Source organism: Vibrio maritimus, assembly GCF_021441885.1.
GTDB classification, from domain to species: domain Bacteria; phylum Pseudomonadota; class Gammaproteobacteria; order Enterobacterales; family Vibrionaceae; genus Vibrio; species Vibrio maritimus_B.
In genome coordinates this window covers 1,730,143-1,845,485 of sequence record NZ_CP090439.1, presented here as the reverse complement: position 1 = coordinate 1,845,485, position 115,343 = coordinate 1,730,143, and the positions used below count along the sequence as shown (strand labels likewise).

Below are 115,343 nucleotides of genomic sequence, written 5' to 3'. Positions count from 1 at the left end.
GGCAGTCCACAGTTTGCAAATGACACGAATGGTCCACGTTCAAACATGATGATTTCAGCGTCTTCACTCAGACGACGAGCACGCGCAGCAGCGGAAGCGCCACCAGCAACCCCACCTACAATTACAATCTTAGTCATACCTTACCTCTTTGTTTTCTTTGGTACTTTGCCCAAAAAATTAATTCAGTTCACTAACGGATGAGCAACACTATAATCGCTAAAATTAGAAATGTCTAATATAATTTTGGCTAAATATTAAAAACCTAATTAAGTATTGACTAAATTAATGAGTGCTTAGATAATGCATCCAATTATTCAACACATTGAGGTAGCAAGGTGAACTTACCGCAAATGAAAGCGAAAGTCGTGGATGTCGCTGACGTACTAAAAACACTGGCTCACCCGGATCGTTTGTTTGTGTTGTGCCAGTTAGTAGAAGGAGAGATGGGTGCTGGACAACTACAGGAAAACTCAGATCTCAGCCAATCCGCTTTTTCTCAACACCTAACTGTTTTGAAAAAGGCGAAGTTAGTCTCGGTTAGAAAAGAGTCCCAACACGTTTACTACTCACTGAAGGATGAACGTGTAATTGGGCTGATCCAACAATTGCATTCGCTCTACTGTCATTAAACCCCACCGTTTAAGTTGGTTTAACTTGCAGAGTTTTCTCATGAGTTCTGCAACTTAAATCATTTTAAGTTCTAATTTCAATGAGGTAGTTATGGAATTTACATTTCCTTGGGGTTCGCTCTTGGGCGGAATGCTACTCGGTGTATCAGCTACTTTACTGTTACTGTTTAACGGTAAAATAGCCGGTATTAGTGGTATTGTCGGTCGCATTTACAAAGCTAAAACTGGCGATACCAGTTGGCGCGTGTTGTTTGTACTTGGCATGGTTTTGGGCGGCGTTCTGTCTGCAAAATGGCTAGGTATCGCACCCGCTGAAATGGTGGTGTCTACACCACTCGTAATAGTCAGTGGACTACTAGTTGGCATTGGTACCAAGTTGGGTAATGGCTGCACGAGTGGTCATGGCATCTGCGGAATGGGGCGTCTATCTAAGCGTTCGATTGCTGCCACAATGACTTTTATGGGCGTTGCCATGGTAACGACCTTCGTTATGCTTCATGTACTTTAGGAGACAAAGATGCAACGTGTTATTTCTATACTAAGTGGATTTTTGTTCGGTGCTGGCATGATCATTTCAGGCATGGGCGATCCAGCCAACGTCATGGCATTTCTAGATATCTTTGGAGCCTGGTCTCCAGATTTGGCGTTCGTAATGGGCGGTGCGCTACTTGTTTTTGCTCCGAGCTATTGGTTGGTGATCCGTAAGAAGCAAGAGCCAGTTTGTACCGATCAGTTTTGTTTAAGTGACAATAACAAGATAGACAAAATGCTGTTGAGTGGCGCCGCGTTGTTTGGCATCGGCTGGGGTATTGCAGGTATCTGCCCTGGGCCAGCGATTTCATCTATGGCAAATGGCAGTTTTGGGATTTTGGGTTTTGTGGCTGCTATGTTAGTTGGCATGGTGCTTACCGACATAGTCGTGGAAAAGCGCGCAACATCAGAGTTGGCAAACCAGTCATAATATCAACCAATTAAAGATAGTTTTTGTGGGCCCGATCGTACGATCGGGCCTTTTTTTTGCTTAATTTTTAGAGGGATAGTGATACGAATTTGGTAAATTAGCAAATTCTAAATTTAACATTAGACAAAGCTAATTTATATGGTTATATTAGCAATATCTAATTATAACTCGTGAGGTCAAGATGAAATCTACTCTAGCTAAGTGGGCAGTAGTAGTCGCTGTTCTGGGAACACCAACAGCCTACGCTTTCGACACCACAATTATTGCTATCAAACGCGTTGATTCTATTGTGGAATTAGATGGCACTGTAGAAGCCGTTAATCGCGGAACGCTATCTGCACAAACCTCCGGTCGCATCGTTGCTGTGAATGCTGATGTGAATGACATCGTTAGCCAAGGTGATGTACTCCTAGAAATCAGTGCAGAGCAACAGTCAGCATCATTAGATGCAGCATTAGCCCAGTTAAACAGCGCCAATGCTCAAAATATTATGGCGTTAGCGCAGATAAAGCGTTATCGCGAACTCTTTCCTAAAGGTGCAATTTCTAGAGAACGTTTAGATGCAGCTGAAGCCGAAGCGCGCTCCTCTGCTGCAGAGGTTAAACGAGCAACGGCCGCTGTCGCACAGGCGAAAGAGTCGTTGGGCTACACCAGCATTCGTGCTCCTTATACGGGAGTTGTTACTCAGCGTCATGTCGAACTGGGCGAAACGGTCGCTCCAGGCAGTCAATTGATGACAGGGTTTTCACTGTCGCCTCTTCGTGTGGTAACAGAAATTCCTCAGCGCTACCGTGAAAAAGTCACAGATGCCAATCAGTTTTCTATAACCACTCTCAATGGCGCGACCCTTGAGCCATACGAGGCTAAGCTGTTTAACTACGCTCATGAAAAATCTCGTGCCTTCCGCCTTCGTCTAGAGCTTCTTGAGCAGCCACAAAATTTACTACCAGGTGAGTGGGTGAAAGTCGCCTTTACCTATGATGAAAAACCATCGATTCAAATTCCAGAGTCCGCTGTTATTCGCCGCGGAGAACTGAGTGTTGTCTATCGTGTGGACGATGAAAAAGTGGCGATGAATCCAGTACGAGTGGGTCAATCCCATGACGGTCAACTTGAGGTACTTAGTGGCCTTGAAGTGGGCGATGAAATTGTTACCGATGTCGTCAGCTATTTGGCCGAGAAGTAGGGGGCGGTATGAGTCATAACATAAACGACGAGAAGATGGGAATTTCTGGCCGTATTGCAGCCGCATTCCAGTCATCGGCAATGACGCCTCTATTAGCTTTGATTGCACTGCTGGTTGGATTGATGGCGATTGCCGTGACGCCTAAAGAAGAAGAACCGCAAATCGATGTGACCTTCGCCGATGTCTACATTCCATTTCCGGGCGCGTCACCTAGAGAAGTAGAGAGTCTAGTTACCAATCCGGCTGAGCAAATCGTGTCAGAGATCAACGGCATTGACAAAATATACTCGTTCTCCCAACCAGGTGGAGCAATGATTGTTGCGATATTCGAAGTCGGGATCCCAAGAAATGAAGCCGTGGTTAAGATATACAACAAGCTCTATTCCAACAACGACTGGATGCCGGCAAACATGGGGGTTGGGCAGCCTATTATCAAACCTCGTGGTATTGAAGATGTTCCGATTGTAAACGTGACCTTGTCACCTAAGTCAGACTCAGCATCGCTAGAAGAGATCACCAGTGTGGCTCATGGGTTGGAAACAGAGTTAAAACGCATTCCAGGTACGCGAGATATCTACACGGTTGGCCGTCAGCCAACAATTGTTGATGTTAGGCTCGACCCTGCAAAAATGTCAGGTTACGGTGTCACTATAGATTCGCTTAATCAGATGTTGCCGGATGCTAACTCAGCATCACCTATGCTCGCTTTGACACAAGACAACCAGTCCATACCTCTGCAAATAGGTGAGTTTCTTACCAACGTTGATGAAGTTAAGCAGCTAGTGGTCGGTTTACATGATGGTCAGCCTGTCTACTTGTCGGATATTGCAGATATCAATTTAGGAATAGATACGCCAACGCAAGTTGTTTGGACGAGTGACAAGAGTGACATTAAACCAGCAGTGACAATCGCGATAGCTAAGAAAAGCGGTGAGAACGCGGTGGATGTGGCTAAAGCGGTTGATGAACGTTTAGGTGAGCTCGAAAGCACTCTAATTCCAGATAACATTCAGGTAGATGTGACTCGCGATTATGGCCAGACTGCTGCGGATAAAGCCAATACATTGATTGGTAAGCTTGCTTTTGCAACGGGAGCGGTCGTTCTGTTGGTTCTTGTGACTATGGGCGTACGCGAAGCGGTTGTGGTTGGTGTCGCAGTCATTATCACTTTGTTGCTGACTCTATTCGCATCATGGGCTTGGGGATTTACCCTTAACCGTGTGTCGTTGTTCGCGCTTATTTTCTCGATCGGGATTTTGGTCGATGATGCCATTGTTGTGGTGGAAAATATTCACCGACATATGGTGAAAGGCAAGCAAAAATTGGCGGAGCTTATTCCCGGTGCAGTCGATGAAGTTGGTGGACCCACTATCCTAGCGACTTTAACTGTTATCGCTGCTTTGTTACCAATGGCGTTTGTATCTGGCTTGATGGGCCCTTATATGAGCCCAATTCCGATCAATGCGTCAATGGGGATGCTGATCTCGTTGATTATCGCGTTTGTATTAACGCCATGGTTAGCTCGAATCCTGCTGAAAGAGAGCACTGACCATAAAGAAGAGGTCAGTAGCAAACAATCGACTTTCTTTAGAAAGGTCATGTCACCGTTTGTCGTTAGTCGAGTGCAAAAACGCAATCGTTTATTGCTAGGTGTCGGTGTTTTGGTGGCGATTGCCGTATCAATGTGGCTACCTGTACACCAGCTCGTCGTCATGAAAATGTTGCCGTTTGACAATAAGTCTGAGTTCCAAGTGATTTTGGATATGCCAGAGGGCAATTCGTTAGAGCGCACGCAACGCGTGTTGTTCGAGCTCAGCGATGCGCTTAATGATGTCGAAGAAGTCAGTGATTATCAGATTTACGCAGGCACTGCGGCACCTATTAACTTCAACGGATTAGTGCGCCACTACTTCATGCGCCAAGCACCAGATAAAGGGGACATTCAAGTTAACTTAGTGGATAAGTCAGAGCGCGCTCGTTCAAGCCATGAGATTGCTGTCGAAGTGAGACCAAAGCTTGTAGAGATTGCACAGAAATTTGGTGGCAAAGTGAAAGTGGTTGAAGTGCCTCCGGGTCCACCCGTGTGGTCACCAATTTTGGCAGAAGTGTACGGCCCGACACAAGAAGTCCGCGAACAAGCCGCACTGCAACTTAGAGGGATATTTCGCGAAACGGATGACATTGTTGATGTCGATCTCTATTTACCAGAAGCGCATCAAAAATGGCAGGTAGTCATTGATCGTAGTAAAGCCTCTCGCTTAGGCGTCGCCTATTCATCAATTGTCGATTCACTTGCGACTGCAGTAGGCGGAAAGCCTGTGAGTTACTTACATAGCGAGCAGAGCAAATATCCGATCCCAATTCAGATCCAGGCCAAAGAGAGTGCCAAAGTGCGTTTGGAGCAGGTGATGAATATGAAGATCAATTCTGCATCGGGTACGCAGTATATCCTTGCCGATTTAATTAAGGTACGTGAGCAAGCGATGGATAATTATATTGTTCATAAAAACCTGGTTCCAATGATCATGGTTGTGGGTGACATGACCGGTGAACTCGATAGCCCTCTCTATGGTATGGCCGATATATCAGCAAGCCTTTCGGATAAAGGCATGGATGTAGAGCAGTACTTTGTCAATCAGCCCTCAGGACTCAAAGGCGTAGAGATCTTTTGGGATGGCGAGTGGACGATTACCTACGAGACTTTCCGAGACATGGGTATTGCTTATGCAGTTGGTATGGTGCTGATTTACTTGCTGGTAGTCGCACAGTTTAAATCGTACTTAGTGCCGCTGATTATTATGGCGCCGATTCCATTGACTATTATCGGCGTGATGCCGGGTCATGCGTTACTGGGGGCTCAGTTTACCGCGACGTCGATGATCGGCATGATAGCGCTTGCGGGCATTATTGTTCGAAACTCAATACTGTTGGTGGATTTTATTAACCATCAGTTAAGAGATGGAATGGAGCTTGGTGCAGCGGTGATTGAGTCGGCTATCGTCCGTGCTAAACCTATCATGCTCACCGCACTGGCTGCGATGATTGGCGCGGTCTTTATTTTAGATGACCCAATCTTCAATGGGTTAGCGATAAGTTTGATATTCGGCATCTTCGTATCGACATTATTAACCTTACTGGTGATTCCGATTCTGTATTACGTCGCATTAAATCGCGGCATAGTGAAAGCGGCTGTGTAGTAACGCCGTCGTAGCGGAGAGCTCCGTGTTAGAAACGGAGCTTTTATTTGTATAATTATATTAGCTATATCTTATTAAGAGGTTGTTTATGAAAGTTGAAAACGGCATTCGAATTCTCGCAGGAACCATGGTTTTGATCTCGCTAATACTGACTGTATACGTGAGCCATCATTTTGTATGGTTTACGGTATTTATCGGTCTTAATTTGATTCAAAGTGGTTTCACCGGTTTTTGTCCGCCACGAAGACTGTTGTTAAAGCTTGGTCTAAAGGAATAGTCCTATTTAAGCGATTCTACCAAGGCTTGAAAGGTAGGATTGTTCAGGAGCTGTTGTCGCCCTTCATCGATGAGTAAGGTGACTGACTCATCATCGAGAGACATATCCGTTGGTATCGCATTAAGTTGGAATTTTTTGTCTTTGTAGTGAGGCGAGTTCAAAGTGATATCGATGAAATGCGGCTTGGGAGTTATGTTTTCATTGGCGACAGCGGCAGACCATTCTGGCATCTTCTTTCTGATGAGATCTTTGGTTGCGTCATTGTATCGGTGAAGTTGTACATCACTCATCGCATTAAACGTATCAGCAAAGCTGGGTTCGTCGTCTGAGAGCTCAAAACCGTATTTGGGTGTCGTCGAGGCATCGACAACAATGATGACAAAGTCGGATAGTGGTCTGGCTTTTATTGTCTCGAAAAACTCTTGGTCACCGCCAGCACTTTCAACAACCTCATATATCGCCAGTAATCCTAGATTGTCCGATATTCCACCGTCTACTAGATGGATAAAAGGGCGAGCATCTTTGTCACTGTAGCTGCGCAGTCCCTCCAACGTATTTTGAATTTGCGCATTATCGCTTTCTCTATCCAACACGAATCGAGTATCTCTCAAACAGGCGTGATGGTTTTTAAGGACGACGGGATTAAAAACTATGGGCACTGCTGCTGATGCGGTCACTGCGTTTGCGACTGGATACGAATGAAGATCTGAGCATATCAAATCAAAATATTCTTGAAGGAAGGAGAAGCGCACACCACCACCCAAATCTGTCGCGTTAATGACGATCATTGGTCCATCTGAACGCTGCAGGTCAGCAAACGTTGCGTTGTGGAACAGTTCTTCTTGATAATACTCTATCGCTTTTTCCGAGCGTCCATTTTCTGAAAACCAAAGGGTCGGGCTAAACAATAGATGAATGAGGTCGTCGCCAACTTTTCGATAGAGAAACTCTGACTCGTAGTCTTCGAAGATTCGGTCCCCGTACAGACCATAATAGGCCGATGTGAAACTACCTCCAGACACAGACGCGATATAGTCGACTTCATCTAAAAGTCTAACTTCGCCCTTTGAGGTCATGATCTTGGTATCCCGAAGCGCCAACAGCGTGCCGTATGAGAGAGCTGCAGCCCTAACGCCACCGCCGGAAAAGGCGAGAGTCAGAGAGATATCACCTTCATCTCTCTGATTAATGGACTCGCCAACGGAATAAGGTGGTAAATCACTACTGTTGACCATGGGCTTATTTTCTATCGCGCCTTTAGTAGCGCAGCCGCTGAGGGAAACGATAAACAGAGAGATGACGGCAAATTTCATTGGGTATTCAGCAAGCGAATTTATAATACGTGTGTTCTAAGCTTAGCCATCTTCACCGTTTTTACTAATGACTGGTTATTTATACAGTGTTAGTGAAATTGGGCAATGATCGCTCATTTGGTAATCAAGAACACTCTTGGTCGGCATAACATTCTGTAGGGCTGGACTGCTGCGTAAATCGGGACTGACGACAATATGGTCGATCAGAGACCGAAACTGATGAGTCTTGTTTGGGTTTCGATTAGAACGTACTTTACACTCGGCTTTAGTGGATTTCGTTGCCAGCCTTGGCACAGCATCGAGGTCTTTCGTGAGAGTTGCCCAGAGCCAGTCGCCTGAATAAGCAAGATTGTGGTTAAAGTCTCCAAGCAATACATACGATTTATCATTAGATTCAAGTTGCTTGAGCCAACTGTTAAGGACTGTGCCTTGCTGTTTGAGTGTCTTACACGATTTGTTAGATGTGTATTTGCCACTGCATCCGGCTTTAAGGTGCACAGAAAGGAGGTTAATCCTAGTCCCGTTCTCTAACGTCAACTCAATCGCAGAGGCAAAACGAAGCCGCCCACCTTTACTTAGGGGGAAGTCAGCAACGTCTTTTACAGTATGACCATGACGAACGGCAAAGCCGGTATACTGATTTATTTCTGAAAACTGGTGCTGTTTATTGCTGGGTAATGATCGGTCTGAGAGGTAGATGTCATAATCGGGTCCAACAACTCGAGAAATTGCCTCTATGCTGTCCACTTCTTGGAATGCGAGAATATCGGGACTGGTTTGCATGAATTGCGTCTTCAGTGCGGAAAAGTCCTCTTGAGTACGATAACTCGTTGGAAACTTTTTCGATGGCGTCGTTGTAAGCCACTCTATGTTCCATGTCATTATCGTGGTCGCACCTACTAGTGTAGGAAAAAGTGATATTCCTATTAGTAGGGAAAACGTCAGGTAACCATAACGGATTGTTCTTATCATTTCCCTTGCCATTCATAAAAATCGTTTCAAGCAATGTGCCGCAAGCGTTGGCAAAAATGCAACTGTTTTTCCTGAAAATTTGGCATTGATTTTGGAAATTACGCCATATGAGATCCACTTCATCTAGATCGAATTCTTCTTGTTCACTACCCAGTTTTTATTGATCCAAATCAATACTTTCGGTTGGTGCTTTTCGTTAAATACACCACAATATATTGTGTCAGAATAAATGCTAACAACCCTATATAGTGTATTTGTGGATAACTCTGTGAGTATGTTAGGGGTAAGGAGAAAGGGTGAAAACAATCGTAATCAAGAGAGATGGCTCTCGTGCTCCGTTTACAAAGGATCGTATTGAAGCTGCTGTGGTAAGTGCGGCGGAACATGCAGACAAAGAGTTCGAACTGTACGCTAAAAATGTGGCGTTAGCAGTCGAACTTAAGCTGCAGGATTGCGAACATGTGGATATTCAGGAAATCCAAACGCATGTAGAAAATGAGCTAATGCAGGGTCCATATAAAGGGCTGGCTCGTTCATACATCGAATACCGTCACGACCGCGATGTTGCGCGTGAGAAGAAGAGCGCTCTGACTAAAGAGATTGAAGGTCTTATCGAAGAGAGCAATGCCGATCTTCTTAATGAGAACGCTAATAAAGACGGTAAAGTGATTCCAACTCAGCGCGACCTGCTTGCAGGTATCGTTGCTAAGCACTATGCAAAAACGCGTATCTTACCGCGTGATGTTGTGCAAGCTCACGATGAAGGCGATATTCACTATCACGATCTAGATTACGCACCTTTCTTCCCAATGTTTAACTGTATGCTGATCGATCTTAAAGGCATGCTTACTCACGGTTTCAAAATGGGTAACGCAGAGATTGATACGCCAAAATCTATTTCGACGGCGACAGCGGTAACGGCACAGATCATTGCTCAGGTAGCAAGCCATATTTATGGTGGTACGACAATCAACCGTATTGATGAAGTACTAGCACCATATGTTAAAGCAAGCTACGACAAGCATCTTCAAATTGCGCAAGAGTGGGACATCCACCAGCCAGAAGCATTTGCAACAGCTCGTACAGAAAAAGAGTGTTACGACGCGTTCCAGTCATTAGAGTATGAAGTGAACACCCTGCATACTGCTAACGGTCAGACTCCGTTTGTTACCTTTGGTTTTGGCCTTGGCACAAGTTGGGAATCTAAGCTTATTCAAACGTCTATTCTTAAGAACCGAATTGCGGGTCTAGGTAAGAACAAAAAAACGGCGGTATTCCCGAAACTGGTCTTTGCCATTAAAGATGGATTGAACCACAAGTCAGAAGATCCTAACTACGATGTTAAGCAACTGGCGTTAGAGTGTGCATCAAAACGTATGTACCCAGATATTCTTAACTACGATAAAGTAGTTGAGGTAACGGGTTCGTTCAAGACGCCGATGGGTTGTCGTAGTTTCCTAAACACGTACGAAGAGAATGGTGAACTGCAGCATGAAGGGCGTAACAACCTTGGTGTGGTGAGTCTTAACCTTCCTCGTATTGCAATCAAAGCGAATGGTAGTGTCGATAAATTCTATGAACTATTGAATGATCGCCTAGTGCTTGCACGTAAAGCGCTTGAGACTCGCATTAGTCGTTTAGAGAAAGTGAAAGCACGAGTGGCCCCGATCCTTTATATGGAAGGTGCATGTGGCGTCCGACTTAAAGCTGACGACTCGATTGCTCCAATCTTTAAAAATGGTCGCGCATCGATTTCTCTTGGTTACATCGGTATCCACGAGACAATGACTGCACTGTTTGGAAACGACACTCACATGTATGACGATAATCAAATGCGCGATATGGCGTTGGATATCATCAAGCATATGAAGAGCGTAGTAAACGAGTGGGCACAAGAAACAGGCTATGCATTCAGCCTTTACGGTACGCCGAGTGAAAACCTATGTAGCCGTTTCTGCCAAATCGATACGAAAGAGTTTGGTGTTATTGAGGGTGTGACCGATAAAGGTTACTACACCAACAGTTTCCACCTAGACGTACAGAAGAAAGTAAACCCTTACGATAAGATCGACTTTGAGATGCCATACCCAGAAGTGTCATCAGGCGGCTTTATCTGCTACGGCGAGTTCCCGAACATGCAACGCAATATCGAAGCGTTGGAGAACGTGTGGGACTACAGTTACAGTCGTGTTCCTTACTATGGCACCAACACACCAATTGATGAGTGTTATGAGTGTGGCTACACGGGTGAATTTGACTGTACCAGTAAAGGCTTTACATGCCCTAAATGTGGTAACCACGATTCTACGCGTGTATCTGTAACTCGTCGTGTTTGTGGCTATCTAGGTAGTCCTGATGCTCGTCCATTTAACTTCGGTAAACAAGAAGAAGTTAAGCGCCGCGTCAAACACCTGTAAAAAACAAGCAACACCAGTAATAGAAGAGAGTCACAACCAATGAATTATCATCAGTATCATCCAATCGACGTGGTCAATGGACCTGGTACGCGTTGTACTCTCTTTGTTTCTGGCTGTGTTCACCAATGCCGAGGGTGCTATAACCAGGCAACATGGTCTTTGCATTCTGGGCATTCGTTTACTCAAGAGCTTGAAGACCAAATCATTGCTGATCTCAATGATACTCGCATCAAAAAGCGCGGTCTGTCTTTATCGGGAGGCGATCCACTTCATCCTGCGAATGTCGATGCTGTGCTTAAACTCGTTCAACGAGTTAAAGCTGAGTGTGTGGGTAAAGATATTTGGCTTTGGTCGGGTTATCTTCTAAGTGAACTCACACCAGAGCAAAAACAAGTCGTTGATCTTGTCGATGTGCTGGTGGACGGTAAGTTTGAAAAAGATCTTGCCGATCCAGAGCTTGAATGGCGTGGTAGCGCCAATCAGGTCATTCATCGCTTTACTGATTTATGATAAAGGAGCTTCGGCTCCTTTTCTGTTGTGTTGAACCTATTAATCGCTGAACAGCTATCTTACTAGGTTTCAAGACTCATATAGATAATCTGGTTTACAGTGCGCTTTACAGAATGAATATCGCCCACTTATAACAAAACTATTTCAATGTTTTTAATCTAATGATAACGTGAAGCCCATTGCTTGAATTTCAAAGGGTTGTGACTTTCATGTTCTCTCAGTTACCCGAGCCAGCGCTCGATCCAATTCTTTCTCTTTCCGTTGCTTACCGAAATGATCCCCGTACCGACAAAGTTGATTTAGGTATCGGTGTATACAGAAACAGCGACGGTCAAACTCCTATTATGAAGGCGATAGCTGAAGCTCAGCGTATCGTCACCGCGCAACAGCAAACCAAGGCCTACGTGGGTCTTGCTGGATGCGAAGAGTTCAACCAAAGCATTGCCAAGGTTGTTTTCGGTGAAACGCCAATCTACGACCGTATGTCAGTGATTCAAACGCCAGGTGCAAGTGGTGGTCTCCGTATGTTGGGCGACCTAATGAACGTGGCAGCGCCAGGTACCACGGTTTGGTTGTCAAACCCAAGTTACGTAAACCACAAGCCTGTCATGGAGGCTGCAGGTCTCACCGTTAAGTTCTACCGCTACTTCAATACAGCGACAAAACAAGTAGACCGCGATGCAATGCTGACGGATCTAAGTCAAGCAGGTCAGGGCGATGTTGTTTTACTTCATGGTTGCTGTCATAACCCAACGGGCGCTGACATTTCATTGGATGACTGGAAAGCGATCACAGAGCTTAGCGTGAAAAATGGTTTTGTTCCGTTTGTAGATGTTGCTTATCAAGGTTTTGGTGATGGTCTCGACCAAGACGCATTAGGTCTGCGCCACATGGCTGAAAACGTCGAGGAAATGTTGCTAACCACATCTTGTTCCAAGAACTTTGGCCTTTATCGAGAGCGCACTGGTGCAGCAATCGTAATCGGTAAAAACTCAGCAGAGGCTAATAACGCCAAGGGTAAACTGCTTACCCTTGCGCGAGCTACCTATACCATGCCGCCTGATCACGGGGCTGCATTAGTAAAAACTATCTTAGCAGATGAGTATCTGACGAATATGTGGACGACAGAACTTTCTGAGATGCAACAGAGACTTGTGTCGCTTCGTGATGGTCTTTGCAAAGCACTGAAAAATTCACATTCAACGGATGAATTTGACTTCATCATGTCTCACAAAGGCATGTTTACTGTGCTAGGATTTACAGCAGAACAAATGCAACGCCTACGCAACGACTTTGGTATTTATGGTGTTGACGATGGTCGTATTAATATTGCGGGTCTGTCTGAGTCTCAATTGCCATATGTCGCTGATGCATTAGCAGCAGTAAGTCAAAAATAAAGATACACACGCAACGAGCTAACAATAATAAAGGTGAATGAATGAAACCTTGGAAAGTAATTTTGCCCCTGATGCTGTCAGGCGGTTTGGTCGCATGTTCGACAACACCAACGGAAACGGCGACGCCTCCAGCGGTAGAGCAACCTTCAACGGAGGTCACTCCTGAGACTCCTGATACTGAAACAGCTCCAGAGGCCGTAGAGCCAGAGGCAAAACCAGATGAAAAGGTGACGGAGACAAAGCCAGAACCTAAGCCTGAAGAGCCTGTCGTTGAGAAAAAGCCTGAGCAACCAGTGGCTAAGCCAGCCCCTGTAAAGAGTGAAGATGGCAAACTCATTCTTGGTGAGCAGGAGTATGTAAACCTGGTAGACATCAAAGTATCAACTAAGGCACGTATCGATACAGGTGCAACAACATCTTCACTCAGTGCGGTAGATATCGTACCTTTTGAGCGTGATGGGAAAGACTGGGTTAAGTTTAAGATGAAGCATGACGGTGTGGAATCGAAAGAAGTGTCATTGCCTGTTGAGCGTTGGGTTAAAGTAAAACAATCTAGCTCAGAAGAAAGCGACAAGCGACCTGTGATTGTTTCAGTCATCAAAATTGGCGACATGACTAGCAAAACAGAGTTTACGTTAGCGGATAGAACGCACCTAAAATATCCAGTGCTACTGGGTCGAAGCTTCTTTAGGGATGTTGCGATTGTCGACGTAAGCCGTAAATACGTACAACCGAAGCCTTAGATTTCGACTTGATACTAAAAAGGGTTTTCCATAATAGGAAAACCCTTTTTTAATGCTGTCTTGTAACGCTATATTTGTTTACAACGAACTCAACTTTAGAGTCTGTTGGTTAGAAACCAAATTCTACGGACATTTGAACTTGAGGTCCGTAAATACCACCGTCTTTAAGATCAGCACCTAAAGAGAGTGCCTCAGTAGAATGGAATCGTGCGCCAACACTCCAGATAAATACGGTGTCGTCTCGACGGTTAAGCATACCTACTTGCCCAACACCTTCGATATTTTGAAGAAGCCAAACGCGTGAACCAATATTGAATTCCGACATAAATTCGCTGTCGAATTTTTCGTCGTCTTTTGTTTTAACGTTGTGGACCAATAGTTGACCATATACGTCTGCAAACTGACCGATAGGACCGTTAAACCCAATACCACCCGCGATATCCCAGTCGCCTTCAAATCGACTGTCTGCACGAGCAATAAAATGGGTGTTTTCTGTAAAAAAGGTCGTAAACTCAGTGCCCATAGTACCAGGGTTAGCACCCAAGCGAACCTCAAAAGAGTTATAGTTAAAATTATTTGCTTGAACCAGCGCAGGGGCGGCGACTGCTAATGTCAAAAGTGCAGCACGACTTGCTTTACCTAGCATGAGAACTCCATGATAAAAAGTGTTCGATATAAACTCGAATATTTAATTAAATCAGTATATAAAAAAAAGTACTGCAAAATACAGACCATTTTGACTATATCGAGATATTGTCACCATAATTAGAGCCTGATCAAGGTCTACAAAGCGTTATAAGTACTTAGAATTCAAAGCAAACCGTTGGTCAGCTAAGTTAAACAAGGTAAACTGTTCATAGAGTCTTACCAATAAAAACAGGTCAATATGCGTCGTACTTCACAAGCCCTAATGGTACAGGGAACCACATCAGATGCAGGTAAAAGTGTCTTAGTGGCAGGGTTATGCCGTGTCTTAGCTCGCAAAGGGATAAACGTTGCCCCTTTTAAGAGTCAGAATATGGCGTTAAACAGTGCAGTAACATCAGACGGCGGGGAGATAGGTCGCGCGCAAGCAGTGCAAGCTCAAGCTGCTAACGTGAATCCAACCGTTCATATGAATCCCGTGCTCATTAAGCCTAATTCAGACACTGGTGCGCAAATTATCATTCAAGGTAAAGCGTATGCGAATATGGATGCCGTCGGTTTTCATGACTATAAACGTATGGCAATGCCGTTTGTAATGGACTCATTCAATCAACTCAGCAAAGAATTTGACTCAATTGTGATTGAGGGCGCTGGGAGTCCAGCGGAGATTAACCTCAGAGAAAACGACATTGCAAACATGGGGTTTGCAGAAGAAGCAGATGTTCCAGTGATAATCGTAGCAGACATCGATCGTGGCGGTGTTTTCGCGCACCTCTACGGCACTTTAGCTCTATTATCTGAGTCAGAGCAGGCGCGTGTAATTGGCTTTGTTATTAACCGTTTTCGCGGCGATATATCATTATTAGAACCCGGCTTGGATTGGCTAGAACAAAAGACGGGCAAGCCAGTCATTGGCGTTATCCCATACCTACATGGGTTAAACATCGAGGCCGAGGATGCGATCGATGCTTCCCATGACGAAAAGTCCCACACCAAGTTGAGCGTCGCTGTTCCGGTGCTTACGAGAATCAGTAACCACACGGATTTTGATGCACTTCGTCTACATCCTGATATCGACTTTCGCTATGTGGGTAAAGGCGAGCGTTTAGACGCAGCAGATCTGATCATACTGCCTGGCACAAAATCTGTGCGCGATGACCTCGCCTATTTACGTGAACAGGGCTGGGACAGAGATATTGCTCGCCATCTTCGATTCGGAGGTAAGGTCGTCGGTATCTGTGGAGGATACCAAATGTTGGGTGATGAGATTGCTGATTTGCATGGTATTGAAGGAAAGCCCGGTCGAAGTGAAGGCTTAAAGCTACTGAACTTAACTACTCAACTCGAAGCTGAGAAGCAATTAACGAATGTGAAAGGCTGCTTGAACCTTGGTGAACGAACTGTTGAGATCGAGGGGTATGAGATACACGCGGGTCAATCAAAAGTCTCGGGAGTTCAGCCGGTGACTTTCTCTAATGGCGTTAAAGATGGTGCAATCAGTGACGACAATCAAGTTCTAGGAACGTATGTTCATGGTTTCTTTGACCTGCCTGACGTCGTCAGCGTTATCTCGCAGTGGGTGAATGGCGCTAATGTAGAAAGTTTCGCCATTAAAGATGAAAAAGAGAATGCGATTGACCGCATTGCTGACTCGATTGAAGAACATTTGAAACTGGATCTGCTTTGGCCAGATCTAACTGAAGCGGCTAGAGCAGAGTAGAGTATCTATGCGTTATTTACTATTAGTCATGTTGGTTACGCTGTCACATGTTTCATTGGCTAAAACATTGACGGTATTTGCTGCCAGCTCAATGACGAATGCGGTTAATGAGATAGCAGAAGAATTTGAGAACCAAGAAAATATTAAGGTAAGAACGGTGTTTGCGGGATCGTCCTCTTTAGCGCGACAAATTCTCACAGGAGCACCTGCAGACATATTCATTTCAGCCAATACTCGTTGGATGGATTACTTACAAACAAAGAGGGCGGTTGAAGCTTCAAACGTACATATTGTCGCCCACAATGAGTTAGCTCTTATTACCAGTACGCAATTAAAGCATGAACAGCTCGAGACGGGTTCCTTTGACTTATTTTCATCTGCGCAGTGGAGGTCGTTGTTGAAAAATAACAGGCTTGCAATCGGGCAAACAGATGCCGTTCCCGTCGGGATCTATACAAAACAGGCGCTAGAATCTTTAGGGATTTGGAGTGATGTAAGAGAACAACTGGCACCTGTGAATAACGTAAGGCAGGTGTTGGCGCTCGTGGATAGAAAAGAAGCACCGCTCGGTGTGGTATATCGTTCTGATGTAATAGCGAGTGACGGTGTCACTATACTTTCGGTGTTTCCAGCTTCAAGTCATGACTCGATTGATTACCCAATGGCGAATTTGAATGGCTCTCCAGAGTCTATTCTGTTTGCGCAATTTGTGCGTTCGGAAAAAGGACAGGCTATATTGAGACATTATGGATTTATCACTGAAGGGACGTTAACCCGCTAATATGTTGACAGAATACGAAGTAGAAGCGATCTTTTTGAGCCTGAAAGTCGCGTCAGTTGCGATAATATGGTTAATACCAATCGGTGTGTTTTTGGCGTGGTTGTTGAGTAAAAAGGATTTTGTTGGTAAGAGCCTTTTAGACAGCGTTGTCCATTTACCGCTGGTTTTACCTCCCGTTGTTGTGGGGTATTTGTTGCTTATTTCTATGGGTCGACAAGGGTTCATTGGGCAGTTTATTTATCAGTATACGGGTATGAGTTTTAGCTTTAGCTGGCGAGGCGCGGTACTGGCTTGCATTATTGTTGCGTTACCACTCATGGTGCGTTCTATTCGGTTATCTATGGAAAATGTAGATTACAAACTAGAACAAGCTGCACGGACGTTAGGTGCTTCTCCCCAAAAAGTATTTTGGACTATTACCTTACCCTTGATCATCCCTGGCATAATTAGCGGTACCATGCTGTCGTTTGCTAGAAGCTTGGGTGAATTTGGAGCAACCATTAGCTTTGTCTCCAATATTCCAGGAGAAACGCAGACTATTCCTTTGGCTATGTATAGTTTTCTCGAAACCCCAGGGGCAGAATCTGCTGCGTTTCGTTTATGTGTCATTTCAATTGCTATTTCATTGGCGTCCCTCTATTTCTCTGAGTCGCTTAATCGCTGGATGGGACGTCGTTTAGGAGTGGTGAAATGAGCACAATTAGCATCGATGTTAAGAAGCAGTTCGAGTCTCAGTCTTTTCACCTTAAAACATCATTACCGGCTAAAGGTATTACTGCCATTTTTGGTCGCTCTGGTGCGGGGAAAACGACGCTTATCAACTTAGTCAGTGGGTTGGTCGAACCTGATGCAGGCTATATCGCAATTAATCACGAGCCGTTATTCGATTCTCAACACAACATCAATGTGCCCATCGAAAAACGCAAGATCGGCTACGTGTTCCAAGACGCTAGACTCTTTCCACATATGACGGTCGAGCGAAATTTATGTTACGGCGTCACGAAAAAGAATGAGGATTACTTCAACGAAATCATAAAACTACTTGCTATTGAGGCGCTTCTCGATCGTTATCCAAGTCATTTATCTGGTGGTGAAAAGCAACGAGTAGCCATTGGACGAGCTTTATTAAGCAAGCCAAACATACTCCTTATGGATGAACCTTTGGCATCTTTAGACACGCCAAGAAAGAGAGAGCTAATGCCTTTTTTAGAAGCACTTTCTAATCAGGTGGATATACCTATACTCTATGTTACGCATAGCCAGAACGAGATCCTCAGGTTAGCTCAACACTTAGTAGTGATTGATGACGGTAAGGTTGTTGAGTCCGACATAATCGAACGGGTGTGGGCGAGTAAATTGATGCAATCATGGCAGTCGTTTTCAGATAAAAGCGCGCTATTCAAAGGAACAGTGTTAGAACAGAACGACACCTATGGTTTAACCAAGGTAGCCTTGACGCCTGAGCATTATTTATGGGTCCAACATACCAATGCTGATGTTGGGGAACATGTTAGGTTGCGGGTCAGAGCCAGCGATGTATCTATCTCTTTAAACAGAGCGGAGAAAACATCAATACGAAACATTCTTCCGTGTGTCGTAAAATCAATTTCTCTGGGCGGTAAGGGAACGCCGAGGCAAAGCGTGGAAGTGGTCTTGTCACTAGATGAAGAGCGTGAGCTAGTTGCGACGGTTACACAGTGGGCGATAGATGACTTGAGCTTGAAGGAAGGACAAAAAGTGTATGCACAAATAAAAGGGGTGAGTGTGTCGCAAAAAGATGTGGCACTCGAACCGCATCTATAAAAAAAGAGCCACAGAAAGTGGCTCTTTTAGCATCTTTAAGACGAATTATTTTACAAAAACTTCTTTGAAATCACGCTTCAAGATAGCATCACGGCGTGCTTTTTTAATCTGCTTAACCATGTCTTTAATGCAGTTCTGTAGAACTTTATCAAGAAGCTCTGCTTTGTATGCTTCTTTATCGTCATCGCTCATATCTGATGGTAGTTCCATCGTAGTAAACTCTTCTAAAGCGCTCACGCCTGCGAATGCTTGACTCACAGAGATGAGTGCATGAAACTGCTCGAAATTATCAAGAATATTCTGTGCGCTTGCTGGCAGAGAGTTCCACGCTTCACGAACCGCTTCTTCAGTCACTTCGTGGATAGATACCACCATGTTGTACAGCTCTTCTGGTACCTCATCAAAAAGGATTACCTGTTTAAGCTCAGCGGAGACTGTCTCTAGGTCTACGATAGTGGTTTCGGTGTTTTGTGTTTCAGACATACAGCTTTCTCTGTGTAAAGATTGTCGATGATCCAGAGATCATCATTTCAAACGTCAATAATAATCCAAGTAGAGTCAGAATGCCCACTCAAAACTGTGATTTGGGCGCAAACAAACTGTTATTACTGCAATTTTAGTGGGACTGTTTGAATATTATCCTAATATGTGGTTTATATTAACCATATGTTGGTGTTATACAAAGACAAGGATGCTCATAATGTCCATAGAATCTTCGATGAAAATTCTTCTCGTAGATGATGCTCAGTTGGAGCGTATGCAGTTACAGATACGCCTCAAACAACTTGGGCATGAGGTAGAGGTAGCGGCTAGCGGTAGAGAGGCGCTTGCTTTGTATCCGACGTTTGACCCAGAACTCGTTTTACTCGACATTTCTATGCCAGAGATGGATGGGTTTGAGGTGGCAGCTGAAATTCGACAGCGTTACAAAGCTGACTGGATACCAATCATCTTTTTAAGCAGTCACGATGAACCTGAAATGATTGCGAAAGCTATCGATGCAGGCGGTGATGACTACTTGGTTAAACCCGTGAACAAAATAGTCTTGCAGTCCAAACTCATAGCGATGCAACGAATCGCTCAAATGCGTCGCGAGTTAAAACAAGCAAGCTCCCAGCTCGAAGAAGCTAATAGGGCACTGCAACACCAAGCCAACGAAGACGGTCTAACTAAATTGTTCAATCGTCGCTATATGGACGACAAACTAACAGAGCTGATTCAATGGCATGGAAGACACCAAATGCCCTTGTCTGTCATTCTTATGGATGTAGACCATTTTAAAGCCTACAACGATAACTATGGCCACACCGAGGGCGATCAGTGTTTGATAAACATTGCGCAGTTTCTTGACGTTATGTTTATTCGCTCTGGAGAGTATGTAGGTCGATACGGTGGTGAAGAGTTCGTTATCTTACTAAGCAAAAGCGATGTTCACGAAGCTGAAGAGAACGCAGCAAGGGTAAAAGATGGCATCGTCTCGCTAAACATTCCTCATGAGTTCTCCCAGACTTCTGATAGGGTGACGTTGTCACTTGGTGTGTACAGCACCATTCCTAATGGAAATGAGTCATTAAGTGAATTGTACGAAAGTGCTGATAAGCTGCTTTATCAAGCGAAGAGAAGTGGTCGAAATCGCTACGTTTCACAACTCGAAAGCGATATTGTTAGTACCACCTCATAGACTCTTCTAGAATCACGCCCATGTAGAGAGCGACAATTATTTCATTGTCCGCTTCTCTTTTTTCAATGTTTTTCTACACTTAATACAAAGCGTTACTGTAAAAAGTAACGCTTTTGTTATTGTTAGCGTTCATCATTCGTTATTGAGGTTTGTCCATTGAGACTTTTAACGGTCACTGTATCTATTATCGCATTAACTCATCTGACGGCTCGTGCTGACCCACAGTTTAAAGATATCTTCGAAGAAGATTTTGCAGCGGCGATCATATTAACGGACAGCGACGCATTAACCTTTGGCTTCAAGGATTTTGACCCTAATGACTTACTTAATATTGATAATGATGAAATTGGTTCACAAGAAGCTCTAGATAGACGAAAGAATATTGGCGTTTCGGCACTGCCTCTGACATTTGATTTATCCGACAACAAGCAGTTTCAACAACGAGCGACCCTCCGGTTTTCCGCATTGCGCATCGAAGATCAAATCTTAGATATTGGCGATAGTCATCGTAAATACGTATTAGGGGTGTTCACAGGCTATGAGCAGGAGATTAGCTTCAGTGAACACTGGACGTTCGAGACAGGCATCGGCCTTCATCTTCAATACTTACATAGCAACTATGACTTTCAATCACCGTTTTCCAAACTCTTTCAAAGATTTATTGATGGAAAGTTGGTCAATACATCCGCATGGGCAACGTCAATTCAACCCAAAATGGGCTTTAACTACTCCAAAGATAAAGGCTGGGGTCTGGTTAAATTGAAATCAACGTTTAATTATTTTTCTGGATACGGTTGGGGTAAAGCAAACGAGGGCGATGTCGGTACGCCAGAAGGTTGGTATTGGTCAAACGAAGCGAAGCTGTTCTACGATGTCACTGATTGGGGACGATCAATCCAAACCGTGTATACCAGCGTCCGGCGAGTAGATATTGGTGGGGACACACTTGGCATCCTAGGTTCGAGTCATTACTACGAGGGAACGGTTGGGTGGTTAATGACACCGCCTTTTCATGTGCCATTGGTCGACAATGTTGGCATTGGGTTGAGCGTAAACTACGGAAGTGACTTAAAGGGCGGGAGTATTGTACTGTTCTTTAACCAAGACTAATCAATTAGGTTAAGATGCTTTAGCGGGCGCATTGAACTTGGTTACGTCCTTTCTCTTTAGCGGAGTAAAGTGCCTTGTCAGCCTTCTTGAGAACGTCTTCAGGCTTACGAGTATTTTTACTGTCTGCCGCACCAATACTCACCGTTACGCTCACTGTAGATTGTTTACTGTTAGAACCGCGATTCTTGGCCCCCTGTTTGTTATTATTGGGACGCTTTAGCTCGTCACGAATGACCATTTCATAGTTCTGAATTTCCTCTCTTAGTTCCTCTAAGAAAGGCTTACTGTCTTTCGCGGTTTTTCCCTTGAACAGCACAGTAAACTCTTCACCACCATAACGATAGACTTTAGCGTTTCCGCCAACGCCAAGCATACGAGATGCGACAAGCTTGAGTACGTCATCGCCAGTATCGTGGCCGTAGGTATCGTTGAACGATTTGAAGTGGTCAACGTCTAGCATCGCAATGGTGAACTTACGTCCTAAGTGCTTCATATCCATTTCTAAAGCACGGCGACCAGGAATATTAGTCAGTCGGTCATTGAACGCCATTTGATGGCTTGCAGATATCACATAGATAATTATTAGGACACCGGCTAGTGAGAACAGGGTGCTTGAGATATATGGGATGTGAAAGAAAATAAATGTCCCACCGGCCATAAAAATGGATGCATAAACAGCGGCATCAATTGGACGGTTGAAATTGAGCAAGAAAATGCCCGTGGCACCGATAATAGCAAGCGTGTAAAGAACTAGAACAAGTGGCAGTCGAGATATCTGAGGTACTGCCATCAAAAGATCGTTGTCGAAGCCTAAAAAGCCACCAGTTGCAAAATGAGACAGGATGAGCGCGGTCCATCCGATAAAACTAACTAGAATAGCACCAAAGATAGCCATACCTTTGCTAATGACTCCGGTATCTGAAAACAAATACGACAAACTGCACGACACAGGTAACAGCAAGCTTAGCAAAGAAAGCTCAAGTAATGTCGTCCCTGAACTTAAAGGGCTTTGCAATCGAAGCTGTATAACAAGGTAGGCGACAAGCATGGATAAAGCGACCATCGCCATTCTGGATTGTTTGAATGTGTGGCTGAGGGCGACAGCGGTTCCAAACAATATATAAGGTAGGTTAGTGACAAAACCTGAATTCGCTTTAGTCGCGTCAATGATGTGATTTACGCTGACCATTACACCAATCATCATCAACATAGGCATGAAGAGACGAAACAGATTGGAGCTGGTAAAAGAGGTCGCCATTAACTAAGAACTCAGGTACTTCAGGTTGTTTATAATTCGATTCTTTAGGATACGGTAATTTAATGTTTTGCCAAGTATTTTGTCATTCTTGCACTCAAAAGCCGATGCTAATTCGCAAAGTTTATAAATATCTCAATAGAGGTTAAATGTTTAGAAAACACTGACCGTAGACAAGACGAGTCCCATAGAACCAAGTTTTGCCTATAAGTGCCGCTAACTTTTACACTTTAGGGTTGACCCCCCACTAGAAAATAGCCAACATTAATCATTAATATTACTGCTTGTTGAGGAAAGCTTGTGGGATTCTTTTCAAAACTGTTCGGAGGCGGCAAAGCACCGCAACCCAAAGAAGTTGAGCCTGTAGAATATAAAGGGTTTCTTATCTACCAAGAAGCTATTGCGGAAAATGGGCAATATCGTATCGCTGGTCGAATCACCAAAGAAGTAGATGGCGAACTAAAAGAGCATAGATTTATTCGCTCTGATGTACTCGGTTCTGAGTCTGACGCGAACGAACTGATGCTCAATAAAGCACAGATGTTCATTGATCAAATGGGTGAGTCAATTTTCTAATTAGCATTGAACATCGACATATCTTTAGTCTGGGGCCCTTCAACATTTGTTGAGGGGCTTTTGTTTTTCAGTGTTCTAACGACACTCACAGGCTGTTTCCTAACCTTTGAATATCGAACATCGATTTCTTCCATATGACTGTTTAGAAAATGAGAACTTGATCTTATACGTACGTCGTACTGTATGTGTATAGTGCACACGAATTTTCGTACTGACTAGGTTCGTCGGTTTATGGCTGACTAGCCAAAAAAAACAAGCCTGCCGAAACTCCTATCAGTATTCACAATAATAGTGCTCTCAGGGTGCTTTTTTTTAGAACTTTTATGGTATGGAGTATTGTATGGTTCTTATCAAAGTGGTCTCTTTAGTGATTTTGCTACTAAGCGTGGTCCATGCAATTAGGTTTAATGCGCGAAATGGTGGTTCGGATAACGAGTTGAGGACAAAAGAATGATCAATACAGACAAACGTATAGGCAGGGATGCATTGTTCAAAGAACTGGGCTTCATCCCAGCCAAAAAGAGACAACACATTCAGTCATGGGGGGAATGGATTGGTGACGTGCTTCTGCTGCAGGTGCATTTAGCGGACACATTCGAAATCCATGGTGATACCTATGTTCGTGTATTGGGTTGGAGCGAAGACAAAGGAAGAGAGGGTGAGTACGGGTATAAACATCGAATCGCTCACTTAGATGCTATCAGAAATGGTGTTAAAGCATATGCGATCTTCGATCAAGTAGCAGGTAGTCGAGCCTTTGCTGGCTATTGTTATGAACTCGGCGGATTATATGAGCTTCGAAGTGGCACATATATTCAGGTTAACAAACGTCTCACTGTCGAGCAGTTTCAAGAGATCAACGTCGTGGTAGAGGAAGTAGAGGAAGTAGAGGAAGTAGAGGAATCATAAACTTTGGTAATCATCTTGATGCATTTTTGTCCTGGAAAGACCAGTTTCAGTTGATTGATTAAATTGATGTTGGTCATCTGTTTGCAGCAATAATTGTCATAATATGACCTACTTACACGAAAAATTCCCGAGACTCGGTATTATTGCACTGGTATGACCTCAAATTCGGGGTTTTCGTGTGGTTTTTTTACTAGATTGGTTTGTATAAAAGTCATTACTTTCCGTTATATGTAATGAAATTATGTATTTCGGTTACAAATCACTTGATGTTACGAACTCAGTTGGTTAAAAAAGAACAATACTTCTGCCAATAGTTAAGGAATAGCTATGCAAATTGGTGTGCCAAAAGAAATACTCGCGGGTGAAACGCGAGTAGCTGCAACGCCGAAATCGGTTGAGCAGCTTTTGAAATTGGGATTTGATGTCTCAATTGAATCGCAAGCAGGTTTGCTTGCAAGTTTTGACGATGCAGCTTATGTCGCTGCGGGAGCGACGATTAAGTCTTCTGAAGAAGTATGGCAATCAGACCTAGTTCTGAAAGTTAATGCTCCTACCGATGAAGAAATCGAATCACTGAAAGAGGGCGCTAGCTTAGTGAGCTTTGTGTGGCCTGCACAAAACCCTGAGTTAATGGAAAAGCTCTCTAGTAAGAACATCAATGTAATGGCAATGGATGCGGTACCGCGTATCTCTCGCGCACAGGCATTAGATGCATTGAGCTCAATGGCGAATATTGCCGGCTACCGAGCGGTAGTGGAAGCAGCTCACGAGTTTGGCCGTTTCTTCACGGGTCAAATTACGGCAGCAGGTAAGGTTCCACCTGCGAAAGTATTTGTTGCTGGTGCTGGCGTTGCGGGTCTAGCAGCAATCGGTGCAGCAGGAAGCCTGGGTGCAATCGTACGTGCTTTTGACGTGCGTCCAGAAGTTAAAGAACAAGTAGAATCGATGGGTGCTGACTTCTTAGAAGTTGACTACCAAGAAAACTCGGGTTCGGGCGACGGTTATGCAAAAGAGATGTCTGATGACTTCAATAAGAAGGCAGCAGAGCTCTACATGGAACAAGCTAAAGACGTCGACATCATTATCACAACAGCCCTTATTCCAGGACGTCCAGCACCTAAGCTTGTCACCAAAGAGATGGTTGACGCTATGAAGCCAGGCAGCGTTATTGTTGACCTTGCTGCAGCCAATGGTGGTAACTGTGAATATACAGTGGCAGATCAAGTGGTCACGACAGAAAACGGCGTGAAAATTATCGGTTATACCGATATGGTTGGCCGTCTACCGACACAGTCTTCTCAACTTTATGCAACGAACCTAGTTAACCTTCTTAAGCTACTTTGCAAAGAGAAAGACGGAAACATCGACATTAATTTTGACGATGTGGTTCTTCGTGGTGTAACGGTCGTCAAAGAAGGTGAAGTGACTTGGCCAGCACCACCAATTCAAGTTTCTGCACAGCCAGAAGCACCAAAAGCCGAAGCGCCAAAACCAGCTGAGAAAGTTGAAGAGCCAACTTCGCCAGTCAAAAAGCTTGTGGGTCTTGCTGCGGCAGTCGGTGTATTTGGATGGGTAGCATCTGTAGCACCGGCAGCATTCTTATCTCACTTTACGGTATTTGTACTAGCTTGTGTGGTTGGTTACTACGTTGTATGGAACGTGACACATGCGCTGCATACACCGCTGATGTCAGTAACAAATGCGATCTCAGGCATTATTGTTGTTGGTGCGCTATTACAGATTGGACAAGGCAATGGCGTTGTTTCCTTCTTAGCTTTCATCGCTGTATTGATTGCCAGCATCAACATATTCGGTGGTTTCACCGTCACCAAGCGAATGCTTGAAATGTTCCGTAAAGATAAATAAGGAGTCACAATGTCTGCAGGATTAGTACAAGCAGCTTACATTGTAGCTGCACTATTTTTTATCATGAGTTTGGCGGGACTTTCTAAGCAAGAGTCAGCTCGTAACGGTAACTACTATGGTATCGCCGGTATGACGATCGCGCTGATTGCGACGATCTTCAGTCCTGATGCTCAAGGTTTTGCGTGGATTATTGTTGCAATGGTAATCGGTGCTGCGATTGGTATTTTCTACGCTAAGAAAGTAGAAATGACTGAAATGCCAGAACTGGTTGCAATTCTTCACAGCTTTGTAGGTTTAGCCGCAGTGCTTGTTGGTTACAACAGCTACATCGATCCGCCGGCCATTCCAAATGTTGAAACACTGGCTGCTGCTGAAGTTCACGCTCATCACGTAATTCACCTAGTGGAAGTTTTCCTTGGTGTATTCATCGGTGCAGTAACCTTTACCGGCTCTATTGTTGCCTTTGGTAAACTTCGCGGTGTGATTTCATCGTCGCCACTTAACATTCCTCACAAACACAAGTGGAATCTGGCTGCTGTTGTTGTTTCAACACTACTTATGATCTACTTCGTCAAAGCTGACGGCAGCATGTTCGCTCTGTTAGTGATGACAGCGATCGCACTTGTATTTGGTTACCACTTGGTAGCATCAATTGGTGGTGCGGATATGCCGGTTGTCGTTTCAATGCTGAACTCATACTCAGGTTGGGCAGCAGCAGCGGCAGGATTCATGTTGTCAAACGACTTGCTAATCGTAACCGGTGCGTTGGTTGGTTCTTCAGGTGCCATCCTGTCTTACATCATGTGTAAAGCAATGAACCGTTCGTTTATTAGTGTTATCGCCGGTGGCTTCGGTCAGGAAGTGGTGATTTCTAGCGATGAAGAGCAGGGCGAGCACCGTGAGACTTCGGCAGAAGAAGTTGCTGAGATGCTGAAAAACAGTAAGTCAGTCATCATCACTCCTGGATACGGTATGGCAGTAGCCCAAGCTCAGTACCCAGTACATGAAATTACTGAAAAGTTACGCGCACAAGGTGTTGAAGTACGATTTGGTATCCACCCAGTTGCTGGTCGCTTGCCTGGTCACATGAACGTACTACTTGCGGAAGCGAAAGTACCTTACGACATCGTTCTTGAAATGGACGAGTTGAATGATGACTTTGGTGACACAGATACTGTTCTGGTAATCGGTGCGAACGACACAGTTAACCCAGCCGCACTAGAAGATCCAAACAGCCCAATCGCTGGTATGCCAGTGCTTGAAGTTTGGAATGCACAAAACGTTGTCGTGTTTAAGCGTTCAATGAATACGGGTTATGCGGGCGTTCAAAACCCACTATTCTTTAAAGAGAATACATCGATGCTGTTCGGTGACGCTAAAGAGAGTTGCTTGAACATTATTGAGCACATTTAATGTATCAAACTATTATAAAGGAGGCTTCGGCCTCCTTTTTTTATGCATGAACAAGGAGAGTACATGAGAGGGTCTTATGAGTGTGAATACTTTGGAACGATTTATTATGTTCGGTTTCCAGATGGCAGCAGCGTTGAATCAACACACAAAGAAGATATTGATGAAATCTGTAAAGAGCGTGGAATAGAAGAGATAGAAACAAGTAATCAGATATAGCCCTTTGCAACCCACACCTTGCTAGCCTCTTATCATCGATAACTATGGGTTAAGAGGCTCATTCCAATAGTTCATTAGAAAGCCACTCCATTAGTCATACAATTGCAGGTGCGTTAACTTGATGTTTATCAGAGGTTTTGTTATCTGACTCCCACCTGATTGAAACTTAGAGAATCTACCTACAAAGAGAACAATGAACTGCTCAAAGTGTGAAAGGAGAGCGCGAAAGACCAGAAAATGGTAGAACGTGTGAATCGTGCTGAACATGAAAATCGTAGTCTTAAAGCTCGTATAGCAGAGCTAGAAAGTAAAGACGCTTTTGTAGGTGAAATGCCAGAAGGTTTAGTGTGGTCACTTTACATCGCTGCTAAGAAAGCAAATGAAATTCTTAGTGACCGAGTTGCTGATTACGTCGAACAACGTGATAAAGCTTTAGACAGTGCTGAACGTGCAATGGCGGTTGTTGATGAGGCACAGCAACAAAGAGAGCTAGCTAACTCTGAAAGATTAAGAATGACGGCAAAGTGGTCTAATGTCTGTGATTCTAATAATCAATTACGAGTTAAGTTAGAACGAGTCAAAGGAGAGCACGATGCTGCATTAAAGGCTGTGGAGAGTGCTCTGTGTCAGTCAGAAACTACCAAAGGGCTTTTAGAAGCCAACATCAAACTTGAAACCATGGTCAACGAGCTTAGCGGCTTGATTAAAGGTTCAACAACATAACCACATAGGCAGTCAATTACTAAGTGATGTTTCGTAAAGCCATGCTTTAACGAAACGTCATTTTATCAGCACAAGGATGTGTCTTTTTATAGAGGCAACAATGAAAATATTACCGCTATTCCTATCTTTATTTGTCACTTCGTCTTTCGCACAATCCACATTTGATGTGTTTCCACCGACTGAAACGAATGCCCGAAAAGAGCACAGAGTTTGTCAGTCAATCAGTACTGGCAAAACTTTTACGGTGTATGACCGTCGTTGTCCGAGCGGCAGTCGTCAAGTTTGAGGTGCAATTATGTTAATTGTCTTGGGTTGTGCAGTAGCGTTTTGGTGTTGGTGTATTCATCGTGGTTCTTTGTATACGCGAGCATTCATGTATCAGAACTTTGTCAACGAGGAAGAGCATCAAAAAGGAAGAGAACTCACTTTGCAAGAGTGTGAGGAAATAAACCGACAAGTGCAGTGGACTTGGAAGAATCAGCCTGAGTCCAAATCATTCTGGATTCAACAAGCACAAGCATACAAGCGTGGTGGAGCAAGCCAACTTGAGGTAATAAAGTTCAGTCGTCTTAGAGGTTTCACAAGCTGAGGAGCTAGTATGTTTAGCTTATTTAAATCGAAGAAGCAAAAAGCAAGAGAATTACAACTGGAAGCAGCTCAAACAGTAGCTCGTCAGTTTCATATACCGAATCAGTTAAGCCATCAGCTAATTAATGGTTGTCCTGAGTTTACTTGGGAAGGGTATATCGCTGTAATGGAGGACGTTGGCATAAGTCGGCCTTCAGTACACGGGACAATGTGTTTTATCACTCAAATGAACAATATAGGGCGAGGGCTAATTGTATCAGGTGATGACATGGCTTTAGGTGAAGAAATGCTTAGAGTAGTAAACATATTTCACTCTCAAGCACCTAGACTGTCGTTTGGGAATGAGGTTGAACTTGCAACGCGTGCTTTAAAACAGGCTGGTCAATACTTTGATGATGATACTGCGAGGAGAGCGAGTATGATTAGTGAAGAGTTTGAGAAGTTTGGCTCATAAATTGGTAGGCAGCACACATGTGCTGCCTTTTTAAACTATTCCATGTTAGCCATCAGATAGTCCGTCAGGGCGTTAGATGCACGTCTCGTTATTTCATCCACAAAGTAGGATGCTGAATCACTGCCCGTTCCGCCTTGCATAAGGGTGCCGTACATCGGTCTGTCATACAGAACATAACTACCGTCAGCGTGTCTGGTGCCAAATCTGATATCAACGTACGTACTATTGCCTCTAACTGAACCATTGACGCTTCTTTGTGGCAAGCAGACAACTTGAACGTTCATGTAAAGTTTGTCGCTCTCAACTGGCTTTATACTAGCGCGTAAAAACTCACCTTTTATCGACTTGTTTAGTGTACTTGAGTCGAACATGCACTCGTTTAGTACTTCAACATACAAACCGAGTTGTTTAGGTTTTTCTGTTTTAAGCCAAGTTGGCAGAGATGCTTGTGAAAGGAGAGGTGTCATTGCTAACACCCAAACGAACAACTTTTTCATGTTAAATCCATACAATAATACTTCGAGCGTATTATCTCTGATATCCATCACTATGCTTTGATGGATATCAGAATTAACCCCGTATTTTAAACCAACTGCATTCCGATATAGATACGTTCTATATGCGTAGGCTATAGGTTAGTTTTTACCTGCCTTGATAATTGTAGCTAGGTCTTTTAGGACGGAGGTGTTTAGCTCAACAGAGCCTGATTGTGCCTGCGTGAATACTTGTGTTATGAGTTTGATTTTGGTGTCACGGGTAAAGTTGATAACTTCTTTCTCCGTCATCTTCTCATTGCACTCCATGGAGTCTGTGATTTGCTGAGCGAGAACCGAGGCTTTTAACATAGCCATCTTTTCTGTATTGAGCGACACAATGTGCTTTATCAAAAAGAAGAGCACCGTAGACAAGCCACCAACCACCAAAGTAGTTGCTGTAATCATTGGTAGTCTGCTGATTAGGATGTTCCATGCACTAGCTTCAACCGCAGTTAGTTCAGAGAGCAAATCTTGGAAGCTTTGAGCGTTGTGGTACATGTACGTAACGAAGCCGACAAGACCAGAAAATACTAAAAGTGTTAGTCCGTAGTAGCCCTTCAACTGATTTCGTGTTTCTTTGCGGTGTCCGTCAATATCTAGCGTTGTTAATGTCTTTTCATTCTCAGCGTCACTTAACACCTTTCGAGTGGCTTTAACCTTTTTATCGAGTTCTAGCAGCTCTTTGCTTTTTTCAGCATATGTATCTCCAAATGCTTTTATTTCCTTTTCTTTCTCAGCTATTCGACCATTAATGCTGGACAGTTCATTGGCTTTATCGTCTAAATCTGTATTCACGCTATCAACTTCGGCCTGTAGTTCAATTACCTGCGCTTGAACTTCTGTCAGGTCGCTTTTTGCTCTAGCAACCGAACTTTTTGTAGACGAAAGCATGTCTTTTTGCAGCGATAGTTCATTTCTAGTGTTTTCAAATACAGTGAGCTGCGTTTTGATAATCCGCTGTAGTTCTGCATATTTATCCGACGCATCTAAAGCTTCCATACTAGCCTCGCTGCGAAGTAACGAAACAGCATGATGTATGTCATTAACTTTGTTGCTTTTTTTGAAAATATCTGAGGCCAAAACATATTCAATAGAGTCTAAGTAAGCCTCTTCGGGCAAAAAGAAACCGATGACCGTATCATTAATCTCAAAGAATGTACCTCGTTTAGCTTCTACTGGTGTATCGTCTCGACTAGCCATACGTTTAAATGCGCGACCAGTAGAGGCAATTTGCGAAATGCCACCATTATGCTGAGTTAACCTGATAATTGACTTACTCGGCGCTAGTTCTGAAACCAGGACTTTAGTAACTATGGCTGGCTCTTTGAACAGAATTACGTGTTCGCCAACCATATCTTCAATATCATCAACGCAATAGTGATTCGAACCTATAAAGTGAGAGAAAGCATCATCTGGTCGAAAGTTACGACGATAAAAAACATCTTCCTCTGCGTTGAGTTTGTTCGAATATAGGACTTTATAGAAGCTGTTGAGAGAACTTGAAAGCTCGTTATACTGCTTTGCTATTTGCTCGGACGATAAGCTTTCCAATACCTCATTAAAGCGTTCAAAAGCAAAATCCTGTTGATTCTCCATATCGCCTTGCTGTTCTTTTATAAATTCCACAATCTTCTCCGTAAGTCTCGACTGATTAGATGATACTTAGAAACAATTGCTTTAGGCAATGTTTTGAAGTGCTTTTTGCGTAATATCAATGATATGCAAGCTCGGCGAGCCTTATTGATATGCGCGGTGAATATATTGAGTTTGTATTATTCACGAGGGTTTCATTAAAAACTGAACCAATTTCCATTCTTCAACGAATATGCTGAGTCTATCTGTTGTTTCGCGAAAAAATGAACAGGTTCACTAATCTGCGAGATTACAGCACAGTGTGATGATGTTAACTTTTGTGCATATTCAAGCAGTGTTATCCTTAAAGAAAAGAGGATATTTAATGGCGCTACCAAGAATCTTTATTGGCTCATCAGCCGAGAGTCTGAACGTCACACAGGCGTGTAACGTATGTTTGGACTATAAAGCAGAACCTTCACTATGGCCTCAAATTTTCGAACCAGGTGGCGGTACACTGCAAACGCTGACTGATAAGGCTAATGAAGTCGATTTTGCGCTATTCATTTTCTCACCTGACGACGTAACCAAGATGCGCACTAATACATTGCAAACGGTCAGGGATAATGTGCTGTTCGAACTGGGGCTTTTTATTGGGTCATTAGGGCAGGAGCGCTGTTTTGTTCTTAAACCGAGAAATGCAGAACTCCACATGCCGACTGATTTACTCGGACTTAACACGTTAAGCTACAACGCCGAGCGTACCGACGGTGACCTAGAGTCAGCAGTAAGTGCCGCTTGCTCAAAAGTCTTAACGCAAATGGATAAGCTCGGTCATTTCGAAAAGAAGACGAAGGACTTTTCAAAGGTAGGTAGCAAACACAAAACGTATGAACTAGATGAAAACTGTTTTCGCTTGATGATTCACCTTATAGAGACAATGACAAGCGTAGATGCGATTGCGGATTTTACTCTGAAGTCAAAATGCAGCGGCATTAATGAGTTAACTTACAACGTATCATTGATTAAGCTCTTGCGCTCAGGTCTCGTGGAAAAGACAAACGAAAGCGACTATCACGGAAACGAGTGGTACGGCTATCGCTTGACCGCTGACGGTGTAGAGTACGTTCTTGAAAACGAATCTAAATTCAATGAGCTCATGTACCCAAGACCACAGGTTGCTGTACCGGGTGATGAGTTGCCCGTAGACTTCGATGACGACAAACCGTTTTGAGTTGGGTTATATAGTAAAATGATGTGCTTTGAGTATATAGATTCTAGTGATGTCGCGAAAACTGCAAAAAGCCAGCGAAAGCTGGCTTTTTTCGTTTACAATTTCTACAACAAACATGGAATTAACAAAATAATTGCGTGCACTTAGCTTTTATCTTGCCGATAATGTGTAAAAATCCATGCCAACAAACGATCTACAAGACACGTCTTTTGAAGAACTTAGTTTATACAATACTGATGACGCTACCACTTAGCTTTTCGTTCGCGGCGAAGGCTGAGTCTTTGCCTGAGCGTATAGATAAGTTCGTTGAGTTCTTTGACTACGAGCAAGCGAATGCGTCATACGACGTCAGAGTGATCCAAGCTGACTACCCAACACAGCTTTTGACGCCAGTGTCTATGCTCCCTCAAACTACCAAATATCCACTGAAGGAAATTCAACAGCTTTATCGGTTAGCAGAAAACTGTAGTGGAACATTACCCCTCAGTCCGTTGATTACCGAGCCTTTGGTGTATACGAGAGCAATGTGTGGTGGTCGAAAGCTATCAACTAAGTGGTTCGCGAGAAGTGGGCTAATCCACCCCGGCGGTGGTACATACGCGGCTCGGTATATTCTTAAATATCCAGAGAAAAAAGATGAACTGCAAAAGTTCATGCACATTAAAGAGCGTGAACTTGCACCTCCTGGCTCGCTACTAGGGCGACTGCAAATCATGGATGAACCGACGGTGACGTCTTTAATCCGTGGCTCTTCAATGTTTGTTGAAAACTCGGAACTTTGGCTAAGGCGAGGGGATATCTATTATCTCTTTGAGTCAAAAGTTTGGCGTGAAAATGCAAAGCAAGCTGGGTTGAATTATCAGTTAGCGTCTCAAACCAATACTTGTTTCGTTCAAAGAGGGAACTTGTGTTGGGAAGTTGAGGATCATTCCGATGTACTAAGAATTAGTATGATCGTACTGATCATTGCCAATATCCTTTTGGTGATTGGCTGGTCCATTTATCGTTGGAACACCAAGCGACAAGAGATGAAAAGCAGAATGTTAGTTCTGCAGATTTTAACTCACGAACTCAGAACACCCATCGCTAGCCTCTCTTTAACAGTAGAAGGTTTTCGTAGAGAATTTGAGCACTTACCCGAAACTGTATATGATGAGTTCAGAAGGTTATGTGAAGATACACGTAGATTGCGTCAGTTAGCGGAAGCGAGTAAGGATTATTTGCAATCAGATAACAAACCTCTTTCAACAGAATGGCTACCTTCCGTTCAAGATTGGCTAAGCTATAAGGCAGAGGAAGAGTTTGAAGCTGACGTAAAATTGACTATCAATCAAGATGTAGCAGCTAGAATAAACATCTATTGGCTGGGCACTTGTATCGATAACTTGATACGTAATGCCATTAAGTATGGCGTTGCACCAGTGAGTTTAAATGTCGTGACATCATCAAATTCACTCAGAATTGAAGTAATAGATGACGGACAATTAACGGCTAAGGATTGGCGAGAGCTTCGAAAGCCATTTGTAAGTAAAGCTGGATTAGGGCTAGGACTTACGATAGTAGAATCCATGGTTGGCCGAATGGGCGGGAAAATGTCCCTTATCGGTCCACCAACAACCTTTATATTGGAGATACCTTGTGAAACAGACACTGCTACTTGTTGAAGACGACAAGAATCTAGCTGATGGCCTATTGGTAAGTTTGGAACTGGCGGGTTACAACTGCCTGCACGCAGAACTTATCTCTCAGGTAGAGCAGCACTGGGAAGAAGCAGACTTGGTAATTCTCGACAGACAACTTCCTGACGGTGATTCTGTTGAACACCTAGCAGGATGGAAGCAGATCAAAGATGTGCCAGTTATCCTATTGACGGCACTTGTTACAGTGAAAGATAAAGTAACGGGTCTAGACGCTGGCGCTAATGACTATCTAACGAAACCATTTGCAGAAGCTGAGCTTTTTGCTCGCATTCGTGCACAGCTTCGCGCGCCTGAAACAGACTCTGAAGATGCTTCCAAGGTCGTGACTGATAGCTTAGTTATCGACAAAGCAACACGTGAAGTGAACTACAAGGGCGAGCTTATTACATTGACTCGAACTGAGTTCGATTTGTTGCTGTTTTTGGCGAGTAACCTAGGTCGCGTATTCACTCGTGACGAGCTGCTGGACCACGTTTGGGGTTACAATCATTTCCCAACAACTCGTACTGTTGATACACACGTGCTTCAGCTACGTCAGAAATTACCTGGACTTGAAATCGAGACACTACGCGGTGTCGGTTATAAAATGAAAGGCTAATGTTCAGCACACGCAAACTTGCAATTATCGCGCTACTTTCGGCATCAACATCTGTTGGTGCCGATTGGTTTGAAGGTACATCAACCATTTCTCAAGCGCATAAACACTTACTAAACAATGACCTCGAATCTATGTTTCAGTCATTGGTCGAAGAGTGGCAGCAACAACCAACGAAAAGTCTGAAATCTCATATCAATAGGCTTTTTTTACAATCTCTGAGTGTGGATTGTGGCAAAGGATACTCTTCACAACCCTTACCGGATTGGGTCGAGAACGTTGTGGTAAGACAGCAAACGATCCAAAGCCCTGGTCGCGATACCTATCTTTCGACGATTGAATTAGATTCCGATCGTGTAGTGTCGGAAATTAGCTTAAAAAAATGGGTTGATAAGCGTGTCTCAAACGACAGTGAATTCTATGTGACCGCAAATGGTGACGGTGTAACAGAGTCGACAACGTATGGAATTCGCTACAACCTTACGTCTCCTCTAGAGGTTGGGCTATATAGACTGGATGTTTCTCTTGTTGATGGAGACAGTTGGAGTCAATGGCTTATTTTCACCAACCAACCTTTGAAACAAACAGTAAGGTGGTCAGCCAAAGATAAATGGCAGATCGAGAAAAACGCATTACTCAATCCTTACTGTCCTTTACCTAAGCTAGAAGTTGGTTTATTTGACTACATCGATGGTAAGTATACCCAGGTGTGGGGGAAAGAATACGAGTCTGATTATCCAACGACACTCGACACCTCAGATATCGCACCTGATCGTTATGTGTTGGCCGTTTCGATGAAGCAAAGTCGCTGGCAAGGGCCAATTCTTTTTGAGCGTGCTCAGATACTTAACAAGACATTTGATGTGTCGGCAGATGAGTAGCACATTTTTACATATAATCTAGATCTAGACCTAAAGAAATTGAAATAGACGCCGTTAATACCTACACAAAGGATTAACGGCGTTATTTTTTATGAACACAAAACTCAAAAAACTCACTCTCTTGTGTGCTACCGCAACGGCTTCTGGTCACTTGGCAGCGTCTACCATTGCCATCGATGCACGTGGTGATGCGATGGGGGGAACAGGGGTTGTGTCCGCGTCTTACTTAACCGCCCCCTTTTATAATCCTGCGCTTACTGCGATCTATCGTAGAAACGATGATGCTGGAATGTTGGTCCCGACACTAGGCATTAGCTATGATGACCAAGATAACATGCTCGATAAAGCTGATGATGCTTTTAACGCTGCAAACAGTGGCGATGCTGCTGCCACTCAAGCAGCACTGAGCGCATTGTCGGGTACTCAGGCAAATGTCGATTTTGGTGGTGCTGTCGCATTCGGTCTACCAAACCGTTACATCGCGGCGAATATCTTCGGCAAAGCTTACGTTGAAAATGTTGCCACCCCAGATATCGCCCCTGATACTGGCAATGCAATCACACAGGCTCAAGACAGCGCAATTAAAACCGCATCAGTCGCGGTAACGGAAATTGGCATCTCTTTAGCAAAATACCAAACGCTTTTTGGCCAGCATTTCTCATTCGGAGTCTCACCAAAACTACAGCGCATTTATACCTACACGAGTGTTAACTCACTACAAGACTTTAAGTTTGACAACATTCGCGAAGAATCAACGGGCGAAACTGCACTAAACCTAGACGCTGGTGCACTTTGGTTTCATGGGCCATTTAGAGTTGGTTTCTCTGCTAAGAACATGTTGTCACGAAACATACAGACAAAAAGTGGTGTAACTCGCATTGGCTCACGTGATGTTGCCTATGGTTATGAGTACCAACTACAACCACTGTATACGGTAGGTGCTGGATTTATCGCAGACTACTTTCAGTTCTCAGTCGACTATGACATTAACAAAGAGAAAAAATTTACCCAGTTTGATGATGATGTGCAGATGTTCAGAGCAGGTGTAGAAGTAGACCTTGTTCGCCAAATTCAATTAAGGGGAGGGTACTACAAAAACCTTGCTCGTGATTCGGAAGGGACACTTACTGCTGGTATCGGTTTACGCCCACTCAACATTATCGAACTTGATATTGCTGCGAGTTACACATCGCCACAAGCCATGGGTGCATCCATTAACTTTGTCGCGACCTACTAGTTAAATGACTTGCGATAGAAACCAGATCCGCTATAGTCCGTCCATTATCAATTTCCGATGAGTTGGAAGAATCATGTTTGATGATTTAACGTTAAGCCACGAAGAACAGCAAGCCGCAGTAGAAAAAATCCAAGAGCTTATGAAGCAGGGCATTAGTACTGCTCAAGCAATCAAGATGGTTGCTGAAGAGATCCGCGCTGAACAAAGCGACAAAGACAGCTAAACAAGTTTGATTAAGTCTCAACCCTCCAATTGGAGGGTTTTTTTATGTCTGATGTATAACTATTAATAATTCGAATAGATAGGCAGTAAAGCAACGAAACGCCAACCTTCAAGCGGGGATTTTACTAGGATTTTGAGATATAACGAATTAATTCAACAAGATATAGCAGAATAAATCACTAGCTGTGATTAATGAAAAGTGCAATCTGTAACTAAGTTACAAGTCTAAATCTGGGAGCTAGGATTATTAGTGAAATATTCTGCTTTATTTAAGGGGTCTACAAAAGCAGTAAGTATTTACATATGATCTTCGAAGATCTTTGTTCAGGAGGGAGTCGCCTAGTACGTAGCATTAGAAAAATAGCCAGGTGCGACAAAACATAGGCAACAAGACATCTCGATAATTAAAGTTACGATGTCACAATATTAGTGTGAATCCGTGCTTAAACTCGGTCGACTTGTTGATACCTAGACGAAGACTTGCTGCCGATTCGTTTTGTTTAAAGAAGTAGATGTCCTTCGGCTTACTCAAAGATGGAGAGCTTTTTATTAATAATGTCCGCATCGAACAGCATTAGTTTTGCATGTTCGTTTCTATGATTGCTACCGTAAGGCGACGTATCAACAATTGCGTTCAAGTCCGTCACCGGTTTTAAGTAAGAACACTGGATGCTTACGGATGGGTAACCGAACTTTTGTTGGAATGGTTATTTTAAGAATGGTAACGTCAGCCCGAACAATTCCATAACCAGGAAGTTGAGACTTTAAATTCAATTCCACAATGCAGATTCGATTGTTAAGCTATTGGCTAGTGTTTGTAGAAAGCACTTGAGTTCAACGTCAACGCGCCAAATGGATGGTTGGTTCAACGTGGTGTTTTTAAAAGTTCAAATTGAGATTGGCTATGGGTTTTAAACCGGACATTACTATATTGCTCTTACACTCCATGTCAATCCCATTTTAAAATGTCCTCTTTTCTCCCAGGTAGAAATGTCTCTTTATGAGCTAAATAGAGTAGGTGAGTTAGGTTTTACTCTTAGATGCTTTGAAGGTTTCTGGTGTGATGAGAACTGGGTTTATAGCCCTTAGTTGTTCCTGAAGCGCTCTTTGTTGAGCTCTGCGTTTAGGGGCTTTTTTGCTCCGTGTGCGTTTCTGTTGTCGCTCGAATTCTTCTTGCTGCTGTTGAGCAAACTTTAGTACTTGACCTAATCGCTTGTTGTCGACAATTTGGGTTTGTTGAACATGCTCAAGCTTATCGAAAATTTTGAATTCCAACTTTCTGTGGCCATACACAATCGCAATGTCTCCGTTGGGATAGTCTAAGACTTTGACATGCTCGTGAACTAAGCGAGTATTTTCTTCATTTGGCTCAATAAGATAAACCACTTTGTCATATTGAAATGTCAACGATTTAGAGAGTTTACGTATTTCTTGCCAACTGAAAATATCGTCGAGTTCCTGTGTGGTTTCACGCACTTTTCGATGCATGTTTTTCGGATACATTGCCGGCTTAGCAAAGCGTCGATTGAAATCGGCAATGAAGTAGGGAAGCCAAGCATTCGCTTCTTCGATGGTGTTAATTCCTTGTAAGCGCATCTCTTTGACGAGTCGGTCTTGTAGCGTCAAGTTTACTCGCTCCACACGACCTTTAGCTTGAGAGCTGTTCGCACATATCAGTTCAATACCTAACTCTTTTAATACACGGGCATATTGAGTTTGACCGACTTGTTTTTGCTTTTCCTGATTCACCCGAAAAATCGAATGCTTATCGCTGTAGAACGCTACGGGTTTGCCGTGTTCATTAAGATATTCTCTCGTTGTTAGCATGTAATCAAAGGCCGATTCGGTTTCGCTGAACCTTAAATTCATCAGGCGGCCAGTCGCATCATCGATAAAGACCAGTAAACAACATTTGTCAGCGCGTCCTTCAAACCAATCATGGTGAGAGCCATCAATTTGAACGAGCTCGCCCAAACAATCACGTCGGTAGCGAGGTTGGTAAACTTTAGGCTTGCGTTGCGAATGTGGCGTCCATAAACCATCTGCAATCATCCAACTTCGTAAGGTCTCGTTAGATACTGGAAGGCTATGTAACTCCAATAGTTTTTCTCTAGCAAGCGTTGGAGAAAAATCAGAATAGTGATCACGAATCAGTTTTAAAACTGTGTCTCGGTAGTCACTAGGATAGCGGTTATTACTTGGCTTACCTCGAGCTTGGTGAGTCAATCCTACAGCACCGAATTCCCTCAGGCGATTCATAAGCCTCTGAACTTGGCGAACACTCAAATCAAGGATGTCTGCCGCGTCGACTCGTCGGATCCTACGATCGCAAACATCTTGGATTACTTTAAAACGATTGATATCAGAATCATTCATAGTCACTAGCATCTTAAACGCATCCTTAGCTGGTTGTAAGTAAAGCTTAGTGACCACGAGCTAAAGAGACATTTTAACTTTGGTAAATAGTGACATTACAACTTTGCGCTTACACTCCATGTCAATCCCATTTTAAAATGTCCTCTTTTCTCCCAGGTAGAAATGTCTCTTTATGAGCTAAATAGAGTAGGTGAGTTAGGTTTTACTCTTAGATGCTTTGAAGGTTTCTGGTGTGATGAGAACTGGGTTTATAGCCCTTAGTTGTTCCTGAAGCGCTCTTTGTTGAGCTCTGCGTTTAGGGGCTTTTTTGCTCCGTGTGCGTTTCTGTTGTCGCTCGAATTCTTCTTGCTGCTGTTGAGCAAACTTTAGTACTTGACCTAATCGCTTGTTGTCGACAATTTGGGTTTGTTGAACATGCTCAAGCTTATCGAAAATTTTGAATTCCAACTTTCTGTGGCCATACACAATCGCAATGTCTCCGTTGGGATAGTCTAAGACTTTGACATGCTCGTGAACTAAGCGAGTATTTTCTTCATTTGGCTCAATAAGATAAACCACTTTGTCATATTGAAATGTCAACGATTTAGAGAGTTTACGTATTTCTTGCCAACTGAAAATATCGTCGAGTTCCTGTGTGGTTTCACGCACTTTTCGATGCATGTTTTTCGGATACATTGCCGGCTTAGCAAAGCGTCGATTGAAATCGGCAATGAAGTAGGGAAGCCAAGCATTCGCTTCTTCGATGGTGTTAATTCCTTGTAAGCGCATCTCTTTGACGAGTCGGTCTTGTAGCGTCAAGTTTACTCGCTCCACACGACCTTTAGCTTGAGAGCTGTTCGCACATATCAGTTCAATACCTAACTCTTTTAATACACGGGCATATTGAGTTTGACCGACTTGTTTTTGCTTTTCCTGATTCACCCGAAAAATCGAATGCTTATCGCTGTAGAACGCTACGGGTTTGCCGTGTTCATTAAGATATTCTCTCGTTGTTAGCATGTAATCAAAGGCCGATTCGGTTTCGCTGAACCTTAAATTCATCAGGCGGCCAGTCGCATCATCGATAAAGACCAGTAAACAACATTTGTCAGCGCGTCCTTCAAACCAATCATGGTGAGAGCCATCAATTTGAACGAGCTCGCCCAAACAATCACGTCGGTAGCGAGGTTGGTAAACTTTAGGCTTGCGTTGCGAATGTGGCGTCCATAAACCATCTGCAATCATCCAACTTCGTAAGGTCTCGTTAGATACTGGAAGGCTATGTAACTCCAATAGTTTTTCTCTAGCAAGCGTTGGAGAAAAATCAGAATAGTGATCACGAATCAGTTTTAAAACTGTGTCTCGGTAGTCACTAGGATAGCGGTTATTACTTGGCTTACCTCGAGCTTGGTGAGTCAATCCTACAGCACCGAATTCCCTCAGGCGATTCATAAGCCTCTGAACTTGGCGAACACTCAAATCAAGGATGTCTGCCGCGTCGACTCGTCGGATCCTACGATCGCAAACATCTTGGATTACTTTAAAACGATTGATATCAGAATCATTCATAGTCACTAGCATCTTAAACGCATCCTTAGCTGGTTGTAAGTAAAGCTTAGTGACCACGAGCTAAAGAGACATTTTAACTTTGGTAAATAGTGACATTACAACTTTGCGCTTACACTCCAACTTCGCATTATGTATATTATGTTAAATGTAGGCTTAATCTCCTTAATATCTTTGTCCCATACGCTAACCTTCTGCTCTCCGGACACACTATTTAACGATAACGCTGATTTACCATAAAATACCTAATAACCACATTATCTTAATCTATCGATTTAGATAATGTGGTTCTAGATACGACAATGCCAACACATTCATTGTGTTGGCATTGTTTGTTCGAGTCTTAGTTACGTTAGCCGCCAGCGAGTTTGACTGTATAGCCTTTCTTTTCTAACGCAGCTTTGATTTTATCTCTTGCGTCGCCTTGAATCTCGATCGTTCCATCTTTAACAGAACCACCGCAACCACAAACTTTCTTAAGCTCTGCAGCTAAAAGCTTTAAAGGTGCGTCATCAAGATCTAAACCTGTGATAATTGAAACGCCTTTGCCTTTGCGGCCCTTAGTTTGCTTTTGGATTCGCACAATACCATCGCCTTTTGGGCGTTCTGGTTTCTGCTTTTCTTCTTTAATGCGGCCTGTTTCCGTTGAATATACGAGAGTCATAGTATTACTTTGCTTGTTCTGCTTTTTTCTTTGCGACTAGGTAAGCTTCGATATGTCGCTGAATAGCAAGCTTACCACCTTTGATAAGTTTACCATTAAACATGCAATACCACGCGTTGTTTTCACCGGTATCGTTCTTAATAGTGAAGCCATGGAAGTTTTCTTGCGCACCTTTCGACGGCGCTCTTTCCGAACTCGCTGCTAATGTAGAAGGATCGATAATTGAAGCAGTATCGCACCACCAATCTACACTCTTTTTAACGGCTGCCAGCGTGCCCTGCAGTTCACGGTTTTTTATGGTGACCTTCCAAACTTGATTGGAAGAGCCTATAGATTTAAGGGTAAACCCTCGATAACTCGCTAGAGCCATAAAGACTTGTCTCTTATATCGTTGTTGTAACACTGTCCGTCGGACATGTTATCAGTTATTGTATGGCAATCAATTAAGTTATAGTGCATTAGTATGAAAAAAGACATACCCCGGATTACAGAATCTGACAAAGCTAACAGATTTAAACACTTACTTAGTTCAGGAATAACCCCAGATGAGTTTAATGAACTGACTGCTCACCGATATTCACGTAGTACAAATCTGGCAATGGCAAAAGACTGGCGTGTCTTTAACGATTTCTGTTTAGAACGCTCGCGTCCCTCTTTACCTGCAACTTCGCTCTCTGTTCTAGAGTTCATCGAACACGTGAGTTCAAAGAGGAAATTTAGCAGTATTAGACGTTACGCGGTCACTATATCCGTTGTACATTACATTCTAGGTTATAAAGACCCTACTCAAGCACGTGAAGTAAGTCTTGTTATGAGTAAACTTAAGCTTTCAGGAGAATCACAGGTAAAGCAGACAATACCATTTACCTCCGCTCACTTAGCGCAAATTCATACTAAATTAGCCGGTAGTGACCTAAAAAAGGACGCGCGAGATCTCGCTATGTATTATTTGCTTTATGAGTGCGCATTGAAGCGCCGTGAGCTCAAAGCTATGAAAGTAGAGGATATTTTAGAAGATGATGAGCGTTACGCCGTAACTATAGACGAAAGATGTTATCCATTATCAGCCGAAGCAAGCGCAAGCTTAAGGGGTTGGCTGGTACATGTTCCCTACTCTTATTTGTTCCGTGCTATCGATCGACATGGCAACGTCGGAGAAACTCAACTTGATGATTCGTCTATCCATCGTGTCTTACAAAGAGCAAGTCAAATATTAGGTCTAGACGACTCGTTAGGTTTCTCTTCTCAATCAGGGCGTGTCGGAGCGGTTCAAGAAAAGACCCGTGAGGGAATGAAAATACGCGAGATACAGGAGTTTGGACGTTGGCAAAGTCCTGCAATGCCACTGCAGTACAGTGGCAAAACGTCGTTGTCAGAACAGCAAAAAGCGATTTTTAAAACTAAGAAAAACTACGATTAGCGAAAAACTGATTCGATACAGTCACTTAAAAAGTCGGAGAATGGTACACCTGAATGTTCAACCATTTTCGGAAACATTGAGATAGGCGTCATTCCTGGAAAGGTATTCACTTCGTTTAGATAGATTTTGTCGTCATCCGTCAGGAAAAAGTCGATACGTGATAAGTGTCGTAACTTCATTTGCGTAAACACTTTTCTTGCGGAGTCCTGAATTAAATCACGCTGGGTTTGCGTCAAGTTAGTGGCCTCAACCGTCGTCGTGGAGTGACTATCGGCGCTGTATTTCTCATCATAGCTATAGAACGAACCATCTGGAGCCGTTACTTCTCCTGGCTGCGTAATAACCAGCTTGCCCTCAAACTCATAGGCAGCCACTTCGAGCTCTCGCGGTTTAACCGACTGCTCTACAACAACTTGGTCAGAATATCCAAACGCTGCATCAATTGATTCATCAAGCTTTGCTTTCTCAGTGACGCTGTAACACCCAACTGATGAGCCCTGTTTCGCAGCCTTAACGAAGACTTTGCCCCATTTATCAAACGCTTCATGAGATGCGTTATGAGCCTCATCGTCGTTATCCGTCAGAAAAAGGTAAGGTGTGTTTGGAATCCCAAGTGTGTCATACCATAATTTGGACGTAATTTTGTTGAAGCTATTACTGCTCGCCTCTGGCCCACATCCTAGATATGGAATGTTCGCCATTTCAAACAACGATTGAATATCACCCGTTTCCCCAGGAAAACCGTGAATACATGGCACCACATAATCTATGTCCAGTTTAAGATGCTCACCAACCAGTGCTTTTTGGTTTAGGTCTAGTACCACAAGGTTCCCATCACTGCATTTCCAGCCATCAGTCGTGATCTCAACTCGAGTCACATTGAATCTAGCGTTTAATTTAAGCTGACTTTCTAGATAGTTGGCAGATACAAGAGAAACCTCGTGTTCGGCAGAACCGCCACCACACAGAAGAAGAATATTGAGTTTTGACATCTTAAGCTTGTCCTTAGATTGCTTTCATCGAATGATAAACGATTGAAGAGGAAGATTCAGTCCAAAATCTGTTAAAACTGATATTTATTCGATTAGGTGGGCAGATTACATACAAAAACGCCCAGTGCTTCAGCACCGGGCGTTTTGTCACTAATTCTTAGTTCAGTTTGCTTAACGTTGGATAATCAGATTTCTTGATTTTATCGATACTACGAACAAACGGTTTTAGGTCTTGGAACTCTTTTGGTAGCGTCTGGATAGCTTGCTTAGCTTTTACCTTAGACGCAAAGTCTCCATACAACAAGGTGTACCATTTTGTACCGTTAACCACTTTATAGTTTTGCCATACTGGCTGAGTACCTTTAGGTAGTTTGTCAGCAAATTGTGTGACCTTGTCTTGACTACCCACGGCTACCACCTGAATGGTATATCCAAAACGGTAGTCTTGCTCTGCTTGCTTCTTCGATGGCGGTACAATCTTAACGACTTTACTACTTTCAGCTTGTTGAGCCGTAGCTGGAGCCGGCTGTGATTTGGCCTTCGCTGCCGTTGATTGCGGTGCTACTTGTTGTTTTGGTTCGCTTTTTTGAGCGGCAGTGACCGGTTTTTTCTCTGCAGCGACTGTCGTTGTAGTCGCAACAGCAACGGGAGCTGCAGCTTTCGCTTCTACTGGTTGATAGTCTTCACGATAACTTTCCGACTTCACTTCTGTTGTGTAATCACCAGAGGCGCAAGCTGCCAACATAGCCGCCAAGCTCACTATCACTACTTTCTTCATTGTATCACTGCCTGAATTCATTGTTGCTTATCCTTAATCAGACAGGAACGATTGGAATTTGAGATTCAAAGTGCCTGTCTTATCTACCTGTGACATGTTACACAATAATTGAGGTACAGCAATACGTTATCTCCAATTTTAAGAGCAGACTAGCTTTAATCGATTTAAAGCTAGACTAGTATTGTGTGGTATATGTCCTCGCTGCTTTAATGTGTCTAAAGCAGTGGCTGTTGCTCGATTTTAAGATCCGCTTTAGGGAGAATCTATGTCGTTGGATACACTTTTTAAACCTACTTCAATTTCGGTTATTGGCGCGTCGAGCAAACCAAGTCGTGCAGGTAGTGTGGTGATTAAAAACCTTTTGATGGGTGGCTACCAAGGCACAATATTACCCGTACATCCAAAATACAAATCGGTAAATGGAATACTTTGCTACCGCGCCATAAGTGAACTTCCGCTGATCCCAGATATCGCTATTTTGTGTACCCGCGGCGACCGTAATGTGGACATTATTAATGACCTCGCTATTGCAGGCGTAAAGGTTGCTATCATTATGGCGTCGGACATGTCTGTACCCTACGATGAACAACTTACCATCGAGCAAAAGTGCCTACAGATAGCGCAGCAGGCCGGAATGAAAATCGTCGGGCCTAACAGCCTTGGGGTTCTTCTTCCGTGGCAAAAGTTTAATGCCTCTTTTTCTCCTGTTGATTGCTTACCAGGAAAACTTGCATTTATCTCTCAATCGTCGGCGGTATGCACAACGATCCTAGATTGGGCAAACGACAAAGGGATAGGTTTTTCAGCATTTATTTCTATTGGCAGCGGTAGCGATGTCGATTTCGATGACATACTTGATTATCTATCTCGGGATAGTAAAACCGAAGCAATCCTCCTCTATGTTGACTCTATAAGGGACGCGCGTCGCTTCCTCTCTGCAGCGCGCGCGGCATCTCGAAATCGACGAATCTTGGTACTCAAAGCTGGGCGTCATCAAACGGGTACTCCAAATGTCTCATCGAACGCTTCTTCTTTCGATATTGTTTACGATTCTGTGATTCAAAGAGCTGGTATGTTGAGGGTTAACAATACTCATGAGCTGTTTGCAGCGGTTGAGACACTCACTCATTCGGTGCCACTTCGTGGTGAGCGCTTAGCGGTTATTACTAATGGTATGGGGCCAGCCTTAATGGCGCTAGATACCCTAGCTGATAAAGGCGGAAGTCTCGCTCAGCTATCTACTGATACGATCGAGGCGTTAGACGCAGTTCTCCCAAAAACGTGGTCTAAAACCAACCCAATTGACTTGGGAGGTGATGCGACGTCTGATCGGTATTGTCAGGCGGCTCAGATTATTCTTGATAGCGAAGATATCGATGCGTTACTTATCATGCACAGCCCCTCAGCAACGGCCGAGTCGACAAGTACTGCTCAAAAGATCATTGAGACTGTCCAAAAACACCCTAAGTCCAAACGCTTTAATATCCTCACTAACTGGTCTGGCGAAGCTACCGCAAAAGAAGCAAGACTTCAGTTTACCAAACAAGGGATCCCTACCTATCGGACGCCGGAAAGTGCAGTTACAGCGTTCATGCACCTCGTAGAGTACCGCCGAAATCAATGGCAGTTGATGGAGACACCCACCACCACCGACTCTTATACCACTGAACAACTCGATAAGGCGCACGATTGGTTAGCCGGACATATTTCAGCACTTCCTGATTCAACAGGCTCGACCGCTCTAGAATCTCACGTATGTGAACAACTTTTTGATCTATTAAATCTGCCGACGTTACCCACTTGGCTCGCTCACGAGCCAACGGAAGCAATACATCTTGCCGATAAGATTGGTTATCCTGTTGCGGTCAAACTACGCTCGCCCGATATTGCCCATAAGTCTGATATTCATGGCGTGATGTTAAACCTGAAAGACTCTCAGGAAGTCGCAAATGCCGCTCAATCTATCCTTGACCGAACCCGCCTCTCCTACCCTGATGCTCGAATCGAAGGCCTGACCGTCCAACAAATGGCTAAGGTCGCAGGCGGTCAAGAGATTAGGATAAAGGTTCTAGCTGATCCTACATTCGGCCCTGCTATTTTTATTGGCCAAGGCGGGTCGGATTGGAACATCGCCAAAGAGGCGGTGACAGCATTGCCTCCACTAAACATGGCACTGGCTCGATATCTGATCATTAACGCCATCAATAAAGGTGTGCTCAAATTTCAGCAGTCGACTAACACAATAAACCTTGCGAAACTCGCTGGATTTTTAGTGAAGATATCGCAAGTCGTTGTTGCCTGTCCGGAGATTCATGAGCTCGATATACATCCACTTCTACTCAATGGCGACGACATTACTATCTTAGATGCGTCGGTAGTCATAAAACGCTTTGAAGGAGACCCACAAGCTAGACTCGCGATCCGCCCGTATCCAACTGAGATGGAACAGGTTTTGACGCTTCGTGATGAGACTAGAGTATTACTTCGCCCTATTAGACCAGAAGATGAACCATACCACGCCGACTTTATCAATAACGTGACGAAAGAAGATTTGTATAAGCGTTTCTTCTCCGATGTTGGGGAGTTTAATCATGAAGCGCTCGCCAATCTAACTCAAATTGACTACGACCGAGAAATGGCGTTTGTCGCCGTCGACCTGAGCCACAAAACTCCGCATATTATTGGTGTATCAAGAGTGCTGGTCACACCCGATAACAGTGATGCGGAGTTTGCCATCCTGATTCGCTCCGATCTAAAAGGAAATGGTCTAGGTCGTATACTCATGAACAAAATCATCGACTACTGTAAAAATAAACAGACCAGGCAAATCTCTGGTATGACAATGCCGACAAACAGAGGCATGTTAACCCTAGCTCAGAAACTAGGGTTTGAACTAGACGTACAGTTCGAAGATGGCGTTGCAGATATGGTACTCAAGCTGTAAAGCTAAGTTCGTGAGTTCAGTTTTGAAGTGACAATAGGGGCGAAAACGCCCCTATTTTAGATCCCACTCTTTTGTCAGGTGTCGTATACACCATGACTTAGCTTCACCGATGTTGTTGCGTTTCCATGCTAAAACAACATCAATCTTTGCGACTTCAGTGTTTGCTATTTGTTTAAGTGAACCTTGCTGGATCAACTTCTCAGCGACTTGTGTTGGGAGAGTTCCGATGCCCAAGCCAGAAATTAAAGCTTCAACCTTCGCATCTAGGTTGGAAACGGTCAATCTAGGTTGCTTCTCTAAGATGTTAACGCTCAGCGCTGGTTGCTCCCTTGCAGTGTCGGCTATCGCAATAACACGGTATTTACTTCGAGCGTCACTGTCGAAGTCCCCTTTTCGCTTATGGACATAATGATCGGAAGCCGCTACCCATGTCATTGACATTTCGCCAAGCTTTTCCGCTTTAACACCTTGTGGCAAGACTTCAGGCTGCGGGCAGACTAGAAGATCACAGCGACCTTCATTGAGTGACTCCCAGCATCCTGCCAGCACTTCCTCTTCAAGCTTGATACGAGTTTTACTGACCATTCCTAGCTTGTCGACCAGATCAAAGAAGTTGTTCACCGGAATAATGCTGTCGTAAGCAATGGTTAGGTCTAGCTCCCATCCATTAGCAATCAACCTAGCCTCATTGATCATGCTCTCAGTGGCTTGCAGTATCACTCGCCCTCTTTCCAAGATGAGTTTGCCCGCCTCTGTAAGGGTCGCTTTGTGCCCTGAGCGATCAAAAATCATGATGTCCAAGTCTTGCTCAAGCTTTTGCATTTGATAACTCAGAGAAGACGTAGCGCGATCAAACTCGCCGGCTGCAGCAGCGAACGAGCCTCTGCGCTCTATTGCATCAAGAATAGTCAATGCTTCTAGTGTAATCGATACCGACATTAGCAGTCCTTTTCAGTGAAAACTCTTAACTTACTGACAGTGATAGCAAAAACAATGCAAGAACACAACGTGAGTATTTTATAACCACTCAATCATATTTATTAATGAAAATAATAGTAATTCTCATTATGATCTGTATTATCTTCGGAAACTGCCCTTTGAAGGCTCACACACAATCAAAATTATGGACTAAAATGATGTATCAGTTTCCTTTCAAGAAGCAGCTCATTGCGACTTCAGTTTTAATGGCAATTGCCCCCCAAGTTTTCGCAGAGAACGAGCAAAAAAAGTTTGACGAAGTAGTTGTTGTTTCGGCTTCTAAAACACCACAGGCCTACTCAGATGTATCGACTTCTATCAGTAAAGTGTCTAGCGACGAGTTCGAGCAGGCAATGGCGAATGACGTCAAGCAAGCCGTGAAATACCTACCCGGTGTAGAAGCTGAAGGTAGTGGTCGTTTCGGACTATCTGGCTTCAACATTCGTGGTATGAATGGTTCGAGAGTCAAGATTATGGTGGATGGTGTACAACAACCTGTCGCCTACAATCCAGGTGCTGGCGAACAAAGAAAGTATCCAAATGCCATTGAAGTCGACACCTTAGCCACTATCGAGGTGAACAAAGGAGCCTCCTCTTCGGTATTTGGCTCTGATGCCGTTGGTGGTGCTGTCGTCATGCGCACTAAAAACCCGGAAGATGTTTTGGTTACCGATGGAGATGAACACCGATTCGGTATTAAGACGGGTTACAGCTCAGCAGATGAGAACTTCAAAACCACTGCTACTTGGGCGATGCGTCAAGACAAACTCGAAACTCTGCTGATGCTGACTTATGCAGATGGTTCTGAAACTAAAACCCACGGCAGTGGCGTAGATGTTGTTGGTGATCAACGTGGTGCAGCTAACCCCGCTAGCAAGCAACTTGGTAATGTACTCGCCAAAGCGTTCTACCAGTTAAACGATAACCATCGTATTGGTCTGACTGGTGAGTATTATGACTTTACACACAAAGAAGACGAACTTTCTTACTACGGGATTTCTATCCCAATGGGCCCTGGTTTTGATTTCACCTATAACAGCCGTAATACCGAAGATAGAAACAAGCGTTTACGCCTTGGCTTTGAGCATGAGTGGCAAGTCAATGCGGCAATTGCGGATGATTTAAAATGGTCGGTCAATTTTCAAGACAGTAGCAGCCTGAACAAGAACTATGACAACACTAATATTTACGGTGACCGTCTAAGGCAGAGAGATGCGCAAGACAGTACTTGGCAATTCGACACTCAGCTAAATAAGCAACTCGATTTTGATAGCCACTATCACCTACTTACTTATGGTTTGAACTACAAAAACAATAAGTTTCAGTTAAACAACGATGACTTCAAGTCTAGTGGCGATACGGTAGGTTCAACGGGCGTACCAGATGCAACAACCGAGAACTTTGGGTTATTCGTCGAAGATCAGATTTTCCTTTTGAACGAGCGCCTTGTATTGAATGCGGGTCTTCGTTACGACAGCTTTAAGACTGATCCGAAAGCGAGCGAAGGGTACACCAACGAAATAAGTCCGTATCAAGACGACGACTTCTCAGCCAAACTTGGCGCGGTATATCATCTATCCCAGCAGTACAGCGTATTTGGTCAAATTAGCCAGGGCTTCAAAGCGCCGACGGTTCACGACCTTTACTATACCTATAACCAAGGTGCGATCATCAAAGCAAACCCTGAGCTAAAGTCAGAGCGCAGCTTATCTTATGAACTTGGCTTTAGAAGCCAATCGAATGTCGCTAAATATGAACTAGTCGGTTTCTACAACCAATATACCGATTTCATCTCTAGTAAAGATCTAGGCACTGATCCTGATAGCGGTAAAGATGTTTACACTATGGTGAACTTAGATAATGTCGATATTCGAGGCGTTGAGTTTTCCAGTGATGTTGCGTTAGATGAACTGCTGGGTGCTCCGCAAGGCATGTATACGCGATTCTCGTTGACCTACACCGATGGTGAAGACAAATCGACAGGTGAACAGCTTGATACAATCACCCCGCTTCGTTCAGTATTCGCTTTAGGTTACGACAATCTTCAGAATAATTGGGGCTTGTTGAGTTCGGTAACAATGGCAAGTAGAAAGACCGACTGGCAAGACAATGATCAACCTGACAGTGAGAAGAATGTTGACGCCCCAGGTTATGCGGTTGTTGATTTAACGGCTTACTACAGACCGATGCAGGATCTAACGCTTCGTGCCGGCCTATTCAATGCGTTCGATGCCAAATATTGGTTGCATGACGACCTTCGCTACAAAACGGTTGTGCCGGGCTCAATGAGTCCAAAAAACTATGACCTATATACTCAACCTGGTCGCAACTGGTCGGTAACGCTAGAATACCTCTTCTAATACAAAGGTAATTAACTACTGGCACAAAAAAACGCCTCATCATTTATATGATGAGGCGTTTTTCTATATGAGGTGAGTTAGCTAGGTAACATACCTTGGAAACAATAAATAGACATTAAGCAGTTTGAGCTTTAAGTCCTTTAGGTGCTGGAGTAATGCTGTCTTTGTAACTAAACCACAAATAGCTCACCGCGATGAGGTAGAACAAGTAAGACAGTGCAAACACGATTGGCGAAGTAATTAAATCATTTGAGATGCTCAACCCTACCCCGACTACGGTCACTGTTAGCTTAGCGATCGTGCCTAATAGAAGCAGTCCCATAGCGAATTGTGGGAAACGCATGCTTGCAAACGCAATCATGTAACACGCGCCTACCGCTAGCGAAGCAATTGATAAACCAAGTAGATAAGAGTGGATATGGTCAGCGGCAGCGTAACCAGCGCCTAGAGACACACCAAGTAGCATTAGGATTTTTGTCATGAACATAAGTCACCTCAATAAACAAATACAATCGCGATTGAAATGTCCATTTTCAATTTTGAAATCTCATTTTACGTGTATTGTTATCCCTAATTAAATTGATTTCAAGCTCATTTTTTAACCACTACAAGGGCAATATTCACCCATTAATTTTCTGTTACATATAGACAACATTAGAAAACCCAAATCCACTGCACTTACAGTATGTTACGTATTTTACTTTGTGTTAACTTCATATTGTAACAATGTATTTACAACATAACTTTTTTCAGCTCTTGCTAAATTTGTGATCCAGCGACTTTGCGTAATAAAAGACACTATAAATTAAACTAAATTTTACATATCTATTACATAAATAAGTTAATTGAATTTATTCGGAAAAATCGATTCCAATTGTAGGAATATTGGTTATAATCCGCGCTCGATTGCGCTATCTGTTGATAAACGCAAACTAAATTTGAGTGTTTAACCCCCCGAACGTTGTTCGACATATCAGAGAACAAAAATGAGCAAGATTGATAAAGCAATGCGAATTCTGATTGCAGGATTCTGTATCAACCTTTGTCTTGGCATCCTGTATGCTTGGAGTGTATTTAATAAAGCCCTAGTGAGTGAATGGGGTTGGAGCGCAGCTGACGCGTCTTCACCTTACGCGATCGCGACCATCACTTTTTCTATCTGTCTTCTAGTAGCGGGCGTACTTCAAGATCGCATGGGTCCACGTAACATCCTTATCTTGGGTGCGACGCTAACGGGTCTAGGTATGATTGCATCAAGCTTTGCTGAGTCAGTAATGATGCTTAACATCACGTTCGGTATGATCACAGGTGCAGGTATCGGTTTTGGCTATGCATGTCTGTCACCTTCAGCAATGAAATGGTTCCACCCTTCTAAGAAAGGCATGGTAAACGGTCTAATTGCAGCAGGCTTTGGTCTAGCAGCTGTCTATCTTGCTCCCCTAACCTCTTCTCTGATTGGTTCTATGGGTATTAGCTCTGCATTCATGGTTCTTGGTGTTGGTGTCCTTATTATTGCAGTCCCTCTAGCAGCGACTATCAATAACCCACCAGCTGGCTATCAACCAGAAGCGCCAAAAGTAAAAGCGGGTCAAGCTCCGGTTCAAGTTAAGAAGGCTACTGACATTAGCTGGAAGGCAATGCTGAAAACCCCTCAGTTCTACTCACTATGGGTAATGTACGCATTTGCTGCTGCAGCAGGTCTTATGATCATCGGCAACATCACGAACATTGCAAGTGTACAAGCTAACCTGCCAAACGCAGTGTACTTGGCATCACTACTGGCTATCTTCAACTCTAGTGGTCGTATTGCTGCTGGTATCCTATCTGATAAGATTGGTGGCGTACGTACGCTGATGCTCGCGTTCATCCTTCAAGGTGTGAACATGGTATTGTTCTCAACGTTTACGTCTGAGTTCATGCTGATCATCGGTACAGCAGTTGCAGCGGTTGGTTACGGCACGCTACTAGCGGTATTCCCATCACTGACAGCCGAGTACTACGGCCTTAAGAACTACGGTACGAACTACGGCGTTCTTTATACCTCTTGGGGTATTGGTGGTGCTATCGGTGCAGCGATCGTTGGTTACTCGATGACTCACGGTGGCGGTTACAACCTAGCTTACACAATTTCAGCGGTGATGATGGGCGTATGTATCGTACTTTCACTTGTCACTAAGCCGATTACAGAAGAGAAAGCAGCGGAACTTAAAGCAGCATAATTCTTCTGGTTTATATAAATACCATCGCATTGAAAGCCTGACATTTATGTCAGGCTTTTTTTTGGTCTTCTTTCTCTCCAATGGGCATCTTTCTTCGTTAAATATTGGAAAATTATTGATTTATCCATGAAAATTAGCACTATGCACGAAGGAACGACTCGCACTACGCGACGCATTGAGAGCACACTATGACAACAAGACGATTTTCTTTGACACTGCTAATCCTCATCTTTTCTGGATGTGCGACCTATGCAGGCCTCAATTATGACCAGCTATTTGGTCAGCCCGAAGTTAGAGAGAGGACGGTCCCCCCTTCTTCGCCAGAGGAGGATGTATTCCTAACTCAGGTAAAACCAATCATCGATAATCGCTGTGTCGTTTGTCATGCCTGTTACGATGCTCCATGCCAGTTAAAACTATCATCCGTCGACGGAATCGACAGAGGAGCCAGTAAAGAACTTGTTTATCAAGGAACCCGTTTGACAGCATCACAACCAACTAGACTGTTTGAGGATGCACAAACAACCGCAGAGTGGCGTGAGCTTGGCTTTTTTCCAGTGTTAAACGAACGCGAACAATCACTCGCTGGTAACTTAGACGCAGGTTTAGTAGCAAGAATGCTCACGCAAAAAGCGCGTCATCCACTACCTGAAACGGATCAATTAGAAGGTTTCGATTTCTCTATTGCACGTGAGCAAGTCTGCCCGACTATTGAAGAATACGACGCCTACGAGGCAGAATATCCTTTGTGGGGCATGCCGTATGGAATGCCAGCAATCACCAATAGTGAATATCAAACCCTTATCTCTTGGCTTGGCAGCGGCGCGAAAATGAATGCTCCTTTGCCACTGACAGAAGAAGAGCAAGGGCTGGTGGATGAATACGAAATACTACTCAACAACGACGCGTTGAAGAACCAACTTACCGCTCGCTACATATACGAGCACCTCTATCTTGCCCATCTCTATTTCTCAGAAGTAGAAACGGAACGTCGCTTCTTTACGATTGTTCGTTCATCCACTCCGCCTGGGCAGCCAATTAAACGTGTGGTGACTCGACGCCCATATGATGATCCGGGCGTTGAGCGTGTGTATTATCGCTTGGTTGCTGTGCGCAGCACCATCGTTGATAAGACTCATATGCCGTTTGCACTCAACATGCCGCGACTTGAAAGTTGGTATCAGTGGTTTATCGAACCTAACTATAAAGTGGCTGAGTTACCGAGTTATGATATCTCGGTATCAGCAAATCCAATGACAGCCTTTAAAGATCTACCCGTCAAAGCAAGATTTAGATTCATGCTTGATAATGCTCAGAATACCATCATGGCGTATATCAAAGGTCCAGTTTGCCGTGGTCAACTTGCCCTTAACGTGATCAATGATCGTTTTTGGGTGTTCTTTCTGGATCCTGAAAAATCTGATCTACCAGAAGTCGACGAGTTCTATCAGCAACAGGCGGATAACCTCAAACTTCCAAGCGAACTTGAGAGTAATACTGTCCCTATTACCAATTGGGTCAAGTATGCAAATCAGCAAACTCGCTATTTAGAAGCCAAGTCAGAGTTCATGAATAAATGGTTTGAAGGTGGCAAACACCTCACGACCGATGTGCTCTGGACGGGTGATGAAGAAAACCCAAATGCGGCTCTGACCGTATTCCGCCACTTCGACAGCGCATCCGTAGTTCAAGGGCTCGTTGGCAATCAACCCAAAACGGCTTGGATCTTAGATTACGCCCTTCTGGAGCGAATTCATTACCTGCTTGTGGCCGGTTTTGATGTTTACGGTAATTTTGGTCATCAGCTCATTACTCGCATGTTCATGGACTTCTTAAGAATGGAAGGTGAAAGCAACTTCTTAGCACTGCTACCAAACACGGTTCGCCATGAAGAGTTCAGCAGTTGGTACCAAGAGCAGAGCCCTCAATTTAGTGAGTTTTTGCAGCGTAACATCAAACCATTTAGTCAACCGACTCAGGTGCTATATCTGACGCAAGACTACAAAAAAGAGTTGTTTGATAAGCTAGAGAAAGAGCTAGCACCTGTTTTACATGATCGCTTTGATATTGTGAATACGGGGCTTTCTTCTGAAAACGAAGCATTGCTGCGTAGTATCGACGGCATCAAAGGCGAAGGACTCAAGACAGTACCTCAGATCGTCATGGTGATGATCGAAGCTGAAAATGGCAACCAGCAGTTGTTTACCCTGCTCCACAACAACGCTCACATCAATATCTCGAGCCTGTTCTCTGAAGAGAAAAACCGCGACTACAAAAACGATGACTTCACCTTCGTTCGAGGTGTGATCGGTAGCTACCCAGGTGCGTATTTAAGTCTCAAAGAGTCAGACATAGAAAATTTTGTCAAAACTCTGCGAGGCATCCAAGGAGAAGAGGACTACGTGAAATTGCTAGACAATTATGCAGTTAGACGAACCTCTAAAGATTTCTGGGGATTTAGCGATCAAGTTCATGAGTTTTACCAGCGCACCCAGCCTATCGAATTTGGTCTATTGGACTATAATCGATTTGAGAACAGATAGGTGCTCTCGTTAGCTCTTAGGAGGTGTGAGATGAGCATTAGAGATAGCATTGAAGCCATCGAGCAACAGATTTATGTTGCCTGTTCAGACGGTGACTACGAGACCGTCAACATGTTGGAACACCAACTCGAACATTTGAGAGGACTCTCAAACAAAGGGTTAGATGAAGACCCATATGCAGTTGAGCACCGTACTTACTTCGAAGATGAGTGGTAGGCGTGAATACTGCACATACAACAAAGGGCTCACATTGTGAGCCCTTTGTTTATTAAGTGAGTTTGATTTGCGATAGAGACGGATGTCGTCATCCTTCTAAAGTTTATACTGGAAGCTGATATCTCGTACTTCGCCCACCACCTGACTTAACCAAGCATCCTTGTTCTACTAACGCCGCCAAATGTCGTGTTGCGGTTGGTTTACTCACTTTGGCGACTTTGTGGTACTGAGTAGTATTGATGCCATCTGAAAAATCGCCATCCAACATACGATTGATTACTTTCATTTGTTCTTTGGTTAACGTCGTTTGGTCGACATTGCGCCAGAAGTTGGTCTTGTATACCGTCTGATTGATTTCCTTGTGTACCTCATCGAACGTTTGGTTCAGCGTATTAAAAAACCAAGCCAACCACTCAGTAATGTTCATATCGCCTTTCTGAGTCTGCTCCAAGACCTGATAATAGCTTTTCCGATTCGCAAGGATACCCACAGACATTGCGTAGAAACGAACCGACTGATGTTCAGCCTGCGCTAACGCAAGGTCTGTCAATAAACGAGTGATACGACCATTCCCGTCGTCCAGTGGATGAAGCGTGACGAACCACAAATGAGTAATAGCTGCTCTAAGTAATGGATCAAGCGACGTATCACTCAGCGAATCATTGAACCAAGAGATGAACCGCTTCAGTTCAACGTCAAGTGTGTCTCGGCCAGGCGCTTCAAAGTGCACGGTAGGTTTATCGATACGACCAGACACAACTTGCATCGGTGCAGTTCCGCGAAGTTGACCACCCACTACGGGATTAAACATTGTGTACCCCTCGGGAAATAGCCTAGCGTGCCAATGTAAAACCCTTTCAAGCGTTAACGGTTCATCAAGGTTTTCAACGGCATCTAGCATAATTTCTGCTAGCCCATCAGTCTGGTCAGTGGTTGGAAAAGGGTGTTCTTCCGTCATACCAAGTCTATTTGCCAATGACGAGCGAACAGAGAAAGCGTTCAGTTTCTCGCCTTCAATCGCACTCGAGTGAATGATGTTAGCCAACAGGGTATCTAACATACTCTCTTTGTCATCGACTGTATGGTTGAACATCTTGCCAAGTAGGATCCCCTGATTTAAGCGAGTCTGCCTAACCAGTGGCTCAATGATCTCTTTATCCCAATGAAAATTTGGCCAGTCAGACTGCTGCCAGATCCACATGATGACTCCTTGATTTGATTACACCTAACAATCTAATCAAATTATGATGCGAATATCGCAGTTAATCAACTCATAAATTGATTAGATAAAGCATAATAATCAAATCAATGCACTTTAGACTTAAACTGTATATTCATCCAGTAGACTCGTTAACTGCTTGCTAGCGTGCGCCTGAGCATTTATTAACAACTCCAAAAGCTCTAAAAAGCGTCCAATATGGTCGTCGGCAGTTTCAATCGCTAAACAGACTTCAAACAACTGAGATAAGCCCAATGCGGCAGCACTACCTTTAAGCTTGTGAGCTAATGATTTCACCATCGCCTCATCGTCTGTCTGAGCCGCTATCTCTAAGTCTTTTATTGTCGTTTCGCTCGACTCAACAAATGCATTAACGATCTTCCTTACCCGCTCAACACCCAAGACGCTAACGTCTCCCCTTACCACACTCTCATCAATTATCGCGATCTCATCCAATGTATTGAACGTGACGGTTTCACTTGGACTGTTCACAGGTTTGAATACCTCGACTTTGCTAGCTAAGTGTTGCTGAATGATGTCACGAAGATCTTCTCTATCAACAGGCTTTGGCAGATATCCGTTAAAGCCTGCTTCCAAGTAGGACTCTACTTCCTCGGTGAACACATGCGCGGAGACAGCAATCATCGGTGTTTTACCTTCTTGGCCGCGCTTGCGTTCAATTTGTTGGAACTCTTGTAGAAGGTCCACACCACTACAGTCTGGTAAATTAATGTCGACTAACGCGATGTCGAACTCATGTTGTTCAAACATCACCTTGGCATCTTCACCCGTTTCAGCAGCTATCACATGGTGTCCCATATTCACCAAGAACCCTTCAGCCACCATAAGATTTACTGTGTTATCCTCTACCAGAAGAACACGACCATTTACCGTTTCGGTTCCACCAATCGGTGTTGTGATTTCTTGACCTTCTAGAGTGCACTGTTCGAGCGGAATAACAAACCAGAAACGGCTGCCTTCACCAAGGTATGAATCAACATAAATACCACCGTTCATCGCGCGAACCAATTTCTGGCTAATCGCAAGCCCCAAGCCAGTGCCTCCAATGGCTGAATGCCCAGAATCTGCTTGGGTAAAGGCTTCGAACAGCGACAGTTGATCTTCGGGACTTATACCAATGCCAGTATCCGACACTTCTATCATGACGCAGCTTTCATCGTCCGGGTCCAGAGATACATAGATATCGACTTGCCCTTCTTGGGTGAACTTAATGGCATTTCCGACAAGGTTATTGAGCACCTGACTCAGTCTTGTCACGTCACCGCAATACACATCTGAGACATCACTTTCTATATGGAAGCGAAAGTCCAGATTCTTTTCCAAGGCTTTACCTAGCATCAATTGATAACAGTCTTGTACCATACGGTACAGGTCAAACGGCTTGTTACGGATCTCTAAATGGCCTGCTTCTATCTTTGAGTAATCAAGCACATCATTAAGAATGGCAAGCAGGTTTTGTCCGCTACGGTTGATGGTTTCAAGGTAACTTCTCTGTTGCTGATTCAAAACCGTATCTTCCATCAGCGCCGCTGTGCCGAGGACACCATTCATTGGCGTACGAATCTCATGACTCATGGTTGCTAGGAAGGCGGATTTTGCACGGTTCGCCTGCTCTGCTGCATTACGCGCTTTGGCGTGGTTGAGTACCTCTTGATTGAGCTTTTCGTTGCTGGTTTGAAGCTGTAACGTGCGCTCAGTAACAATCTGTTCGAGTTGGTTTTTGTGTGACTCTAACTCTTTCTTCGCTTTGGCTTCTGCTTCCGCGACGACTTTTAGCGCCTGAGCGGTATTTCTGGCCGTGATAATGGCTTGCCCCATGTGAGCAAGCTCGTCGTTACCCTTAACGCTTACATCAACATTAAGTTGACCCTTGGCAATTGAAAGCAAGGCGTTGGAATACTCTGCCAAACGCTTGACTACCGAAACGTACACAACGCGCCAAACAATCAGTACAACAACCATGAAGCCGATGATGGATAACACACCAAGTGTCCATTGTGCATAACTTAAGGTTTTAGATAAGTCGTCGACCGCTCTAGTAGTCGCTAGGTTTGATTGGTCTACAAGTTTGGACACTGTCGCATTTAACGTGGTGAATAGCTCCAGTGTTTCTTGCATTAACGTTTGCGAGCGCTGTTTTTCGTAATGCTTTTGCTTAAGTGAGCTGAAAATGGATTTCCCATCGGCAAGATCCTTTAGCAGTTCCGCCATTTGTGCCGACCGTGTGGGATCCTCTACGCCAGGTACGCGTCTCTGCATGATGTTAATATTGGACTTATACTGACGCTGGAGCTCTTCAATACGTCCAAGGTCTGATACCGTGCGAGCTTCTTCAATTTGATTCAGAGTTTTAAATGCGAGTAAGTGGAGCTCATGTAACCGCTCAGACAGATCAAGATCGACTTCCACTAAGCTATCTAATGCGTCCAAGGCCGCCGATTTCTGTTCTTGCTCTAATAAACCATAGATATGAGTGACGTTTGCCACAGCGATAGTGCTGGTATTAAGTACTTGAGTACGAGTCAGTTGTTCCAGTTCATCGGCTTGAACACGAAGTTCAGCCGTTTGCTCGTTGATCGACTGGTCAAGGGTGATAGTTTGCTCTACTGAACTTCCAAGCTCAGCAAGACTATCGATAATAGATTGAACGGTTTGCTCCAGTTCATCAAGTAATTTGGAGTCAAAGGAATCGGAGCCAAGTGCTTTGATGTGCATTAGTAGGGATTCAAGACGACTAAATAGAACACGTCCCGCTTCTTGATGCTGAGACTTAGTTTTCGCATTAGAAAGTACTTGGACGGACGCAATAATCCGCGAGCTCAATTCAGACACTTCACGAGCTTCTATCATAGAGGGTATTGCTGTATCGACAACATTTCGCTCTGTTTTTGCGACGAACGAAAACCCAGATACGCCTATCGCTGTAGAAAGCAATACAAGCATCGCCATGACCAAAAATGAAAACAACAGCTTTCGACCAATGCTGGCTTTGGAGAGCAACATAACCACCCCTATAGAATTTCCACTTTTTACGTCCAAAGCTTAACTGACAGTGGTTAGGCTGAGCCAACCAATCACATATAGTGCTTGCCGATACGGAATGGACTGTATTACGCTATATTTTGCAATGTTGGCGACCGAGATACCACTACACGTTTACGATATGCCAAAGAATAATCACGTTTTTTCCACCATTTGTGCCTTAATTGCCACCACGAGCGTGCCGTTTTTGTCCGCCGAAGTGAATGCAGCACAATCTAAACAGGGTGAAGCAGCTGAAAAAGTCTGTGCTATCTATCCACACCTGAAAGATTCCTATTGGTTGTCCGTTAACTATGGAATGGTCATGGAAGCGGAAAAACAGAACATTAACCTGAAAGTGTTTGAATCAGGTGGCTACCCGAATGTCGATAAACAACGCTCACAACTTATTGCTTGTCGCGATTGGGGAGCTGACGCCATTATCCTAGGTACGGTATCGCCCACTGCCTTTAGTAATGATCTAAGCCAATATACTAAAGATACGCCAGTTTTCGCGACGGTGAATCATTTGGTCGCAGACAAATCTCAAGAGTCACACATAAAAGGCGTTGTGGGTGTTGATTGGTACTGGATGGGTTATAAAGTTGGCGATTTCCTTGCGAAGAAACACCCTAAAGGAAGCGGCACAGTCGATATCGCATTTTTACCAGGCCCACAATCAAGTGGCGGCACCAAGCCCGTAATACTTGGTTTTTTACAAGCCATAAAAGGTAGCGATGTTAACGTCATGGACACCCTTTGGGCAGATAACGACAAAGAGTTACAGCGTAACCTAATTCAAGAAGTTATTGAGAACTATACTTCTCTTGACTACATTGTTGGCAGCGCAGTAGCAATTGAAGCCGCCATCAGCGAACTCAGAAACAACGAAGCTCACGAAGATATCGAGCTACTGTCTATCTACCTCAGTCATGGCGTGTACCGAGGACTTTTGCGCGGTAAAGTTGAACTCGCTCCCACTGATAAAATGGTAGAGCAAGGGAGGCTTTCAGTGCAACAAGCGGTAAGCTACCTAAGAGGACAAGCCTATCAACCAGACTTAGCGCCAAAGATTGAAGTCCTGTCACCAAAAGCATTGGATAAGAGCATAGTAGCTGAATCGCTATCCCCTAGCGCATACAGGCCGATATTTAGCGTCGAAGCAGATTAACTGTCACAGATATCAATTATGGTAATTGCGTAGTGAATGACTAACATTTAGTATCAAGGGCTTACCATAAATAATCTTAGATAAGATGAGATTTCAATGACTATTCACCAATATCAGTAATTATTGGAATCTACAGGTTAAAATTTAGGAAAAAATACATGCAAAAAACCATTCGCACTATGCCAGCGCACAAACACATTGCTCTGGTGGCACACGACCACTACAAACCAGAGCTTCTCCGTTGGGTACAAGAGAACAAAGAAAAGCTACAGGGTCACTTTTTGTATGCAACAGGTACGACAGGGAATATGCTGAGCAAAGAGACCGGGCTTGCGATTAAAAGCATGATCAGTGGTCCAATGGGTGGTGACCAACAGATTGGTGCGTTGATTTCCGAAGGTAAGCTAGACATGCTTATTTTCTTCTGGGATCCACTCAATGCGGTTCCACACGACCCAGATGTGAAGGCATTGCTTAGAATCGCAAGTGTCTGGAATATCCCTGTTGCAACAAACCGTGCTACGGCTAACTTCCTATTTGAATCAAATCTACTTGAACAAGAAGTGGAGATTGAAATACCAGATTACGACGCTTACTTGGCTGAGCGAATCTAACAGTAGTCACCCCCTACTTCTAGACAGATAAAATCCCTGCAAATGCAGGGATTTTTTGTGGTCGTAGCGGTCGACCTCTTACTCGCCGCTCTCACCCGCTTGTTGAACCACGAATGATGTGGTTGGTTCAACGGTATTAATCAGAGATTCAACCTGCAAAATCGCCTCTAGCGACGTGCTGTTCTTGCGATAGCTAATATAAAGGGGACGAGACCACTCTTCCGCACCGTCCACTCTGTGGAGCTGTCCAGACTCAATAAACGGCTCTACCAATGACGCGGGTAGATAAGCACAACCCCCCTTCTCTAAAACAAAGTCTAGAGCGATACGCCCGGTCGAGGTACGCAAGTAAGGCGCTGGAATACTTGGATGACGATCGGCATGTTCAAAGCCAAACTGTGTCCCCCAGTCTACATAAACGTATTTAGTCGTGAATGCGGTTTCGATATTACTCGGCTCTGTCGATACCAAAACCAATGAAAGTTCGGATATCTGATGACTCTTAAACTCTTCCACTTTGAATGGATCGAAAGAAAACGCGACATCCAAGGTTCGCTCCAATAGCTTTCGGTTAAGCTGCTCACGACTTAATGACTCAGCGACAAAGCCATAACCCGAGAGAGAGTCGGTGACAACACTTAAACCATTTTGAAGGTAAGCGTCCCAAATGTTCGGAGTGCCGCCCAGTGTCAGCTGTAGCGCCTTATTACTTTCAAGGGATAAGTCGAACGTCGCTTGTTTAAGTGTCGATACCATAACCTCGGCATAACCGATTAACCTCTGTCCTGCCGAAGTCAGTTGTATGTTGTTGCGGTGGCGAGTAAACAAACGAGTATCAAAGTATTCTTCAAGTTGTTTGATCCGAGCGCTCACCGCCGCTTGCGTAATGTAGAGGTTTTCGGATGCGCGACCGAAGTGTTTTTCCTTAGCGACTTCAAGGAAGGTTTGGAATACTTTTACGTCCATATCATGACTCTTATGATTATTCTAAGTTTTAGAGCTAACGTTTTGGTTAGCCACGTATTCTTACACAGTTAAGCTTACTTTAAGCATAAATAAAATTTGTGAGTTCGACAAAAACAATTCGTTATCTTTCTTTGTCATTTCCAACTATTTTCAGCATCGAACCAACACGGGATTCTAAGGCTTTAACGACGTCTTCGGATGGCATTCTAGCTCCCTGAATACCCTTGCTTTACTACCTATTTGCTTTGAGGTCTCTATGACTGAAACTCTATTTCGCCACGGCAAGAAACGTTTTTTTGATGCAGTAAAGTTCCCACGCGGATTCGCGAAATCGGGTGACTTTACACTTATTGAAGAAGACATCTTAGTGACTTATGGAGAAACAATGTTAGCACTTGAACGTGGTGACATTACTCCAGAAAACGCTGAAGAAAAACACTTCACAAAAGTGATCGTGAACCCGAGTAAGGCGAAGTCCAAACTGGAACATACCTGGCTTAAATACGTACGCTTAGCACGCGGAAGAAGAGCATTCCATACGTTGAACAGTAAGTCGAAGTTTCATGAAACTCCGAAAGACTACGACTACGAAATGGAGAATGATGACGTTTTAGAGCCAGCATAAATGTTGTGATCTTTCCTCCTAAACACAAAAGTAGAGCCCAGTGCTCTACTTTTTTTTGCCCGCTTACTGGCCGCTAAAGTATCCATTGTCGGCTAACAAGAAAGCCGCACAAAGGCGGCTAAACAGTTACTTTTGATTAATAGTCGATTAATCGATTAGAAACGCACGGCTTGGGTCTACATACACTTTGTCGACCATGGCCTCGCGCCCTAGTAGCATCATATAAGACATATCTTGGCGATTACTCAAGGTTATCTCGATTGGCCATTCCCTATCACCCAGTCTAAACAGCGTTTGAATGACACAACGCTGCTCAGAATCGCCGTTCGATGACTTAATTCTTCGCGAATCATGAATCAAAGACTCACAATGAACGATTTCATCGAGATGGTAGATATCAGGGTGCAGATCATACTGAACATAGAGGCGACCATCACGTTTGACTCGTTTGAGATTATCAACATGCAGAGACGACGTTTTCGCGCCTGTATCGATACGCACTTCCAAGTCAAAAATACCTAACTCTGGAAGACTACATACCTCCAAGTTACCAATGATCATTCTGTCGTTATATGTATTTGGCATAGTGTTACATGCTCGGTTCTACTGGAACAATCGAGTCTTGCATGATTTCGATGTGTTCAAATACCTCTTCTGCGCTATCTCCAAAATACGCAATGTGATACATGGCTTCCCCTTCTTGAACAAGAGGAATATTTTGCTTGCCAATGATGATGCCTGCTCGGTTAGATTTTACTTGCTTGATGTTGTTACCTAATGGTCCGTTGATATCAGCAAGCACTTCACCTTTTTCTACCATAGATCCAAGCTGAACGTATTCCTTAACGAACCCACTCGCACCCGCCCGAGTCCAATCACTACGGTTAGCAATGAATGGTTCCGTTTTCGCCTTAGAAACTCGTTTACGGGTCATTCCCAAGGCTTTTAGTACGCGAAGTACGCCCTTGACACCCATCTGAATTGACAGCTCATCAAATCTCAAAGCCTCTCCCGCTTCATATAAAAGCACTCTGGCGCCATTGTTAACTGCCGCTTCACGTAGTGAGCCATCGCGAATGTTCGCATTCAGCAATACAGGCACTGCAAACGCTTCCGCTAGACGCTTTGTCTCTTCGTCTTCTAAGTTGGCTCGAATTTGAGGTAAATTCGAGCGATGAATCGCTCCCGTGTGCAAGTCAATGCCATAGTCACAGTGAGAAACCACGCTTTCCAAAAAGATGTGAGCAAGCCTACCTGCCAACGAGCCCTTCTTGGAGCCTGGGAAACAACGGTTTAGGTCTCGACGGTCAGGCATGTAGCGACTCTGATTGAGTACACCGTAAACATTGACCATAGGCACATAAATCAAGGTGCCACATTGCAGTTTCAAGTTCTCTGCAATAAGACGACTAATGATTTCGATACCATTAAGTTCATCCCCATGAACCGCAGCGCTAACAAACACCACTGGTCCTTCTTTTTTAGCTCGGATGACTTGAATCGGAATGGATACTTCCGAATCTGTGTACAGCTTCGCTACAGGGATGTTGATTTCTTTACGCTCACCAGGGCGTACTTCTACGCCCGCAATGACAAGCTCTTTTGCCATTTTTAACCACGTCCTTTCGTCTTGTTGTTGTTTGGCTTGGCATTTTTCTCGATAAACTCGTAGATCAAGCCCGCCACATCTTTACCTGTCGCGTTCTCAATACCTTCTAGACCCGGTGATGAGTTTACTTCCATTACCACTGGACCATTTTTTGATTGAAGGATGTCTACCCCGCAAAGGTTTAATCCCATCGCCTTGGCTGCCGCCACAGCAGTTGCGCGCTCTTCTTTCGTCAACTTAATGAGCTGTGCGGTACCACCACGATGTAGATTTGAACGGAATTCACCTTCGGCTGCTTGACGTTTCATTGCTGCAATGACTTTGCCACCGACAACAAAGCAACGGATATCCGCGCCATTGGCTTCCTCAATAAACTCTTGCACCAGAATGTTTGCTTTTAGCCCCATAAAGGCTTCGATAACGCTTTCTGCTGCCTTTTGCGTTTCCGCTAATACCACACCAATGCCTTGTGTGCCTTCAAGTAGCTTAATAACAAGAGGAGCACCACCGACATTCTTGATTAGGTCTGGAATGTCGTCCGGCTTACTTGCGAAGCCAGTACGTGGCAAACCAATTCCTTTACGCGAAAGCAACTGCAGTGAGCGTAGCTTGTCACGAGAACGACTGATTGCAACTGATTCATTTACACAGAAGGTACCCATCATTTCAAACTGACGAACAACCGCAGTACCGTAGAAAGTAATAGACGAACCAATTCGTGGAATAATCGCATCGTACTGAGGCAACTCTTCACCCATATAACGGACTTTAGAGTTACTACTTGTGATGTCCATATAGCAATGAAGGGTATCGATGATATCCACTTGATGCCCCCTCGCTTCCCCTGCTTCTTTTAGGCGGCGAGTTGAGTACAAGTTTTCGTTGCGAGATAGAATCGCAATGCGCATGGCAGTATCCTCTTTTAGGTTTTTTGTTTTATGAGTGTGAAACGCCGGTTACGAACGACCGGAAAGAGCGTGCACCTTAAGAGTTTAGCAGCGAAAAATACAACGATAGTTTTTGTTCGTGACGATAAGAAAAGTTTATTGTTGAATACGCAAATTTTACGCATAAAAAAACCGACTTTCGTCGGTTTTTGTTAATAATTTCATTCATTTAAAAGGTATGTAAACAAAATGTATGAATGAAGCTTATTTTGCAGCCATTTCTTTTTTAACCATTACAACCGCTGCTACTACGAAAGTAATGATGAGTGCTAACTCCATGGAGTCCCCTTGTACGTCAAGACTAATTTTACAGGTTAAATTAAGTGCTGAAACCATTTTATCAAATATTCAACAAAATGTTACTTTTTAATCGATAAATTAAGCGACTCAGATCAAAAAAAGGCGCATTTAGCGCCTTTTGTTAAAAGATTGGTAAGCAAATCAAACGTCTTACTCTGGATAACCTTCTGGATTTTGCGACTGCCAACGCCAGCCATCAGTAGTCATATCGACTAGTGTGCGAGTAGCCGTCCAATTGAGCTCTTGGTTAGCTTTAGTTGGATCTGCCCAACACTCTGCGATATCACCAGGGCGGCGCTCAACGATTTTGTAAGGGACTTCTTTACCTGAGGCAACTTCAAACGCTTTCACCATATCTAGAACGCTCGTACCGTTACCAGTACCTAGGTTATAGATAGACAAGGCTTCCTGACCGTTAAGTGTTTTCAGCGCTGCAATGTGACCATCCGCAAGATCCATTACGTGGATATAATCACGTACACCAGTACCATCTGGCGTTGGATAATCATCACCAAATACAGATAAGTACTCTCTGCGTCCAACGGCTACTTGAGAGACAAACGGCATCAGGTTGTTTGGAATGCCTTGTGGATCTTCTCCCATTTCCCCTGTTGGGTGCGAACCAACAGGGTTGAAGTAACGAAGCAACGTAATGGTCCAATCAGGATTAGCTTTATGGAAGTCAGTTAAACACTCTTCAACCATGAGCTTACTGCGGCCGTAAGGGTTCGTCGCGCTGGTTGGGAATGACTCAGTAATCGGCACTGATGCTGGATCGCCATATACTGTTGCTGAAGAGCTAAATACTAAGTGTTTGACACCTGCTTCGCGCATCGCATCGACAAGGACTAAGGTACCGTTGACATTATTGTCGTAATATTCAATTGGCTTTGCTACCGATTCACCCACTGCTTTCAAACCAGCAAAATGAATAACTGAGTCGATGTTATGAGTCTTCATCGCCTCAACAAGCGCTTGCTTGTCACGAACATCACCTTTCACAAATACTGGGCGAGTCTTTGAGACTTTCTCAATACGATCAATGACCGCTGCTTTAGCGTTATAAAGATTATCGAAGATGATTGGCGTCATACCTGCTTCGATAAGCTGCACGCATGTGTGGCTACCAATATAGCCCGCTCCACCTGTTACTAGTACGTTCATTATAAATTCCTTGTGTTGCTCAGTCCGATTATATGCAATCGATATAGATTTGCGACACTTTATTTAGACTTCTCTTTGTAAACCAGACAATTGGCAGTTCAATAGGCAATCGCCAATGACTCCGGATAACCACGTTCTTTGGCGATATTCATTGCAACCTCTTGAACTCGCGCAGGGTCCAGGCTGTAAGTATGAACCATAGTTTGTGGTTGTTGAACAAACCATTTACTCATGATCTTTTTGGCTGCGATAAGCGCTGATGAAGCCTTAACGATTTCCAAGCGAGCATACCGCTCGCCCTCGAAGCTCACATCCGCTGTTCTCAAGCTCGCTTCGTTGCCTGGTATCTGCTGAGCGCCGTAAAGTGGTTTACCGGCAGGCTCGGCCGTTGAAAAGTCAGGAACAAACTGACTAATGTGTCGAATAGCACTTTTAGAGCGCGCTACCTGCACATCGAGTGGCCAGCCTTTATCGATTTTGTTAATTAGCGATTGAGGTAACTCTGGCTGAGAGGTTTCTGTGGTTGACCCCACTAAGCCTTTATCAAACAGCGTTATCTCTTTTGTCATTCCATGTAACTGAAAATAGCCACCTGGATAAGGGGTCAACTGCGCCATACCCTGCGGTGTGCCGCGTTTGCCATGAAAGATCACTTCTGGCCATTTCTCTTCTTGATGTGATTCCCATTTCGTTACATATGCGGCTTTAAACTCAACGAGACGCTGACGTTTTATTTCAAGCTTGTCGTCGATTGAACCGGTACGAAAGCCACACGCGTTAATAACGAAATCAAATGTCCCAACTTCACCGTCGTCCAGAGCAACGTTGTAATGAGACTCAAGAGGCTCAATATCATCGACAACGACGCCCGTTCTCACATGCAAATTGTCAAGTTGCTCAGTCCACAACTGAACCGATGAGGCAACGCGGAATAAGCTTAGCCCATACTCTTGGACAACATAGATAGGGAACTTTAGCTGCTCCAGATCAGTATACTTTGCAAATGGAATGAGCCATTCATCTAGAGACGATGGTACTTTGGGGCAATCACGCTGAGAAAGCGCTTTTAGCTGCTCGTAATCGTACTCATAGAAATAGTCATCTGGAGAGCCGAGCACGTTATTGTCGGCATCTTCATTAATTAAACCACGATAGGCTTCGCGAAGTACCTTCAGTCTTGGAAGCAGCGCAAATGGCTCACCATCGTCGACCTTTGGTACAGCAATAACAGTTGGACGAACGTTAACACTTGATGGGAAAAAACGAACGAAGTCGATCGATTGCTTTAACAAATCTAGACATTGTTGTTGAGAGATCTCGCGGTATAAATTTCCACCAGCATGGAGGTGACAAATCGGTGGGCCGCTGACTAGACTTTTGTTCTTGTCAAAAAGCGTTACATCTACGCCCTGTTTTGCTAGAAAGAGCGCGACGGTCGATCCGGCGACGCCTCCGCCAATAATTGCCACACGTTTACTGCTTTGTGCCATTGTGAATTCTTGGTTCATTTCTTATAAGCTGGCGTAATAATGATGCGCCATTTTAGCCCTATCCATCACTAAAAAAAATCCCAAATTTTGTGATGATTTCTCTTGACAGATAATCGGTGAATAAGTTTTTTGACACAGTTCTGACACTGCAAAACACGCTCATCACCGACAAATCAAAGGCTACGGTTTTTTGACGCTAATATTACTCTTGAGTTATCCAAGACTTTATCCACCGATTTTGTGGATAACTTAACAAAATCGGTGGCTAACTATTAAGCGAACTGCTTCTGTGACGTAGTAAGCATCTGTCTTATCAATGAAAAAAGAACCATTGCTAAAGTCAGGAAAGCGATTGCGGGGACGATGATCCACGTGGATAAATGCCAACTCCAAGGAAGCTCAAATCCAAAGGTCATAATTGAACCCACTACAAGCTCAGCGCCAAACGTTGCGACGATACCAGCCGTTATCGCCATGATCCCATATTCAGCCCAAATCGTTCTTACGATGCGTTTACGACTCGCTCCAAGCGTTCTATACAAGCGTATTTCTGCTTGGCGCTGCGATAGGCTCAACCTAAGCAGAGTAAAGATCAACAAGACGCCAGACAAGACGCCCAACGCTGCTAACACCGTAATCGACCATACAATTTGGCTGAGCAATCCTTGAATTTTCTCCCCCATCAGACGGATGTCCATAAGACTAACCGTAGGATGGTTTCGAGATAGTTCACTGATGAGCGCGTTGTCCTTGTCTTCAAGCCTAAAGCTCACTAGCCAAGCGCTCGGAATGTTCGCCAACACATCGGGAGTGAAAATAAAGTAAAAATTAGGCTTCATATCTCGCCATTCAACGAAACGGATAGAGTTAACCTTCGCACTAACTTCTTGTCCATTAATGGTAAAGCCAAGTTCATCACCAAGCTGCAATCCAAGGTTTTGGGCGACTTCTTTCTCTACCGACACGCCTCCGACATCAGTCCACTCACCAGATAGCACGTCGTTGTAGCTAGGAAGTTGTTCCGCGTAGGTGAAGTTAAGCTCTCGACTTAACGCGTCCTCTTCTTCAAGACCTTTCTTCTGACGGTTTTGAGCATCCTCACCATTAATCAGCGTTAATCTACCGCGAGAAATAGGAAAAGCCTCAGAACGTTGAATCTCATTGCCATCAAGTGCTTCCAAATACGCATCCTTTTCGTACTCTGCAATGTTTAGAGCAAAGGCATTTGGTGCATCTGCTGGCAAAGTTCTTTGCCAATCACTTAACAGATCATTTCTTACTAGCCAAATAGTCGTTAGGAGCATCAAAGACAGTCCTAATGCGCCATACTGCAAACCTGTGTGTCGTTTGCTGCGATTGATACGACTTACAGCAAGCTTCATTGAGATAGGAAGGGACACCTTACCGAGTAGCAACGTAAAGAGTACACTGATGGCCCCAAGCACCATAAACAAGCCAACAATACCAGCCAATACTATCCAAACGAGATTGTTGTCACGGTAAGCAACAAGAAGCGGTACCAGTGGCACTAGAACCAGCAAGTTAATCCAACCGCCCTGTTTCTCGTCTGCGCTTTGAAGGACTTCTACCGAAGAGACTGAAATGAGTTTATACAGTGGAATACCCAACGCTGGTACACCTATCAGTAAGCTAGACATGACAGCGATAACAGCAGGCTTAAGTCCATAAGTTGGTAGCGGGTCGGGCAAGAGGTCGGTTAACGGCAACCGAAGTAGTGTCTCTAGCCCCATCCCTAACACCAAGCCAGCTGCGATAGACATGCTCACAAGCAGCAGTGTCTGTATCGATAGCCATCTAACTAGCCATTGTCGGCTCGCGCCCAAGCTTTTTAGCATAGCAACAGTTTGTCGCCTACTTTGGACATAGTTTTGGCAAGTTAGAACAAGTGTTGTCGCAGCCATAATAATGATGATAGCGACCGTTAGGGATAGATATTGAGTTGTACGGTCAAAGATATCGTTAGTACGACTGCCCGACGATTGATCACGCCACCTATCACTCGGTGTCAGCTCAATCTGTTGTTTTAGCGCTTCAATTTGGGGCTCATCACCAACCAAATAAGCTCTAAATTGGACTCGACTACCGAGTTGAACTGCACCTGTTTGATCAACCGAGCTTTGATGAATATACGCGGTCGGCATTTGCTGGAATGGATTAAAGCTAATACCAGGTTCTTCCAAAATAACACCGCTTACAGCAAGCTCTGCATCGCCGATAGTGACAACGTCACCCTGAACAACATCAAGCTGTTCCGCAATACGACTATCTAGCCATAGCTCACCTTCACTGACATGGTTTTGTTGCCCTTCATCAGAGCCCAAAGTAAGCGTACCGCGAAGCGGAAACTTTGAGTCCACCGCTTTTACCGTAATAAGTTGCATCCCATTGTCGCTAAACGACATAGTAGCGAAGCGTGTGTACCAAGAGCTGTCTAGCCCCGAGTTCTCAATGAACTGCTTGTTCTGTTCAGTAATTGGATTGGCAGAGATATAGATAGTGTCCGCTGTCAGCGCATCTTTCCCCTGCTTTACAATTACTTGTTCCATGCGTTCTGCAAGAGCCGCTAGACCGAAGATGCATGCAATGATTAGCGTCAATGAGATAGCGATCGGCCACAGTTGTCCTTGCCTAATTTCATCAAAGCTCCATTTCACTAAACGCGTATTCAGTGTTCCCTGTGACATACCCTACTCCTGTTCCAATCTTCCAGCGTTCATGTGCAAGATGCGGTCACAGCGTTGAGCAAGCGACAAATCATGTGTGACGAGTACGAGTGTTGTTCCATGTTCTCGGTTTAAGTTAAACAGGAGCTCTACGATTTTATGAGCCGTATTTTGGTCTAAGTTTCCGGTGGGTTCGTCAGCAAACAAAATCTTTGGGCTAGTCATGAAGGCGCGAGCAATGGCAACACGCTGTTGTTCGCCACCAGATAATTGTGACGGCAAGTGGTCGATACGATGCCCTAAGCCTACGGATTCTAGAAGTTGTCTCGCTTTCGCTTCGTCCTCTTGCTCTCCTCGAAGAAGACAGGGCAGAGTCACATTTCCTAAAGCTGATAAGCTCGGAATTAGCAGAAAGCTTTGAAAAACGAACCCCAGATACTCACTACGAATACTGGCTCTCGCTTCATCATCTAAATCAGAGATTGTTTTTGATAGCAACTCAATGTTGCCTGAGCTAGGGACATCTAAACCCGCTAGAAGCGTCATCAACGTCGATTTACCAGCACCCGATGTACCAACGATCGCTATCGTTTCGCCTTCCTCTATAGATAGATTCACATCTTCAAGGATTGTTAAATGTTCCGTTTTCGTAGACACTACTTTGGTCACTGACTCAGCTTTTATTATGGAAGAACTCATGATTCGGCAACTTTCCTCTTTGATTATTATTTTTGTTTCCTTGGCCTCTTTTCACGCGAAAGCGGCTTCAATTCTGATACTTGGCGATAGCTTAAGTGCAGGCTACAACATGTCTGCCGACCTGAGCTGGCCAACCATGCTCTCTGATAAACTGTCCGGCGATTCAACAGACTTTACCGTTATTAACGGCAGCGTATCAGGGGACACAACAGGTAATGGTCTCGCTAAACTACCTGGTTTGCTGACGGAGCATCAACCTGACTATGTACTTATTGAGCTTGGTGCAAATGATGGCTTACGTGGATTCCAACCCAACATTATTCAACGCAACCTGAGTACACTGATCACTAAGAGTCAGGAAGCAGGTGCAGAAGTCTTCCTAATGCAAATTCGCGTTCCGCCAAATTACGGTAAACGTTACAGCACCATGTTTGAAAACATCTATCCAACACTTGCCGAAGAACATAACGTTCCGTTAATTCCTTTCTTTCTGGAGCAAATCATTATTAAGCCAGAATGGATGATGGAGGATGGTCTGCATCCTAAAGCCGAAGCTCAACCATTCATCGCAGAAATCGTCGCTGAATCCCTACAACCCTACCTATAACAGTACCTTGGTGATTTTGGTCAACAAACTGATAGCCAGTTTACGCCCAGAATCACCAATTTGATGCCCTAGCTCAATATAATTTACAACACTTTACGCTATCTTGAATTTTTATCATCGTCTTAGATAGGTTGTAATCAATGATAATTGAACCGATTATCAGCGGCGTCGTCGCTAAATCTGCTCACCCTGAGGGCTGTAAAAAGGCCGTCGATGACCAAATCGCTTACGTTAAATCTGCCAACCCGATCAAAAATGGACCTAAACGTGTCCTTATTTTGGGCGCGTCTTCAGGATTTGGTTTGGCAGCGCGAATCGCCCTCACCTTTGGTGGCGCTGACGCAGACACTATTGGTGTATCGTTCGAACGTGGTCCCTCTGAGAAAGGCGTAGGTAGCGCCGGTTGGTACAATAACATCTACTTTAAGCAACGTGCGAATCAGGCTGGCCGACGAGCAATCAATATCGTGGGCGATGCTTTTTCTCAAGACGTTCGTGAACAAGTTATCGAAGCCATTGAAACCTATTTTGAAGGCGAAGTTGATCTCGTTGTTTACAGCTTGGCGACAGGTGTCCGTCCAAAAGGTGATGGTGAGTTCTGGCGCTCGGCGATAAAACCGATTGGAGAAGCGGTCTCTGGTGCCTCTATCAACTTAGAAACTCAGCAATGGGAAAACAAACTTCTTGAGCCAGCAACCGACGAAGAGATCGAAGGCACACTCAAAGTAATGGGTGGCGAAGATTGGGAAAGCTGGATCGATACCCTAGTTAACTCTGACTCTATCGCTAACGGGTTTAAAACGGTTGCTCTATCTTATGTAGGCCCAGAGATTACTCATCCGATTTACCTTGATGGCACTCTCGGTAGAGCTAAAGTAGATCTTCATCAAACAAGTCATGCATTGAACCTCGAATTATCAAACTTCGATGGCAATGCTTATGCTGCTGTGTGTAAAGCGTTAGTGACCAAAGCCAGTGTATTCATCCCCGGCTTAACACCTTATCTACTTGCTCTTTATCAAACGATGAAAGAACAAGGTACACATGAAGAGTGTATTCAACAAATGCAACGCTTGTTTTCAACTAAGCTGTATGGCTCAGAAACTGTCCCACTAGATGGTGAGCGATTGATTCGAATGGACGATTGGGAATTAACTCCATCCGTTCAAGAAAAAGTAAAGACGCTCCTGGATCAGATGAACGAAGACAACTTTAAGGACCTTGGAGATTTCGAAGGTTTCCAACGTGCCTTCCTTAACCTAAATGGTTTTGGGTATGACGATATAGATTACACGTTACCTGTAGATATCAACGAGCTTACCCGCCTCAAGCCTTAATATTTATACATGAGGCAAAGGACGTTTCCCTTTGCCTCCGTCACGACTCAATCGCTCCAAACAACATCTCAAACTTGAGAAACACGTCAATATTGCGCCAGTTTTTGGCGTTTGCTAAAAATTAGCACTCTCTAAATTTCAGCGCTCATTATACTCATTTAATGACATTTCGTTTCGCAACGATTTAGCGAAACTCAACCACAGGATGTGGTAATTGAACATGACGAGAACCAAGCCTTCCATCTTGCAAACGATGAATGGTGCGGAAAAGCTGCGTATCATTGATTTTTCCGACGTTAACCGCTCACCTGACCCAAACTACATTTGTTGGGGTTGGTGCGCATTACATCGTGGCATGATAGACCTAGTATACTCGTCCCACTTAGACGATTTCGATGTTAACGAGAATAGACGAAGACTTCTTGATGAGTCTGACCGATCTTCTGACAACACAGTCTTTGAGTCACTACATTCGCTCCTTTCGGTCAAGCCCGACGAACAAATCACTCACCTATACATTTACTCTCTTGGAAAAGACCCCATCGGCGTCGTGTTTGCGATCCATCGTAAGCCACTGGTAAGCGTGTCTTTTTTAAATGGACTGCAATTTCGTTTGTCCAGATGGGTATCGCGCAAAGAAGCGTCATTCAAAAGTAGAGAGATCAAACGAGCTTATCAAACTAAACTGCGCGAGAAGGAACGTTTACTGAAACAGGCACAAGACGAACTCGAAGCTTTGAGAAAAGACAACTGGCAGCTAGAAAAAAGAATGCTGCACCAACGAAGCCACGATTATTCTACGGACATGTTAAACCGAACTGGGTTGGAAAATGCACTAAACGCCTCGTTCAACAACACGATAGTAATCGAAGGTAAAGCCTATCTCAGTGTTATCTTGGTACAGTTTACGAATGGTGAACGTGTACAGGCGCGTATTGGATGTGAGGGACTCGACCAACTACTCGCGGAGTTTGAACAAAAAGTCACTGAGATAACATCTCAGATACACTACTTCGCCAGGATCTCTACAACTGAACTCGCTTTAGCGACCGTTGTCCCCGCTGTAGACGAACAGTTCTTGCCAACACTATGTAAACAGATAGCAAGCATTGCGAAACAAGGTTTTCAGTTTCATGGACAAGAGGTCCATTTACATACCTACATGGGTGTTGCCAACTCTTACCATACACAAGATGCCAACCAATTAATTAACAATGCGTTTCACGCTGCTTTAGCCTGTAAAGAGTCAGGAGAGCTTGTGTCCTTTTTTACCCATGCTGATCAACAAGACCAAAAAGCATTCAATCAACTCGAACACTATTTAATTCAAGCCGTTAGAAACGACGATCTCATTCTCTATTTCCAACCTAAGGTTGAGCTTGAATCGCAAAAGTGGATAGGGGCAGAAGTGTTACTACGTTGGAAGCATCCAGTTTTGGGTGACGTATCTAATGAAGCTCTGATCCACATGGCGGAACAAAACGGTTTGATCATAGAATTAGGCTACTTTGTGCTGCGCAATGCAATTGATCGAGCTTCTGAATGGATAGAGTTCGCTTCCGATTTTTGCCTATCGATTAATATCTCAGCCAAACAAATATGCTCCCCTCTTTTCGCAGACAAAGTAACGGCTCTCTTAGAGCAATATGAGCTTCCGCCTCACAATCTTGAACTTGAGCTGACAGAGAGCTGCCTCGTATCTAACTTTGATGTAGCTAAGAACAACATGGAAATTTTAACTCGGCAAGGTGTGAAGTTTGCGCTCGATGATTTTGGTACTGGCTATGCCTCTTTTAATTATCTAAAGAATCTTCCTTTCCACGCTCTGAAGATCGATAAAGAGTTCTTAGCGAATATCCTTGATAATGCCCAGGACAAATCTATCCTTCGTTCGATCATTACTATTGCTAAAAAGTTGGAGAAACAAGTTGTTATTGAAGGAGTCGAGACACAAGAACAGCATCAATTCGTCTTGAATGAGCAGTGTGATATTGGACAAGGCTTTTATTACGCTAAACCTATGCCTAGAGACATTTTTGAGATTCAAATACAAAAACAGTATCCATCTCCAACTCAGTTTATCATTCGTTGAACGTCGCGGCGTTCTTCCATGAACCGCTAACAGCCTTTGCTTTTGCTATTATTGAACCAAACCCTTTACCGCAGGAGGTTCGCCTCCTATAATCGCGCACCAACCTTTTGAAATCCGAGACATTCGATATGGATCTATTAATCGCCAAACTTAAAAAAATCGAAAAGCAAAACTATCGTGCTTACCAACAAATTAAAGGAAGCTACGATTTCACCGATTTTGAGTTTCACATCGATCATGTTCAATCGGATCCTTACGCTGCAGCGTCACGAGTCCGCGCTTTTCGCAAATGGGCGCCAACAGGATTGGAATGGTTAAAAGAACAGTCTCCTGCCTATAAAATTGCTGCACGTGACTATATCGCGCGTCAGTTTGCTGCTTTTGCTAAACAGGAAAACTCTGTTTCTGTCTCTATCACGGGTCAGACAGTTCTAGATTCAACGTCCGTCGTTTTCACCGAAGAAGGTATTGAGCTTCGCTTCAGAGTGAACTTACCTGCAGAAGGTCGCTTAATTCTCGCGAAGAAGGCATCCAACATTCTTACTTTCCATCTTCCTAAGTACATCCGTAAAGCGACGCTTGAACGAGAGCTCGATATTGCGGACTTAAAACATCACTGTGAAGTCGTTGAAGATCAAGTCGCACTTCGTGAGCAGTTGGAAGCAAACAATCTCGTCGCTTTTGTTGCTAATGGTAGTGTACTGCCTCGTTTGGCCGGTAATTGTGACTATCCAATGAAAGATGCTATCCCGTTTACATCACCAAGTTCGATGGAAGTAACACTTCACCGCCCTAACCAAGGTTTTATCAAAGGCATGGGGATACCCGCTGGCGTCACTCTCATCGTTGGTGGTGGTTTCCATGGTAAATCGACGCTTTTGAACGCTCTTGAACGTTCGATTTACGATCATATACCAGGAGATGGCCGTGAAGGCGTGGTTACTCTCAATGACGCTTGTAAGATCAAAGCTGAAGACGGTCGCTCTATTCATAATCTCAACTTGAGCAACTACATCAATCATTTACCATTCGGTAAGCAGACAACAGATTTTAGTACTCAAGACGCTTCTGGCTCAACGTCGCAAGCAGCCTGGCTTCAAGAGTCTATTGAGTCGGGGGCTTCTGCGATAATGATTGACGAAGACACATCGGCAACCAACTTCATGATTCGTGACGAACGCATGCAAGCGCTCGTTTCAAAAGGTGACGAGCCAATTACTCCATTCGTAGATCGTGTCGGTCAGTTGAGAGACGAACTCAATATCTCAACCATTATTGTTATGGGGGGATCGGGTGACTACTTAGACGTTGCTGATACCGTGATTCAAATGCAAGACTACCAAGCTGTTGACGTAACCGACAAAGCTCGTGAAGTCATCAAACTGCACCCAACGGAGCGTCAAAACGAATGTGAAAAGCCACTAGAGCTCATCCCACCGAGGCATGTTGATTGCGCTCACCTTCAACAACTTCTTGTCGATGGGAAGTTCCGCGTATCGGGCAAAGGGGCTAAAAGCTTAAGATTTGGTAAAGAAACCATTGATATAGAAGCACTAGAGCAACTTGAGTCTAACTCAGAACTGAACGCTATTGGTTGGACACTATTCCAACTAGCACAACAACCTGGTTGGTCAATGCATCCACCAAAAGCGATTGAATCAATCTTAGAGGGCAATTGGAGTGGCAACATGCCAAATTCTGGCGATCTGGCAAAGCCACGCGTCGTCGATGTTTTAGCGAGTTTGAATCGCCTTCGAGCAGCAAAAATGCGTCAACCAAGATAATAATACTTGATACTAACTGGAGCCGCGTGGTCATGACTCCTTAAGGATTGACCACGCCTCACAGTATTTTCTGAATTTTTCACTATCTCCGCCGGGTCTGTCCGGATGCCACTTCAATGCGCAGCGCCTCCATGCATGGCGAATCTCTCTCGACGACGCGTTTTTATCTAACCCGAAACAGCTCAGCGCTTGCTTATGTGACATTGTCACATCTGTAACGCCCACATACTCTTTATAGCGAGTCCAAAACTGTTCAAGTAGTCGCTTAATTTCGTGATTGTCGGCTTCATAGTGAGACCAATCCAAGTAGTAGTCTCTAAGAGGGTCATTATCAGCGATTGCGTGCTGAGCGGCGTTATATGGCATGATTCGTATATCCATCGCTTCCACTTGCAGCCATTTTTCTGGAACGAGTAAGGCTTGAAGCTGATATAGCGCGTTCATAATCAGAAAGTTACGCTTGAATAGATCTTTTTCTGCACTCTCGTCGAGTACGGGAATCAGTTGTTGTTCTGCAAGGACGGCAAACAAACTGTGTACCTTGATACTTTCGGTTTGCCGCTCTACGACATTGAGTACTGACCACAGCAATGGGTTCTCAGCATGCCGTTTTACATTGATTTGATTAGACTGGAATTCCGTCAAGCCAAGCTCCCTGTTGCTCAATCACGCTGACTAACGTTAGTTTAGCATTAGTACGAGATTTTGATCACTATGGCAATGACAGAACATGGAACCGAGATATACACGCCCTCTTGATCGGTATTGTTTGATTTGGCTAACTTTTTAGCTGATACGCTTTGTAAGTCTCACTCTTCACACCTGCTTTGCGTTTTTTCATGATGACTTCAATACTACGAGCGTTATCAGTGACCTTGTAACGTATTGTTTGATTTAGATAGCTATCATTTCGGCGAGTATCTCTCGCTTCAATTTTAATAGTTTTATTGCCTCTGCTCACATCGCAGCGATAGTCCCAATCACTTTGCCAATCCTTCACAGACAATAGCACACGCTTACCCGATGCTGATTTTGTTTTAATACCGCGTGGTTGCTTGTCGAGAGCCAGTGCTAGACCTGCAGTACAAACTTGTTCATTACTCAAACCCGCCGCCAGTGATGGTGTTGATAATGATGCAGCGATTACAGCTGCTAGTATCAAGGATAAATTACGTTTCATTTTGTCTCTTCTTAACCATATACAATTCTCAAAATTAAAACATGACGTACGGTTAAGATCAAATAAAAAAGCCTTCACCGAAGCAAAGGCTTTGAATTAGATTAATAAATTAGGCTTTACGGCGAGCTTCTACCGCATCAGCGAGTTCACGAAGTACTTGTTCTGTGTCTTCCCAACCAATACATGCGTCAGTAATAGACTGACCATAAGTAGGTGCAACACCGTCAACTAGATCCTGGCGACCTTCTACTAGGTGTGATTCAATCATCACACCAAAAATTGCGTCTTCACCGCCAGCCATTTGACCAGCTACATCTGTCGCTACAACTTTCTGACGCTGGAACTGCTTAGAACTGTTTGCGTGGCTAAAATCGATCATCACTTTTGCTGGAAGACCGTTAGCCGTTAGTTCGTCTTTAATGCCTTTTACATGCTCAGCACTGTAGTTTGGCTCTTTACCACCACGCAAAATGATATGGCAGTCTGGGTTACCAGCAGTTTCAACGATTGCTGAATGGCCGTACTTAGTTACCGATAGGAAATGGTGAGAAGCACTCGCCGAGCGGATTGCATCAGATGCAATCTTAATGTTACCGTCTGTGCCGTTTTTGAAACCAACTGGACATGAAATACCAGAAGACAACTCACGGTGAACCTGAGATTCTGTAGTACGTGCGCCAATCGCGCCCCAACTAATAAGGTCAGCAACATATTGCGGTGTGATCATATCAAGGAATTCACTCGCTGTTGGCATGCCCATATCAGTTAGGTCAAGTAATAGCTTACGCCCCATACGTAGACCATCGTTGATCTTAAAGGTGTCGTTTAGGTACGGGTCGTTAATAAGACCTTTCCAACCCACGGTAGTACGTGGCTTTTCGAAGTAGACTCGCATTACGATTTCTAGACGATCGCCAAGTTCATCGCGTAAAACTTTTAGGCGCTTACCGTATTCAACCGCAGCTTCTGGGTCATGAATTGAGCATGGACCAACAATAACAAGCAGTCTGTCATCATCGCCTTGAAGGATGTTGTGGATCGCTTTACGTGCATTAAACGTGGTAGAAGAAGCAACTTCAGTTGCTGGAAACTTCTCTAACACAGCAACCGGTGGTAAAAGTTCTTTTACTTTATTAATTCTTACGTCATCAGTTTGGAACATTGCTTACTTCTTCCTATTCTTTGTATCTAAATCACTTGAGCACGATCTGCACAATCCGTTTTGTGACTCGTATCGTGCTCTTTCCCGTAACTTATCTGCTTAGAACAAGAAGTGCAATCACTAATTATAAAAAAAGGCAAATTTCTTCACTGTTTTTTCCAATAAACGCCATGTAAATATTTTTATACACACATTAAGTGCCGATTAAGGATTGATTCTTATAGAAAATTTGCTCGCGTTTTGACCAAGCGCCTGTTGAGACATACGATCTAGATCACTTAAAGTAATACTATCAGCCACAGACTCATAGTTATAAAGCGCATCGATACCGTAACCCATTAACCAATATCGAAATAACATAAAGCTCGCTCCTTCAGGATCATCAAGCCAAGGGGCAAGGTCACTTTTTAGCTGAGCAACAACCTGATCCCTTTCTGTCTTTTCAAACCCATTCAAGATGTCGTTAGCTACAGTTTCAAACAATTTGGCGGCTCGCGCCTCATCCTTAGGATCAACATTGGCAAAGAACGACCAGGCAGCAATCCCATTGCCTTCATCGGCAAAACCATAAGCGTGCGGATTGTAATCAAGGGAGTTATCTGAACGTATCGTCTGGAAAATACGCTCGTTCAAAAGCCTTTGAAACAAATCTTCGGCAAACACGTCTTTTGAGGTTCTGGGTTCATTTCTCTCAGATACAGCGATCAGATAGACTTGCGATTGACCGTCCTGTGAATCGTGGCTTTCGATATTGGTTATGCCATCAGCAAAACCGTCACGTATTTCAACCGTGGGCCATAAGTACTTTGATTCTTCCCTAAACTGAATATTGGCAATGTACTGCTCTAACAGCGGCTGCACTTCAGAAGCACTTTTACCACCCACCAACATCATTTTGTACCCACGATTTACGTTAATAAGCTCGTCATAGGCTTCCATAACTTTCTCTTTTGTCACTAGAGCAATTTCTGGCTCTGTTCTTGAGAGTAAATGACTGCCTTTATCAAAGGTTAGTTTTAGTGCATCGTTAACACTTTGAACATTCGAATCCTGTTTCAAACGCTTGAGTTCATTAATAACCATGCTTTTCGCTTTACTAACCGCAACGTCATCGACATCGTTAAGTGACATCGCATGGTGAACAACAGAAAACACATCAGCAATGCCCTTTTCGTTACTTCCAAAGGACATACCCTGCTTAACGTCACGTATAAACGGTTCTACGTAACTATTTGTTTTACTGAATGCGCGTTCAATTTGCTTCGCGGTTAGCGGTCCAATATCGCTGTAGAGCGTAATCAAGGGTAGCAGTTGACCTGCTGCGATGTTCTCTCTGGTAAGTGCAGATGAACCACCCAGTGAACCAAACCATCCGTAAAAACGATCGCCGCTGTCCTTGTGGTTAAGGTAAAGCACCTCAATGCCATTCGCTAGCTTCCATTTTACTAAGCCATTTTCCAGGGTCTCCATCGACGAGACCTTTCCTTTCGAGCTAGGGACTGCAAGGGCTTTGGTTACTGTCAATTCGAGTGGCTTGTCCGTTTTTTGCTCTAATCCCGAATAAATATCATTTAAAGAAAACGACCCATTTTTTACATTAGTACCAATAATAGGCTCTTTGATGAGCAACTTTTTAATTGCTTGATTAACCTGTTCCAGAGTAATTTCCGTCGCTAACTGGCGATGCACTTCTATGTACTGAATAGGGTCTTGGGGAACACTCTGCGCTAACAACATATCGAATTTGTAATCGATTATTTGCTTAGATGTCCAACTATCAATAATGGTCTTTAGCTCATCGTTGAACGTAGTCCAACTGCTTTTTACTGTATCTAACTCATCTTGGCTAATACCATGTTGCTGCAAAGAGGCGAGTTGTTCGGTTAATGCTTGTTGGATCTTGGCCCTCTCGGTTTCTTCAAAACTCGCACCAATTGCAAACAGGGAGTTCGAGTGTATGTCTACAACTCCAGCATTTAAACCTTGTACAAGGATATCCTTTGAGTGATATAAGTCTGAAATCCGATTCGATATTATGTCACCGACAAACTTTGAACTTAGTTGAACGTATTGGTCTGAAACAGTATTTAACAATGGGTTTGGCATTGGATAGGCAAGATCTAAAGCGGCATATTCAAAAGGCAATGCTTCAGAAACCAATGGGGTATCGTTGAACTTCACGGGGTCTATGAGAACGCGTCTCGGCTGCTCCCCTTTTTGAATATCAGCAAAGTAGCTATTTACGATAGCGAGCAACTCACTTTGCTCCCAATCGCCAGCAATCATTAATTCCATGTTTTGGGGTTGATACCATTTTTTATAGAAAGCCTTCAGCTCAGTAATATCAACGTTCTCTATCGACTCTCGATTACCAATAATATCGTGTGAACCAAGAGGTGTACCGATCAACAGATGATCATAAATCTTTTGACCGTATGGTAACGGGTCCGGACGTCTCAATCGCATTTCACCCAGCACTACTCCTTTTTCCTGCTCTATCATCGCTTGAGTAATGTGCATAGCATCTGCAACGTACGCTAACCATGTAAGCGCGTCATTTAGCATATCTACATTGTCTATAGCCAGCTCATAACTCGTGTACTCGTTGAATGTAAAAGCATTAAGATCTGGGCCAAAGCTCACCCCTGCTTGAAAAAGAGCATCTTTCGCTGCCTTCTGCTGAGGTACATCTTCTACACGAAAAAACAAATGTTCCAAAAAGTGTGCATAGCCAGTCTGTTGCGTCGTCTCTTGAAGACTCCCGGCATGAACGACAAGTCGCAGAGTAATAGGTTGACCCGATTTATAGTAACGGCTGACGGTTAAGCCATTATCAAGCTTGTCTATCTTCCAACCTGGGTCAGGTTTGATTGGTGTATCATTTTCTAAAGAGCACCCTATGAGTAATAACAAAGCCCAAGATGCAAACCAAGCTTGTAGTTTTTTCATCGTATTACCTTACTTGCGACTAATATGGCTAAACGCTACGATGATCAGAAGAGCAATGAAACACTACACATTGAATTGCATATTATTTAATGCGTCGATGCGAGCTATTTCAAACAGTTAACACTCAGGTATTGCCGTGACCCACACACCTTCAGTGGTACTAGAACCCAAATACTATCTAACTAACTTCACGACACTTCTTTCGGGAGTAAAAGACTTATATCAAGACCTGTTAAATGAATCTGAGCAACAGTGGCTCGCTCGTTTCTACGCATTGGAAGAAGACGAACAATGTCTACTAGTCCGAATGATGACCCGTAAAGGTGAGTGGTTTAGAAGTGATAAGTTACGTTATTCAGAACTCACGAATCCAGAGACACTGCTTGCCAATCTAGCTCTCTCTGGTTTTGTAGATCTAGCCCTTCCCGACTCTCCAAAGCTATTAGCAGACACACTTCTTACTAAACCGGAGCTTCTGGCTTTATTCCCCAAATTACCCAAATCACTCCGTAAAAGTGAGCTGGTGGCACTCTTGCCTGAACAGATGCCCCACTCGGTTTCAACGCTACCATTTCAAGTCATCAGGCTTGTGGATAACCAAATTCTTCCTATGTTTTGTTTGTTGTTTTTTGGCAATCGATACCAAGAGTTTGCTCAGTTTGTACTTGAAAATCTCGGCATTCACAAATTCGAACAGTATGAAATTTCAGTGAAAACACGCTTATTTCATACCAGAGAAGAGCTGGATTCGTCTTTTTGCATCAGTGAGATGTCACTACGCTACGAAGAGATAAACCGTAAATCACGAGAAGATTTGATTGAATTCTCTCAATTACTTCCCGCTCCTCACGGCAAACATGCCAAAAGAATGTACCAGAAACTCATCAACTCCGTAGCTCGAGACTTAGAGCGTTGCGGGGCACTAGATGAAGCTCTCGCGCTATTCCAGCAAAGTAACATCCCGCCATCTCGAGAAAGACAAGCACGCATTCTTAAAGCTCAAGGAAGACAAGAAGAGGCTTTATCTATCACAAAAATGATGCTGGCTGACCCGTATAGTACTGACGAGTCTGAGGTGGCAGAGCGCATCGCTTCTCCGCTAAAAAAGAAACTTGGTATTCCTTTACCAAAAAAGCAAGTTTCGACGCTACCGGAAGTCTATCGCCAGTTAGACCTTACAAATTGTCGAGTCGAAGTTGCTGTTGCGGAAGCCCTTAAAGCCGAAGGATGGGATGCGTTTTATCTTGAAAACCAGTTTCTCAACACGCTATTTGGTCTAGCGTTCTGGGATATCTTGTTTGCGCCTGTTGAAGGCGCATTTATCAACCCTTATCAACGTCAGCCTCTTGACCTCTATCGAAAAGAGTTTATAGACAGCCGAAGTGTCCTTATCGAAGATCGTCTTAGCCAGATTAGAAGTGAAGGTATCACACAGCTAGTCGCCGTACATCTAAACAAAAATGGTCTCCAGAACCCATTCATTCTTTGGGAGTTAGTCGATGCATCTTGGATAGAGTTAGCGATGTATACCATAAGCTACCAACAGCTAGCTGGACTATTTGAGGTGATTCTTGAAGATATTCGTGCATACAGAGCAGGCCAACCTGATGTCATTGCATTTAAAAACGGAGACTTTATGTGGTGCGAGGTAAAAGGGCCAGGCGATAAACTTCAACACAATCAAAAACGATGGATGAAGCACTTTGAGCGGCTCAACATTAACTACCACGTTTGCTATGTGAACCACAGATAGATATTTGGCGTTAATATGAAGGCAAACATGCACAAAAAAGCCCAGCTTAAAGGCTGGGCTTCATAAAACTCAATGTTTATCATCAAAAGTGAAGATGAATCACTGACGTCGCGATACACGCTGGACGTCGAATACCCTCAATTTCTACACGGATCTCGCGTTCAATCTCAAGGCCTTTTTTAATCGGCGTTACTTTGACTAAAGTGCTTTTCGCACGAACATTACTGCCGACTTTTACAGGATATGGGAAGCGAACCTGATTCAAGCCGATGTTCACCATCATTTTCGCAGTCGGAAAAAGTGGCTTATCTGGGTCGACGCTATCCGTTAGTGCTGGCAATAAAGACAATGTAAGGAAACCATGTGCAACCGTCGTCTTGAACGGAGACTCTTGCTCTGCTCGCTCCGGATCGGTGTGGATCCACTGATTGTCTTCAGTGACAGCGCCAAATTGATTGATACGCTCCTGCCCAACATGGATCCAGCTACCCTCGTGGATAACTTCACCTATCTTCTCTTGAAGCTCATCAAACAGCTCTTGAGCTGCGGGCTTGAGCACAATTTCTGGTTCGACCTGTGCAACTTCTGGTTCATTAACCGCTGGCTTGTGATAGTCTCGAACCCACGCTAAGAAATTGCTGTGGTTTGTTTTGTCTACAAACTCAGTCCAATACTCTCTAATCGCTGGCGACATCCATTGCATAAGCTCAGACTGATGCTTGATAGAATCAGCTCTTTGTTTAAACAATTTTACAACTTTCATCTTGACCTCAAATCACAGTTCGCGAGAACTAACCCTAATATTTTGAAGCAAACCCCTTAATCACGCAAACAATTTCGAGCGCACAAGCGTATTCTGAACATCGTTTTATTTTATATTTTCAATGACTTATCAATAAAAAACATTATTTTATTTTGAGTAATTGATCATGTTGATTACGCAATGAAATCGTTTGCCTAGCTAACGCTACTGTCACCAATCAACACATCGAAGACGATTTAATCAATGTGATCACTTTTAAAGCAGTCAAACCAAAGTCATGAAATTTTTTCTTTACAGCGAACTCCGTCCCCCCTATTATGAGCGCCAACAACGGAGAGATGGCTGAGTGGTCGAAAGCACCGGTCTTGAAAACCGGCAACCGTTAATAGCGGTTCTAGGGTTCAAATCCCTATCTCTCCGCCACTTTTTACGACAAAGCCCTTGTTTTACAAGGGCTTTGTCGTATCTATCGTGCTACCAATCACCTATCCCGCAGCAGTTCTGTTTTGCAAACTTTTTCTAACTTGCTAGCTGACACAAGCTTAAGTAGCGTTTTCACGGTTTAAGCACCTTGCAAAGCTGTACTAAACCATACTAGTTGCGCTAAGTTGGTTCTAAGACCTGACACGACTTGATGACCAAATGAAAGCACTCAACGAGCTCACACTATTTGTCGAAACAGCCAAACTTGGCAATTTTTCAAAAGTGGCTAACCAATTAAATATGACCCCAGCGGCCGTGAGTGCGTCAATCAAACGCTTAGAAGAGCAAGTCGGCTTTCCTCTTTTCGTGAGAACCACACGCAGTTTAAGCTTAACGGGTGAAGGTGAACGGTTTCTCTCTAAAGTGGTACTTGCTCTAGATACGTTGAACCAGGGAGTTGAAGAGATCGCCAGTGCTCGAGGGGAGCTTACCGGCAATATCTACATAACCGCTCCGTCGGATTTTGGTAGAAATCTATTGTTAGATTGGATCGATGAATTTACCCAGCTACACAATAACGTAACAGTAAAGCTTGAACTTTCAGATCAACTCATCGATATGTATAGCAAGCCCGTAGATATCGCGATTCGTTATGGAGAACTTCCAGACTCAGGCATGATTGCGACGCCTCTATGCACAGAGAATCTACGTTTGTTATGCGCGACCCCTCGCTATATCAAAGATAACCCGCCTATTTCAGTGCCTAGGGATATACTCAGCCATAATTGCATCAGTTTCATGTTAGCGGATGCGATACACAACAAATGGCCTTTGACCAAAGGCGATGAAGAACAAGTGATAACAGTGAAGGGCTCCTTCCTTGCCAATGATGGTGACGTAGTCAGAAGGATGGCACTCAAAAGCAAAGGCATCGCCAATAAGTCACTGATTGACGCGAGTCAGGACCTAATAGACGGAACGTTAGAGAAAGTGCTTCCTGACTGGCATGGGGAACCCGCCCCACTCTACATGGTGTGTGCAGACAAACGTCAGTTGAGACCTATCATCAAAGAGTTCCGTTCGTTTCTTAAACATAAATGCCAGCTTCAGCTAGACAAAGTGCAACGATTTCTCGTTAACTAATCGAGCTTTTGGCTGGCAATAATTTTCTGTTCTTGCTCTAGAACTCGCTAAATAAGTATTCGGCCTCATGGCGCGACTTAGGAAGCTTCGCATTGAAATCCTCTTCACTTCGAACACCAAGAGGAACCACTACAGAACTCGTGTAGCCCTTTTCTTTCAAGCCAAACTCTTTATCCAGTATCTCAGAATCAAATCCTTCCATTGGAACGGCATCGATACCCAATGTGGACGCGCCGAGCAACACGGTCCCTAGGTTTAGGTATACCTGTTTTTCCATCCAGTGTTGCACGTCTTTGAGCTCTGAACGATGCATATCAACATAGTAGCTGCGCACTTTGTGCTGACCTTGCTTCGCCTGGTCATTGGCAATACGACCATCCCTTTCCTCATTTTCAAGTAAAAGGTTTAAGTAGTGGTCATCAATATCTACTTTTGTACAGAATACAAGCACATGAGACGAGTTAAGCACCTTGTCCGAGTTGTAGATGTAATCGCCTTGCATTGCTTTAGCGATACGCGCTTTTCCTTCTGGGCTACCGGCGATCATAAAATGCCAAGGTTGGGAGTTCACGCTTGATGGACTGAAACGCAATAACTCCTTGATTGCCTCTATTTGCTCGAGGGAAAGACGGCCCGCAGGATCAAATGCTTTGGTTGAATAACGAGATTTAGCACTTTGAACAATACTCATAGGAAGATTCCTTTGTTACCTACTTTTGTCCAAGGCTACAGTAGCCACTCACAATAAAAAACCAGTTAGCCGTTAATAGAGTTTCAAATTAATTTTGAAAGTCAGCCATCCGAATCTTCGGCCAAAAGTGGTATTTATCGATTAGGCAATCTTGCTAGCTCTTCGATGACGTAATCCATCGCACTATTGACCGGCTTCGCGGTAAGCCAACTAATCTCCGTTGACCATTGATTCGGTCTTTTTGATGCTGTTGACGATATGTACATTTTGTCTAGCTGACCATCGCCTAGCTGTTGAGAGCACAAAAACTCAGGTACCATCGCCCATGCATCTACCTGCCCCAACAACTGCAAAGTGTTTTTCGAACTGTTACTGTAAATATTCCTGCTGCTCAGGTTGTGAGTATCTTCGCGACTTGTTTGCTTCATAAACCTTGCCGATATCTGCAACATACCTCTGACTTCATCTAGTGTGAGCACCTTATCCCTGCAGTCGAGATTTGGAGAAGCAACACAAGCAACATCAAACGAGTAGCCATCTGCAATCGTTAACTCATGATTGCCACTGAACAATGAGATACCAAAGCCAATATCAGCTTGTTCACTCACAACATGACTTCTAACTTGCATAGGATCTACTGCAATGACATTAAGCTCTATCGCTGGGAACTTTTTAATGACTTTTGCGCAGATCGCGCTGACATCACTCCCCATCAAGTCATGGTCTATGGCCAACGTTAATCTCGAGGGCATGCCTTCTAACAAGCTATTCGCTTTCACGCTGAGTAAGTCGCACTCTCGTAGCACAGAGAGTGCATATCGATAAATTTCTGTGCCTTTAGCTGTTATCTCTAGTGAACGAGGCTTACGGACAAAAAGCTCCATCCCCAGTTCGGCTTCTAGGTTGGCAATCAATCCACTTACTGTGGATTTGTGTTTTCCAAGTCGAGCGCTAGCCTGTTTAAAACTGCCACATTCAACCGTTTCTACAAAAGCATTCAGTTGTTCTAGAGTCATCGCCATTAGCATTACCTTTCAGTCACCATGTTCGATACATGACTTAAGGGCGGGGTTTTCCCACTCTTGAGCCCGTTCAGAATAAGCAATAGACCCGCCATAATCAATTCATCAGTTAACTATGAACTGAAAACACCATCCCCTAACGTCCTATGACTTTTATTTGGAATCCGTGAAATGAAAAAGAATCTGAACACGCTAGCCATCGCTATTGCAGCAACTGCTTCAATTGCATCTATCTCTACGAGCACGCATGCTTGCTCGCGAATTATCCAAAATACAGGTGACCTACATGGTATTTCGATAGCACGCTCTTATGATTGGGGTGGCAGCGAACTGCAATCGATCGCCCACGTTCAAGTAACGGACACACAGCGTGAAACCAAGCCAGTTCCTGAGTATAAAAATGCGAAATCATGGACAGTAAAGCACAACACTGTTTCATTCGAAGAGGTAAAAACCTTCCATAATACGACTGGCGAAGCAATAAACACCGATGGTCTTTCAGCGTCAATGTTGTATATGCATGACAGTGTAGACTTCATCAAAGACATTAAAGATGACGGCACTCCTGCAGTACACCTTTCTGATATCGTGCCGTACATTGTTGAAAACTATGCCACTGTTGACGAAGCAGTGAGAGCTTTTGAGCAAGGCGAGTTTCAAATTGCCTACAAAACGGGCATTGCCGGTCATCAGCATGGGTTCCATGTTTCCATTCAAGATAAAAGCGGCGACATTGCACTTCTTCAGCTCAACAAAGGTGGTGAAATGGTCGTGCACCGCGGCGACGTAACAACCGATCTCCGCGTAATGGCAAACTCCCCACTTCAACAAGATCATAGAGCCTATACCGCTACATTTGATATGAATGATGCCGAAAACTTGCCAGGTTCAATTAGCTCACGCGATCGTAATGTTCGTGGAATCTATGTCACAAGCAACACCGACTGGACACCGCAAGCTAATGCGGATTGGATTGATGTACGAGGAAAAATGAAAGCGGTATTCGATTTTGGTAATAAAGTCCCTCAAGATGTCATCGATCCTACGAACAATGAAAGTTATGCGACATGGGAGACCTTTGTGTATAGCTTAGAGACAGGCGGCATTACTTACTACAACGAAGGTTATGCAGGTCAGCTTTCATTTAATATCGATGATATTGCAGGAATGAAGCAAGAGTCCTGTGCGGACATCTATCAGCAAGGACGTAAAGGTGGTCAGATTGTTTGGGGGTCGTGTCAGTAATTAGTAATTGAGAGCTTGTGACGCACTCACGAGCTCTCAATTTAAGTTCTCTTGTCTAACGATTCGTCAGTGAAGACGTATTTTCAATGAACCTCGCTAGAACGGGGTTCATTGCTTTATCGGCCCCGTAGATAAGCTCAGCACTCCAGTTAATGTTTTTGCCTCCCTCTATCTTAAACTCGACAAGGTCACCGCTATCAAGCATATCCAACGCCTGGAACTTAGGTACGATTGCCCATCCCATGCCCATACTCACCATGTCCAACTGGTCCATTAAACTTTGCGCCGTATAGCATCGATTACTAAAAATATGCCCTTTTAGACTGCTTGCTTTCTGAATATATTGCATAACGATTTGAGGATAGATACGAACTTCGGACTCTGACTTAACCCTTTGCTCCCCTAACCACTTTGAGCTGGCGACCGACACTATTTCATAGCTAAAAAGTGGCACCATAGTAAGAGAGCGGTGCGCCTTAAATAGAGAGTTAACTATTCCAACATCTACTTTACCTTGTTCGGCCATATCGATTATGGATACCGCGTCCCCATGTAAAATCGTAATATCAATCGTTGGAAACTTATCCGCGAGATCTTTGACGCATCTAACCAATTGCCTATCACGCACTGTTGTATCTAGACCAACCGTAAACGTTGCTGGTACATCAGAGAGCAAGCCACTGACTTTACTCTGCAGATGCAATGCTTCAACCATTACCCCCTTAGCGTTGGCATAACAAAGCCGCCCTTGTTCGGTAAGGTTTAACTTTCTTACCTGCCTATCAAACAATGCAAAGCCTAGATCAATCTCTAACGATGCCACTTGTTGGCTTACCGTCGTTGAATGCTTGTTGAGTTTAATTGCCGCGCTTTTGAAACTGCCTTCCTCTACAGTTGAGACAAAAGCAGAGATCTGATCCAATGAAAAATTCATAGCCCCTCCTTGGCATAAACTATAGCAGGAAAATATCATTCTTATACGAGTTTTTAAAAGGGATAATAACATCCATAATACGCTCCATACACAAAGTGACATTGACCTGTTCCGAGGACTACCATGAAAAAACAACTACTTGCTCTATCTATTTCGGCTATAGCAATGGCTGGCGTTTCAAGCATCGCAAACGCATGCACTAACTTTAATTTTTCCACTGACAATGGAAATACATTCATTGGTCGAACTATGGAATGGCCCGGTGAGTTAAAAGGTAAAATTGCGGTTGTCCCCCGCGGACATGTATTCTCCGAAAGCAAAACGACTCATGGTTTTGTTGGTATAGAACATGGCGAGGAGTTATTTAGCTCGGCTCTGAACGAACATGGACTTAGCGGTGAAGCGCTCGCGCTTGCAGGTGCAGTGTTCGCCGATGAAGGGCAAGGTGATATTCGCTCTGGTGATGTGGTGCGCTATGTTCTCGCCAACGCAAGATCCGTCGATGAAGCAGAAAAGATACTTCAGTCTACCAAAGTATCCGTCGCGGCCTACGACGTTGTAGACGGCTTGCATCTTGGTATGCACTACGCCTTCAACGATGGAAAACGTGCCATTGTTGTTGAGTATCTTGACGGAACTGGTTTTCCTGTAATTACAGAAAACAAACTTGGCGTGATGACTAATGATCCAGCGTATCACGAGCAAGAAGCACTCGCTGGAATGATGCTTGATGGCTACGATGGCTATCACTCTGCAAAAGCACGTTTCTCTGAAGAAACATTTGCGGCATTTGACTATTCACCCATTGGACGATTCCAAAAGATGGTTGGTTTCAATTACACAATGGATCAAAGCCAACTAAAAACGGATTTTGACGGCGTTAATCGTGCATGGTCTATGGTCAACGCGGTAGATATCCCACAGGGTACCCTGTATTGGCGTTTCGCGTCAGCTGAAGTACCACAGTTCACGTCGTACTCTAATGTCGTAGATATCGCGAATAAAGATTACTACTTCCGCACCTACGATAATATGGATATTCGTAAAATCGACGTAGATTCTATTGATTTTTCCAACGTGAAGTACAGCGCTAAAAGTTTGTTTAGAAGCAAAGAGCAATACCAAGACTACCAATTCTAAGCAGTTGATTGATTCTTCAATGTACCAACCCCAACTGGCAAGCTAGGTTCCTCCGCTTGTCAGTTGTAAACCTAGCCAATAACTCGCTTGTTTGAATGAGATTCACATGAAAGAGACGACACTTGCTCACTTACGAGAACTAACACAAACGCTTGAGAGCCACAAACACCTTTTCAACCGACATAAATTAAGAGCAGCTCTGCAAGGGAAGCTGCCTGAGTTACCTATCATGAAACGAGAATTCAATACAAAGCGAGGTAAAGCGTTACATGTTTTGAATACGACAAACCAATGCTTCACCAGATTTAATGGCGCTGAGAGTACACTGATACAAAAAGCTTGTGTTGTGACTATCTCAGCTATTCAAGAACTATCTCTTGATACTGGCACCGTACATGAAGTCGACTAGCGATACTTAGGTAACTTTTGTATTTCATTCACAAGCCACCTCATCGCTGGATTGAGAATGTTTTGTTTCGACCAAACCAGATTCGTGTTCCAATCTGAAATACTATCTGGTGTAGGTTGATACAGCCTTACCTCTTCGTTTTGAATCGCCGTTTGGCAAACAAAGTTTGGCAAGTAGCCCCAACCGGCACCTGCCTTAACTAGATTCAATATTTGTACGGCATCATTACACAACATAAAGCGGTGACTTGTAATATCAGCGTTTCGAACGCCTATTTCGTCTAAAAAAGAGAGACTTAGCTGCAACTTATCTAAAAGAGAACTGGTATCAGCTTGTTCCGGCAGGTTCCATGAACAAGGTACAACGCAGTTAACCCCAAACGCATAGGCTTTTTCAGAGCTCAGCTCGGTGTGCAGTTGCAGCGTGTTAAATATAAGTCCGATATCTACGACCCCTTCTAATGCCCATGCCTTTATCTGTAGGGTGTCACCGGTGCGTACCTGCAGAGATAAATGTGGAAACGCTTCGACAAACCTTGCGATGATTGCATCAACCGCGGGTTCCTTTAAACCACTGTCTAAAGCAAAAGTCAGCTTTTCTGGGACACCCTGTAATATGCTCTCGACATTGGCATCAAATAGCGACGCTTCTCTCAACATGGCTGTCGCGGATTTATATAACTGTTCACCTTGAGACGTAACCTCTAGAGAGCGAGGATATCGATCAAATAGCGTAATACCCGTGTCTATTTCTAAATTGTTGATTTGCTCCCGAACTGTGGAAACATGCTTTCCAAGGCTTCTCGCGGCTTGAGCTAACCCCTTATTCTCTACGGTTGCTACAAATGCTCTTAACTGATCTAAAGATGCTGGCATAACACCACACTTCCTCTGCTGTACACTCAATAAACATCATAGGGGATTTACCTAGCCTTAGCAGCTTTTCATCGCTAAATAAATTGAAATAATAGACTCAAGTTACCAATATCAACCAACTTTGAGGTTTGTTATGAAAGCACTAACACTAAATAAATTGGCAATCGCATCTCTAACGGCAACTGCGTTAGCACTAACTGCTGGCGCGGCTAATGCATGTTCACGCTTCACTCTCGATACGCCGCATGGTGTCTCTACGGTTCGTTCATTAGATTGGGGAGAGCAGTTAGGCAATGTAGCCCAAGTGAATCCTGTTGGCATAAGTAACAGCTCAGAAGCGCCAAGCTACAAAAACGCGATGACGTGGACCACCAAGTTTCACGCTATTTCACAGATGGAATGGGATGTCTTCGGCGGAGTCGCATCCGATGCCATCAATTCTGAAGGACTCGCTGCTTCACTGCTCTATATGTACGATTCAGCTGAGTTTATTGCAGATTACCAAGATAATGGCGCGCCAGCGGTCAGCTTCCTCGATGTAATTCGTTACATAACAGAAAATTACGCGACGACAGAAGAAGCCGTTAAAGCATTCAACAACAACGACTGGCAAATCGCTTGGAAAGATGGTTTACACGGCACACAGCACGGTCTGCATATTTCTATCCAAGATAAGTCCGGAGACATCGCACTGCTTCAGCTAAACAAAGGCGGCAAGATGGTCGTTTACCGTGGTGACACCAAGTCTGACCTGCGTGTTATGGCGAACTCGCCACTGCAACAAGATCACCGTGCATACGTTGAGAAAGTAAATCTCGACGATATAGCGGCGAAAGGCATCCCAAGCTCAATTAGCTCACTAGACCGCAACCTACGTGGCCTATTTAACACTCAGCACGTCACGTTCCAAGAAGATGCCAGCTGGGCACAAACTCGCGGCAAGCTACTAAGCACATACAACGCGGGTAACCTGATCCCACAAGATCTGATCGACCCTGAGAATGGTGAAACTTATGCGACGTGGACTCAGTTCGTCTACAACCACGATAGCGGTGACTTCCTCTTCACCAATTACGATACTCGCTCATCAATTGGATACAACTTCAACGATACTAAATCGTTCACCAAAACCATGTGTGCAGATACCGTAAAACAAGCGGAGGAAGGGTTATCCGAAGTTGTTTTCACTGAGTGCAAAACAAGATAATCCCTTGGTTAGGTGCATAGCGCATAAAGCCGCTATGTGCCTTTCCTCTCCTTCATCAAACGCTTGCCTGACAGGCACAGCACAATACAAAGCTATACTTACTTCAACCTTCCCATTTTAAGTACACGGTTTTAGATGAAGAAATCGCTTAGCTATCTAGTCCTAACTTTACTTGTTCCTTTAGTGACATTCGCTTCTACTGAGAAAAAACTCCGAGTCACGGCGAGTGCCTACACCTCTGCCGTCGGTGAGACAGATTCGACCCCAAACATTGGAGCTTGGGGAGACACACTCAAGCCAGGTATGAGGTCAATTGCGGTATCGAGAGATCTAATTGAGCTTGGCTTAGACCATAATCAAGAAGTCACCATCGAAGGGTTTAAAGGAACCTATCGAGTGCTAGACAAAATGAACAAGCGATGGACTAAAAAGATTGATATCTATATGGGTAATGATGTTGAGAGCGCCAAACAATGGGGTGTTCGAGAAGTCACGATTACTTGGCGTGAAAACAAAGACAATTGATTTATCGCAAGACGAACAACAAATGCCTCGACTTAATCGAGGCACTCCTATTCTTTAGCGACTAACACACGAGTCTAGATCGAACTAGGTATACCCCATTAAGCTCGGCAACCACAGAACAATTCCTGGCATCACTAATAACACGGCAATGGTGATCACGTCAGCGACAAAAAACGGTAAGCAACCTCGAAATACGTCTTGTACCGAGCATTCAGGTCTAACGCCCGCAACAACAAAGCAGTTCAAGCCAATTGGCGGAGTAATCAGACAAAGTTCTGCCATCTTAACAACGATGATGCCAAACCAAATTGCACACCCTACTCCAGACACTCCAAATGCTGAATCTACCGCCGCGACATCTGCGCCACCGTTTAGAGCGATAACCGCAGGATAAACAACCGGTAGCGTTAACAACAGCATTCCAATCGCGTCCATGAACATCCCCAAAACAGCATAGGCACAAAGAATGAGTAGAAGCGTGAGCATTGGGCTTTGTTCCAAGCTGACAATCCAATCCGAAAACGCTGTGGGTAGATCTGCAAACCCTAAGAAACGCACGTAGATCAGTACACCCCAAATTATTGCGAAGATCATGGCTGACAACTTAGCCGTTTCCATTAAAGAGCTTTTAATTTCTTTCCAACGACTGCCGTGGAAAATAGCCAAGGCCAGAATCAATGATGCACCTAACGCGCCAGCTTCTGTAGGAGTCCCGACGCCACCATAAATACATACGACGATTATGCCTACTACTGCGAATATAGGCATCGCCCCCGGGAGGGTTTCAAATCGCTCTTTCCAGGTAAAACCTCTCACAGGTGGACCAAAGTTTTTACGTGTTAGAGCAAGAAATACAACTAACCCACCATAAATCAGCGCGGAGACAGCGCCTGGTAGAAAGCCAGCCATTAGCAGTGCGCCTACATCCTGCTCAACAATAATCGCGTAGATAACCAATATCGCAGAAGGCGGGATCAACGAAGCCAACGTACCACCAGCAGCGACAACCCCTGCTGCAAAGCGTTTATCGTAGCCAAGTTTGAGCATCTCAGGGACGGCAATTCGGGCAAAAACTGCTGATGTTGCAACAGATGCACCTGATACAGCGGCAAACCCCGCGGTTGAAAACACCGTAGCCACCCCCATACCGCCTGGAAGCCAACCAACCCAACGTTTTGCGGCCTCAAACAATGAACGTGTCAATCCTGCATGGTAAGCGAGAAATCCGATAAGTATAAAGGTCGGAATTAGCGATAAAGCAAGCGATGACACTTTAGAATGCGGAATGGTGCCGGCCATTTTAATCGCAACTAAGAGCCCCCTTTCAAAGCCCAGTTTTGCCGAAAAGATCCACACTAAGCCTAAGAAACCAGCAATCGCAGCAGCAAAAGCGACTCTTACCCCGATGATCACCATGACCAACATAAAACCCGAAACCCACAAGCCGATTTCAATAGAGTCCATGGCTCCCATAACTTCAAACAAAGACATCATTTTGAAGCCCCCTCATCGCTGGCACTCACGGTTTCAGCTTCTTTCGCTGCAACTTCGGCAGCAGATTCGATCATGGGAACGGCTACTGGCTTAGTATCACCTCGCTTAATCGCTCGCAAATACGCCCAGATTTGCAAAATCAATCGCAGTGCTAACACCGATAATGCAAATGGCACGACTAGCTTTGCAGGCCAAGTGGGCAAATTGATATCAACAGAAGAGTCACCAATAGAATAGGCTCGCCAAAAGTGAAGGTAAGAGCCGTAAATAAGTAGCAAAGTGACGACGAGCATCAGTACACTTGATAAGAACTCAGTGAACCACAACCATCGACCTTTGAAACGTCCGACCAAGATATCCATCCTAATGTGTCCGCCCATACGCTGCGTGTACGCGATCCCTAAAAAGGCGATAAACGCCATCGCCTGTTCTACCCAGTCGATGTAACCGCTGATCGGCATTGAAAACAGCCAGCGCCCTAGTATGTTGGTCGTGGCCAATGCCACAAGTGCGACAATCACACACCCTGCAGCAAGATTTAATAATGATTCAAGCTTGAAGAATACCTTGTCGACCCGACTTACCGCCGAGCTGTCCTCTAAAACTGACGCAGACATACTCGAAATCCTTTTGGTATTGAAAAAAACTAAGCGCTAGTCACGACTAGCGCTTAATAGTTTGAGTGTTGAAATGAGCATTAATTCTGCTGTTTGAATAAGGCTTCTGTGTAGTCAAATAAAGCCTGAGAGTCGAACTGACCTTTGTACTTGTTCACCCAATCTTCACGCACTGAAGCCGCTAAATTATTAAGTTCTGCAGTTTGATCTGCCGTGAAAGTGACTTGTGTGACGCCCTCATCTGCGATTGCTTTATCGAACTTCGCCGTCGTGTTTTGCTCGTAATTTGAAACATAGTAATCCAGTGCTTCTGGCACCGAGCTCAATAACGCTTCTCGATGTTCAGGTTTAAGCATTTCCAATGCTTCAGTGTTAACCACTACCGGGCAGTTTGCTGAACCTAGGTTCAAGTTGGTGGTCACCCAATTTGCCACCTTATAAGTATTAGTCGCTAGATGGGCGTGCGGGGCAAACGATGCTGCATCGATCACGCCGGAGTCCATCGATTGTCTAACCTCAGAGAAAGGCACCGTTGTTTTAACCGCGCCAAGTTTTTCTAGAACGCTCATAATCCCACCGGGACCGCGAACTCTCAGCCCTTTAAAGTCATCCAAGCTTTCTAATTTGTCACTCTTACTTGCAATGTTGTACTGCGGTAAGGGTGTTGGCATCAGTAACGTTGCGTTCCATCTAGCAAGATCTTTCATTACTTCTGGATGGTTAAAGACCTCGGTATAGATTTCACCGACTCTTGCCAAAGATACATCTTGAGAGAATGGTAATTCCGTTACCGTAATCGTTGGGTTCTTGTCTGTATGATAGAAAGAGCAGAATTGCGCCATTTCAAAGGCACCAAATGAGATTCCATCTAAGTTTTCTCGCGCTTTCGATAAACCACCGTAAGACAATACAAGCTTAAATTCACCATTGGTTTTCTGCTCAACTAGCTCCGCCAGTTTTTCCACATTCTCTGTGAAAGCTCTGCGCTTACCCCACAAAGATACATTCCACTCAGTCGCAGCATGTACTTCGGCTGCCATAAACCCAGTTATAATAAGTGATACCGTTAACGCTGTTTTTGTCGCTTTCATGGACAACTTCTCCTGATTTTATTCCTTTTATACAGCGAGTGCGTGCCCCACTAGGTTCCCAGATACCGACTCCATTCTGGGGATAGAGCTAACTCAATGATAAGCATAGATTATTGTTAACATTTCGCTCAAAACGATAACAGTTTTGCAAGACAGAACACGTTATTCGACGGAAAGGATATTTTTGACTATCCCCCCTTCTATCTATCGTGAATCAATCACAAGAAAATTGAGGTGTCGTCTTCTTAGACATTACGCGCCACTATGAGAATTCGGTAGCTGAAGGTCTTTAGTGATAGCTTTGACAAGCGTCTCTACCCTGTCGGTTAGTTGGGTTGAAAGGCGTAAAATTTGAAGGCGCTCAAGTAACATACAGGTCCAAGACTCGAAGTCACTGAGAAGAGGCTTATAGGTTCCTCCAACGACGGTCAATATCGTCACAAGTAATGCGTAATAATCGTGAATCGGACTCGCGGATTTGTCACCTTTCGGATAGGCAAAACTCTGAGTGCTTTGACTAACTCCACGCTCTGCCCATAATTCACCAACTCGTCGAGCATTTGAAAAATCAATGAGTGACAGTGTTCCGTCTCTCTGAACAATGATGTTAGCTGGCTTAATGTCACCGTGAACGATACCGAGTTGATGAAGCTGTTCTACCTCACGAAACACACGTAACACTATGTCGCTCATATTCATGGATTGTGTGCCATTAAGAGTCGCTTCGCGAATCAGGTCAGATAAAGATCGACCTTCAATATAAGTCGTCGTCAGCAAACCACGACTACCATCTTTGAAAAACCCGAGACATTGATGAGTGTCGACACCAAGCGTGCCCACTCTCGACAGCCATAAAGCCTCTCTTTGCAACAAAGCGGTGTCGAGTACGTTATCAGAGAATTTAACGCGCATATCGCGTTCTGGAGTATGCAGAATACGTGTGTTGCTCACTCGTTCCAGTCTATGCTCTGGAACGAGTGCGCTAACCCATAGTGGCACAGTCAACTCTACAGCCATTGAGGTAGTGTCAGTTGTTTGAAGAAACCAGAATCAAACGGCTGCCCAACGCCATCCGACTTGACCAGTAAGTTCACCTCGTTGTCCCCTACTTGGTAACGCCAAATCAGTTCACTGCTACCTACTTGTGATGCCCCTTGCATTGCATCTGCGACCTTAAACCAGCTCCAAGCTCCCGACTGTTTATCACGCTTTATTACACCACTCGTGTCCTCGATAAGAATAGAAATATCTTGAACTTGGTTGGTGGGAATTGGCCATGCTTGAGTACGCCAAAGTTTAGGACCATTTTGGTATTCAAACAGTTTCGAATTGGTGATCAACGCAAAACGCGTCAATACTGGTGACATCTTTTCCGCTCTTACTGAGAACTTAAAGCCTAACTTATCCCCAGTAAACAGCTGATCTTGAATTCGAGATACAGACTCTTTGAACGGTTGATATTGCCAGGAGAGCGACAAATATTGATGTGGTACGAAGCCATTAATAAACAACTCTTTATTTATAGTAATATCCAACTGATTGGCATATTTAGTCGCAAACTGATCAAACTCACCGTTTGGCTTAAAGAAGAACTCAACATCAGACAACGCAGCATCCGTCGTCGAGGTCGTATTAAATGGATAGTGGCTTGCCAGTCGAGTTTGATAAAAATCAGTAACCTTAGCCCAATCCTGATTGATAACCTCACGTATGGAATCCAAAGCCAGTCCATTAACTAACGTTGCTTGTTGTTGCATTAGCTCTGGCAGAATCGGCACATTGTAGTTGTCCGCCGATGAGTTGAGTTTAGCGATTGGATTACTCGCATCCGCATTTTCAAGCTGTTCAAGAAAATAATGTCCCTTAAACTGAATCTCTTTGGACTTGGCAATCCAATCACGCAGTGCTTGTAAGTCTCCCATTGCTACGTCAAATGGACTCTTACCCGTTTTATTTGCCGCAATAACACTATGAATGTGCCTAAATGGATAGGTAATCGACTCAGCAACACGCTCCATCGCGGCACCATTTGCTGGCGTTAGCGGCGATTCCTCTTCCTTAGCGCTTGCATCTTTATCTGCAGGTTGTTCTTTCTCTGTTGTTTCAAAGGTTTTGAGAAGGTTGGTATTTTCATCAATCACCTGATAAAACTGCAGCAAAGGAGAGAAATTAGCATCTGTGACCAATGCCAACTGTTGTTCGCTCCCACCCCAACTGTCTACGGTCGTCAAACTTACGCTGCCCGTAAACGCAGTCCAATGGCTTATGTAGTCTTTGATGTAACGTTCGCGTAATTGACGGTTAATCCGGTTCATTTCCGCATCGCCACTGATTCGCCCCATTACCCCTTCGTAAGCTTTGATGGCTTCAGAGGCGAGTTGAAAACCCGTTTCGTTACTGAGCTCTTCAAATCCATCGCGAGTAAACGCATACGGAATCAAGTAGCCACTAAAGTCTTGCTTGAAGCTATAGACTTGATCAAAGGTTGGATTAAGTTGGTTTCGCAGATCAACACGACGAGAGAAATCTTTATGTTGCATGATGTGCTGGTAAAGTAATTCACTGACATCATTAGACGATAAAGTGCCACGTACGAGTTCAAGCAATTGTTCATCATAAGGAGGAGGAACCGCCTTTGTGCTTAAGGCATCTTGCGCGAGCAAGGTAAAGCGCTCTATCAAATTAGCGTAGCCGCTTCCCTCTTCGTTAAGCGCTCCAATGTAATAATTTACCAATGGCTCAGATGAGTGACGATCAGGGTTGTACAAAATCTGCTGAAGGTTGAGCAGTTCGAGCGTCTTTACTTTGTCATCGAGTGAATTGTACACAAACATATCTTTCATGATGTAGTCACGCATCAAGGTCAATAGTTCCGATGTTAGTTCACCGTAGTAAGCACTGTTCACATACTCAGCGATGCTTGAACTTGGCAACCAACTTAAGACGTACCAAGGGTGGTTATCCTGTTTATATAGCTGATCGATTTCTCGAAGTTCATACAGGCTAAATACCGGTGATGCGAGATCATCCGGCTGTATTTCATTAACCCTTAGGTTATCTTTATACTGTGCGAGCATAGCCTGGGCTTGACCATCGAGGTTTTGCTGATAAACATAACTGGCTCTTATAAGTGCTAAGAAACCGCCAAATAATACAACTAGCCCAACAGTCGCTGCTAAACGCGTCGTCCGATAGGTAAACTCTCGTTTTCTGTTAACGCCGACCAATGTTGACTCTTTTAGAACACAGCTTGGGAATAACCCCTTAGCGAACAAGCTGAGTGTTTTACTCGTAGTGTTTACCGTGGAGATTGACTCAAAACCGAGCTCGGACGCATGCATCGCAGAAACGACGTCCAGTGTCTTACTATCACCACCAGTATTGACGAAGAAGTAACCTCTAAAAAACAACTCCACGTCATCAAACTGGTGCTGATTAAAGGTTAGTGACAAAAAGTCTTCAATGTCATATCGAAGTGCGGATAGCTGAAACAAACCTGAGACTGAAGAGTCACGATAATCAGCATTGAGTTGTTGCTTGAGCGATGAGCTGATTGTGCTCGCAATTCCTTTGACCAAGGCTTCATAAGAGTCATCAAACCATTCCTTGTCGTAATGGCGGCTTTCATTCAAATCACGCAGTGCACCGAAAGGTTGATCCCTCTCTGTCTCATCCAACGGTGAAAAAAGCTCACACAAATCACGCACTTGAGCCATGTCAGTAAAGGCACAATAGACAGGTAAAATAAGCCCAGTCTGCTTGTTTAAATCTTCCAACATAGAACGATACTTTTGACTGGTCTCACTCGCTGAAATTTCTGTGCTATTTATCAAGCTACCCAAATTCACCGAACACAACACACCATTGAAAGCCTGTCTCGCTCGCTTCTTTTGCACCAAATCGAGCAGTATCTGAACACTTTTAGATGAACTCTCTTTGTTCATCATTAGATCGACCGTGACGATAATTGCCGCGTCAGAAGCCCAAAACCTGACAGCGACGAGATCTGTAGGTAACTCATCAACAGGGTCAATCAGTTCAAATCCCATCTGTTGCAGCAAGGACTGATCATGACTTGGGTCTTCGGTAAGTTGAACATACCAAGGAATTGAGTACGGATTTGCGTTGAGCTTTGAGTGTTTTCTCCAAACCAAATTAAAGGTACGTTTGATTTCATCCACTCGCCATTGCTCAAGTTTTTTCTCGTCTTCATTGATTTTCTTTCTTCGAAATAGACGGTAACTACCGAAACCTGAACCAATAAGTACAACGAGCGCACCGAGTGTCTGAAGTACAATAACCCAAGCAGGCTCAGTTCCGAACCAACCTAATACCCAAAAAACCAGCATCAATAATGACGTTATAACGAGTGCTATCAAGCTTGCTAATACTATCGCTTTATTTTTTTTCATCATTGGTTTGACCTACTGCTTCGCTCTGATGACGAAAGCGTCATCTATCCCTGCATTCTTCGCAGCACTTAGCACTTCTTGTGCTTCTTGTGTCGTCGCTACATTGCTGGAAACGATATAAAAATTGCCTTGGCGCTCTACCTGAGCATTCGGTAGCATTTCACCATGTTGAGACAGAAAATTTTGTGCCGAAGATTTTGAGGACAATGTCGCAAGTTGTACTCGAAAACCGGTACGAGCTGACACACTCGAAGACGTTGAGCCTGAAGTCGCTATGGTCGACGAATTACTAGAAGCCGGCACATACGATTTTTTGGAACCGCTGAGATCTTGATCGGTGCTCGTGTAGATGTACTCTTTCTCTTGAGCGTTGGCTTGACTATAGTATTTGTCGGTAAAGCTAGGTAATGAGGTAAATGGCTCTGCTTTGACGGGAACCGTAATTTGATACCAATAGTATATGCCGCCCCAAAACGACGCTAGCAAGGCAACAAATAGCATGGCACCTCGCCAAAGCCTTACCGGGCGTTGTGGTCGAGCCCTGCGTTTAAAAGTAGAGGCTATCGGTCTAGGTATCGGCATCCTCTCTGGCTCTGAGCCTTGTTCAATGTCTGCAAACACCGCCTCTTCTAATCGCTGAACTAAAACACCGAGCAACTCTTTTCCTTCAACTCGATAGCGGCCGCGGAACCCAAGCTTAATCATGATATAGATGAGTTCTAAAAGGTCTTTAAGCAGGATGGGCTGTAAGAGTGCTCTTTCCGCAACAAGATAAAATTGTTCACCACCGTTTTTAACACCGAATAGTTCACTGACTAATGTCTGATTCTCCCACCCAGACTCTTCTCCCCATTCGGAGTGCAAAATTTGTTCATCCAACATAACGGCGAACAAGAAGCAGGTTTTATCCGCGACAGAGGGGGGATAGTCGAGTTTAGCTACCTTGTATTTTAGATCCGTTAATTGCCCTTTTAACCCCATACGGAAAGTATACATATCCGCAGGACATTCAAGTCGCTTCACCGAAATGATGAGCGATAACAGCTCCGCGCTGACACGGAGTATATCGTTATCAAACAGTTCAGTTTGGCGCTGGGCCAATGTATAACGCGCTTGGTTCTTGATAGCGTTTAAACTGGTCAGGCGCACCCCACCGGATGAGGACACTGAATCAGTATCAACATGAGTTTTTAAAGGGACCGTGACTTCATCTAATAGATCGTTCATAGCATTATCCCAATGCGTAAAGCTTGATGGCTAGATCGGGTATGCGACTATCCACGTGCAGTGCAATAGGCTCACGTTTCGACTTGAGTTGTTGCCAGTATTCATGGGAGGCGTCTATCTCAAAATAGGCTAAGTCGACCTGAGCTTTTAGCTCTGATGGAGCAACCGGTAATGGATTGATAGTGACACCGGATTGACTATTTCTAACCAACTCAGCAATCAAACTGATTCCACTTAAAGTACACACGCTTGGGAACGTCGAGCTCAGCGTAGCGGCACCAACCGAAGACTTCACCGAAATTACTAAACGCCTTCCTTCCATCTGAGCCAAGGTTGGAATCGACAGTCTTAGTAGTCGACGTTTCTCAAAGAGGTTAGTATCCCATTCAAATTCGGTTACCTTGTCACTTTGAACCATAGACAGTTTATCCCTCAACCCCGAAAACAAGGGACCAAATGCAAGGTGGAGGTTGTCTTTATTAAGGACCACGTGCTCTACACTGCCCATAGCGGGCGTGAAGCTATCAAGCTCAGAGGAGAAGCTCGCCAACTTTTCGTACAGTGTATCTACGTTCGTTTCAGGCTTTTCAACCAAGATCGCCAGTTGTGGTATCCATCGGTTTAGGGTTTGCAACCAAAGAAATTCCCGCATTAAACTCAAATCACTTTTTGTTTGCTCACCAGCACCAATTCTCTCAATGACGTTTTTTGCCCTCGCTTGAACGAGAACAAGTAGCTCCTTCAATCTATCCTTGAGCAGTGAAGAGGCTCCATATTGTAGACATGCAGGAATGAACCCTTTATCAAGTACAACCTCTCCGTCATCACGTCGCTCAAGAACTCGAGCGATTGGGATTAGCACTAAGCCATTTGTGTCTTCACCTTCTAGTAACAGGCGAACGTTTGGTTCTGCAAGTGATGCTTTAATCCCACTTTGCTCCGCATCACTAGAGTCAAAGAGATTATGCTCCGCTACAACGTAACGTTTCAGTAGTTCCCTCTCTCCGTATTCGTTCTCACCTTCAATAGAAAGAGGCAGAGCTAAGAAGACCGTTTTATTCATGGTGTTCTCTGGAATCTCGATAATCAGTTCACGAGAGCAATCAAACAAGGTTCCATCTTGAAACACACCGCTACAACGGACGACGCTAAATTTCCCTAGTTTTAGGTAGTTAGACTCGTTTTCTAACACTGAAACGCCGAAGCTTTTTCCGCTCGACGTTAGATCAACGTACTTTTGAATGTACTGAGTAATGTATCTTTCTGTCTGTTGGAAATGTTGGGGTGCAACAAACATCCCTTCTTTCCAAACCACTTTTCTCTGATGTTTCAATTGGGTCTCCTTACCACCATGAACTATCAACAGGCTGAGAAATCTCAATTTTTGCTTGAGAGATTCTTATAATTATTGGGTTTTCATCAGGTTCTTCGACCAACGCAACCACTGCCTTTGATGTTGCCACTTCATAGTCTGCAAACTCTGCAAACACTGCGATAAACTTTGTTTCTTGTTGGACTTCTAGCGTAAAAGACCGCGTCTCACCTGGGATTACTGGTGGCATGACTTTCGAATCAATCAACGAACCAGCAAGTACACTACTGTCTGACTCGTAAATACTAACGAACTCCGCATTTTCAAATGCGCCACTTTCTTTGAGTTGATACAGTCTAATAATCAGCGGTCTAGGAATGTCATCATCAAACGTATTAATGTCATCCGCTGCCTTCATGTTCACCGTTACTGCAATTGAAGGTTGAAATACGGGTGCGCTTGAACCACAGCCTAAAATGGCTATCGACAACAACGCTGACGTAAACAGACGCATAAGATTCATATGCTCCACTACTTCTCCCTCAACTCTTCCATTAATAGCGCTGTAAACTGTCTTTTAAACTCACTTTTCTGTTGTTTTCTCATAAACTGTTTTTTATATAGGGACCAATACTTTTTGTCCTTGTTGCCCCACCCAGTGATGTAATCGTCAAATTCTTCTTCTAAAGAACTGGGGTTGAAATCATCCAAAAACTTATCCAGTGTCACTTCGATACATGAAAACAGTCGCTCCCTATCGATTGCCGCGGTGACGGTCGATTGTTGATGCTCAACTAACTTTGTTAACCGATCGATGCTGGAATCTAGAGCTTGAATCTGTGACCCATTGGCAACCGTGACAGAATGATCATCGGCTACAGGCTCATTTTGATGCTCTGTTATCATTACAATATTGTCTTTACTATCACTGCTTGAGAGGTCCATCGCGAGGTCATCGTCATCTTCAAATGGGTCGTAGGAATAAATATCCTCCCCAACCACGTTCTCAGATGAAAACGCTTCAACTTCTTCTTGTTTAAACGATGAACTCGACGAAACATCTTGCGCAAATATCGCTTCTGTCGGCTCTTCCATCACGCTATCGAAGTCGAATGTATCTCTTTTTTCGGAAAACAGGCCTTCTGTATTTTGCTGAGAGCTACTATTGGTTGAACTTTCAGCGAATAGTTCGTCCATATCGCTGACCAGCATCAAATACCCACCAATACGGATATTGTCGCCATCATTCAACTTTAAAGACTGACCAACACCAAGCTCAACGCCATTCACCTGGCATCCATTTACGCTTCTATCAATAATCTGGAAGCCGCCCTCAGAGTGCGGACGCACTTCTATATGCACGCGAGATAGCGTACGACTGAGATCAGGTAATTGCACCGTGCATTCATATGAACGGCCTATTGTGCCACCTTCACTAGGAAGCGTTATCTGGCGACTCATTACCTGCTCGTTTTCAGGTAGCTCAATCAACTGAAAACTAATATCCATGGCATTCCCTTACCTATACTTCAATAACATTTGCGTAAGGAAGCATTAAACTGCTCCAAAAAGCCTGGGGCTTGACGCAAAAAGTCGTTAGAAAAATGAACCATTAAATCTTGCTTTTTAATTCTCACCCGTTGGAAGTAATCCATAGGTAGGTTCGCTTTCTTCATCGACTCTTCAAACACAAGTTCATACTCATAGGCGACATCCAAATCGCCTTTCCAAAGCATTTGTAATAGCGAATCCGCATCTCTTGGCTTTCTTATTACGTTATAGCCATCTCTCTTTAAAGATAACCACTTGTTTGTATTAAACTTAGCACCAAAACGTAAACTGTACTTAGTTGTTTCATCATTTATGTCGGCATAGATGTTTGGAGCTATGAACCATGCCAAGTTTTCTGACACTATCGGATAAGACGCCGTCGCATATTGCGCTCGACGACTATTCGATGAACCGGCAAAAAAACCATGCATTTCGCCTGTTTCAACCATCAACTGCGCTTTGTCCCAACGCATTACCCGAATTTCATAAGGCTGCCCCATTCTGCCTAGCGCACACTTCACTCTATCTACAGCTACACCCCCTATCGTGCCGTTACTGTCAACGGTTTGATAGGGAGTCCAGATCTGGGTTGCAAGCGTTATACGTTCTACCGCGCTCGCTTCAAATGCTCCGGTTAATAGGACACTTGGCACGAGGCAGAACTTGGTCAGTGCCCTAGCACTGACTTTAGCCTTTCCAATAAAATGGAACATCAAGGCACGCTTATCCATGTTGTCACCTCTCTCAACTTTAATATTTAGGTGATATCAATAACCAACTCACCTGTCACAGCATCCGTTGTAACGGATACTTGATTCACGCCAAGCCCCTCACTGAGACGATGAATACAATCAACCGCAAGTTTAGGCATTAGAGAACGATTAATAATCTGCTCCACGGCTCGACCTCCTGTCGTCGGATCCGTGTTCCTACTGACCACAAAATCAATGAAAGTGTCATCCCACTTAAACTCGGCCTTGTACTTCTCTTTGAGTTTATTAGCGATGCGATTCAAACTAATTGCCGCGATTTGGCTCAGTTCATCACGATTCAATGGGTAGTAAGGCACAATCGTTGTGCGTCCTAAGAAAGCGGGTTTAAAGTAGTGTTGTAATGCCGGGCGGATCTGTTCTAACAAATCTTCATTTGCTAAACGTTCTTCATTATCTTCACAGATATCTACTATCGCTTGGTCTGCCGCGTTCGATGTCATAATGATGATTGTGTTTTTAAAGTCGACCGTACGACCTTCACTATCTTTGATATGGCCCTTATCAAAGATTTGATAGAACAAGTCATGAACGCCTGGATGCGCTTTTTCCATTTCATCCAGTAGCAACACTGAATACGGGTTGCGACGAATCGCTTCAGTGAGCACACCACCTTCGCCAAAGCCAACATACCCTGCAGGAGAGCCAAGCAGCATCGAAATTTTGTGCTCTTCTTTAAACTCGGTCATATTAATAATGGTGAGGTTATCTCCACCGCCGAACACTTCATCAGCCAGAGCCATGGCAGTTTCCGTTTTACCTACACCACTTGGACCACACATTAAGAACACACCCACTGGCTTACGACTATCAGTAAGGCCCGCTCTTGATATTTGGATGCTTTTTACAAGCTCGCTGATGGCCACATCTTGCCCAATCACTCGCTCATGAAGAGCGTCTTCAAGGGACAGTAACTGAGCGACTTCTTCTTTGACCATGTTGCCAGCAGGGATGCCAGTCCAGTTTTCAATCACAGTTGCAATCACTTGCTCGTCAACTACCGGGAAAACTAGCGGAGATTCACCTTGAATCTCTCGCAAGCTGGTGAGTGCCTGGTTAAGGCTTTGCTGACTAATAGAATCAACCGTGTCTTCTGTACGATCCGTCTCGATTTTTTCGCACAGAGAGATAATTTCAGATACCAGTTCGCGCTCTTTTTCCCATTGAACGTTTAGCGCTTCAAGATCAGATTTACTGTTTTCAATTCTATCTTTCAGAAGTTGATGGTCACCGGCTTTTTCGATGAACACGGTACCTTCTGCTTCAAGCGCATTGAGCTCACTCTCCAAATAGCGGATGTTTTGTTCAAGACTTTCAATCGACTCTGGCTTCGCACCTTGCGTTAACGCTATTCGAGCACAAGCCGTATCAAGCAAGCTAATTGCTTTGTCTGGCAGTTGTCGTGATGGAAGATAACGAATAGACAAGCTCACAGCAGCCTCAATTGCATCCTCCAAAATGAATACGCCATGGTGATTACGTAATGCTTCACCTACGCCACGGAGGATCTGCTTCGCGTCTTCAGCATTTGGTTCCTCAACACTAATGACCTGGAAACGACGTGTTAACGCTGGATCTTTTTCGAAGTACTTCTTGTACTCTGCCCAAGTCGTTGCGGCAATTGAACGGAACTCACCACGTGCTAGCGCTGGCTTTAGTAGATTTGCCGCATCATTTTGACCCGCAGCACCACCTGCTCCAATTAACGTGTGTGCTTCATCGATGAATACAATAATTGGTGTTTCAGAGCTTTTTACTTCGTTGATAACGTCTTTAAGTCGGTTCTCAAATTCACCTTTAATACTCGCACCCGCTTGCAGTAGACCTAGGTCTAGCGTGTGAATTTCAACACCTTGAATCGCAGGTGGCACTTCGCCTGCGACGATGCTGTGAGCCAAACCTTCGACAACGGCAGTTTTACCGACACCTGGTTCACCAACAAGAATAGGATTGTTTTGGCGCTTACGACATAGAATGTCGATAGCCATCCTGACTTCACTGTTTCGTCCTAGCACAGGATCTAGCTCTCCATTCCGAGCTTGCTCTGTTAGGTTAACTGTATATTTATCAAGAGCACCACCAGCAGTTGCTGCCTGAGGAGCACTACCTGTTGATGCTGAAGAACTAGACTTCGTCGCTATCTTCAAAGAAGCGATTTGCGCACCAAGCGCTTCTGTTGACACATTTTCCAGAGAAGGGAGTGACAATGTTTTCATGCCAAAACTATCTGCTTGGTTCAACGCCAAGAGTAAGTGCAAGCTTGTCACTTCCTGATGCCCATAGTTTACTGACGCCAGCATCCATGCGGTTTCCATTACCTCACTCAATGCTCTGCTAATCGTTGGCTGGCCATTTGCACCCGGTTTTAAGCGATTAATACGCTCTGTTAGCTCACTCAACAAAGCACTTGGGTCGATGTTTTGTTTGGCGAGAAAGCTTTTCAAATGACTTTCATCTGTTGTTAGCAACTGCACCAGCCAGTGCTCTATCTCGATGGCAGCGACTGTTTGAGTCATTGCTGCACCTGCAGCCTCCTCTAGCGCGGCCTTGAGGGGCATATCGAGCTTAGAAACAAGGTTCCCTAGTTTTATTTGAGACATCAAACTTTCTCCTGTTGAATGAGTATCTTGCGAAATTCCGATTTTCGCCTTTTTGAGGCAAGGCAGTTGGCTTCTCCTAACCTGAGTCCTTGCCTAGAGTTAGACAGTTGTGGTTCGTCTATGTAGTCTCGTTTCACATACATATAGAGTCTGATATCTATGCTTTCACGAAGGTATGCTTGAACCAAAGACTTCATAGACTGTGCAAATTGAGCATTGTTGAGCAGCCCTAAATACTCAGAGCGAGTTTTAGGCGTGATATTAATTTCAAGTGCTTTAAACGTTTGAGTCCCTGTGGCTCCTAGCCAAAAGCCTTGGCCTAAACTCTGATTCTGCCCTTTCTTTTCGCCGAGCTTCGACTGGTAGTTGGTATTGATTCGATAGAATGATGAAGGCGCTACCACAGGCGTTACAGCCAACGAAAAGTAATCACTGAGCAGCCGTTTTAGGCCATTTAAGTTTCTGCTCTTGTTGCCCAGCGCTAAACCATGACGCAGCATGCTAGGGTGTGTTTTCTCTCGATTCGACCCTGGTAGTGAAAACATGCATGCCAATGCAGCTTGTTGGGTCAAACGCCCCAAAACCTTGTTCGCTGCGGCATCTTTTTCTTGTTTCAACAACATGCTCTGATTGATCTCTACATGAGCTCTCAACTCAAAGTAACGTTGATTAAACACATCGATAAACTTCTGTAGCGCGTTGTCATCTTGGTGCAAGCTATTGAGCAGTTCAGCATATAGATAGTCAGGAATAAGCCCCTTGGATCCTGACAACGCCTCTAAACCAAGCTTGATTCTGACTCTATCACTTTCAAAGCGAATACTGGTTACTTGCTCTGGTAGACCTTCAGGCATCACCTCGGGTGTGAGTGATAAGGGCAACTTGTCACTCACGTTCAACGCCTTTAGAAGTCTAATGACCTGAATAAAATCAAAAGAATAAGGTTGATTTAACAGCTGGGCTTTGACGCTTTCTTGGATCACAGACATAACTGACTTCCGTGTGTTTTTGGAAACTGTACGCCAGCTTTGTCACTACCAAATCGTTCTACAGAGACCTGAATAAACCTATCGAAACTACAATATTGTGAGAACAAAGCGTTCAGAATCTCTGCAAACACAGAAAAATCCGTGCTTAATATTTCATCGTCCACCATGACTTTTATTTCGGTACCAGAAGCAAAAATACTTTGTCCATCGATGGTAATAGGAGCAATCAGATGTTTGTATGAGACGGTTTTAATGGCAAATGCCTGAGTACATTGAATGGTATTACAACTGAGTCTAAGAACATCCTGTAGTGCCAGCGTTGGATCATCTGTCTGAACCAAGGTCGCGAAGTTCGCATTGAGAATCGCAAGAAATCGCCAAGTTAATTGATTATCCAATGAAGGGTATTGCGGTGCCGTGGGGGTTTTAACAACCTCAAGCTCGCCAGGTAAGTCGACCGCTGCCAAACATTCAGCCCATGTCCCTGTTGGGATTAAACAGGGTGTACGCCCATTGCACACCATTAACTGAGTAGAGAGGACAACGGACTCTTGATCCATTGGCATCTGAGCATAGCTAACTGAGAGGTTCATGCGCCTGCGCCCTTTATGATCCCAATACTGACTGCTCTGCCATTGCGGAGCATCACTATCGGACCAATAACCGCTTTCGTATATTGGTGTTAAAGGTACTTCTCCAGTAGAAAGTACTTCATTAACTGACTCCACAGAGACGACAGTATAGTGGTCCTGTTGCTGGGCATCCGCAATGACTGGCATAGAAAGCTTGGAGAAGTCATATCGAAGCGGCTCGCCACGACGTCGAAATAGATTGAGTGCAGGTACAGTATTAAGCTGTATAACCTCAGGACTGAATAAACTTAGGTACTCTACTGGCAAATGCTGGATAAAAAGAGTCAACGTAACTTCACTACTATTAAACGCTCTCAACTGATCGCCAAGATCGTCAACTCTCATATAGGCAGCTTTATCAGGGAACGCGAAGTAATCACGCAATATGTCGAAACCGGTAAGATGACCATCGTAGCTTGGAAGCCAGGTAAAGTTCGAATCAGAAACACGAGTTCGTAAGCGCGACGTATTGATTGATTCTTGCTGATTGCCGTTCCACAGTGTTATAGCTTCTGTGTTTAACAAAAGAAGATCAATCAAGCCTCGCGAACTACTCTCAAAGCCGCGAACATAGAAGTCAAAGTGTTCGGTGGTCAATTGACTAAACGTTGTATCAGGGTCGTTGCACTTAAGCGTCACCTGAAGTGCAGACTCAGCCCTTCTAAGGTTGTTAGGAGTGGGAAAGTTAAACGGTGCAGTCGTGGCGCTTATGTCTGCAATATGAAATGGCTCAACGACCAAGTCATCAACTAAAGTGAAAATCGACTCTACCTCATCGTGAGACACCGCAAGCTCAGACCCTTTCTCTAGTTCGAGTTTACTCGTCGCTGCTTCAGTATCTAGGTTCAAGTGAAATGGCGTATAGCTAGGGATCACTTGAAGGTAACCTGGATAAACTATATTGATAAGGTCTTGCAATATTTCCGGAAACTGCTCGTCTAGACGCTTCTCTGTTTTTGCATTCAACAAAGCAGCAGCTTCGATAAATCTGCTGATATTTGGATCTTCTTGATCGTTTTGATTCAAGCGCATTGACGCGGCATGATCGGGGAAATCTCGGCTATATTCGCTCAATGCACCGCGAATACTTGCTAATTCTCTTTCAAAGTAACTTAGAAGTTGATCAGACAATTTCCTGTCCCTCCATCGTCGCAGACTGGTTTGACAGGCTTATATTTGAATCAAACAAAAAGACATGCTCGCCTTTTGCGGTTTCAATTTTTGCCATTATCGAAAAACAAACTGCGTTTTTTGATTGGTCACTTTCTTGTACGAACACACTGACTTCTGACAACCTAGGCTCAAACGCCTTAATCATACGCTCGAGGGCGCGGGAAAATTGATCGTGATCGATTTGACTACTTAAACTCTGCGAGTTGTCGAGGCCAAAGCAATACAGAGAGCGCTGTACTTCTGGAAACGAGTTAGACACCAATCTCATTGGCGCCTCTGAGTTCAACAGTGTTGTCAGTTGATAATGAATTGCATCAAGTAGATCATCGCCACTCTTCTCGCTATTGATGTTTCCGGAAGCAGTGCGGTTCGATCCGGTTTGCTTCACAAACGTTTTCCAAAACATCATGCGCGAGCCCTCGAAGTGAACAAGGCATCTTCAGTACCAAGGTCTGTCGAAAGAAGGACTTCGCCACACACGTTATCAAACTGGTACTGTGGTTGAATAAGAACATTACAAACGTAACGGTCGCTCTCACCTTGAACTTCTTTAACTTCAACACGGCTTTTACTCAGTGGATACTTAGCCATTGTTGCTTCATCAGCATTGAACAGATTACTCGTATACTTTTGCAGCCAATCATTTAAGTAGAGCTCACACTCTTCTGCACTTTGGAAATTACCGATCATCCCTCTGATCTGTACTTTAAGAAAATGAGCAATACGACAAATCATGAGCGTGGTTTGGATCTGACCCGCAACAAGTTCCGAGTCATCTTTAGCCTTATCCCAAATAGAACGGTTGCCTCTGAAGAAATACTTTTCCGTCGTAGTACTGCGACATAATGGAATAAAGCCCTGCTCAGTGTAAAAATTGCCCATCTCGGTATACAGGCTCATTTCCGATGCAGGTTGGTAAGTTGCTAACGTGCCTTGGCCATTAATTGGTACGTTGACTAATGCGCCCATTAGCTTGTCCTGCCACCGTGATTTCATAAAACCGAACCAGTTGATTCGGTTAAACTCCCGTAACGCTGTCGACGCGAAAAGTACAGCAGCACTACCCCAAAGGCCCGCTCTCGGCTGGTATGTTTCGCTAAACAAAAATGAGGTTGATGACTGGCTACTATACGCATTCCGTAAGCGTATTTTAGGCATTGCCACACCAAGAAAACGGGACTGCGTTAAGCTACGAAGCCTTTGCCAAGCAATATAGTCGGGCCCTTGAAGAATCTTCTCAACTCGTTGAATGTCCGACAACCAATCAGCGCCAGGCTCACCGAAAAATGTATCCTCAGGAGATAAAACAAACGGACATAAACAAAGTTGGCCCAAACTAGCGAGCAGTTC

Annotated in this window: 99 protein-coding genes and 1 tRNA gene (2 of these 100 only partly in view); 50 read left to right on the top strand and 50 right to left on the bottom strand. The window is 44.1% G+C overall.

All coding sequences use genetic code 11. The features are described from left to right. Window positions 1–137, bottom strand: the 5' portion of a protein-coding gene (locus tag LY387_RS24690; protein ID WP_234496786.1) for an FAD-dependent oxidoreductase. 1,567 nt of this gene lie to the left of the window's left edge; only the first 137 of its 1,704 coding nucleotides appear in the window; its start codon is at window positions 135–137; its stop codon lies beyond the left edge, outside the window. Window positions 138–350: 213 nt separating this feature from the next. Between LY387_RS24690 and LY387_RS24685 the strand changes: the two genes are divergently transcribed. From LY387_RS24685 to LY387_RS24660, 6 genes are all read left to right on the top strand, one after another. Continuing rightward, window positions 351–629 carry an ArsR/SmtB family transcription factor gene (locus tag LY387_RS24685; RefSeq protein WP_234497847.1) on the top strand — a complete coding sequence of 93 codons (279 nt, stop codon included), beginning with the start codon at window positions 351–353 and terminating at the stop codon, window positions 627–629. A gap of 91 nt (window positions 630–720) precedes the next feature. Beyond that, entirely contained in the window at window positions 721–1,137 is a 417-nt protein-coding gene (locus tag LY387_RS24680) for a YeeE/YedE family protein (RefSeq protein ID WP_234496785.1), read from the top strand. A gap of 9 nt (window positions 1,138–1,146) precedes the next feature. After that, the gene (locus LY387_RS24675) at window positions 1,147–1,590 is read left to right on the top strand and encodes a YeeE/YedE family protein (RefSeq protein ID WP_234496784.1); all 444 of its coding nucleotides are present in this window, start codon (window positions 1,147–1,149) and stop codon (window positions 1,588–1,590) included. 181 nt (window positions 1,591–1,771) lie between these two features. Beyond that, the gene (locus tag LY387_RS24670; RefSeq protein WP_234496783.1) at window positions 1,772–2,776 is read left to right on the top strand and encodes an efflux RND transporter periplasmic adaptor subunit; all 1,005 of its coding nucleotides are present in this window, start codon (window positions 1,772–1,774) and stop codon (window positions 2,774–2,776) included. Between the two features lie 8 nt (window positions 2,777–2,784). Continuing rightward, window positions 2,785–5,973 carry an efflux RND transporter permease subunit gene (locus LY387_RS24665; protein WP_234496782.1) on the top strand — a complete coding sequence of 1,063 codons (3,189 nt, stop codon included), beginning with the start codon at window positions 2,785–2,787 and terminating at the stop codon, window positions 5,971–5,973. 88 nt (window positions 5,974–6,061) lie between these two features. After that, window positions 6,062–6,250, top strand: coding sequence for a YgaP family membrane protein (locus LY387_RS24660; protein WP_042471591.1), 189 nt, complete (start codon window positions 6,062–6,064; stop codon window positions 6,248–6,250). A 2-nt stretch (window positions 6,251–6,252) separates the two neighbouring features. On the opposite strand, the gene LY387_RS24655 is transcribed toward LY387_RS24660, so the two are convergent. Next, window positions 6,253–7,563 (bottom strand): patatin-like phospholipase family protein, encoded by a 1,311-nt coding sequence (locus LY387_RS24655; RefSeq protein WP_234496781.1) that lies wholly within the window; start codon window positions 7,561–7,563, stop codon window positions 6,253–6,255. Between the two features lie 75 nt (window positions 7,564–7,638). Then, a complete protein-coding gene (locus tag LY387_RS24650) occupies window positions 7,639–8,523 on the bottom strand; it encodes an endonuclease/exonuclease/phosphatase family protein (protein ID WP_419153477.1) in 885 nt (294 codons plus the stop codon). A 308-nt stretch (window positions 8,524–8,831) separates the two neighbouring features. Between LY387_RS24650 and nrdD the strand changes: the two genes are divergently transcribed. The 4 genes from nrdD (at window position 8,832) to LY387_RS24630 (ending at window position 13,602) form a co-directional block, all read left to right on the top strand. Then, window positions 8,832–10,952: an anaerobic ribonucleoside-triphosphate reductase gene (nrdD, locus tag LY387_RS24645; RefSeq protein ID WP_234496779.1), complete on the top strand. Its 2,121-nt coding sequence runs from the start codon at window positions 8,832–8,834 to the stop codon at window positions 10,950–10,952. A 39-nt stretch (window positions 10,953–10,991) separates the two neighbouring features. Then, on the top strand, window positions 10,992–11,462 hold the full coding sequence (gene nrdG, locus LY387_RS24640; RefSeq protein ID WP_234496778.1) for an anaerobic ribonucleoside-triphosphate reductase-activating protein: 471 nt from the start codon (window positions 10,992–10,994) through the stop codon (window positions 11,460–11,462). 209 nt (window positions 11,463–11,671) lie between these two features. Beyond that, on the top strand, window positions 11,672–12,859 hold the full coding sequence (locus LY387_RS24635) for an amino acid aminotransferase (protein ID WP_234496777.1): 1,188 nt from the start codon (window positions 11,672–11,674) through the stop codon (window positions 12,857–12,859). 41 nt (window positions 12,860–12,900) lie between these two features. Beyond that, window positions 12,901–13,602, top strand: a complete 702-nt coding sequence (locus LY387_RS24630; RefSeq protein WP_234496776.1) for an ATP-dependent zinc protease — start codon at window positions 12,901–12,903, stop codon at window positions 13,600–13,602. Between the two features lie 109 nt (window positions 13,603–13,711). Here the strand turns inward: LY387_RS24630 and LY387_RS24625 are convergent, their stop codons facing one another. Further along, window positions 13,712–14,248: a hypothetical protein gene (locus LY387_RS24625; RefSeq protein ID WP_234496775.1), complete on the bottom strand. Its 537-nt coding sequence runs from the start codon at window positions 14,246–14,248 to the stop codon at window positions 13,712–13,714. Between the two features lie 240 nt (window positions 14,249–14,488). Here LY387_RS24625 and LY387_RS24620 point away from each other — a divergent pair, with 240 nt between their 5' ends. From LY387_RS24620 to modC, 4 genes are read left to right on the top strand one after another with little or no spacing between them, the layout of a single operon-like run. Next, on the top strand, window positions 14,489–15,967 hold the full coding sequence (locus LY387_RS24620) for a cobyric acid synthase (RefSeq protein ID WP_234496774.1): 1,479 nt from the start codon (window positions 14,489–14,491) through the stop codon (window positions 15,965–15,967). 7 nt (window positions 15,968–15,974) lie between these two features. Next, complete coding sequence (gene modA, locus LY387_RS24615; RefSeq protein ID WP_234496773.1) at window positions 15,975–16,748, top strand: molybdate ABC transporter substrate-binding protein; 774 nt, start codon at window positions 15,975–15,977, stop codon at window positions 16,746–16,748. A gap of 1 nt (window position 16,749) precedes the next feature. Further along, a complete protein-coding gene (gene modB / locus LY387_RS24610; protein ID WP_234496772.1) occupies window positions 16,750–17,442 on the top strand; it encodes a molybdate ABC transporter permease subunit in 693 nt (230 codons plus the stop codon). Continuing rightward, window positions 17,439–18,551, top strand: a complete 1,113-nt coding sequence (gene modC, locus LY387_RS24605) for a molybdenum ABC transporter ATP-binding protein ModC (protein WP_234496771.1) — start codon at window positions 17,439–17,441, stop codon at window positions 18,549–18,551. Before modB ends, modC begins: the two co-directional genes overlap by 4 nt. 45 nt (window positions 18,552–18,596) lie before the next feature. Here the strand turns inward: modC and LY387_RS24600 are convergent, their stop codons facing one another. After that, on the bottom strand, window positions 18,597–19,034 hold the full coding sequence (locus LY387_RS24600) for a DUF3069 domain-containing protein (RefSeq protein WP_042471605.1): 438 nt from the start codon (window positions 19,032–19,034) through the stop codon (window positions 18,597–18,599). Window positions 19,035–19,269: 235 nt separating this feature from the next. Between LY387_RS24600 and LY387_RS24595 the strand changes: the two genes are divergently transcribed. Next, window positions 19,270–20,232: a GGDEF domain-containing protein gene (locus LY387_RS24595; RefSeq protein WP_234497846.1), complete on the top strand. Its 963-nt coding sequence runs from the start codon at window positions 19,270–19,272 to the stop codon at window positions 20,230–20,232. Window positions 20,233–20,388: 156 nt separating this feature from the next. Further along, entirely contained in the window at window positions 20,389–21,342 is a 954-nt protein-coding gene (locus LY387_RS24590; RefSeq protein ID WP_234496770.1) for a Solitary outer membrane autotransporter beta-barrel domain, read from the top strand. A 19-nt stretch (window positions 21,343–21,361) separates the two neighbouring features. On the opposite strand, the gene LY387_RS24585 is transcribed toward LY387_RS24590, so the two are convergent. Beyond that, the gene (locus LY387_RS24585) at window positions 21,362–22,600 is read right to left on the bottom strand and encodes a GGDEF domain-containing protein (protein WP_234496769.1); all 1,239 of its coding nucleotides are present in this window, start codon (window positions 22,598–22,600) and stop codon (window positions 21,362–21,364) included. A gap of 297 nt (window positions 22,601–22,897) precedes the next feature. On the opposite strand from LY387_RS24585, the gene LY387_RS24580 reads away from it, so the two are divergent. The 7 genes from LY387_RS24580 (at window position 22,898) to LY387_RS24550 (ending at window position 29,342) form a co-directional block, all read left to right on the top strand. After that, on the top strand, window positions 22,898–23,173 hold the full coding sequence (locus LY387_RS24580; protein WP_234496768.1) for an HlyU family transcriptional regulator: 276 nt from the start codon (window positions 22,898–22,900) through the stop codon (window positions 23,171–23,173). A 450-nt stretch (window positions 23,174–23,623) separates the two neighbouring features. Continuing rightward, window positions 23,624–24,082, top strand: coding sequence for a hypothetical protein (locus tag LY387_RS24575; RefSeq protein WP_234496767.1), 459 nt, complete (start codon window positions 23,624–23,626; stop codon window positions 24,080–24,082). 327 nt (window positions 24,083–24,409) lie between these two features. Continuing rightward, window positions 24,410–25,948: a Re/Si-specific NAD(P)(+) transhydrogenase subunit alpha gene (locus tag LY387_RS24570; RefSeq protein ID WP_234496766.1), complete on the top strand. Its 1,539-nt coding sequence runs from the start codon at window positions 24,410–24,412 to the stop codon at window positions 25,946–25,948. A gap of 9 nt (window positions 25,949–25,957) precedes the next feature. Beyond that, a complete protein-coding gene (gene pntB / locus LY387_RS24565) occupies window positions 25,958–27,361 on the top strand; it encodes a Re/Si-specific NAD(P)(+) transhydrogenase subunit beta (protein ID WP_234496765.1) in 1,404 nt (467 codons plus the stop codon). A gap of 453 nt (window positions 27,362–27,814) precedes the next feature. Continuing rightward, complete coding sequence (locus LY387_RS24560) at window positions 27,815–28,300, top strand: hypothetical protein (protein ID WP_234496764.1); 486 nt, start codon at window positions 27,815–27,817, stop codon at window positions 28,298–28,300. 295 nt (window positions 28,301–28,595) lie between these two features. After that, on the top strand, window positions 28,596–28,889 hold the full coding sequence (locus tag LY387_RS24555) for a hypothetical protein (RefSeq protein ID WP_234496763.1): 294 nt from the start codon (window positions 28,596–28,598) through the stop codon (window positions 28,887–28,889). A 9-nt stretch (window positions 28,890–28,898) separates the two neighbouring features. Then, on the top strand, window positions 28,899–29,342 hold the full coding sequence (locus tag LY387_RS24550; protein WP_234496762.1) for a hypothetical protein: 444 nt from the start codon (window positions 28,899–28,901) through the stop codon (window positions 29,340–29,342). A gap of 35 nt (window positions 29,343–29,377) precedes the next feature. Here LY387_RS24550 and LY387_RS24545 read toward each other — a convergent pair whose 3' ends face one another. Both LY387_RS24545 and LY387_RS24540 read right to left on the bottom strand, forming a co-directional pair. After that, window positions 29,378–29,839, bottom strand: a complete 462-nt coding sequence (locus tag LY387_RS24545; RefSeq protein ID WP_234496761.1) for a hypothetical protein — start codon at window positions 29,837–29,839, stop codon at window positions 29,378–29,380. Between the two features lie 138 nt (window positions 29,840–29,977). Then, window positions 29,978–31,504, bottom strand: a complete 1,527-nt coding sequence (locus LY387_RS24540) for a hypothetical protein (protein ID WP_234496760.1) — start codon at window positions 31,502–31,504, stop codon at window positions 29,978–29,980. 331 nt (window positions 31,505–31,835) lie between these two features. Here LY387_RS24540 and LY387_RS24535 point away from each other — a divergent pair, with 331 nt between their 5' ends. The 6 genes from LY387_RS24535 (at window position 31,836) to LY387_RS24510 (ending at window position 37,320) form a co-directional block, all read left to right on the top strand. Then, on the top strand, window positions 31,836–32,684 hold the full coding sequence (locus LY387_RS24535; RefSeq protein ID WP_234496759.1) for a TIR domain-containing protein: 849 nt from the start codon (window positions 31,836–31,838) through the stop codon (window positions 32,682–32,684). Window positions 32,685–32,920: 236 nt separating this feature from the next. Beyond that, window positions 32,921–34,348: a sensor histidine kinase VxrA gene (gene vxrA, locus LY387_RS24530; RefSeq protein ID WP_234496758.1), complete on the top strand. Its 1,428-nt coding sequence runs from the start codon at window positions 32,921–32,923 to the stop codon at window positions 34,346–34,348. Beyond that, window positions 34,323–34,982, top strand: coding sequence for a response regulator transcription factor VxrB (gene vxrB / locus LY387_RS24525; RefSeq protein WP_128648732.1), 660 nt, complete (start codon window positions 34,323–34,325; stop codon window positions 34,980–34,982). Before vxrA ends, vxrB begins: the two co-directional genes overlap by 26 nt. Further along, complete coding sequence (locus LY387_RS24520) at window positions 34,982–35,860, top strand: DUF2861 family protein (protein ID WP_234496757.1); 879 nt, start codon at window positions 34,982–34,984, stop codon at window positions 35,858–35,860. The genes vxrB and LY387_RS24520 overlap by 1 nt, the downstream gene beginning before the upstream one ends. Window positions 35,861–35,951: 91 nt before the next feature. After that, the gene (locus LY387_RS24515; protein WP_234496756.1) at window positions 35,952–37,097 is read left to right on the top strand and encodes a conjugal transfer protein TraF; all 1,146 of its coding nucleotides are present in this window, start codon (window positions 35,952–35,954) and stop codon (window positions 37,095–37,097) included. A gap of 73 nt (window positions 37,098–37,170) precedes the next feature. Next, window positions 37,171–37,320 carry a YoaH family protein gene (locus tag LY387_RS24510; protein ID WP_081935824.1) on the top strand — a complete coding sequence of 50 codons (150 nt, stop codon included), beginning with the start codon at window positions 37,171–37,173 and terminating at the stop codon, window positions 37,318–37,320. A gap of 1,022 nt (window positions 37,321–38,342) precedes the next feature. Here LY387_RS24510 and LY387_RS24505 read toward each other — a convergent pair. The 4 genes from LY387_RS24505 to LY387_RS24490 form a co-directional block, all read right to left on the bottom strand. Further along, window positions 38,343–39,695: an ISNCY family transposase gene (locus LY387_RS24505; RefSeq protein ID WP_234496077.1), complete on the bottom strand. Its 1,353-nt coding sequence runs from the start codon at window positions 39,693–39,695 to the stop codon at window positions 38,343–38,345. A 195-nt stretch (window positions 39,696–39,890) separates the two neighbouring features. Beyond that, window positions 39,891–41,243 carry an ISNCY family transposase gene (locus LY387_RS24500; RefSeq protein WP_234496077.1) on the bottom strand — a complete coding sequence of 451 codons (1,353 nt, stop codon included), beginning with the start codon at window positions 41,241–41,243 and terminating at the stop codon, window positions 39,891–39,893. A 349-nt stretch (window positions 41,244–41,592) separates the two neighbouring features. Then, complete coding sequence (yciH, locus tag LY387_RS24495; RefSeq protein WP_042471618.1) at window positions 41,593–41,904, bottom strand: stress response translation initiation inhibitor YciH; 312 nt, start codon at window positions 41,902–41,904, stop codon at window positions 41,593–41,595. 4 nt (window positions 41,905–41,908) lie between these two features. Continuing rightward, complete coding sequence (locus LY387_RS24490; RefSeq protein ID WP_042471621.1) at window positions 41,909–42,274, bottom strand: DUF3319 domain-containing protein; 366 nt, start codon at window positions 42,272–42,274, stop codon at window positions 41,909–41,911. A 93-nt stretch (window positions 42,275–42,367) separates the two neighbouring features. Here LY387_RS24490 and LY387_RS24485 point away from each other — a divergent pair, with 93 nt between their 5' ends. Continuing rightward, window positions 42,368–43,324, top strand: a complete 957-nt coding sequence (locus LY387_RS24485) for a tyrosine-type recombinase/integrase (RefSeq protein ID WP_234496755.1) — start codon at window positions 42,368–42,370, stop codon at window positions 43,322–43,324. On the opposite strand, the gene LY387_RS24480 is transcribed toward LY387_RS24485, so the two are convergent. Next, window positions 43,321–44,316, bottom strand: coding sequence for a D-alanine--D-alanine ligase (locus LY387_RS24480; protein ID WP_234496754.1), 996 nt, complete (start codon window positions 44,314–44,316; stop codon window positions 43,321–43,323). The two genes, LY387_RS24485 and LY387_RS24480, sit on opposite strands and share 4 nt — an antisense overlap. Before the next feature lie 157 nt (window positions 44,317–44,473). After that, complete coding sequence (locus LY387_RS24475) at window positions 44,474–45,094, bottom strand: SPOR domain-containing protein (RefSeq protein WP_234497845.1); 621 nt, start codon at window positions 45,092–45,094, stop codon at window positions 44,474–44,476. A 265-nt stretch (window positions 45,095–45,359) separates the two neighbouring features. Here LY387_RS24475 and LY387_RS24470 point away from each other — a divergent pair, with 265 nt between their 5' ends. Then, window positions 45,360–48,038 (top strand): bifunctional acetate--CoA ligase family protein/GNAT family N-acetyltransferase, encoded by a 2,679-nt coding sequence (locus tag LY387_RS24470; protein ID WP_234496753.1) that lies wholly within the window; start codon window positions 45,360–45,362, stop codon window positions 48,036–48,038. Window positions 48,039–48,089: 51 nt separating this feature from the next. On the opposite strand, the gene LY387_RS24465 is transcribed toward LY387_RS24470, so the two are convergent. Then, a complete protein-coding gene (locus tag LY387_RS24465; protein ID WP_234496752.1) occupies window positions 48,090–48,977 on the bottom strand; it encodes a LysR family transcriptional regulator in 888 nt (295 codons plus the stop codon). A 197-nt stretch (window positions 48,978–49,174) separates the two neighbouring features. On the opposite strand from LY387_RS24465, the gene LY387_RS24460 reads away from it, so the two are divergent. After that, window positions 49,175–51,376, top strand: coding sequence for a TonB-dependent hemoglobin/transferrin/lactoferrin family receptor (locus tag LY387_RS24460; RefSeq protein ID WP_234497844.1), 2,202 nt, complete (start codon window positions 49,175–49,177; stop codon window positions 51,374–51,376). A 115-nt stretch (window positions 51,377–51,491) separates the two neighbouring features. On the opposite strand, the gene LY387_RS24455 is transcribed toward LY387_RS24460, so the two are convergent. Beyond that, window positions 51,492–51,857, bottom strand: a complete 366-nt coding sequence (locus tag LY387_RS24455) for an NADH:ubiquinone oxidoreductase (protein WP_128648771.1) — start codon at window positions 51,855–51,857, stop codon at window positions 51,492–51,494. A 505-nt stretch (window positions 51,858–52,362) separates the two neighbouring features. Between LY387_RS24455 and LY387_RS24450 the strand changes: the two genes are divergently transcribed. The 3 genes from LY387_RS24450 to LY387_RS24440 all read left to right on the top strand — a co-directional run bounded on the left by LY387_RS24450 (window position 52,363) and on the right by LY387_RS24440 (window position 56,354). Further along, window positions 52,363–53,595 carry an OFA family MFS transporter gene (locus tag LY387_RS24450; protein WP_234496751.1) on the top strand — a complete coding sequence of 411 codons (1,233 nt, stop codon included), beginning with the start codon at window positions 52,363–52,365 and terminating at the stop codon, window positions 53,593–53,595. Window positions 53,596–53,783: 188 nt separating this feature from the next. Then, window positions 53,784–56,138, top strand: coding sequence for a fatty acid cis/trans isomerase (locus LY387_RS24445; protein ID WP_234496750.1), 2,355 nt, complete (start codon window positions 53,784–53,786; stop codon window positions 56,136–56,138). A 30-nt stretch (window positions 56,139–56,168) separates the two neighbouring features. After that, entirely contained in the window at window positions 56,169–56,354 is a 186-nt protein-coding gene (locus LY387_RS24440; protein ID WP_042471637.1) for a hypothetical protein, read from the top strand. A 103-nt stretch (window positions 56,355–56,457) separates the two neighbouring features. Here the strand turns inward: LY387_RS24440 and LY387_RS24435 are convergent, their stop codons facing one another. Both LY387_RS24435 and torS read right to left on the bottom strand, forming a co-directional pair. Further along, the gene (locus LY387_RS24435; RefSeq protein ID WP_234496749.1) at window positions 56,458–57,555 is read right to left on the bottom strand and encodes a Fic family protein; all 1,098 of its coding nucleotides are present in this window, start codon (window positions 57,553–57,555) and stop codon (window positions 56,458–56,460) included. 120 nt (window positions 57,556–57,675) lie between these two features. After that, window positions 57,676–60,597, bottom strand: a complete 2,922-nt coding sequence (gene torS, locus LY387_RS24430; protein WP_234496748.1) for a TMAO reductase system sensor histidine kinase/response regulator TorS — start codon at window positions 60,595–60,597, stop codon at window positions 57,676–57,678. A gap of 160 nt (window positions 60,598–60,757) precedes the next feature. Between torS and torT the strand changes: the two genes are divergently transcribed. After that, complete coding sequence (torT, locus tag LY387_RS24425; RefSeq protein WP_234496747.1) at window positions 60,758–61,786, top strand: TMAO reductase system periplasmic protein TorT; 1,029 nt, start codon at window positions 60,758–60,760, stop codon at window positions 61,784–61,786. A 158-nt stretch (window positions 61,787–61,944) separates the two neighbouring features. Then, a complete protein-coding gene (locus LY387_RS24420; protein WP_128648739.1) occupies window positions 61,945–62,400 on the top strand; it encodes a methylglyoxal synthase in 456 nt (151 codons plus the stop codon). A gap of 78 nt (window positions 62,401–62,478) precedes the next feature. Here LY387_RS24420 and LY387_RS24415 read toward each other — a convergent pair whose 3' ends face one another. Further along, window positions 62,479–63,366 (bottom strand): LysR family transcriptional regulator, encoded by an 888-nt coding sequence (locus LY387_RS24415; RefSeq protein WP_234496746.1) that lies wholly within the window; start codon window positions 63,364–63,366, stop codon window positions 62,479–62,481. Between the two features lie 256 nt (window positions 63,367–63,622). On the opposite strand from LY387_RS24415, the gene LY387_RS24410 reads away from it, so the two are divergent. After that, entirely contained in the window at window positions 63,623–63,991 is a 369-nt protein-coding gene (locus LY387_RS24410) for a DUF413 domain-containing protein (RefSeq protein WP_234496745.1), read from the top strand. A gap of 147 nt (window positions 63,992–64,138) precedes the next feature. Here LY387_RS24410 and LY387_RS24405 read toward each other — a convergent pair whose 3' ends face one another. The 7 genes from LY387_RS24405 to LY387_RS24375 form a co-directional block, all read right to left on the bottom strand. Beyond that, window positions 64,139–64,576: an ATP-dependent zinc protease gene (locus tag LY387_RS24405; RefSeq protein ID WP_042471642.1), complete on the bottom strand. Its 438-nt coding sequence runs from the start codon at window positions 64,574–64,576 to the stop codon at window positions 64,139–64,141. A gap of 4 nt (window positions 64,577–64,580) precedes the next feature. Then, window positions 64,581–65,600, bottom strand: a complete 1,020-nt coding sequence (locus tag LY387_RS24400) for a succinylglutamate desuccinylase/aspartoacylase family protein (RefSeq protein ID WP_234496744.1) — start codon at window positions 65,598–65,600, stop codon at window positions 64,581–64,583. A gap of 2 nt (window positions 65,601–65,602) precedes the next feature. Then, entirely contained in the window at window positions 65,603–66,508 is a 906-nt protein-coding gene (gene rimK / locus LY387_RS24395; protein ID WP_128648742.1) for a 30S ribosomal protein S6--L-glutamate ligase, read from the bottom strand. 489 nt (window positions 66,509–66,997) lie between these two features. After that, on the bottom strand, window positions 66,998–68,011 hold the full coding sequence (gene galE / locus LY387_RS24390) for a UDP-glucose 4-epimerase GalE (RefSeq protein ID WP_234496743.1): 1,014 nt from the start codon (window positions 68,009–68,011) through the stop codon (window positions 66,998–67,000). 98 nt (window positions 68,012–68,109) lie between these two features. Further along, window positions 68,110–69,519, bottom strand: a complete 1,410-nt coding sequence (locus LY387_RS24385; protein WP_234496742.1) for an FAD-binding oxidoreductase — start codon at window positions 69,517–69,519, stop codon at window positions 68,110–68,112. A gap of 254 nt (window positions 69,520–69,773) precedes the next feature. After that, window positions 69,774–72,206, bottom strand: a complete 2,433-nt coding sequence (locus LY387_RS24380; RefSeq protein WP_234496741.1) for an ABC transporter permease — start codon at window positions 72,204–72,206, stop codon at window positions 69,774–69,776. A gap of 3 nt (window positions 72,207–72,209) precedes the next feature. After that, window positions 72,210–72,884 carry an ABC transporter ATP-binding protein gene (locus LY387_RS24375; RefSeq protein WP_234496740.1) on the bottom strand — a complete coding sequence of 225 codons (675 nt, stop codon included), beginning with the start codon at window positions 72,882–72,884 and terminating at the stop codon, window positions 72,210–72,212. Between LY387_RS24375 and LY387_RS24370 the strand changes: the two genes are divergently transcribed. The 4 genes from LY387_RS24370 to LY387_RS24355 all read left to right on the top strand — a co-directional run bounded on the left by LY387_RS24370 (window position 72,883) and on the right by LY387_RS24355 (window position 78,704). Further along, window positions 72,883–73,491 carry an arylesterase gene (locus LY387_RS24370; protein ID WP_234496739.1) on the top strand — a complete coding sequence of 203 codons (609 nt, stop codon included), beginning with the start codon at window positions 72,883–72,885 and terminating at the stop codon, window positions 73,489–73,491. The two genes, LY387_RS24375 and LY387_RS24370, sit on opposite strands and share 2 nt — an antisense overlap. A gap of 140 nt (window positions 73,492–73,631) precedes the next feature. Then, complete coding sequence (gene fabV / locus LY387_RS24365) at window positions 73,632–74,828, top strand: enoyl-ACP reductase FabV (protein WP_234496738.1); 1,197 nt, start codon at window positions 73,632–73,634, stop codon at window positions 74,826–74,828. 220 nt (window positions 74,829–75,048) lie between these two features. After that, a complete protein-coding gene (locus LY387_RS24360; RefSeq protein ID WP_234496737.1) occupies window positions 75,049–76,920 on the top strand; it encodes a putative bifunctional diguanylate cyclase/phosphodiesterase in 1,872 nt (623 codons plus the stop codon). Between the two features lie 128 nt (window positions 76,921–77,048). Beyond that, window positions 77,049–78,704 (top strand): ABC-ATPase domain-containing protein, encoded by a 1,656-nt coding sequence (locus LY387_RS24355; RefSeq protein WP_234496736.1) that lies wholly within the window; start codon window positions 77,049–77,051, stop codon window positions 78,702–78,704. A 30-nt stretch (window positions 78,705–78,734) separates the two neighbouring features. Here the strand turns inward: LY387_RS24355 and LY387_RS24350 are convergent, their stop codons facing one another. The 4 genes from LY387_RS24350 to LY387_RS24335 form a co-directional block, all read right to left on the bottom strand. Next, a complete protein-coding gene (locus tag LY387_RS24350; RefSeq protein ID WP_234496735.1) occupies window positions 78,735–79,349 on the bottom strand; it encodes a DNA-J related domain-containing protein in 615 nt (204 codons plus the stop codon). 133 nt (window positions 79,350–79,482) lie between these two features. Continuing rightward, window positions 79,483–79,884, bottom strand: a complete 402-nt coding sequence (locus tag LY387_RS24345; protein ID WP_042471662.1) for a hypothetical protein — start codon at window positions 79,882–79,884, stop codon at window positions 79,483–79,485. A 109-nt stretch (window positions 79,885–79,993) separates the two neighbouring features. After that, window positions 79,994–81,046 (bottom strand): 3-deoxy-7-phosphoheptulonate synthase AroG, encoded by a 1,053-nt coding sequence (aroG, locus tag LY387_RS24340; protein ID WP_042471666.1) that lies wholly within the window; start codon window positions 81,044–81,046, stop codon window positions 79,994–79,996. 204 nt (window positions 81,047–81,250) lie between these two features. Further along, window positions 81,251–83,995 carry a M16 family metallopeptidase gene (locus tag LY387_RS24335; RefSeq protein ID WP_234496734.1) on the bottom strand — a complete coding sequence of 915 codons (2,745 nt, stop codon included), beginning with the start codon at window positions 83,993–83,995 and terminating at the stop codon, window positions 81,251–81,253. A gap of 136 nt (window positions 83,996–84,131) precedes the next feature. Between LY387_RS24335 and LY387_RS24330 the strand changes: the two genes are divergently transcribed. Then, a complete protein-coding gene (locus tag LY387_RS24330; protein ID WP_234496733.1) occupies window positions 84,132–85,748 on the top strand; it encodes a VRR-NUC domain-containing protein in 1,617 nt (538 codons plus the stop codon). Window positions 85,749–85,830: 82 nt separating this feature from the next. On the opposite strand, the gene LY387_RS24325 is transcribed toward LY387_RS24330, so the two are convergent. After that, a complete protein-coding gene (locus LY387_RS24325) occupies window positions 85,831–86,511 on the bottom strand; it encodes a MaoC family dehydratase (protein ID WP_234496732.1) in 681 nt (226 codons plus the stop codon). 332 nt (window positions 86,512–86,843) lie between these two features. Here LY387_RS24325 and LY387_RS24320 point away from each other — a divergent pair. Next, window positions 86,844–86,934: transfer RNA gene (locus tag LY387_RS24320), tRNA-Ser, on the top strand. A 219-nt stretch (window positions 86,935–87,153) separates the two neighbouring features. Then, complete coding sequence (locus LY387_RS24315; protein ID WP_234496731.1) at window positions 87,154–88,077, top strand: LysR family transcriptional regulator; 924 nt, start codon at window positions 87,154–87,156, stop codon at window positions 88,075–88,077. Window positions 88,078–88,114: 37 nt separating this feature from the next. Here the strand turns inward: LY387_RS24315 and nfsB are convergent, their stop codons facing one another. Then, window positions 88,115–88,768 (bottom strand): oxygen-insensitive NAD(P)H nitroreductase, encoded by a 654-nt coding sequence (gene nfsB, locus LY387_RS24310; protein ID WP_234496730.1) that lies wholly within the window; start codon window positions 88,766–88,768, stop codon window positions 88,115–88,117. A 134-nt stretch (window positions 88,769–88,902) separates the two neighbouring features. Then, window positions 88,903–89,790, bottom strand: coding sequence for a LysR family transcriptional regulator (locus tag LY387_RS24305; protein ID WP_234496729.1), 888 nt, complete (start codon window positions 89,788–89,790; stop codon window positions 88,903–88,905). Between the two features lie 171 nt (window positions 89,791–89,961). On the opposite strand from LY387_RS24305, the gene LY387_RS24300 reads away from it, so the two are divergent. Beyond that, the gene (locus LY387_RS24300) at window positions 89,962–91,035 is read left to right on the top strand and encodes a linear amide C-N hydrolase (RefSeq protein WP_234496728.1); all 1,074 of its coding nucleotides are present in this window, start codon (window positions 89,962–89,964) and stop codon (window positions 91,033–91,035) included. A 55-nt stretch (window positions 91,036–91,090) separates the two neighbouring features. Here LY387_RS24300 and LY387_RS24295 read toward each other — a convergent pair whose 3' ends face one another. Next, window positions 91,091–91,969 carry a LysR family transcriptional regulator gene (locus LY387_RS24295; RefSeq protein ID WP_234496727.1) on the bottom strand — a complete coding sequence of 293 codons (879 nt, stop codon included), beginning with the start codon at window positions 91,967–91,969 and terminating at the stop codon, window positions 91,091–91,093. A 123-nt stretch (window positions 91,970–92,092) separates the two neighbouring features. Here LY387_RS24295 and LY387_RS24290 point away from each other — a divergent pair, with 123 nt between their 5' ends. Together LY387_RS24290 and LY387_RS24285 are read left to right on the top strand one after the other, a co-directional pair. Next, entirely contained in the window at window positions 92,093–93,109 is a 1,017-nt protein-coding gene (locus LY387_RS24290) for a linear amide C-N hydrolase (RefSeq protein ID WP_234496726.1), read from the top strand. Window positions 93,110–93,215: 106 nt separating this feature from the next. Next, window positions 93,216–93,518, top strand: coding sequence for a hypothetical protein (locus LY387_RS24285; protein ID WP_234496725.1), 303 nt, complete (start codon window positions 93,216–93,218; stop codon window positions 93,516–93,518). Here the strand turns inward: LY387_RS24285 and LY387_RS24280 are convergent. Continuing rightward, on the bottom strand, window positions 93,515–94,393 hold the full coding sequence (locus LY387_RS24280; RefSeq protein WP_234496724.1) for a LysR family transcriptional regulator: 879 nt from the start codon (window positions 94,391–94,393) through the stop codon (window positions 93,515–93,517). The two genes, LY387_RS24285 and LY387_RS24280, sit on opposite strands and share 4 nt — an antisense overlap. 133 nt (window positions 94,394–94,526) lie before the next feature. Between LY387_RS24280 and LY387_RS24275 the strand changes: the two genes are divergently transcribed. Then, window positions 94,527–95,600, top strand: coding sequence for a linear amide C-N hydrolase (locus LY387_RS24275; protein ID WP_234496723.1), 1,074 nt, complete (start codon window positions 94,527–94,529; stop codon window positions 95,598–95,600). A 135-nt stretch (window positions 95,601–95,735) separates the two neighbouring features. Then, window positions 95,736–96,125, top strand: a complete 390-nt coding sequence (locus LY387_RS24270; protein ID WP_234496722.1) for a 3D domain-containing protein — start codon at window positions 95,736–95,738, stop codon at window positions 96,123–96,125. A gap of 84 nt (window positions 96,126–96,209) precedes the next feature. On the opposite strand, the gene LY387_RS24265 is transcribed toward LY387_RS24270, so the two are convergent. The 15 genes from LY387_RS24265 to LY387_RS24195 form a co-directional block, all read right to left on the bottom strand. Continuing rightward, window positions 96,210–97,619: a TRAP transporter large permease gene (locus LY387_RS24265; protein WP_234496721.1), complete on the bottom strand. Its 1,410-nt coding sequence runs from the start codon at window positions 97,617–97,619 to the stop codon at window positions 96,210–96,212. Then, window positions 97,616–98,236, bottom strand: coding sequence for a TRAP transporter small permease subunit (locus LY387_RS24260; protein ID WP_234496720.1), 621 nt, complete (start codon window positions 98,234–98,236; stop codon window positions 97,616–97,618). Before LY387_RS24260 ends, LY387_RS24265 begins: the two co-directional genes overlap by 4 nt. Before the next feature lie 80 nt (window positions 98,237–98,316). After that, window positions 98,317–99,327: a C4-dicarboxylate TRAP transporter substrate-binding protein gene (locus tag LY387_RS24255; protein ID WP_234496719.1), complete on the bottom strand. Its 1,011-nt coding sequence runs from the start codon at window positions 99,325–99,327 to the stop codon at window positions 98,317–98,319. 252 nt (window positions 99,328–99,579) lie between these two features. Beyond that, complete coding sequence (locus tag LY387_RS24250; protein WP_234496718.1) at window positions 99,580–100,326, bottom strand: protein kinase domain-containing protein; 747 nt, start codon at window positions 100,324–100,326, stop codon at window positions 99,580–99,582. Window positions 100,327–100,334: 8 nt separating this feature from the next. Further along, window positions 100,335–103,742, bottom strand: coding sequence for a type VI secretion system membrane subunit TssM (gene tssM / locus LY387_RS24245; protein ID WP_234496717.1), 3,408 nt, complete (start codon window positions 103,740–103,742; stop codon window positions 100,335–100,337). A 9-nt stretch (window positions 103,743–103,751) separates the two neighbouring features. Beyond that, window positions 103,752–104,966 (bottom strand): type IVB secretion system protein IcmH/DotU, encoded by a 1,215-nt coding sequence (icmH, locus tag LY387_RS24240; RefSeq protein WP_234496716.1) that lies wholly within the window; start codon window positions 104,964–104,966, stop codon window positions 103,752–103,754. A gap of 4 nt (window positions 104,967–104,970) precedes the next feature. Next, window positions 104,971–106,299 (bottom strand): type VI secretion system baseplate subunit TssK, encoded by a 1,329-nt coding sequence (gene tssK / locus LY387_RS24235; RefSeq protein ID WP_234496715.1) that lies wholly within the window; start codon window positions 106,297–106,299, stop codon window positions 104,971–104,973. Window positions 106,300–106,309: 10 nt separating this feature from the next. Continuing rightward, window positions 106,310–106,801 (bottom strand): type VI secretion system lipoprotein TssJ, encoded by a 492-nt coding sequence (gene tssJ, locus LY387_RS24230; protein ID WP_042471897.1) that lies wholly within the window; start codon window positions 106,799–106,801, stop codon window positions 106,310–106,312. A gap of 8 nt (window positions 106,802–106,809) precedes the next feature. Then, window positions 106,810–107,787 (bottom strand): FHA domain-containing protein, encoded by a 978-nt coding sequence (locus LY387_RS24225; RefSeq protein WP_234496714.1) that lies wholly within the window; start codon window positions 107,785–107,787, stop codon window positions 106,810–106,812. A 20-nt stretch (window positions 107,788–107,807) separates the two neighbouring features. Then, on the bottom strand, window positions 107,808–108,560 hold the full coding sequence (locus LY387_RS24220; RefSeq protein ID WP_234496713.1) for a transporter substrate-binding domain-containing protein: 753 nt from the start codon (window positions 108,558–108,560) through the stop codon (window positions 107,808–107,810). 26 nt (window positions 108,561–108,586) lie between these two features. After that, a complete protein-coding gene (gene tssH / locus LY387_RS24215; RefSeq protein ID WP_234496712.1) occupies window positions 108,587–111,199 on the bottom strand; it encodes a type VI secretion system ATPase TssH in 2,613 nt (870 codons plus the stop codon). Then, the gene (locus tag LY387_RS24210) at window positions 111,199–112,188 is read right to left on the bottom strand and encodes a type VI secretion system baseplate subunit TssG (RefSeq protein WP_234496711.1); all 990 of its coding nucleotides are present in this window, start codon (window positions 112,186–112,188) and stop codon (window positions 111,199–111,201) included. The genes tssH and LY387_RS24210 overlap by 1 nt, the downstream gene beginning before the upstream one ends. Beyond that, window positions 112,179–113,951, bottom strand: coding sequence for a type VI secretion system baseplate subunit TssF (gene tssF / locus LY387_RS24205; protein WP_234496710.1), 1,773 nt, complete (start codon window positions 113,949–113,951; stop codon window positions 112,179–112,181). Before tssF ends, LY387_RS24210 begins: the two co-directional genes overlap by 10 nt. Beyond that, window positions 113,944–114,402: a type VI secretion system baseplate subunit TssE gene (gene tssE, locus LY387_RS24200; protein ID WP_234496709.1), complete on the bottom strand. Its 459-nt coding sequence runs from the start codon at window positions 114,400–114,402 to the stop codon at window positions 113,944–113,946. The genes tssF and tssE overlap by 8 nt, the downstream gene beginning before the upstream one ends. Continuing rightward, window positions 114,399–115,343: the 3' portion of a type VI secretion system contractile sheath domain-containing protein gene (locus LY387_RS24195; protein WP_234496708.1), read on the bottom strand. Its footprint extends 480 nt past the window's final position; only the last 945 of its 1,425 coding nucleotides appear in the window; its start codon lies off the right edge, out of view; the stop codon is at window positions 114,399–114,401. The genes tssE and LY387_RS24195 overlap by 4 nt, the downstream gene beginning before the upstream one ends.

What these genes read in the sequence shown, in the direction of transcription:
- LY387_RS24325 (WP_234496732.1), bottom strand. Translation starts at nt 86,511, where the DNA reads ATGAAAGTTGTAAAATTGTTTAAACAAAGAGCTGATTCTATCAAGCAT.
- LY387_RS24490 (WP_042471621.1), bottom strand. Translation starts at nt 42,274, where the DNA reads ATGGCTCTAGCGAGTTATCGAGGGTTTACCCTTAAATCTATAGGCTCT.
- icmH (WP_234496716.1), bottom strand. Translation starts at nt 104,966, where the DNA reads ATGAACGATCTATTAGATGAAGTCACGGTCCCTTTAAAAACTCATGTT.
- LY387_RS24315 (WP_234496731.1), top strand. Translation starts at nt 87,154, where the DNA reads ATGAAAGCACTCAACGAGCTCACACTATTTGTCGAAACAGCCAAACTT.
- LY387_RS24545 (WP_234496761.1), bottom strand. Translation starts at nt 29,839, where the DNA reads ATGAAAAAGTTGTTCGTTTGGGTGTTAGCAATGACACCTCTCCTTTCA.
- modA (WP_234496773.1), top strand. Translation starts at nt 15,975, where the DNA reads ATGCGTTATTTACTATTAGTCATGTTGGTTACGCTGTCACATGTTTCA.
- tssH (WP_234496712.1), bottom strand. Translation starts at nt 111,199, where the DNA reads ATGTCTCAAATAAAACTAGGGAACCTTGTTTCTAAGCTCGATATGCCC.
- LY387_RS24270 (WP_234496722.1), top strand. Translation starts at nt 95,736, where the DNA reads ATGAAGAAATCGCTTAGCTATCTAGTCCTAACTTTACTTGTTCCTTTA.
- LY387_RS24500 (WP_234496077.1), bottom strand. Translation starts at nt 41,243, where the DNA reads ATGAATGATTCTGATATCAATCGTTTTAAAGTAATCCAAGATGTTTGC.
- LY387_RS24555 (WP_234496763.1), top strand. Translation starts at nt 28,596, where the DNA reads ATGTTAATTGTCTTGGGTTGTGCAGTAGCGTTTTGGTGTTGGTGTATT.
- tssE (WP_234496709.1), bottom strand. Translation starts at nt 114,402, where the DNA reads ATGATGTTTTGGAAAACGTTTGTGAAGCAAACCGGATCGAACCGCACT.
- modC (WP_234496771.1), top strand. Translation starts at nt 17,439, where the DNA reads ATGAGCACAATTAGCATCGATGTTAAGAAGCAGTTCGAGTCTCAGTCT.
- LY387_RS24280 (WP_234496724.1), bottom strand. Translation starts at nt 94,393, where the DNA reads ATGCCAGCATCTTTAGATCAGTTAAGAGCATTTGTAGCAACCGTAGAG.
- LY387_RS24585 (WP_234496769.1), bottom strand. Translation starts at nt 22,600, where the DNA reads ATGGCGACCTCTTTTACCAGCTCCAATCTGTTTCGTCTCTTCATGCCT.
- LY387_RS24515 (WP_234496756.1), top strand. Translation starts at nt 35,952, where the DNA reads ATGAACACAAAACTCAAAAAACTCACTCTCTTGTGTGCTACCGCAACG.
- LY387_RS24675 (WP_234496784.1), top strand. Translation starts at nt 1,147, where the DNA reads ATGCAACGTGTTATTTCTATACTAAGTGGATTTTTGTTCGGTGCTGGC.
- LY387_RS24265 (WP_234496721.1), bottom strand. Translation starts at nt 97,619, where the DNA reads ATGATGTCTTTGTTTGAAGTTATGGGAGCCATGGACTCTATTGAAATC.
- LY387_RS24505 (WP_234496077.1), bottom strand. Translation starts at nt 39,695, where the DNA reads ATGAATGATTCTGATATCAATCGTTTTAAAGTAATCCAAGATGTTTGC.
- LY387_RS24225 (WP_234496714.1), bottom strand. Translation starts at nt 107,787, where the DNA reads ATGGATATTAGTTTTCAGTTGATTGAGCTACCTGAAAACGAGCAGGTA.
- LY387_RS24455 (WP_128648771.1), bottom strand. Translation starts at nt 51,857, where the DNA reads ATGACAAAAATCCTAATGCTACTTGGTGTGTCTCTAGGCGCTGGTTAC.
- vxrA (WP_234496758.1), top strand. Translation starts at nt 32,921, where the DNA reads ATGACGCTACCACTTAGCTTTTCGTTCGCGGCGAAGGCTGAGTCTTTG.
- LY387_RS24670 (WP_234496783.1), top strand. Translation starts at nt 1,772, where the DNA reads ATGAAATCTACTCTAGCTAAGTGGGCAGTAGTAGTCGCTGTTCTGGGA.
- LY387_RS24485 (WP_234496755.1), top strand. Translation starts at nt 42,368, where the DNA reads ATGAAAAAAGACATACCCCGGATTACAGAATCTGACAAAGCTAACAGA.
- LY387_RS24360 (WP_234496737.1), top strand. Translation starts at nt 75,049, where the DNA reads ATGACGAGAACCAAGCCTTCCATCTTGCAAACGATGAATGGTGCGGAA.
- LY387_RS24600 (WP_042471605.1), bottom strand. Translation starts at nt 19,034, where the DNA reads ATGTCTGAAACACAAAACACCGAAACCACTATCGTAGACCTAGAGACA.
- LY387_RS24620 (WP_234496774.1), top strand. Translation starts at nt 14,489, where the DNA reads ATGCGTCGTACTTCACAAGCCCTAATGGTACAGGGAACCACATCAGAT.
- LY387_RS24210 (WP_234496711.1), bottom strand. Translation starts at nt 112,188, where the DNA reads ATGTCTGTGATCCAAGAAAGCGTCAAAGCCCAGCTGTTAAATCAACCT.
- LY387_RS24475 (WP_234497845.1), bottom strand. Translation starts at nt 45,094, where the DNA reads ATGAAGAAAGTAGTGATAGTGAGCTTGGCGGCTATGTTGGCAGCTTGC.
- LY387_RS24260 (WP_234496720.1), bottom strand. Translation starts at nt 98,236, where the DNA reads ATGTCTGCGTCAGTTTTAGAGGACAGCTCGGCGGTAAGTCGGGTCGAC.
- tssM (WP_234496717.1), bottom strand. Translation starts at nt 103,742, where the DNA reads ATGATGAAAAAAAATAAAGCGATAGTATTAGCAAGCTTGATAGCACTC.
- LY387_RS24220 (WP_234496713.1), bottom strand. Translation starts at nt 108,560, where the DNA reads ATGGATAAGCGTGCCTTGATGTTCCATTTTATTGGAAAGGCTAAAGTC.
- LY387_RS24400 (WP_234496744.1), bottom strand. Translation starts at nt 65,600, where the DNA reads ATGGCAAAAGAGCTTGTCATTGCGGGCGTAGAAGTACGCCCTGGTGAG.
- torT (WP_234496747.1), top strand. Translation starts at nt 60,758, where the DNA reads ATGCCAAAGAATAATCACGTTTTTTCCACCATTTGTGCCTTAATTGCC.
- modB (WP_234496772.1), top strand. Translation starts at nt 16,750, where the DNA reads ATGTTGACAGAATACGAAGTAGAAGCGATCTTTTTGAGCCTGAAAGTC.
- LY387_RS24560 (WP_234496764.1), top strand. Translation starts at nt 27,815, where the DNA reads ATGGTAGAACGTGTGAATCGTGCTGAACATGAAAATCGTAGTCTTAAA.
- LY387_RS24305 (WP_234496729.1), bottom strand. Translation starts at nt 89,790, where the DNA reads ATGGCGATGACTCTAGAACAACTGAATGCTTTTGTAGAAACGGTTGAA.
- LY387_RS24595 (WP_234497846.1), top strand. Translation starts at nt 19,270, where the DNA reads ATGAAAATTCTTCTCGTAGATGATGCTCAGTTGGAGCGTATGCAGTTA.
- LY387_RS24290 (WP_234496726.1), top strand. Translation starts at nt 92,093, where the DNA reads ATGAAAAAACAACTACTTGCTCTATCTATTTCGGCTATAGCAATGGCT.
- LY387_RS24435 (WP_234496749.1), bottom strand. Translation starts at nt 57,555, where the DNA reads ATGTGGATCTGGCAGCAGTCTGACTGGCCAAATTTTCATTGGGATAAA.
- LY387_RS24445 (WP_234496750.1), top strand. Translation starts at nt 53,784, where the DNA reads ATGACAACAAGACGATTTTCTTTGACACTGCTAATCCTCATCTTTTCT.
- LY387_RS24345 (WP_042471662.1), bottom strand. Translation starts at nt 79,884, where the DNA reads ATGAAACGTAATTTATCCTTGATACTAGCAGCTGTAATCGCTGCATCA.
- torS (WP_234496748.1), bottom strand. Translation starts at nt 60,597, where the DNA reads ATGTTGCTCTCCAAAGCCAGCATTGGTCGAAAGCTGTTGTTTTCATTT.
- LY387_RS24535 (WP_234496759.1), top strand. Translation starts at nt 31,836, where the DNA reads ATGGCGCTACCAAGAATCTTTATTGGCTCATCAGCCGAGAGTCTGAAC.
- LY387_RS24380 (WP_234496741.1), bottom strand. Translation starts at nt 72,206, where the DNA reads ATGTCACAGGGAACACTGAATACGCGTTTAGTGAAATGGAGCTTTGAT.
- LY387_RS24635 (WP_234496777.1), top strand. Translation starts at nt 11,672, where the DNA reads ATGTTCTCTCAGTTACCCGAGCCAGCGCTCGATCCAATTCTTTCTCTT.
- LY387_RS24410 (WP_234496745.1), top strand. Translation starts at nt 63,623, where the DNA reads ATGACTGAAACTCTATTTCGCCACGGCAAGAAACGTTTTTTTGATGCA.
- LY387_RS24255 (WP_234496719.1), bottom strand. Translation starts at nt 99,327, where the DNA reads ATGAAAGCGACAAAAACAGCGTTAACGGTATCACTTATTATAACTGGG.
- rimK (WP_128648742.1), bottom strand. Translation starts at nt 66,508, where the DNA reads ATGCGCATTGCGATTCTATCTCGCAACGAAAACTTGTACTCAACTCGC.
- LY387_RS24655 (WP_234496781.1), bottom strand. Translation starts at nt 7,563, where the DNA reads ATGAAATTTGCCGTCATCTCTCTGTTTATCGTTTCCCTCAGCGGCTGC.
- LY387_RS24420 (WP_128648739.1), top strand. Translation starts at nt 61,945, where the DNA reads ATGCAAAAAACCATTCGCACTATGCCAGCGCACAAACACATTGCTCTG.
- LY387_RS24470 (WP_234496753.1), top strand. Translation starts at nt 45,360, where the DNA reads ATGTCGTTGGATACACTTTTTAAACCTACTTCAATTTCGGTTATTGGC.
- aroG (WP_042471666.1), bottom strand. Translation starts at nt 81,046, where the DNA reads ATGTTCCAAACTGATGACGTAAGAATTAATAAAGTAAAAGAACTTTTA.
- LY387_RS24450 (WP_234496751.1), top strand. Translation starts at nt 52,363, where the DNA reads ATGAGCAAGATTGATAAAGCAATGCGAATTCTGATTGCAGGATTCTGT.
- LY387_RS24295 (WP_234496727.1), bottom strand. Translation starts at nt 91,969, where the DNA reads ATGAATTTTTCATTGGATCAGATCTCTGCTTTTGTCTCAACTGTAGAG.
- LY387_RS24385 (WP_234496742.1), bottom strand. Translation starts at nt 69,519, where the DNA reads ATGAACCAAGAATTCACAATGGCACAAAGCAGTAAACGTGTGGCAATT.
- LY387_RS24335 (WP_234496734.1), bottom strand. Translation starts at nt 83,995, where the DNA reads ATGAAAAAACTACAAGCTTGGTTTGCATCTTGGGCTTTGTTATTACTC.
- pntB (WP_234496765.1), top strand. Translation starts at nt 25,958, where the DNA reads ATGTCTGCAGGATTAGTACAAGCAGCTTACATTGTAGCTGCACTATTT.
- LY387_RS24355 (WP_234496736.1), top strand. Translation starts at nt 77,049, where the DNA reads ATGGATCTATTAATCGCCAAACTTAAAAAAATCGAAAAGCAAAACTAT.
- LY387_RS24510 (WP_081935824.1), top strand. Translation starts at nt 37,171, where the DNA reads ATGTTTGATGATTTAACGTTAAGCCACGAAGAACAGCAAGCCGCAGTA.
- tssJ (WP_042471897.1), bottom strand. Translation starts at nt 106,801, where the DNA reads ATGAATCTTATGCGTCTGTTTACGTCAGCGTTGTTGTCGATAGCCATT.
- LY387_RS24415 (WP_234496746.1), bottom strand. Translation starts at nt 63,366, where the DNA reads ATGGACGTAAAAGTATTCCAAACCTTCCTTGAAGTCGCTAAGGAAAAA.
- LY387_RS24625 (WP_234496775.1), bottom strand. Translation starts at nt 14,248, where the DNA reads ATGCTAGGTAAAGCAAGTCGTGCTGCACTTTTGACATTAGCAGTCGCC.
- LY387_RS24405 (WP_042471642.1), bottom strand. Translation starts at nt 64,576, where the DNA reads ATGCCAAATACATATAACGACAGAATGATCATTGGTAACTTGGAGGTA.
- LY387_RS24570 (WP_234496766.1), top strand. Translation starts at nt 24,410, where the DNA reads ATGCAAATTGGTGTGCCAAAAGAAATACTCGCGGGTGAAACGCGAGTA.
- nfsB (WP_234496730.1), bottom strand. Translation starts at nt 88,768, where the DNA reads ATGAGTATTGTTCAAAGTGCTAAATCTCGTTATTCAACCAAAGCATTT.
- LY387_RS24575 (WP_234496767.1), top strand. Translation starts at nt 23,624, where the DNA reads ATGATCAATACAGACAAACGTATAGGCAGGGATGCATTGTTCAAAGAA.
- LY387_RS24285 (WP_234496725.1), top strand. Translation starts at nt 93,216, where the DNA reads ATGAAAGAGACGACACTTGCTCACTTACGAGAACTAACACAAACGCTT.
- galE (WP_234496743.1), bottom strand. Translation starts at nt 68,011, where the DNA reads ATGAACGTACTAGTAACAGGTGGAGCGGGCTATATTGGTAGCCACACA.
- nrdG (WP_234496778.1), top strand. Translation starts at nt 10,992, where the DNA reads ATGAATTATCATCAGTATCATCCAATCGACGTGGTCAATGGACCTGGT.
- LY387_RS24440 (WP_042471637.1), top strand. Translation starts at nt 56,169, where the DNA reads ATGAGCATTAGAGATAGCATTGAAGCCATCGAGCAACAGATTTATGTT.
- LY387_RS24665 (WP_234496782.1), top strand. Translation starts at nt 2,785, where the DNA reads ATGAGTCATAACATAAACGACGAGAAGATGGGAATTTCTGGCCGTATT.
- LY387_RS24630 (WP_234496776.1), top strand. Translation starts at nt 12,901, where the DNA reads ATGAAACCTTGGAAAGTAATTTTGCCCCTGATGCTGTCAGGCGGTTTG.
- LY387_RS24370 (WP_234496739.1), top strand. Translation starts at nt 72,883, where the DNA reads ATGATTCGGCAACTTTCCTCTTTGATTATTATTTTTGTTTCCTTGGCC.
- LY387_RS24660 (WP_042471591.1), top strand. Translation starts at nt 6,062, where the DNA reads ATGAAAGTTGAAAACGGCATTCGAATTCTCGCAGGAACCATGGTTTTG.
- LY387_RS24375 (WP_234496740.1), bottom strand. Translation starts at nt 72,884, where the DNA reads ATGAGTTCTTCCATAATAAAAGCTGAGTCAGTGACCAAAGTAGTGTCT.
- LY387_RS24480 (WP_234496754.1), bottom strand. Translation starts at nt 44,316, where the DNA reads ATGTCAAAACTCAATATTCTTCTTCTGTGTGGTGGCGGTTCTGCCGAA.
- LY387_RS24275 (WP_234496723.1), top strand. Translation starts at nt 94,527, where the DNA reads ATGAAAGCACTAACACTAAATAAATTGGCAATCGCATCTCTAACGGCA.
- LY387_RS24460 (WP_234497844.1), top strand. Translation starts at nt 49,175, where the DNA reads ATGTATCAGTTTCCTTTCAAGAAGCAGCTCATTGCGACTTCAGTTTTA.
- fabV (WP_234496738.1), top strand. Translation starts at nt 73,632, where the DNA reads ATGATAATTGAACCGATTATCAGCGGCGTCGTCGCTAAATCTGCTCAC.
- LY387_RS24300 (WP_234496728.1), top strand. Translation starts at nt 89,962, where the DNA reads ATGAAAAAGAATCTGAACACGCTAGCCATCGCTATTGCAGCAACTGCT.
- LY387_RS24465 (WP_234496752.1), bottom strand. Translation starts at nt 48,977, where the DNA reads ATGTCGGTATCGATTACACTAGAAGCATTGACTATTCTTGATGCAATA.
- LY387_RS24520 (WP_234496757.1), top strand. Translation starts at nt 34,982, where the DNA reads ATGTTCAGCACACGCAAACTTGCAATTATCGCGCTACTTTCGGCATCA.
- LY387_RS24685 (WP_234497847.1), top strand. Translation starts at nt 351, where the DNA reads ATGAAAGCGAAAGTCGTGGATGTCGCTGACGTACTAAAAACACTGGCT.
- LY387_RS24680 (WP_234496785.1), top strand. Translation starts at nt 721, where the DNA reads ATGGAATTTACATTTCCTTGGGGTTCGCTCTTGGGCGGAATGCTACTC.
- LY387_RS24550 (WP_234496762.1), top strand. Translation starts at nt 28,899, where the DNA reads ATGTTTAGCTTATTTAAATCGAAGAAGCAAAAAGCAAGAGAATTACAA.
- yciH (WP_042471618.1), bottom strand. Translation starts at nt 41,904, where the DNA reads ATGACTCTCGTATATTCAACGGAAACAGGCCGCATTAAAGAAGAAAAG.